At 58.6% G+C, this 115,343-nt stretch carries 101 protein-coding genes and 1 riboswitch (1 of these 102 running past the window's edge); of the genes, 38 read left to right on the top strand and 63 right to left on the bottom strand.

The annotated features are described in order from the left end of the window. A protein-coding gene (locus ACZ500_RS24665; protein WP_464230085.1) for a M23 family metallopeptidase crosses the window boundary here: on the top strand, positions 1 to 969 show its 3' portion. It extends 396 nt beyond the left edge of the window; 969 of the gene's 1,365 nt are visible here — the last part of the coding sequence; its start codon lies off the left edge, out of view; it ends in the stop codon at positions 967 to 969. 289 nt (positions 970 to 1,258) lie between these two features. Here ACZ500_RS24665 and ACZ500_RS24660 read toward each other — a convergent pair whose 3' ends face one another. Together ACZ500_RS24660 and ACZ500_RS24655 are read right to left on the bottom strand one after the other, a co-directional pair. Continuing rightward, positions 1,259 to 2,014 carry a lysophospholipid acyltransferase family protein gene (locus tag ACZ500_RS24660; RefSeq protein ID WP_464230084.1) on the bottom strand — a complete coding sequence of 252 codons (756 nt, stop codon included), beginning with the start codon at positions 2,012 to 2,014 and terminating at the stop codon, positions 1,259 to 1,261. Continuing rightward, entirely contained in the window at positions 2,011 to 2,310 is a 300-nt protein-coding gene (locus ACZ500_RS24655) for a hypothetical protein (RefSeq protein ID WP_464230083.1), read from the bottom strand. Before ACZ500_RS24655 ends, ACZ500_RS24660 begins: the two co-directional genes overlap by 4 nt. A gap of 14 nt (positions 2,311 to 2,324) precedes the next feature. Here ACZ500_RS24655 and ilvD point away from each other — a divergent pair, with 14 nt between their 5' ends. Next, entirely contained in the window at positions 2,325 to 3,998 is a 1,674-nt protein-coding gene (gene ilvD / locus ACZ500_RS24650; RefSeq protein ID WP_464233114.1) for a dihydroxy-acid dehydratase, read from the top strand. Positions 3,999 to 4,046: 48 nt separating this feature from the next. On the opposite strand, the gene ACZ500_RS24645 is transcribed toward ilvD, so the two are convergent. Both ACZ500_RS24645 and ACZ500_RS24640 read right to left on the bottom strand, forming a co-directional pair. After that, positions 4,047 to 5,537 (bottom strand): deoxyribodipyrimidine photolyase, encoded by a 1,491-nt coding sequence (locus tag ACZ500_RS24645; RefSeq protein WP_464230082.1) that lies wholly within the window; start codon positions 5,535 to 5,537, stop codon positions 4,047 to 4,049. 88 nt (positions 5,538 to 5,625) lie between these two features. Further along, positions 5,626 to 6,063, bottom strand: a complete 438-nt coding sequence (locus tag ACZ500_RS24640) for a pyridoxamine 5'-phosphate oxidase family protein (protein WP_464230081.1) — start codon at positions 6,061 to 6,063, stop codon at positions 5,626 to 5,628. A gap of 259 nt (positions 6,064 to 6,322) precedes the next feature. Between ACZ500_RS24640 and ACZ500_RS24635 the strand changes: the two genes are divergently transcribed. Next, positions 6,323 to 7,276: a YbgA family protein gene (locus ACZ500_RS24635; protein WP_464230080.1), complete on the top strand. Its 954-nt coding sequence runs from the start codon at positions 6,323 to 6,325 to the stop codon at positions 7,274 to 7,276. Positions 7,277 to 7,308: 32 nt separating this feature from the next. Here ACZ500_RS24635 and ACZ500_RS24630 read toward each other — a convergent pair whose 3' ends face one another. Continuing rightward, positions 7,309 to 8,373, bottom strand: a complete 1,065-nt coding sequence (locus ACZ500_RS24630) for a class I SAM-dependent methyltransferase (protein WP_464230079.1) — start codon at positions 8,371 to 8,373, stop codon at positions 7,309 to 7,311. A gap of 359 nt (positions 8,374 to 8,732) precedes the next feature. Here ACZ500_RS24630 and ACZ500_RS24625 point away from each other — a divergent pair, with 359 nt between their 5' ends. Beyond that, entirely contained in the window at positions 8,733 to 10,271 is a 1,539-nt protein-coding gene (locus ACZ500_RS24625; RefSeq protein ID WP_464230078.1) for an SDR family oxidoreductase, read from the top strand. A gap of 86 nt (positions 10,272 to 10,357) precedes the next feature. Further along, on the top strand, positions 10,358 to 10,747 hold the full coding sequence (locus ACZ500_RS24620) for a pyridoxamine 5'-phosphate oxidase family protein (RefSeq protein WP_464230077.1): 390 nt from the start codon (positions 10,358 to 10,360) through the stop codon (positions 10,745 to 10,747). Here the strand turns inward: ACZ500_RS24620 and ACZ500_RS24615 are convergent. Both ACZ500_RS24615 and ACZ500_RS24610 read right to left on the bottom strand, forming a co-directional pair. Next, positions 10,722 to 11,303 (bottom strand): nicotinate-nucleotide adenylyltransferase, encoded by a 582-nt coding sequence (locus ACZ500_RS24615; RefSeq protein WP_464230076.1) that lies wholly within the window; start codon positions 11,301 to 11,303, stop codon positions 10,722 to 10,724. The two genes, ACZ500_RS24620 and ACZ500_RS24615, sit on opposite strands and share 26 nt — an antisense overlap. Before the next feature lie 62 nt (positions 11,304 to 11,365). Then, the gene (locus ACZ500_RS24610; RefSeq protein ID WP_464230075.1) at positions 11,366 to 13,294 is read right to left on the bottom strand and encodes a sensor histidine kinase; all 1,929 of its coding nucleotides are present in this window, start codon (positions 13,292 to 13,294) and stop codon (positions 11,366 to 11,368) included. Positions 13,295 to 13,562: 268 nt separating this feature from the next. On the opposite strand from ACZ500_RS24610, the gene ACZ500_RS24605 reads away from it, so the two are divergent. From ACZ500_RS24605 to ACZ500_RS24595, 3 genes are all read left to right on the top strand, one after another. Beyond that, positions 13,563 to 13,715 carry a hypothetical protein gene (locus tag ACZ500_RS24605; RefSeq protein ID WP_464230074.1) on the top strand — a complete coding sequence of 51 codons (153 nt, stop codon included), beginning with the start codon at positions 13,563 to 13,565 and terminating at the stop codon, positions 13,713 to 13,715. 15 nt (positions 13,716 to 13,730) lie between these two features. After that, positions 13,731 to 13,859, top strand: a complete 129-nt coding sequence (locus tag ACZ500_RS24600) for a hypothetical protein (RefSeq protein ID WP_464230073.1) — start codon at positions 13,731 to 13,733, stop codon at positions 13,857 to 13,859. A 319-nt stretch (positions 13,860 to 14,178) separates the two neighbouring features. After that, positions 14,179 to 15,246, top strand: a complete 1,068-nt coding sequence (locus tag ACZ500_RS24595) for a phosphotransferase family protein (RefSeq protein ID WP_464230072.1) — start codon at positions 14,179 to 14,181, stop codon at positions 15,244 to 15,246. Positions 15,247 to 15,332: 86 nt separating this feature from the next. Here ACZ500_RS24595 and ACZ500_RS24590 read toward each other — a convergent pair whose 3' ends face one another. The 4 genes from ACZ500_RS24590 to ACZ500_RS24575 all read right to left on the bottom strand — a co-directional run bounded on the left by ACZ500_RS24590 (position 15,333) and on the right by ACZ500_RS24575 (position 18,637). Beyond that, positions 15,333 to 16,115, bottom strand: coding sequence for a TorF family putative porin (locus ACZ500_RS24590; RefSeq protein WP_464230071.1), 783 nt, complete (start codon positions 16,113 to 16,115; stop codon positions 15,333 to 15,335). 166 nt (positions 16,116 to 16,281) lie between these two features. Beyond that, the gene (locus ACZ500_RS24585) at positions 16,282 to 17,613 is read right to left on the bottom strand and encodes an ammonium transporter (RefSeq protein WP_464230070.1); all 1,332 of its coding nucleotides are present in this window, start codon (positions 17,611 to 17,613) and stop codon (positions 16,282 to 16,284) included. A gap of 146 nt (positions 17,614 to 17,759) precedes the next feature. After that, positions 17,760 to 18,098, bottom strand: coding sequence for a P-II family nitrogen regulator (locus ACZ500_RS24580; RefSeq protein ID WP_464230069.1), 339 nt, complete (start codon positions 18,096 to 18,098; stop codon positions 17,760 to 17,762). Positions 18,099 to 18,454: 356 nt separating this feature from the next. Further along, positions 18,455 to 18,637 (bottom strand): hypothetical protein, encoded by a 183-nt coding sequence (locus ACZ500_RS24575; RefSeq protein WP_464230068.1) that lies wholly within the window; start codon positions 18,635 to 18,637, stop codon positions 18,455 to 18,457. A gap of 117 nt (positions 18,638 to 18,754) precedes the next feature. Further along, a riboswitch (Fluoride riboswitch) is annotated at positions 18,755 to 18,820 on the top strand. 127 nt (positions 18,821 to 18,947) lie between these two features. On the opposite strand from ACZ500_RS24575, the gene ACZ500_RS24570 reads away from it, so the two are divergent. After that, positions 18,948 to 20,429 (top strand): cation:proton antiporter, encoded by a 1,482-nt coding sequence (locus ACZ500_RS24570; protein WP_464230067.1) that lies wholly within the window; start codon positions 18,948 to 18,950, stop codon positions 20,427 to 20,429. 124 nt (positions 20,430 to 20,553) lie between these two features. Here ACZ500_RS24570 and ACZ500_RS24565 read toward each other — a convergent pair whose 3' ends face one another. The 3 genes from ACZ500_RS24565 to ACZ500_RS24555 all read right to left on the bottom strand — a co-directional run bounded on the left by ACZ500_RS24565 (position 20,554) and on the right by ACZ500_RS24555 (position 25,341). Beyond that, complete coding sequence (locus ACZ500_RS24565) at positions 20,554 to 22,287, bottom strand: chloride channel protein (RefSeq protein ID WP_464230066.1); 1,734 nt, start codon at positions 22,285 to 22,287, stop codon at positions 20,554 to 20,556. Beyond that, positions 22,256 to 22,927: a PTS sugar transporter subunit IIA gene (locus ACZ500_RS24560; protein WP_464230065.1), complete on the bottom strand. Its 672-nt coding sequence runs from the start codon at positions 22,925 to 22,927 to the stop codon at positions 22,256 to 22,258. The genes ACZ500_RS24565 and ACZ500_RS24560 overlap by 32 nt, the downstream gene beginning before the upstream one ends. Positions 22,928 to 23,175: 248 nt before the next feature. After that, entirely contained in the window at positions 23,176 to 25,341 is a 2,166-nt protein-coding gene (locus tag ACZ500_RS24555; protein WP_464230064.1) for an ATPase, T2SS/T4P/T4SS family, read from the bottom strand. 421 nt (positions 25,342 to 25,762) lie between these two features. On the opposite strand from ACZ500_RS24555, the gene ACZ500_RS24550 reads away from it, so the two are divergent. Together ACZ500_RS24550 and ACZ500_RS24545 are read left to right on the top strand one after the other, a co-directional pair. Further along, complete coding sequence (locus ACZ500_RS24550; protein ID WP_464230063.1) at positions 25,763 to 26,605, top strand: TatD family hydrolase; 843 nt, start codon at positions 25,763 to 25,765, stop codon at positions 26,603 to 26,605. After that, the gene (locus ACZ500_RS24545; protein ID WP_464230062.1) at positions 26,572 to 27,216 is read left to right on the top strand and encodes a Maf family protein; all 645 of its coding nucleotides are present in this window, start codon (positions 26,572 to 26,574) and stop codon (positions 27,214 to 27,216) included. Before ACZ500_RS24550 ends, ACZ500_RS24545 begins: the two co-directional genes overlap by 34 nt. A 136-nt stretch (positions 27,217 to 27,352) precedes the next feature. Here ACZ500_RS24545 and rlmB read toward each other — a convergent pair whose 3' ends face one another. Genes rlmB through rfaE1 form a run of 6 tightly spaced genes read right to left on the bottom strand, consistent with a single transcriptional unit; the run spans position 27,353 to position 31,543 of the window. Continuing rightward, complete coding sequence (rlmB, locus tag ACZ500_RS24540; RefSeq protein ID WP_464230061.1) at positions 27,353 to 28,117, bottom strand: 23S rRNA (guanosine(2251)-2'-O)-methyltransferase RlmB; 765 nt, start codon at positions 28,115 to 28,117, stop codon at positions 27,353 to 27,355. Between the two features lie 8 nt (positions 28,118 to 28,125). Continuing rightward, the gene (gene gmk / locus ACZ500_RS24535) at positions 28,126 to 28,785 is read right to left on the bottom strand and encodes a guanylate kinase (RefSeq protein ID WP_464230060.1); all 660 of its coding nucleotides are present in this window, start codon (positions 28,783 to 28,785) and stop codon (positions 28,126 to 28,128) included. Further along, complete coding sequence (locus ACZ500_RS24530) at positions 28,785 to 29,057, bottom strand: DUF370 domain-containing protein (protein ID WP_464230059.1); 273 nt, start codon at positions 29,055 to 29,057, stop codon at positions 28,785 to 28,787. Before ACZ500_RS24530 ends, gmk begins: the two co-directional genes overlap by 1 nt. 16 nt (positions 29,058 to 29,073) lie before the next feature. Continuing rightward, complete coding sequence (locus tag ACZ500_RS24525; protein ID WP_464230058.1) at positions 29,074 to 29,955, bottom strand: YicC/YloC family endoribonuclease; 882 nt, start codon at positions 29,953 to 29,955, stop codon at positions 29,074 to 29,076. Continuing rightward, positions 29,948 to 30,490, bottom strand: coding sequence for a DUF4416 family protein (locus tag ACZ500_RS24520; RefSeq protein WP_464230057.1), 543 nt, complete (start codon positions 30,488 to 30,490; stop codon positions 29,948 to 29,950). The genes ACZ500_RS24525 and ACZ500_RS24520 overlap by 8 nt, the downstream gene beginning before the upstream one ends. A 3-nt stretch (positions 30,491 to 30,493) precedes the next feature. Next, positions 30,494 to 31,543: a D-glycero-beta-D-manno-heptose-7-phosphate kinase gene (gene rfaE1, locus ACZ500_RS24515; protein WP_464230056.1), complete on the bottom strand. Its 1,050-nt coding sequence runs from the start codon at positions 31,541 to 31,543 to the stop codon at positions 30,494 to 30,496. A gap of 249 nt (positions 31,544 to 31,792) precedes the next feature. Here rfaE1 and ACZ500_RS24510 point away from each other — a divergent pair, with 249 nt between their 5' ends. The 5 genes from ACZ500_RS24510 to ACZ500_RS24490 all read left to right on the top strand — a co-directional run bounded on the left by ACZ500_RS24510 (position 31,793) and on the right by ACZ500_RS24490 (position 37,396). Beyond that, positions 31,793 to 31,963: a hypothetical protein gene (locus ACZ500_RS24510; RefSeq protein WP_464230055.1), complete on the top strand. Its 171-nt coding sequence runs from the start codon at positions 31,793 to 31,795 to the stop codon at positions 31,961 to 31,963. A 156-nt stretch (positions 31,964 to 32,119) separates the two neighbouring features. Continuing rightward, complete coding sequence (gene trkA, locus ACZ500_RS24505; RefSeq protein ID WP_464230054.1) at positions 32,120 to 33,478, top strand: Trk system potassium transporter TrkA; 1,359 nt, start codon at positions 32,120 to 32,122, stop codon at positions 33,476 to 33,478. Next, positions 33,478 to 34,926: a TrkH family potassium uptake protein gene (locus ACZ500_RS24500; RefSeq protein WP_464230053.1), complete on the top strand. Its 1,449-nt coding sequence runs from the start codon at positions 33,478 to 33,480 to the stop codon at positions 34,924 to 34,926. The genes trkA and ACZ500_RS24500 overlap by 1 nt, the downstream gene beginning before the upstream one ends. A gap of 512 nt (positions 34,927 to 35,438) precedes the next feature. Continuing rightward, entirely contained in the window at positions 35,439 to 36,692 is a 1,254-nt protein-coding gene (locus ACZ500_RS24495) for a sulfite exporter TauE/SafE family protein (protein ID WP_464230052.1), read from the top strand. Between the two features lie 161 nt (positions 36,693 to 36,853). Then, complete coding sequence (locus ACZ500_RS24490) at positions 36,854 to 37,396, top strand: hypothetical protein (protein ID WP_464230051.1); 543 nt, start codon at positions 36,854 to 36,856, stop codon at positions 37,394 to 37,396. A 139-nt stretch (positions 37,397 to 37,535) separates the two neighbouring features. Here ACZ500_RS24490 and ACZ500_RS24485 read toward each other — a convergent pair whose 3' ends face one another. From ACZ500_RS24485 to ACZ500_RS24405, 17 genes are all read right to left on the bottom strand, one after another. After that, positions 37,536 to 39,368, bottom strand: a complete 1,833-nt coding sequence (locus tag ACZ500_RS24485; RefSeq protein WP_464230050.1) for a M48 family metalloprotease — start codon at positions 39,366 to 39,368, stop codon at positions 37,536 to 37,538. Between the two features lie 93 nt (positions 39,369 to 39,461). Beyond that, on the bottom strand, positions 39,462 to 40,970 hold the full coding sequence (locus ACZ500_RS24480; RefSeq protein ID WP_464230049.1) for an Rne/Rng family ribonuclease: 1,509 nt from the start codon (positions 40,968 to 40,970) through the stop codon (positions 39,462 to 39,464). Further along, positions 40,967 to 42,346 carry a CoA activase gene (locus ACZ500_RS24475; RefSeq protein WP_464230048.1) on the bottom strand — a complete coding sequence of 460 codons (1,380 nt, stop codon included), beginning with the start codon at positions 42,344 to 42,346 and terminating at the stop codon, positions 40,967 to 40,969. Before ACZ500_RS24475 ends, ACZ500_RS24480 begins: the two co-directional genes overlap by 4 nt. A 130-nt stretch (positions 42,347 to 42,476) precedes the next feature. Further along, positions 42,477 to 42,665, bottom strand: a complete 189-nt coding sequence (locus tag ACZ500_RS24470) for a hypothetical protein (protein WP_464230047.1) — start codon at positions 42,663 to 42,665, stop codon at positions 42,477 to 42,479. 13 nt (positions 42,666 to 42,678) lie between these two features. Continuing rightward, positions 42,679 to 45,786 (bottom strand): acyl-CoA dehydratase activase, encoded by a 3,108-nt coding sequence (locus tag ACZ500_RS24465; RefSeq protein ID WP_464230046.1) that lies wholly within the window; start codon positions 45,784 to 45,786, stop codon positions 42,679 to 42,681. Then, positions 45,776 to 46,711, bottom strand: a complete 936-nt coding sequence (locus tag ACZ500_RS24460) for a radical SAM protein (RefSeq protein ID WP_464230045.1) — start codon at positions 46,709 to 46,711, stop codon at positions 45,776 to 45,778. The genes ACZ500_RS24465 and ACZ500_RS24460 overlap by 11 nt, the downstream gene beginning before the upstream one ends. A gap of 15 nt (positions 46,712 to 46,726) precedes the next feature. Further along, complete coding sequence (gene polA / locus ACZ500_RS24455) at positions 46,727 to 49,414, bottom strand: DNA polymerase I (protein WP_464230044.1); 2,688 nt, start codon at positions 49,412 to 49,414, stop codon at positions 46,727 to 46,729. Between the two features lie 535 nt (positions 49,415 to 49,949). Then, a complete protein-coding gene (gene rny, locus ACZ500_RS24450; protein WP_464230043.1) occupies positions 49,950 to 51,512 on the bottom strand; it encodes a ribonuclease Y in 1,563 nt (520 codons plus the stop codon). Positions 51,513 to 51,977: 465 nt separating this feature from the next. Further along, entirely contained in the window at positions 51,978 to 52,289 is a 312-nt protein-coding gene (locus tag ACZ500_RS24445; protein ID WP_464230042.1) for a cell division protein ZapA, read from the bottom strand. Between the two features lie 19 nt (positions 52,290 to 52,308). Beyond that, a complete protein-coding gene (locus ACZ500_RS24440; RefSeq protein WP_464230041.1) occupies positions 52,309 to 52,674 on the bottom strand; it encodes a cell division protein ZapB in 366 nt (121 codons plus the stop codon). 322 nt (positions 52,675 to 52,996) lie between these two features. Beyond that, positions 52,997 to 53,413: a F0F1 ATP synthase subunit epsilon gene (locus tag ACZ500_RS24435; protein ID WP_464230040.1), complete on the bottom strand. Its 417-nt coding sequence runs from the start codon at positions 53,411 to 53,413 to the stop codon at positions 52,997 to 52,999. A gap of 13 nt (positions 53,414 to 53,426) precedes the next feature. Next, positions 53,427 to 54,842 carry a F0F1 ATP synthase subunit beta gene (gene atpD / locus ACZ500_RS24430; RefSeq protein WP_464230039.1) on the bottom strand — a complete coding sequence of 472 codons (1,416 nt, stop codon included), beginning with the start codon at positions 54,840 to 54,842 and terminating at the stop codon, positions 53,427 to 53,429. A gap of 34 nt (positions 54,843 to 54,876) precedes the next feature. Continuing rightward, positions 54,877 to 55,758: an ATP synthase F1 subunit gamma gene (atpG, locus tag ACZ500_RS24425; RefSeq protein WP_464230038.1), complete on the bottom strand. Its 882-nt coding sequence runs from the start codon at positions 55,756 to 55,758 to the stop codon at positions 54,877 to 54,879. Between the two features lie 32 nt (positions 55,759 to 55,790). Beyond that, the gene (gene atpA / locus ACZ500_RS24420; RefSeq protein WP_464230037.1) at positions 55,791 to 57,305 is read right to left on the bottom strand and encodes a F0F1 ATP synthase subunit alpha; all 1,515 of its coding nucleotides are present in this window, start codon (positions 57,303 to 57,305) and stop codon (positions 55,791 to 55,793) included. Next, positions 57,305 to 57,856: an ATP synthase F1 subunit delta gene (gene atpH / locus ACZ500_RS24415; protein WP_464230036.1), complete on the bottom strand. Its 552-nt coding sequence runs from the start codon at positions 57,854 to 57,856 to the stop codon at positions 57,305 to 57,307. The genes atpA and atpH overlap by 1 nt, the downstream gene beginning before the upstream one ends. Then, positions 57,853 to 58,467 (bottom strand): F0F1 ATP synthase subunit B family protein, encoded by a 615-nt coding sequence (locus tag ACZ500_RS24410; RefSeq protein WP_464230035.1) that lies wholly within the window; start codon positions 58,465 to 58,467, stop codon positions 57,853 to 57,855. The genes atpH and ACZ500_RS24410 overlap by 4 nt, the downstream gene beginning before the upstream one ends. A 2-nt stretch (positions 58,468 to 58,469) precedes the next feature. After that, positions 58,470 to 58,895, bottom strand: a complete 426-nt coding sequence (locus tag ACZ500_RS24405) for a F0F1 ATP synthase subunit B family protein (protein WP_464230034.1) — start codon at positions 58,893 to 58,895, stop codon at positions 58,470 to 58,472. 394 nt (positions 58,896 to 59,289) lie between these two features. On the opposite strand from ACZ500_RS24405, the gene ACZ500_RS24400 reads away from it, so the two are divergent. After that, a complete protein-coding gene (locus ACZ500_RS24400) occupies positions 59,290 to 59,616 on the top strand; it encodes an SCP2 sterol-binding domain-containing protein (protein WP_464230033.1) in 327 nt (108 codons plus the stop codon). Between the two features lie 81 nt (positions 59,617 to 59,697). On the opposite strand, the gene ACZ500_RS24395 is transcribed toward ACZ500_RS24400, so the two are convergent. The 3 genes from ACZ500_RS24395 to ACZ500_RS24385 all read right to left on the bottom strand — a co-directional run bounded on the left by ACZ500_RS24395 (position 59,698) and on the right by ACZ500_RS24385 (position 62,369). Then, the gene (locus ACZ500_RS24395; protein ID WP_464230032.1) at positions 59,698 to 60,993 is read right to left on the bottom strand and encodes an IMP cyclohydrolase; all 1,296 of its coding nucleotides are present in this window, start codon (positions 60,991 to 60,993) and stop codon (positions 59,698 to 59,700) included. A gap of 15 nt (positions 60,994 to 61,008) precedes the next feature. After that, on the bottom strand, positions 61,009 to 61,791 hold the full coding sequence (gene folE2 / locus ACZ500_RS24390) for a GTP cyclohydrolase FolE2 (protein ID WP_464230031.1): 783 nt from the start codon (positions 61,789 to 61,791) through the stop codon (positions 61,009 to 61,011). Positions 61,792 to 62,207: 416 nt separating this feature from the next. After that, positions 62,208 to 62,369, bottom strand: a complete 162-nt coding sequence (locus tag ACZ500_RS24385; RefSeq protein ID WP_464230030.1) for a hypothetical protein — start codon at positions 62,367 to 62,369, stop codon at positions 62,208 to 62,210. 1,183 nt (positions 62,370 to 63,552) lie between these two features. Between ACZ500_RS24385 and ACZ500_RS24380 the strand changes: the two genes are divergently transcribed. Beyond that, positions 63,553 to 63,978, top strand: a complete 426-nt coding sequence (locus ACZ500_RS24380) for a hypothetical protein (protein ID WP_464230029.1) — start codon at positions 63,553 to 63,555, stop codon at positions 63,976 to 63,978. A gap of 75 nt (positions 63,979 to 64,053) precedes the next feature. Here the strand turns inward: ACZ500_RS24380 and ACZ500_RS24375 are convergent, their stop codons facing one another. Continuing rightward, positions 64,054 to 65,436, bottom strand: a complete 1,383-nt coding sequence (locus ACZ500_RS24375) for a sigma-54-dependent transcriptional regulator (RefSeq protein WP_464230028.1) — start codon at positions 65,434 to 65,436, stop codon at positions 64,054 to 64,056. Positions 65,437 to 65,557: 121 nt separating this feature from the next. Here ACZ500_RS24375 and ACZ500_RS24370 point away from each other — a divergent pair, with 121 nt between their 5' ends. Next, positions 65,558 to 65,797, top strand: coding sequence for a hypothetical protein (locus tag ACZ500_RS24370; protein ID WP_464230027.1), 240 nt, complete (start codon positions 65,558 to 65,560; stop codon positions 65,795 to 65,797). On the opposite strand, the gene ACZ500_RS24365 is transcribed toward ACZ500_RS24370, so the two are convergent. Further along, positions 65,794 to 67,539 carry a B12-binding domain-containing radical SAM protein gene (locus ACZ500_RS24365; RefSeq protein ID WP_464230026.1) on the bottom strand — a complete coding sequence of 582 codons (1,746 nt, stop codon included), beginning with the start codon at positions 67,537 to 67,539 and terminating at the stop codon, positions 65,794 to 65,796. The genes ACZ500_RS24370 and ACZ500_RS24365 overlap by 4 nt on opposite strands. 332 nt (positions 67,540 to 67,871) lie before the next feature. Between ACZ500_RS24365 and cimA the strand changes: the two genes are divergently transcribed. The 9 genes from cimA (at position 67,872) to ACZ500_RS24320 (ending at position 78,905) form a co-directional block, all read left to right on the top strand. Then, a complete protein-coding gene (gene cimA, locus ACZ500_RS24360) occupies positions 67,872 to 69,536 on the top strand; it encodes a citramalate synthase (RefSeq protein ID WP_464230025.1) in 1,665 nt (554 codons plus the stop codon). Positions 69,537 to 69,605: 69 nt separating this feature from the next. Further along, positions 69,606 to 71,147, top strand: a complete 1,542-nt coding sequence (locus ACZ500_RS24355) for a 2-isopropylmalate synthase (protein WP_464230024.1) — start codon at positions 69,606 to 69,608, stop codon at positions 71,145 to 71,147. A 134-nt stretch (positions 71,148 to 71,281) separates the two neighbouring features. Further along, positions 71,282 to 72,544, top strand: a complete 1,263-nt coding sequence (leuC, locus tag ACZ500_RS24350; protein WP_464230023.1) for a 3-isopropylmalate dehydratase large subunit — start codon at positions 71,282 to 71,284, stop codon at positions 72,542 to 72,544. A 258-nt stretch (positions 72,545 to 72,802) separates the two neighbouring features. Further along, positions 72,803 to 73,297 (top strand): 3-isopropylmalate dehydratase small subunit, encoded by a 495-nt coding sequence (locus tag ACZ500_RS24345; protein WP_464230022.1) that lies wholly within the window; start codon positions 72,803 to 72,805, stop codon positions 73,295 to 73,297. A gap of 165 nt (positions 73,298 to 73,462) precedes the next feature. Then, complete coding sequence (ilvB, locus tag ACZ500_RS24340; protein ID WP_464230021.1) at positions 73,463 to 75,148, top strand: biosynthetic-type acetolactate synthase large subunit; 1,686 nt, start codon at positions 73,463 to 73,465, stop codon at positions 75,146 to 75,148. A gap of 69 nt (positions 75,149 to 75,217) precedes the next feature. Next, positions 75,218 to 75,715, top strand: coding sequence for an acetolactate synthase small subunit (gene ilvN / locus ACZ500_RS24335; RefSeq protein WP_464230020.1), 498 nt, complete (start codon positions 75,218 to 75,220; stop codon positions 75,713 to 75,715). 12 nt (positions 75,716 to 75,727) lie between these two features. Continuing rightward, positions 75,728 to 76,786: a ketol-acid reductoisomerase gene (gene ilvC, locus ACZ500_RS24330; protein ID WP_464230019.1), complete on the top strand. Its 1,059-nt coding sequence runs from the start codon at positions 75,728 to 75,730 to the stop codon at positions 76,784 to 76,786. Positions 76,787 to 76,866: 80 nt separating this feature from the next. Beyond that, positions 76,867 to 77,931, top strand: coding sequence for a 3-isopropylmalate dehydrogenase (locus ACZ500_RS24325; protein WP_464230018.1), 1,065 nt, complete (start codon positions 76,867 to 76,869; stop codon positions 77,929 to 77,931). A gap of 143 nt (positions 77,932 to 78,074) precedes the next feature. Then, entirely contained in the window at positions 78,075 to 78,905 is an 831-nt protein-coding gene (locus tag ACZ500_RS24320) for a nitrilase-related carbon-nitrogen hydrolase (RefSeq protein ID WP_464230017.1), read from the top strand. Positions 78,906 to 79,085: 180 nt separating this feature from the next. Here ACZ500_RS24320 and ACZ500_RS24315 read toward each other — a convergent pair whose 3' ends face one another. Together ACZ500_RS24315 and ACZ500_RS24310 are read right to left on the bottom strand one after the other, a co-directional pair. Next, the gene (locus ACZ500_RS24315) at positions 79,086 to 79,403 is read right to left on the bottom strand and encodes a TusE/DsrC/DsvC family sulfur relay protein (RefSeq protein ID WP_464230016.1); all 318 of its coding nucleotides are present in this window, start codon (positions 79,401 to 79,403) and stop codon (positions 79,086 to 79,088) included. 116 nt (positions 79,404 to 79,519) lie between these two features. After that, a complete protein-coding gene (locus ACZ500_RS24310; protein WP_464230015.1) occupies positions 79,520 to 80,950 on the bottom strand; it encodes a cobyrinate a,c-diamide synthase in 1,431 nt (476 codons plus the stop codon). 467 nt (positions 80,951 to 81,417) lie between these two features. On the opposite strand from ACZ500_RS24310, the gene dsrA reads away from it, so the two are divergent. From dsrA to ACZ500_RS24285, 5 genes are all read left to right on the top strand, one after another. Next, positions 81,418 to 82,836, top strand: a complete 1,419-nt coding sequence (dsrA, locus tag ACZ500_RS24305; protein ID WP_464230014.1) for a dissimilatory-type sulfite reductase subunit alpha — start codon at positions 81,418 to 81,420, stop codon at positions 82,834 to 82,836. A 12-nt stretch (positions 82,837 to 82,848) separates the two neighbouring features. Then, a complete protein-coding gene (gene dsrB, locus ACZ500_RS24300) occupies positions 82,849 to 84,039 on the top strand; it encodes a dissimilatory-type sulfite reductase subunit beta (protein WP_464230013.1) in 1,191 nt (396 codons plus the stop codon). A gap of 37 nt (positions 84,040 to 84,076) precedes the next feature. After that, entirely contained in the window at positions 84,077 to 84,307 is a 231-nt protein-coding gene (locus ACZ500_RS24295; RefSeq protein ID WP_464230012.1) for a dissimilatory sulfite reductase D family protein, read from the top strand. A gap of 212 nt (positions 84,308 to 84,519) precedes the next feature. Next, positions 84,520 to 85,146 carry a tetratricopeptide repeat protein gene (locus ACZ500_RS24290; protein ID WP_464230011.1) on the top strand — a complete coding sequence of 209 codons (627 nt, stop codon included), beginning with the start codon at positions 84,520 to 84,522 and terminating at the stop codon, positions 85,144 to 85,146. Positions 85,147 to 85,166: 20 nt separating this feature from the next. Then, positions 85,167 to 85,826 carry a YkgJ family cysteine cluster protein gene (locus ACZ500_RS24285; RefSeq protein WP_464230010.1) on the top strand — a complete coding sequence of 220 codons (660 nt, stop codon included), beginning with the start codon at positions 85,167 to 85,169 and terminating at the stop codon, positions 85,824 to 85,826. Here ACZ500_RS24285 and ACZ500_RS24280 read toward each other — a convergent pair. From ACZ500_RS24280 to pyrR, 6 genes are all read right to left on the bottom strand, one after another. Beyond that, positions 85,756 to 86,943 (bottom strand): hypothetical protein, encoded by a 1,188-nt coding sequence (locus tag ACZ500_RS24280; RefSeq protein ID WP_464230009.1) that lies wholly within the window; start codon positions 86,941 to 86,943, stop codon positions 85,756 to 85,758. The two genes, ACZ500_RS24285 and ACZ500_RS24280, sit on opposite strands and share 71 nt — an antisense overlap. Further along, complete coding sequence (locus ACZ500_RS24275; protein ID WP_464230008.1) at positions 86,940 to 87,929, bottom strand: DVU0298 family protein; 990 nt, start codon at positions 87,927 to 87,929, stop codon at positions 86,940 to 86,942. Before ACZ500_RS24275 ends, ACZ500_RS24280 begins: the two co-directional genes overlap by 4 nt. Positions 87,930 to 88,227: 298 nt before the next feature. Continuing rightward, positions 88,228 to 88,485 carry a hypothetical protein gene (locus ACZ500_RS24270; RefSeq protein WP_464230007.1) on the bottom strand — a complete coding sequence of 86 codons (258 nt, stop codon included), beginning with the start codon at positions 88,483 to 88,485 and terminating at the stop codon, positions 88,228 to 88,230. A gap of 424 nt (positions 88,486 to 88,909) precedes the next feature. Then, positions 88,910 to 89,155 carry an FmdB family zinc ribbon protein gene (locus tag ACZ500_RS24265; RefSeq protein ID WP_464230006.1) on the bottom strand — a complete coding sequence of 82 codons (246 nt, stop codon included), beginning with the start codon at positions 89,153 to 89,155 and terminating at the stop codon, positions 88,910 to 88,912. Positions 89,156 to 89,429: 274 nt separating this feature from the next. Beyond that, positions 89,430 to 89,822: a secondary thiamine-phosphate synthase enzyme YjbQ gene (locus tag ACZ500_RS24260; protein WP_464230005.1), complete on the bottom strand. Its 393-nt coding sequence runs from the start codon at positions 89,820 to 89,822 to the stop codon at positions 89,430 to 89,432. Positions 89,823 to 89,996: 174 nt separating this feature from the next. Continuing rightward, entirely contained in the window at positions 89,997 to 90,545 is a 549-nt protein-coding gene (gene pyrR, locus ACZ500_RS24255) for a bifunctional pyr operon transcriptional regulator/uracil phosphoribosyltransferase PyrR (RefSeq protein WP_464230004.1), read from the bottom strand. Positions 90,546 to 91,192: 647 nt separating this feature from the next. On the opposite strand from pyrR, the gene mdh reads away from it, so the two are divergent. Both mdh and ACZ500_RS24245 read left to right on the top strand, forming a co-directional pair. Then, on the top strand, positions 91,193 to 92,131 hold the full coding sequence (mdh, locus tag ACZ500_RS24250) for a malate dehydrogenase (protein WP_464230003.1): 939 nt from the start codon (positions 91,193 to 91,195) through the stop codon (positions 92,129 to 92,131). 52 nt (positions 92,132 to 92,183) lie between these two features. Beyond that, positions 92,184 to 92,459, top strand: coding sequence for a hypothetical protein (locus tag ACZ500_RS24245; protein ID WP_464230002.1), 276 nt, complete (start codon positions 92,184 to 92,186; stop codon positions 92,457 to 92,459). Here the strand turns inward: ACZ500_RS24245 and ACZ500_RS24240 are convergent. From ACZ500_RS24240 to ACZ500_RS24195, 10 genes are all read right to left on the bottom strand, one after another. Continuing rightward, entirely contained in the window at positions 92,442 to 94,307 is a 1,866-nt protein-coding gene (locus tag ACZ500_RS24240) for a carboxyl transferase domain-containing protein (protein WP_464230001.1), read from the bottom strand. The two genes, ACZ500_RS24245 and ACZ500_RS24240, sit on opposite strands and share 18 nt — an antisense overlap. 28 nt (positions 94,308 to 94,335) lie before the next feature. After that, complete coding sequence (locus ACZ500_RS24235; RefSeq protein WP_464230000.1) at positions 94,336 to 97,749, bottom strand: YhdP family protein; 3,414 nt, start codon at positions 97,747 to 97,749, stop codon at positions 94,336 to 94,338. Next, positions 97,731 to 98,180, bottom strand: a complete 450-nt coding sequence (locus tag ACZ500_RS24230) for an NUDIX domain-containing protein (protein ID WP_464229999.1) — start codon at positions 98,178 to 98,180, stop codon at positions 97,731 to 97,733. The genes ACZ500_RS24235 and ACZ500_RS24230 overlap by 19 nt, the downstream gene beginning before the upstream one ends. Further along, positions 98,177 to 98,860, bottom strand: a complete 684-nt coding sequence (locus tag ACZ500_RS24225) for a CDP-alcohol phosphatidyltransferase family protein (RefSeq protein WP_464229998.1) — start codon at positions 98,858 to 98,860, stop codon at positions 98,177 to 98,179. The genes ACZ500_RS24230 and ACZ500_RS24225 overlap by 4 nt, the downstream gene beginning before the upstream one ends. A gap of 239 nt (positions 98,861 to 99,099) precedes the next feature. Further along, positions 99,100 to 99,525, bottom strand: coding sequence for a hypothetical protein (locus ACZ500_RS24220; protein WP_464229997.1), 426 nt, complete (start codon positions 99,523 to 99,525; stop codon positions 99,100 to 99,102). A gap of 399 nt (positions 99,526 to 99,924) precedes the next feature. Continuing rightward, positions 99,925 to 100,767 (bottom strand): FAD/NAD(P)-binding protein, encoded by an 843-nt coding sequence (locus tag ACZ500_RS24215; protein ID WP_464229996.1) that lies wholly within the window; start codon positions 100,765 to 100,767, stop codon positions 99,925 to 99,927. A 146-nt stretch (positions 100,768 to 100,913) separates the two neighbouring features. Further along, complete coding sequence (locus ACZ500_RS24210; protein WP_464229995.1) at positions 100,914 to 101,957, bottom strand: 4Fe-4S dicluster domain-containing protein; 1,044 nt, start codon at positions 101,955 to 101,957, stop codon at positions 100,914 to 100,916. A gap of 70 nt (positions 101,958 to 102,027) precedes the next feature. Next, entirely contained in the window at positions 102,028 to 102,978 is a 951-nt protein-coding gene (locus ACZ500_RS24205) for a 4Fe-4S dicluster domain-containing protein (protein ID WP_464229994.1), read from the bottom strand. Continuing rightward, positions 102,978 to 103,409, bottom strand: a complete 432-nt coding sequence (locus ACZ500_RS24200; RefSeq protein WP_464229993.1) for a hydrogenase iron-sulfur subunit — start codon at positions 103,407 to 103,409, stop codon at positions 102,978 to 102,980. The genes ACZ500_RS24205 and ACZ500_RS24200 overlap by 1 nt, the downstream gene beginning before the upstream one ends. 251 nt (positions 103,410 to 103,660) lie before the next feature. Further along, on the bottom strand, positions 103,661 to 108,097 hold the full coding sequence (locus ACZ500_RS24195; RefSeq protein ID WP_464229992.1) for an FAD-dependent oxidoreductase: 4,437 nt from the start codon (positions 108,095 to 108,097) through the stop codon (positions 103,661 to 103,663). Between the two features lie 562 nt (positions 108,098 to 108,659). Here ACZ500_RS24195 and ACZ500_RS24190 point away from each other — a divergent pair. Then, positions 108,660 to 110,210, top strand: a complete 1,551-nt coding sequence (locus ACZ500_RS24190) for a two-component system sensor histidine kinase NtrB (protein ID WP_464229991.1) — start codon at positions 108,660 to 108,662, stop codon at positions 110,208 to 110,210. A 264-nt stretch (positions 110,211 to 110,474) separates the two neighbouring features. Here the strand turns inward: ACZ500_RS24190 and ACZ500_RS24185 are convergent, their stop codons facing one another. Continuing rightward, entirely contained in the window at positions 110,475 to 110,606 is a 132-nt protein-coding gene (locus ACZ500_RS24185; protein WP_464229990.1) for a hypothetical protein, read from the bottom strand. A 70-nt stretch (positions 110,607 to 110,676) separates the two neighbouring features. Between ACZ500_RS24185 and ACZ500_RS24180 the strand changes: the two genes are divergently transcribed. After that, the gene (locus ACZ500_RS24180; protein ID WP_464229989.1) at positions 110,677 to 112,128 is read left to right on the top strand and encodes a sigma-54-dependent transcriptional regulator; all 1,452 of its coding nucleotides are present in this window, start codon (positions 110,677 to 110,679) and stop codon (positions 112,126 to 112,128) included. After that, entirely contained in the window at positions 112,125 to 112,730 is a 606-nt protein-coding gene (locus ACZ500_RS24175) for an archaemetzincin family Zn-dependent metalloprotease (protein WP_464229988.1), read from the top strand. Before ACZ500_RS24180 ends, ACZ500_RS24175 begins: the two co-directional genes overlap by 4 nt. Here the strand turns inward: ACZ500_RS24175 and ACZ500_RS24170 are convergent. Together ACZ500_RS24170 and ACZ500_RS24165 are read right to left on the bottom strand one after the other, a co-directional pair. After that, positions 112,720 to 113,439, bottom strand: a complete 720-nt coding sequence (locus ACZ500_RS24170) for a glycine cleavage system protein H (RefSeq protein WP_464229987.1) — start codon at positions 113,437 to 113,439, stop codon at positions 112,720 to 112,722. The two genes, ACZ500_RS24175 and ACZ500_RS24170, sit on opposite strands and share 11 nt — an antisense overlap. A gap of 216 nt (positions 113,440 to 113,655) precedes the next feature. Further along, positions 113,656 to 114,654: a glycine cleavage system protein H gene (locus ACZ500_RS24165; RefSeq protein ID WP_464229986.1), complete on the bottom strand. Its 999-nt coding sequence runs from the start codon at positions 114,652 to 114,654 to the stop codon at positions 113,656 to 113,658. Between the last annotated feature and the right edge of the window lie 689 nt (positions 114,655 to 115,343).

Here is a 115,343-nt window from a genome sequence, read left to right as displayed (position 1 = left end):
GACGGCAACCGCTCCCTCGTGCAGCAAAAGATGGTGGTCGACACCATTCCACCCGCCCTCAGGGCGATCAGCAGTTCGCATTACATCAACCTGGCAGGCACCGGGCTGGTTGTTTATGAGGCCTCCTCCGACGCCGTGGAAACGGGCATCTATGTCGATGACCTCTTTTTCCCAGGCTATCCGGCGGACGGAACCACGGAAAAGGGAGCCCACGTGTGTTATTTCGCCCTGCCGCTGGACACTCAGGGGAAGCCCGCCATCCACCTCTGGGCACGCGATCAGGCCGGAAACTCCGCTCGGGCAGGCTTTTATTACCAGATCCGCGCCAAACGCTTCCGGGCCGATTCAATCAACGTCGGCGACAGCTTCCTGAACAAGATCCTGCCCTATTTCTCGTTCGTGAAGTTCGATCCCGAGGCGACTTTGCTGGAGCGCTTCTTGAAGATCAACCGCGAACTCCGCCAGGAAAACGCCGCCGCGTTCTACGCCATGCGCACTGAAACCGCCCCTCGGCAGTTGTGGGAAGGGACCTGGGTACGGCTCAAGAACGCAGCCAACATGGCCCGTTTCGGGGACCGTCGGAGCTATTTCTACAACGGCCAGAAGATCGATGAGCAGACCCACATGGGGATCGACCTCGCCTCGCTCGCCAACTCGCCCGTGGAGGCCGCCAACGCCGGCAAGGTGATTTTTTCCGGGACGCTCGGGATTTACGGGACGACGGTCGTCGTGGACCATGGGCAGGGGCTCGCCTCCATCTATTCGCACCTGAGCGTCAGCCACGTGCAAAAGGGTCAGGAGATCGCCAAAGGAGAGATCCTGGGACTGACCGGGCAGACGGGCCTCGCCGGCGGTGACCACCTGCATTTCGGCGTCATGGTGAACGGGATCCCTGTCAATCCGATCGAATGGTGGGACAGCCACTGGATCGAGGACAACGTAACACGGAAACTGGCGCTTCTGAAATAGCCCGCGGGCAGCCGGGGCCGGTTTTTTTGGCCCACCCAGGCGTCGATCGGCGCGTTGATTGCGGGGGGACCTCCACCCCGGATTGCCTCCACGAGGACGGGAAGTCCGGCACAGAGCAGAAGACGCCTTGACGGCATCTGTTTTTGTTCCGCCGTTGCCCCTGCCTCTTTTCCGGGCGCTGGAACCACTTCACCTCAAACCCGATCCTCCTGGTCCCATCAGATGAAGTGGCATCTCGAAGGTCTTTCCGGCTGAAGCTGCCGCCCGAGCCTAAACGGCGCAGGAGGGCTCAAAGGGGGCCGGCCCCGGGGATTTCTCCATCTTTCATCCGCCGCCAGGGTCTTTCCATCCCAAAATGGGCGTCGGCCAGCCGAGCCAGTTCGTTCAACCGGTCTTCCAGCAGACGCCGGCAGCCCTCGAGGGCCTCGCCGCGGACCCTGGGCGGCACCCAGATGGGCTCCCCGTAATAGACCGCCACGCGCGCGAAGGGTTTCGGGATCATGTAGCGGTCCCACGAGTTCAGAACCCAGCAGCGATCCGCGGACCAGACCACCGGGATGATCGGGACGCCCGCATCGCGGGCGGAGAGCACCGTCCCCACCTTCGCCACCCGCGGGGGCCCCTGGGGCCCATCGGCCAGCATGCCGCCGCAGGCGCCTTCCCGGATGGCCTTCGAAAGAAGACGAAGGGCCCGCATGCCGCCGCGCGTCGAGGAGCCCCGCACGCTGCTGAACCCGAGCTTCGCCGCGATGCGGGCGCCGTATTCCCCGTCGCGGCTCTGGCTGATCATGACGGTGAGGCGCCGCGGCCCGAAATACCGCGCCAGCATCAACATGCGCTGATGCCAGGTCACGAAGACCGCCCTTCCCCCCGAGCGGCTGAGCGCCTCGCGCTGCAGGGCGTCGCCTTCGACCCGGACCATCCGGCAAAGCCCGAGATACACCCGTATCAGGAGGGCGAAAACCGAGGGCCCGACGATCATCAAGAACCGTTCAGGCGGGTGTAAAACGCCCTTCCCCATCGCTTGCCCCGAATCCTCTTTCATTTCGCGTCGCTCCGACCGGGCTCGCTCCTGTATCGGCAGGCCTGTGCCTGTTTCCCGGCATCTGCATTGTAGGGATTCCATCGACGTAAGGCAAGCATACCGCCTCGAGGCAGCCCGCAAAATGCCCGCCTGCGGCCGTTCGCTCGGCGCGTAGCCAGCACGCACTCTGTATCAGGAGATGATGACTTGATCCGGAGTTCCACCGGTGCTATAGAGTAGCCTCCATCCGGGAATGATTTCCCGGTACAACCCGGTTTCCAATCCGGAAATGAGGATCCTTCCGGATGAAAAGGCATAAGGAGGAACCATGATGAGCAAACGAAGTGATCTGATGCTGCAAGGCGCCGAAAGGGCCCCGCACCGCTCTCTGCTGCGGGCCGACGGCTTCTGCGATTGGGAGATGGAAAGGCCGATCATTGGAATCGCCAATTCCTTCAACGAAATCATACCCGGGCACATCCATCTCGACCGTCTGGTGGATGCCGTCAAGGCCGGTATCTACGCAGCGGGGGGCACCCCGATGGTCTTCAACACCATCGGGGTGTGCGACGGGATCGCCATGAACCACGAGGGCATGAAGTACTCCCTCCCGAGCCGGGAACTGATCGCCGATTCCGTCGAGATCATGGCCATGGCCCATCCCTTCGACGGACTCGTCCTGCTGGCCTCCTGCGACAAGATCATCCCGGGGATGCTGATCGCCGCAGCCCGTCTGAACATCCCGTCGATCTTCCTCTCCGGCGGCCCCATGCTGCCCGGCAAGGTGGCAGGCCGCGAGATGGGCCTCGACAAGGTCTTCGAGGCGGTCGGCGCCCTCAAGAGCGACCGGATCACCGCGGAAGACCTGCGCCGCTACGAGTGCGGGGCATGCCCGGGGGCCGGCTCCTGCTCCGGGATGTTCACCGCCAACACGATGAGCAACCTGTCGGAGGCGCTCGGCATATCCCTCCCCTTCAACGGCAGCGCGCCGGCGGTATACGCCGACCGGGTCCACCTCGCAAAGGAGACCGGCAGGCAGGCCGTCGAACTCGTCCGCAGCAACCTGAGGCCGCGCGACATCATGACGCGCGAGGCCTTCGGCAACGCCGTCGCCGCAGACATGGCCCTCGGCGGCTCGACCAACACCGCCCTCCACCTGCCGGCCATCGCCTACTACGCGGACGTCGATCTCACCCTCAAGGATTTCGACCCCTACACGGCCAAGATCCCCCACCTGACCTCCATGGCGCCCGCCGGTCCGCATCACATCGTCGATCTGTACCACGCGGGCGGCGTGCCGGCCATCCTCGCGGAGTTGGGCAAGGCCGGACTGATCGATCTCGAGACCCGGACCGTCTATGGCACCAGCCTCGGAGGGATGCTCGAGCGGATCGGCGCCGGCATCCAGGACCCGAACGTCATCAGACCGGTGGAAAACCCCGTTCACCCGACGGGCGGCCTGGCCGTACTGACGGGCAACCTGGCCCCGGAAGGCGCCATCGTCAAACAGGCCGCGGTAGCACCGGAAATGCTCCGACACACGGGGCCGGCCCGGATATTCAGCAGCGAGGAAGAGGCGGTGGCAGCCATTACGGGTGGCCGGATCCGGAAGGGGGATGTGCTGGTCATCCGCTACGAAGGACCCCGCGGCGGGCCGGGGATGCGTGAGATGCTTTCGCCCACATCGGTGCTGGCCGGGATGGGCATGGACAAGGACGTGGCGCTCATCACGGACGGACGCTTTTCCGGGGCCACCCGCGGGTCGTCCATCGGCCACGTTTCCCCTGAGGCGGCAGCCCGCGGCCCCATCGCCGCCGTCGAGGAAGGAGACGCGATCGAGATCGACATCCCGGGCAAAAGCCTTCGCGTCAAGCTCTCCGATGAAGAGATCGCCGCAAGAATAAGCCGGCTGCCGGCGTTCGAGCCCAAGGTGCAGCGCGGCTACCTCGGGCGCTACGCAAGGATGGTATCCAGTGCGGACAAAGGCGCTGTCTTCGAAAAGTAGGCGCAGCCGGGCGGGAAGTGGATCCGGATTTTAGGGGATGCCTCCGGATCACGCGGCATAGCGGGAGAGGTAACCCTTCACCCGCACCTTCCGGGCCGTGTTGGCGGAGCTCATGTAGCGGACCGTCCCGAATACGGGTCTTTCCGGGCCCCAGGCGTGGTCATAGCGCCCCAGGGTCCAGAAAATCCCGCTGTAGGAGTTGGGGTCCCGGCCGTCCAGGGCGTACCGGTTGTTGAGTTCGATCATGACCCGCAGCGCTTCTTCCGGGGAAGAGGTCCACTCGAGGATCTTCTTCCCCCAGAGCATACGCAGATAGTTGTGGATCGTGCCCTTGCGCAGGAGCTGCCGCTGGGCGGCATTCCACAGGGGGTCGTGGGTCGCCGCGGCTTCGAAGACCGCCAGGTCGTAGACATACTCGCGCGGATCCAGCCGATGCCTCTCTAGGGTCCCCCGAGCCCAATCGGGCAGGGAGGAGTATGCATCGTAATCCTCCCTGAACAAGCAGCCGTTGAATCCAAGTTCACGCCAGGTGACGAGCTGGTCCAGGAAGGCCTCGGCCGATCCGCTCATTCCCCACCAGCCCTGCCGGCCGCCCTTGGCGGTCTGCCCCAGCCGGTCGAAAAACCACCCCTCCGTTTCCGCCAGGGCATGAAAGACCTCATGGGCAGACAGGTGGCCGAAGTGGAGGTAGGGTGAAAGCCCGCTCGTCGCATCGATTTCGGGTTCGTTCCGGTCCGAGGCATAGCGCCGAAGCTTCTCCCAAAGGAAACGATCGAGCAGACGGCGGGCCGCTTCAGCGCCTCCGCGGGTCTCCACGGGGCGAACCCCGTGATCGATCGGAAGCGCCTCCAGGATCCGGCCGTCCTTCAATGCCTGTAATTCCATCGGAGGCCAGCGCTCAGTCGTTTGTCGGGGCAGGACAACCCTTTGCGACAGCAGATCCGCCAAAGGGTCGGCTGACGGCCGTTCGACCAGATGGACCGGAAGGGTTTTCTGGAGAAAGCGCCTGAAGGCATAGGCCGTCGGGAAGGCCCGATCCGCTGCCCGCATGGGCAGGAGCCCGTTCGAATCGACCTTTTCGAGCCGGACGCCAAGACGACTCCCGGCGGCCACCACCATGCGGGGGATGAAAAAGGCAGGGAAATCATCTGTTACAACAACCGCCGCCTCGGCACCGAGCGCGGTGAGGAGCCCCTTGCCCGCACCTTCGGCCGGTTCGAGATACGGGTAGTAGAGGGCGCCGGTCCTGCTGAAATGCGCGGCGTTCTCGGCCATCCCGTCCATGATGAAGCGGTGCAGGTGATCGCCGGCCCAGGGGTAACCCACCCGCAGCGCCTCGAGGATCACGAGCGGCTTTCGGAGTTCATCGGCCCAGGCTTTGGCCCGATCCAGGCTGAAATTCCAGGCGGGACGCCGAAAGGCCGTCATCCAGTAAAGGACATAGCGCCCCTCGTCCCGCACCGGAGCCATATTGACCGCCGTAATGCGCATCGAGGGAACATTGCACCACCGCAGCCGCCCTTCCCTATCCCGGGTCATGGTCTTCTCCGCTCCCCTCGGGCTTCGATATATCGGAGGATTGCGCACCCCTCTCAACCCTCCTCCGTGATGGGCTCACCAGATCCTCTCACGCCTCGACATATCGGGCATGGGTCAATCCATCGAGGAGAAGAAAGGAAAGGATTCGCACGGCGATGATCCCGCAATCCGGATCCCCCAAAAAGACCTTCAGCTGCGGATGTGCCGCAAGCAGGCGGCCGCGCACGCGCTCCTCTTCCACACCGTTTCCGACAGGTTCGCAGACCCCCGTCACCGTGAGCGCCTGCACTTCAGTGCGCCGGTCCCTTCCGTGCCGCTCCCGGGTGTCCACAAGGCAGCTTACCGACGGGTTTTCAGCCAGATTCCGCCATTTGGTCGAGTTCTTATACGTCGCCATATACATGTGGCGGCAATCCTCGTCGCACACATACGCCATCAAGGAGCAGTGCGGTTTGCCGCCGGCTTCCGTCGCCATGACGCAGAGGTCATAGTCCTGCAGCATCTTTTGCATGATCGCGATCGTCATCGGCCCCTCCTGTATGTTCTGTATCCTGTCCCTATTTTATCCTACGGCAAATCGGCGCCTTTGTGCAAAATCGAAATCGCAGGGGGCCGACCGGTCACCCGGGGGCATCGTCAAAGGTTTTCACTTCCCTAAACCGCCGCTTCCTGCTATCAAAGGATCTTGCGAATGCGCGGCGGTGCAGCCGCTGAAGAAACAGGGACCTGCCCTCGAGCGGTGTAACTGACGCCTCGGCACAATTTTAATACGGAGGAAAGGACCCATGGACAGCGCGCAGATCAAACTCGGTGTCAGCACGTGCCTGCTCGGTCAGGACGTCCGGTATGACGGCGGGCACAAGCTCGATCGTTTCATCAGGGATACCCTCGGTCAGTACGTGGACTACGTGCCGGTCTGCCCCGAGACGGAATGCGGCCTGGGGGTACCCCGGGAGGCCATGCGGCTCGTAGGCGACCCGTCGGCCCCCCGGCTGGTCACGATCAGGAGCGGCCGGGACCTGACGGATCAGATGCTCCAGTGGGCCGAGAAACGACTGGCCGAACTCGCCGGCGAGAGGCTCTGCGGATTCATCTTCAAGAGCAACTCACCCAGCTCCGGTATGGAGCGGGTGAAGGTTTACAACGAGAGTGGGATGCCGAACAAGACCGGCCGGGGGATCTTCGCCGGGCTCTTCATGGACCGCTTTCCACTGATCCCCACCGAAGATGAAGGACGCCTCCACGATCCGCGCTTGAGGGAAAATTTCATCGAAAGGATCTTCACCCTCAAACGCTGGCGTGAAACCCTCGCCGAGAAAAAAGACCTCGGACAGCTGGTCCGGTTCCACACCCGGCACAAACTCCTGATCCTCTCCCACAGTGAAAAACACTATCGTGAAATGGGGAAACGGGTCGCCGCGGGCAAAACGCAGCCGATCGAGCAACTTTACGAGACTTATGAGACCCTGCTCATGACCGCCCTCGCCCTGAAGACAACGACCCGGAAAAACACCAACGTCCTCCAGCATATGCTCGGCTACTTCAAGCGGGACCTCTCCGCCGACGAGAAGCAGGAGATGCTGACCCTGATCGATCAGTACGCCCGGGGGATGATCCCGCTGCTCGTGCCGATCACCTTGCTCAACCACTATGTGCGAAAATACGGTCAGGAGTACTTGGCCGATCAGGTCTATCTCAATCCGCATCCCACGGAGCTGAAGCTGCGGACGCACGTCTGAGCCCGGCCCCGCGGGGGAGGATTGCGTATCTATCACTCGTCTTCGACGATCCCGTCCCGGAGCGCCTTTGGCGTGGGGACCGGGATCGGGAAGCAGCGGTCCTTCTCAGGGTGATACATCAGACGATAAGAACTCCCGCGGTTGCCGTCCCGGTGCATATGATCCCATCCCCGGACATAATAGGGACAGGCATCGTTGAAGCAGATGTACATGTAGTCGTTGTCCCAGGTCTGGGCAAACGGGTTGTCGGGAACGAGCCACTTCTTCAGGCGCTCCCCGCAATGGGGGCAGCAGAGCGTCTCCCTGACAACCTTTTTCCGTGCCTCCAATCCGTCCTCGCCGAGCCTCCCGTGATAGGGCACAACCGGCTCGGGGCGTTTCCCGCGATTCCCGCCGCCCTTCCGCTCGGCGTAAACGGCGTAGACCGGATCGCTCGGGAGTCCCATGCCCGCATACTTGTCGTCCGCAGGCCGCGGCCGCCCTTTCGAAGCGAAATCCTTCGGCGCTTCGAAAAGCCCGCTCCGCTCGAAGAATTCCTGCACGAGGATCACCCGCTCCTCCTCGCCGGACTCGCGCCAGATCTTGACCGCCTTCTGGGGAAACATCCGGTTGGAAAAGATCACCAGAAAGAGGCCGCCCGGCTTGAGAACACGCCCGGCTTCCCTGAAAACCCCGAAGGGCCGGGTCAGGTAGTCCACAGAAACCGTGTTCAGGACTATATCGAACGTTTCGTCAGCAAACGGAAGCTGCGGATCCGCATTCAAGTCGTGCAGGACCCTCTCGGTCAAAGCCGAATTGCGGTCCAATTCGTTGCGGTTGAGCCCAAGCCCCACGAGACGCGCAGGACGGAGGGATGCCGGCAGATGCGAATCCCAGCCCGCCATCAGATCCAGGATGACCGGCGCCTCTTCCACCACCAGATCTCCGATCACCTTCTCGACCGCATCGAGGGCCGTCCGGTCCAGGTGACTGACGAAACGGTCTGTGGCATAAAACACCGCGTCGTTCGAATCGTCCAGGCGCGCAAAGGCTTCCGCAAGATTCACGGGACTCAGCTCGAAACCCTTTTCCTGTAAAACGCTCTCCACGGTACGCATAACCCTTCACCTCCATAGAAAAAGCCGGTATCCAACACCTGGACCCGGCTCGTAGCCCCATCTCTGGGCGGGTTAGTATTTGCTTCAATCGCTCTTTGAATTTATGATAAAGCGGCTTGGCGGATTGTCAATCGGGATCGGTGCGATTTCTATGAGATTCCACCGACGTGCGCGCCGGCGGGCTTGCCAAGCGCCATCTCAGCGGCGGCACCTGCCGCGCCTCCGGGTCATGCATCCCGGGCGTACGGCGCCGCACGCCTTAAAGGTTCCCGGCCGACCGCTCCGCCGGCGCCGACCGGTGTTCATCGGCACCCTTTCCTGAAACCGCTTCCTGGCAACGTTTTTCTGGAGGACGCATCATGGACGAACGACCCGTACTGGTAACCGGCGCGACAGGCTACGTCGGAGGGAGGCTGGTCCCGCTGCTCCTCGAGGCGGGGCATCGTGTCCGGGTGGTGGGCCGCTCGGCCGCCAAACTGCGCTGCCGGCCCTGGGGGGCGCACCCGCAGATCGAAATCGCCGAGGCCGACATGCTGGACGAGGCTGCGCTCACAACCGCCTGTGAAGGCTGCCGCGCGGCCTTCTATCTCGTCCATTCCATGAATCCGCGCAGCAAGGATTTCGACCGGACCGACCGGGAGGCCGCCGAGCACATGGCACGGGCGGCCGCCGCGGGAGGGGTCGAGAGGATCATCTATCTTGGCGGCCTGGGCTCCAACCACCCCATGGCAAGCAGGCACCTGCGCTCCCGGGCCGAGGTGGCCCGCATCCTCCAGACCGGAAAAGTGCCGATCACCTTTCTACGAGCAGCGGTCATCCTGGGGGCCGGAAGCGCCTCCTTCGAACTGATCCGCTACCTCGTCGAGCGCCTGCCCGTGATGATCACCCCGCGCTGGGTCCGGAACCCCGTCCAGCCAATCGCGATCAGCAACGTGCTGCAGTATCTGAAAGGCTGTCTGGAGCAAGAGGAGACCCGCGGCAACACCTACGACATCGGGGGCCCGGACGTCCTCACCTACCAGCGGCTGCTCGAGACGTACGCCGAAGAAGCCCGCCTGCCAAGACGCGTGATCATCCCCGTCCCTGTGCTGAGCCCGAGGCTCAGTTCGCACTGGCTGCACCTGGTAACCCCCGTCCCGATTTCCCTCGCGAAACCGTTGGTCGAAGGGCTGTCCGTTCCGGTGGTCTGCGAAGAAAACCGCATCCGCGAGATCATCCCCCAGCGCCTGCTATCGTGCCGGGAGGCCATCGGGCATGCCCTGGAGCAGACGCGGAGCGGCAGCGGGATCCAGACCTGCTGGAGCGATGCCGGTCCGATGCGCATCCCGGAATGGCTGGATTGCGGAGATGCCCCATACGCCGGCGGGACCCTCTTCGAATGCGGCTACCGGGTCATCGTCGAGGCGCCGGCCGAAGAGGTCTGGGAGCCGATCGCGCGTATCGGCGGAGGAACCGGCTGGTATTTCGCGGACAGGCTCTGGGCCCTGCGAGGCGCCATGGACCGGATGATCGGTGGCGTCGGGCTGCGGCGCGGGCGCCGTGACCGGACGGAGATCCGGTACGGCGACGCCCTCGATTTCTGGCGAGTCATCGGCCTCGAGGAGGGCCGGCGCCTGCTGCTGCTGGCCGAGATGAAGCTTCCCGGTGAAGCGACCCTGGAATTCAGGCTGCAGCCACTCGGGGAGGACCGGACCCTCCTCGAACAGTATTCGCGGTTCCGCCCCAAGGGACTTTTCGGCATCCTATACTGGTACGCCTTCTACCCGACCCACCAGTGGCTTTACACGGGGATGCTCAAAGGGATCGCCGAAGCGACCCATCACCGTCTGGCCGGTGATCCGGAGCAGTTTGCGCCGCGCCCTGCGAAAAACGCTTGCGCCTTGAATACGAAACCTTAGCTTTAGGGGAAATAGACCGGCCGCCGGCAGAAAAGTCAGACATGCAGGCGGCCGCAGCTGTAAGCCCCCAAACCGTGGAGGCACCATTGGACCTGAAGAGCTACTTCGAAAACATCAAGGGGCGGGGCATCCTTGCCACCGCCGATGCGGAAGGACGCGTCGATCTGGCCGTCTATGCGAAACCCCACTTCATGGATGATGGATCCGTGGCCTTCATCATGGCCGACCGCCTGACCCACCACAACCTTCTTTCAAACCTCTATGCCGCCTATCTCTTCATGGAGGAGGGCCCGGGGTACAAGGGAAAGCGTCTGTTCCTGAAAAAACTCCGGGAGGAGCAGGACACCGATCTTCTCTACAGCCTGCGGAGGAAGAAGTACGCCGCCGAAGAGGAGCACGAGGAGGCGTCCCGGTTTCTGGTCTTCTTCGAAGTCGAGAAGGCCCTTCCACTCATTGGATCCGGGGAAAAGGGTTAGCCCCTGCCGCCTGCAGGCGGAGACGTTCGGGGACGGCCCATGCCTTCAGAAGCGGAATGGTTGCAGGCGGCACCAGGTGTTCCCATGCCTCGCCCGCAGCCATTCGGCCACGCACGGTCTTGCCGCTCAATCCCTTCTCCGAGGGCGGCTTTTCCCAAAGGACGTGGATCTTCAGACCGAGCGACTCGAAGCGCTCTTTCTTCCGTTTTCCCCAGGCATCGTAAATCGTCAGGAAAAAGGTCGCGGAGAGGGGCACATAATACCGATAGAGTTCAGGCAGGTTGATCGGAAAGGGGACGATCGAGAATTCCATCGGCCCGAGCCCTTCCTCCAGGAGGGCATGTTTCAGAAGGATGTAACGCTCGAAATAGGTCAGAGGATTGGACGAAGGCAGGCTCCGCTCGGGGTCCGCGGCATCGAAGCCGGTCTTCTGCGGGTCGGGGTTGGTGATGCCGACCACCAGATGTCGCGTCAAGGCCTTTCCCGCCATCAGATACCGCATGTGGTCCTGATGCAGGATCTGGAACCGCCCGTGGATGACACCCGTCTCGATCAAACCCCCTCCGTAAAACGGCCCTTCCGGTGTGGTCAGAACAGGGACCGCCGGCCCCGTGGATATCACCTCAGCCGGTCTGCCGTCGGAAACGTGACACGGATTGTCGTCCCACCCGATTCACGGCACTCCGTTCGATCCTGGACAAAGCCGCAGGCGCTGATCCTTCCGGCACACTCATCCGCCTCCTTCGGGATGAAGCGGCACCGCGAAGACACCATGTCGAACTCGAATCCATACCGATCGGCGAACACCTTCATCCGCAGGAGGTCGATGCCCTTGCCGCCGGCATTGAAATCGTAGGGCCTTTTAGACGAATAGGCCATCGTATCCCGCGTGGTGAAAAAACCTTCGAAGATTCGCCTCTGATTCTCGGCCGTAATCCCAACCCCCTCGTCCTGGACCTCCAGGATGACGCGCCCTTCTTTACCGCTCACTCTCACCCGGACATGCCCCTCGTCCGGGGTGTTCTCGATCGCGTTCTTGACCAGCCCTTCGGCGACCTTTTCCGCCACATCGGGCGGCAGCCGAACCGGCGGCACGGCTGTAATGTCCGTTGTCAGATCGATTTCACGGTGCGGGAAAAAGGTTTCGATCTTTCTCAAAACCTCCGGCACCAAGACATCCAGCCGGATCTCCTCCGGGACGCTCTCGCGCGGCGCGAACATCTCTTCGATGCGCCGGCGGATGCGGGTCACTATCGGGCCTTCCCCGGCCTCATCGGCGATCAGGGCTTCGAGTTCGTCGGCGCAGGCATCGAGGAGCGACACGAGGATGCCATAGTGGGGATAGGGCCTCTCCCGCATAATGTCCTCAACCTGGTACTGGATCTCCATCAAACGATCCAGATTGCGGCGGGCGCGATCGATCGTGCTCTGCCAGGAACGGTCTGACAATTCGGCCAATTTCCGGGAAAGAATCGTGAGAGAAAGCAGGAGGACGGAAATCGGTGTCTTCAACTCATGGGACAGGTGGTTGATCACCTTGTCCTTCGCCCGGTTCATGCTGCTCACTTCCATGTAGGCCCGGCGTATCTGATCGGCGAAACGGGCATTCTCGATCGAAAGGCCCAAGGTGCCTGCCACGGTCGTCAGCAGTTCCACATCCGTCTGATCGAAGACACCTTCCTTCTTGTTGAGCGCCAGGAGGACGCCGATGATGCGATCCCCGCTCCTCAGGGGAACCGCCAGGATATCGTGCGTCGTATAGCCGAGCTGCCGGTCCACGAAGGAGGAATAATCGCGGAACTTCGACGTGTCGGGGATGAGAAGCGCTTCGCCGGTCCGGATAACCTGCGCCGCAACACCAGGATTGTCCGCGGGGTAGCGGATCTCCTTGGCCTTCCGCTGGAGGTCGCTGTCGTCATAGGCCACCCCCAGGAAGAAAAGCTCGTTCTTCTCCTCATCCCTGAGAACGACGATGGCCCCCTGGACATTCACCAGGATGCGAACCTCGCTGCTGATGTAATCCAGAAGGCCTTCGAGATCCGGGTGGGCATGCAGCCCCGTGCTGATGCGAAGCATGGCGGCGTTGTGGCGGGCGATGCGCTTCTCACGGGTGACGTCCCGGATGATGATCAACTCGCCTGCGGGCGTACTGGCAAAGGCATTGTAAACAGCCGCTCGAATGACCACATCGACCAAGCGGCCGTCCTTCGTCAGCCGTTTGGTCTCATGCCTCATCACGACCCGGTTTTCACGCAGTCGGCCGAGGTATTCCTGCGTCTCCTCCACCAGGCCCTGCGGGACATAAGGGATCCTCGTCCCGATCAACTCGTCCGACGTCCAGCCGAAGATCTCCGTGAAGGCCGAATTGACGTAGCTCACCCTGCCGTCCAGTGTAAGAAGGGCCACCGCGTAGGGAACGAACTCCAGAAGGGTCCTGTAACGCTTCTCCGTCCGGCGCAATTCCTCCTGCGTATGGCGCAGGTCCGCCAGTTCCTTTTCGAGTTCCCGAACGCGCTCGGTCAGTTGTCGGTAGGTCGGCTGTTCCATGATCGGCATATCTTCACCGGCCGGAGCCCATTCCAGCCATGTCCCCCGGTCGTCGGCCTTTGTCGAATCCGGAGCAGGGCATTCACCCGTTTTGGGGAAACGCTGCACTACCGAGCCAAACCTCCAAACGGGTGCGGGTGACTTCCGTGCAGACTGATGCTATAGTGAACTTTGCCAAGCGACGGCTCTCTTTCTTCACCTGCGCCCTGTGCGCAAACCCTCTGCAGCGGGCTGGATTTGCGTGTTTTCCGAACCTCTACCTCCGGGCATGCGATGCCGCGCGCAGAGAGGACCTGCCGGCCATAGCACCGATTCGTCTCCATCAGGGCGCAGCGCCCGGGCGGGTGTAACCAGTTTCCATCCGGGAATGGCCTTTTTGGCCAATCTCGGCATTGATCCGCACGTTTGCTTGTGCGGCTGACTACAAGTCGCCCCAGTGCTACTGATTGATTTCATTGATATTGGCCAAACCGGGAACCGCCCCGCAGGGGTGGGAGACCGAGCACCCGAAGGGTGTGAAGAAAAATCCTCATTTCCGGAATGGAAACTGGGTCGTGCTGAATAAACATTTCCGGATGGACGCTGACCAGCAATAAAACCTTATGTTTTTGATTGAGAACGATCGAGTACTCTCTGGTTTGCCTTCAAACAAGCCAGACCGATCCCCATCCAAAAACGAGGCGCTTTCTTTACAGGTCCAGCCTGAGGGGGGGGCGATTTCCCAGAGAAGATCATTTATACCCAATACGGACCCTCATTTCAATCTCAAATGCGCTCCCGGGTGCGCCGAGCGATGAAACCGGGAGCACCGCCTGCAAGCGGGCACGGCCGTTTATTGGACTGAGAGCCGCGCCCGCTTCTGCCACCCGGAAAGGAGAGACATCATGGATCTCGAGACCAAGGTTCAACGGTATCTCGAAACCGTTTACGGTGCCGGCGTATCGCCGCTGATGATGGACCGGCTCGGGAAAGGGGTTCACGGCACCGCGTTCAAAGTCACTTTCGAAGCGGGGGGAGAAGAGCGGAATCTGATCCTGAAAACCCTCTTCCCGGCGGAATTCGGCCATGACCATTATTCGGACCGTGCGCGGGTTCTACTCCTCGCCCATGCGGACTACAACGATATGCCGCAGCATGTCGAGGCGATCGACGTCGTGGGCGACACCCCGGAAGGACTGATCTCTCTGAAGGACGCCCACGAGTTTTACATCCTCATGCGAACCGCGCCCGGCATGCCGTATGTGGAGGACCTGGATGCCATCCTGCAGCGCCACGCCCTCGACGACCAGGACAGGGAAAGGACGCGGGCGTTGGCACGGTTTCTGGCCCGGCTGCACCGGCGGCGCTATACCGGCCCGAACGGGCGATCCCTCTATCGCCGCAGAATCCGCGAGCTGATCGGCCACGGCGAGTGCATCATGGGCATCATCGACACGTACGACGCCGTATCCTTCGCCGCTGAGGAAGAACTCCTCGGGTTCGCCCGCAAAGGGATCTCCTGGTGGGGGAAGATCCGGGGCAAGGTCGAAAGGCTCTGCAACGTCCATGGGGATTACCACCCCGGCAACATCCGCTTCCATGGGCAGGATTTTACCCTGCTCGACCGCTCGCGCGGCAGATGGGGGGAAGCCGCCGACGATGTCAGCTGCCTGGCATCCAACTATATTTATTACGCGTTGAAGGATCGCGGACGCTTCGAGGGGCCCTTCGCCGAACTCTGCCGACTCTTCTTGGACACCTACCTCGAGTTGACCCGGGACGACGAGCTTCTGGATTTGGTTCAACCGTTCTTCGCCTTCCGCGTCCTGGTAATCGCCAACCCGCGCTTCTACCCTGAGGACACCGCGGCCGTCAAACGAAAGCTCATCGCCTTCGGCCTCGCCGTGCTCGACACCGGGCGTTTCGATCTCGAAAGCATGCCGCACTACCTGGCCGACCAGCCAGAGGCTTAGGGCCGATCCGCCCCAAAAAAACCTGCCTCGCGGCCCACACAAAAGTGGACCGGGGCAGGTCTCTGCAGGGGGAGCGGCAGAGGGACTTAAAAGGCCATGGAGAAGGTCACCCCTCCGAAGAAAAAGTCCGAATCGTCGCTGTAACTTGCATCCGTGAGCAGGTCATCGGCCTCGCTCGAGAGCGGGAAAGAGTAAGCGACCATGGGGACACAACTGAAGGTTTTGCCGAGCGGGATGGTAAACCCCACGGAAACGAGCCCGTCATGCAGGCTGCGGTACTTCTCGTTCGGGTTCCCAGCCTCCGAAAAATCGTCGTCATCCGAAAAGTAGTACCCGGCCGAGGCCCCGAGATCGAGGGTGATATCCCGCGGCAGCTCGAACGAGTGAGATATCCCGAGTTTCAGATACCAGGCCGGAACGTGGGCGATCTCTCGATAGACGGTCAAGGTCGGAGAAAGGAATATGTCCAGCCCGGCGCTGGCATAGAGTTCCTGGGAATCGTCCAGAGCATCCAGGGCATAGTAAATATATCCCGCCCCCAAGTTTACGGGGCCAACCGTCCGCTCATAGCCGAATGTCAGGTCGGTTTCGTTCCATTGGGCCTCGCTGCGGTCATCCCCGTAGACATCCGTATCGATGTTGCCCCAGAGATTGAGGCTGAACCCCATATACCCCACCGTCACCGACGGTTGAATCACCAAACTGTCCTTGCTCAGTTCGTACCCCCGCCAGATGTACTGACTCATGAACGCGATGTCCGCCGAAGCGGTCGGGGCGGCCTCCTCTTCAGCCCAGGTCGGAACGACAGCCGCAGACAGCAGGACGGCCAGAGTGAGCGTTATTATGATTAAGCTATTGAACCTTTTCATGATTTTTCCTCCTTTGGATTTCATTTCTTCGACGGGCTCCCGGTCCCGACTCCAACAGGTTTACGGACTTCCATCTGCCACCACGTCCCTCCAAACAGGGGGTGGGGCGGGTCACCTCTTCCATCCCCCGGGCGGCCCCGCGCGCCTCGGGGGTCCTTGAGGCGGCCTATTGCTGCGCATAGGAAGATACTTCAAAATCCGGATAGGCATTGCCGCCATGTTCGCCGTGGTCGAGGCCTTCGGCCTCTTCTTCCGGTTTGACCCTCAATCCCATCGTCTTGTCGATGACCTTGAAGAGAACGAAGGCCATCAGGAAGGTCCACACAAAGCAGGTGCCGATCCCCAGAAGCTGCACACCGATGATCTTTGCCGAGGTCCCTCCCATGTTGAAGATACCGGCAGCCAAAGTGCCCCAGGCGCCGTTGACGCCGTGCACCGAGATCGCGCCGACCGGATCGTCTACCTTCATCCGATCGAAAAACACCACCGAAAAAACCACCAGAACACCCGCCACCGCACCGATGACCACGGCACTGAGCGGCAATACCGTCGCGCAGGGGCTGGTAATCGCGACAAGCCCAGCCAGTGCGCCGTTCAGGCTCATGCCCGCGTCGGGTTTGCCGAACTTCCACCACGACGTCACCATGGCGAGGATGCAGCCGGTCGCTGCAGCCAGATTGGTGTTCACGAAGATCAGCGCGATATCCTTGTTGGCCGCAGTGGTCGAGCCCGGATTGAAGCCGAACCAGCCGAGCCACAGGATAAAGACACCGATGGCCGCCAGCGGGATATTATGCCCGAGAATGGGGCGTATCGTGCCGTCCGGAAGATACTTTCCGATCCGCGGACCCAGCACGATCGCTCCGGCAAGAGCCGACCAGCCGCCCACGGAGTGGACCACCGTCGAACCGGCGAAATCGATGAACCCAAGACCTTCGAGCCAGCCGCCGCCGTTGAAAAGCCCGCCCCAGGCCCAGCTTCCGAAAATCGGGTAAATGAGACCGCTTACAAAGAGACTGTAGACCAGATAACCGGAGAATTTGGTCCGTTCGGCCATGGCACCGGATACGATCGTGGCGGCCGTAGCCGCAAAGACCACCTGGAACATCCAGAAGGCCAGTACCCACGGGTCACCGCCCACTTCGAAATCGCTCAGGAAAAACCCGCTTGTTCCGATCCACCCGGTACTCGAGGCACCGAACATCAATCCGAAGCCGAGCGCCCAGAAGGCCAAAGACCCCATGGAAAAATCCATGAGGTTTTTCATCATGATATTGATGGCGTTTTTGGCGCGGGTAAAACCCGCCTCCACCATGGCAAAACCGGCCTGCATAAAAAATACCAACGCAGCCGCAACAAGGGTCCATACATAGTCAGCATGCGTTTGGACCAACGCGATCGCCTCTTTGTTCGACATAGGCGTCGGGGCCTCGTCTCCCGCCCAGGCACGGGCCAAAGCACCCCCCACAAAAATGAGCAAAAACAGGGCTGTCTTCATGTAAATACGTCTCCTCTCGATCCAGCGACAACGCAAACCGCCTCTCGGGGGTTGCGTGCGCACCTCCGATAATCGGCCTGACCGGTTTGCATCCGGAAAAGACCCCGCCGGCCAGGCAACCCTTGACCTCCTTGAAATGAGATCTGCTATAAAGCGTCCCGGCCCGATTCACCGGTGCGGATGCGCACCGCCTCTTCAATCGGCAGAACGAATATCTTCCCGTCACCGATCTGACCGGTCCGCGCCGTACCCGTTATCGCCGCAACCACTTTCGGCACCAGGTCGGCCTCGACGACCACATCGATCTTGACCTTCGGAACAAAGTCGATCTGGTATTCCGCCCCGCGATAGGTTTCACGGTGCCCCCTCTGACGGCCGAACCCCTTGACTTCGCTGACCGTGATCCCTTTGACGCCGGCCTCGGTGAGAGCGGCCTTCACCTCGTTCAGTTTGAACGGTTTGATAATGGCTTCGATCTTTTTCACACTCCTTCCTCCTCATTCCATGTTGCAGCTGCGCTTGGCCGCTGCGAAATCATCCCGGGAATTTCATGGAAACCTACGATTGCCAGATCCGTGCCGATCATCGCACGAGGCGGCCATTTTTTATAAGCAATTGCATTTATTGTGTTTATAAGTCACCAATGATTTCCGGCCGCAGGATGCTGTATACAATTTTGTATAATATTAGAATATATGCTACTATTTTGTATTTATTGCGGATGAGCATCCGCCTTCAGACCGTGCATGTCTTCCAGGTAGTATCCATCCGGAAATGATTTCCCTATAGAACCCCGTTTCCAATCCGGAAATGAGGATTTTTCTTCACACCCTTCGGGTGCTCAGTCCCACCGCTTCACGGCGGGTCCCGGTTTCTTCACCGCTTCGCCGCTCAGTCCCACCGCTACGCGGCGGGTCCCGATCTGGCCAATACCAAGGAAATCAAGCGTTTGCGCAGAGGCGACCTGCAGGTCGCCGCACAAGCAAACGTGCAGATTGACGCCGAGATTGGCCAAAAAGACCATTTCCGGATAGAAACCAGGTAAGAGGTGTGAGGACGAGAAATATCTGCCATAGGCAAAGGGTCGAATCACGCCGGGATGGTTGACATCGAGACCGGCCTGAAATATCATCTCTCCGAAACGAAGACAGGCAATGGAGTCTGCCTGAACCGCCCTGATCCGAGGGATGATGACTCCTGCTCCGCATGGGGCAGGTGTATCGATAGCACAGTCGGAAAAACCCCATCGCGTCCATGACCGATGGGGTTTTTTCGACTGTTCGGCTTCAAAAGCGCGGACGGAACCCCGCATGCAATTTGGAAAGGCATAGGCTATGGCCGTCAGCATCGCCCTGATCATCCTGCTTGGACTGGGTGCGGATTACCTGCTGCGGAGGGTGAAACTCCCAGGACTCGTAGGGATGCTCTTCGTAGGCGTATTCGCCGGGCCCTATGTGCTCGACCTCATATCCCCGGAGATGATGAACGTATCCGGCGATTTCCGTAAGATCGCACTGATCGTCATTCTGCTGCGGGCCGGCTTCGAACTGCGGCGCGACACCCTGAACCGCGTCGGGAAGGCGGCCGTTACCTTGAGCATGGTCCCGGCGCTCTTCGAGATCGCCGCCGTCACGTGGATCGGCCCCATGCTCCTTCCGATCACCCACCTCGAGGCGGCTGTTCTGGGAACCATCCTGGGGGCCGTCTCCCCCGCTGTCGTGGTGCCGCTCATGATCGATTTCATGGACCGCGGCCGCGGGACGCAGAAGGGCATTCCAACCCTGCTCCTCGGGGCATCCGCTATCGATGACGTCTTCGTGATCGTGCTCTTCACAATCGCTCTCGGGATGGCCGGCGGCGGGGAGATCCACCTCTGGGCCCAACTGGCGGAGGTTCCTCTTTCCATCGGTCTGGGCATCCTGATGGGAATCATCCCGGGGTTTTTTCTGCTGTGGCTTTTTCGCCGCTACGACTGGCGGCCGCCGAAGCGGACCCTCGTCGTCTTGGGCACGGCCATTCTGCTCACCTGGATCGAAGGGGCCGTCGAACGATGGGTTCCTGTGGCAAGCCTTCTCGGGGTGATGGCGATCGGATTCATCATCCTGGAGAAATCGGAGCCGATCGCGCACATCATCTCCCAGAAGCTCAAGAAGATCTGGGTCTTCGCCGAACTGCTGCTCTTCGTGCTCGTCGGTGCCCAGGTGAATGTGCAGGTGGCATGGAAGGCCGGTCTTGCCGGCATGGGGGTGGTCCTGGCAGGGCTTTTCTTTCGCAGCATCGGCACCTACCTTTCCCTTCTCGGCACGCCCCTCAACTGGAAAGAGCGGCTCTTCTGCGTCGTCGCTTACGTGCCGAAGGCCACGGTGCAGGCGGCCATCGGCGCAATCCCTCTGGCGGCCGGTGTGGCGGGGGGCGAGATCATCCTCGCGGTGGCGGTCCTCTCCATCGTCCTGACCGCTCCTTTGGGGGCGATCGGAATCATGGTCATGGGCGAACGGATCCTGGACCATGGCGAGCGATCGAATTACCGTTTCAAGGATCTGCGCGAAAGGCAGGGTCTGGCGCGGGTCGGAGAACGGGTTCGGAACAAGGCCTCCGGCGCGGTGTGGAAGGTCATCGAGGAAAAGGAGATCTGGACACCGGCCGAGGAAAAACCGGGCCGATCGAAAGACGCGGCCGAGACCCCGGCCATCGTGCAACGATTCTGGATGGAAGACCCGAAAGGGAAGCCGGGGACCGGAAAGACCCTGATGCACACCTACATCGCCCAGGGACCGGCCTTCGTCGACGAGTGGGAAATCCTTTATGACTGGTAGGAGACGGATCGACGACCGATCGGCCCGCGGCAACCTGCAGGGAAACCCGCAGGCGGCTGTAACCCCCGTCCGGCAGACGCAGGGCCGTCTTCCAGCGCATGGGGTGGAAGCGCGTCTTCCCATCCTACACGTTCTGCTGCGCCATCAACTCCCTACGGTAGTGGTCCAGGATGGTGGCCTTCGAGATCAGGCCGGCAAATCGGCCGTCCCGGTGGACAACCGGCAGGCTCCAGGCCCTTTCCTCATCGAAGAGCTGAAAAACATGGCCGAGATCATCGTCGAAGGTGACGGTTGGAACATCCCGCTGCATGACCTCTTCAACCAGCACGGAGTGCTGGAGATCCGGGTTGAAGATAAACGGCCGCACATCATCCAGGTGGACCATCCCCAGGAAACCGCCGGTCTTTGAATCCTCCACAGGAAAATAGTTCCGGCGCCCCCGCTCCACCCTCGCCACCAGGTCCTTCAAGAGCATCTCCGGGTAGAGGGGGACACAGTCGGTTTCGAGGAGTTCGGCGATATCGAGGTCTGAAAGGATCTTCCGGTCCGACCCCGGGCGCAGAAACTCGCCCGTTGCCACCAGGTCCCGATGATAGACGGAGACGGGTTCCGCATAGGTGCTGATGGACACACTCAGGACAGACACCAGCACGACGGAAAGCAAAACCTCGTAGCCGCCCGTAATCTCACTGATCAGAAAGATGCCGGTCATCGGGGCCTGCATGACGCTGCTGATCACGCCGGCCATGCCAAGCAGGGCGAAATAGCTCTCACCGGCCCATTCGACCGAAGGCATCAACCAAACCAGTGCGCGCTGATAGAACAGGCCGGTAAAGCAGCCGACCACCAGGCACGGCGCGAAAAGCCCCCCTGAACCGCCGCTTCCGAGGGTCAAGCCCGTTACGAGGATCTTGGCGGCAACCATGAGGGCAACCATGCCCACGCCGGCCAAGCTCTCCTCTCTGAGGATCTCACGGATCACCTCATAACCCTCACCGAGGACAGCCGGCAGGAACATGCCGATGCCTCCGACCAGGAAACCCCCCATTCCGGCGCGCAGCCAGCCGACGGCCAGCCATCTGCGGGAGTGGATGTGGACCGTCGAGACCATCCGCATGAGACCAACCGAACTGCAGGTCGTGAGCAGCGCCAGCCCGATGCAGGCCACCAGATCCACCCCCGTGACCGAAAACGCCTGGTGCTCGAAGGGGATCTGGTTGCCCTGCAGCAGCCGGCTCACGGAGGTGCCAACCACCGATGCCATGGCAATGGGGATGAGGTTTACAGGCGCCCATTCCCCCAGGATCACTTCCAGCGTGAAGGCGATCCCCGCCACAGGGGCATTGAAGATGGCGCCGATCGCGGCCGAAGCCCCACACCCCGCAATGACAACGCGCTGCCGGTCTTTGAGGCCGAAGAAGTCCGCAATATTGGAGCCGATGCTGGCGCCGCTGATGACGACCGGCCCTTCCGGACCGGCCGACCCCCCGCTGCCGATGGTCAGGAGCGCTGAAACCAGGCGCGAAAAGCTGGTCCTGAATGGCAGCACCCCACCCCGCCGCGATACGCTCTGGATCACCTCCGGGACGCCGTGACCGCCTTTCTCGCGCATGAGGTAGTTCAGGAAGATCCATGAAAGCATCGCGCCGCCTGCGGGGAAAAGAATCGCGTAGATCTCGCCTCTGAACGGCTTGACCCAGCCGGCGAAGGCGTGGAGGGAACGGTTCAGCAAAACGGACAGAAGACCGCCGCAGACCCCCACGACGCAGGAGATCAAAACGAGTTGAAGACGTTCATCCAATCGCTGCAGGACGCGTTGCATGCCCTTACGATCCCCGCTCGGCCTTGGCCATATCATTCAAAAAGGCATCCTCGTCGCGATAGGTCGACAATCGCTCCGTGATCGAGGCGTCCCGAAGACAGAGACTCAATCGCGACAGCAGATGAAGATGGATGCGGGTTGTGGAACTCAACATAAGGAATACCAGAAAGACCGGGATGCCGTCTACCGCCCTGAAATCCACCGGCCGCTCCAGAAAGGCCGCCGTCACGATGGACCGATTGCCAAGGGACGCCAATGGCTCGCGCGGATGCGGGATGGCAACCCCACGCCCGATGCCGGTGCTCGCCAGCCTTTCCCTTTCTTCCAGGAACCCGATCAGTCCTTCACGATCCACGTCGACCGACAGCGGGGCCAAACCGGCCACCTCGCTCAAGACCTCTTTGACCGTCTTGCCGGGGACATCGAAAAAAACCCCTCCGCGGCGCAGGGCATCCGAAAGATCTTCCGCGCCCAAGGCCGCATCCGCTCGAGAAAGACCACGATCCTGCCGCAACGGCCACTGCCGGTTCATGGCCCATCGTTCGAGCTCCTTCTGTTTGAAAACGAGGGCCCCCTTTTCCTCCCTCACGGGTATCCGGCCCTGGCGGGCCCAGCGCTGGATCGTCATGGCGGATATACCCAGGAGCGCCTCCGCCTTCTTCAAATCAAGCTTCATGGAATGTTTACCGTGTCTTCTTCTTTGGCTGAGAACGGAATTCATGCAGCCGAGGGTCTGACCTCATCGCCAGCCGGCTTTTGTCGAAAACCATAAACTTTTTAGCATGTCAAGGTCGCGGGCAAAAAACAAGGTTTTTCAGGCACCGGCGGCTCGATTCGATCCACGGCGACCGGCACGCCGAAGCGCCCCTCCGGGCGTATGCAGATAGTCCCCCGATCTGCATCGCCGTCGCCAGGTTTCCGTTCCTAGCGCAGGCAGACCCGCCTGACTTCCTGAAGATCTGTAACACCTTGCATAACCTTACGGACCCCGTTCTGCATCAGCGTCGTCATCCCGTCGCGGGCGGCCTGAGCCTTCAGCGCGTCAACCGGCGCACCCCGCCGGATGAGGTCCTTCATCGGATCCGTGCAAAGGAGCAGTTCGCAAATGGCGGCCCTTCCGCTGTATCCGCTCTGGCTGCAATGAGGACATCCCCCGGGGGTGAAAAGGCTTATACCGCTCGAGGGGACATTTAGGCCGGACCAACCCTCGCCGTAGGCCGCCTTCAAACCATCATAGTCCCGAGGGTCGGGCCGCCGCGGTTCTCTGCATCGCCGGCAGAGGGTCCTAACAAGCCGTTGGGCCAGCACACCAAGCAGCGCATCGGCGAAATTGCAGGGTTCGAGGCCCAACTCGAGCAGTCGGACGATGGTCTCGGCAGCGCTGTTGGTATGCAGCGTACTCAACACGAGATGACCCGTAAGGGAGGCCTCGATGCCGATGGCCGCGGTTTCCCGGTCCCGCATCTCGCCGACCATGATCACGTCCGGATCGGCTCTCAGGAAAGACCTGAGGGCGGCGGCAAAGTCGTAACCGATCTTACGGTTGATCTGGACCTGGCGCAATCCCTCCTGGGTGATCTCGACCGGATCTTCGGCCGTCCAGATCTTTCGCTCGGTTTGATTGATCTCGGCCAGCGCCGCGTGAAGCGTCGTCGTCTTCCCGCTGCCGGTCGGACCAACGACGAGGACAAGACCATAGGGCTTGGAGATCAGCTCTCTGAAACATGCCTCGTCGCGGGCATCCATCTCTATCCTGCGGATGCTCTGCGCCGCATGCCGCGGAAGAATCCGGAGCACGATGTCTTCGTTCAACCCTCCAAGCGGGACGGAGGCCACCCGCAGCTCGATGTCCAGGGGGCTGAAGCGCCTGAACATAATCTTACCGTCCTGCGGAAGCCGCCGCTCCGAGATGTCCATATCGGCCATGATCTTGATCCTGGAAACCACCGGCCGCTGATAACTGGCGGGGATGGTCTGATAAATCCGGCAGGCGCCATCCACCCTGAAACGTATCAGGGTACCGGCTTTTCCGGAGCACGGCTCGATGTGGATGTCTGAGGCGCGCTGCCGGTAGGCATCCAGGATCATCCGATTGACCAGTTGAACGATGATGCTGTCCTGCTCGGTCGGTTCTTCCCGCTCCTCCTCGGCTTCCACCGGAGCCGGCTCCAGGTCCTGGAGGAGCATCTCGATCCCGGGGGCCTCGACGGAGGTTCCATCCCGCCGCCTGCGCTCCAGCAGATCGACCATCCGCTGGATATCCTCATCCAGTGCAACAGCATAAGCCAGAGTCTTACCGGGAAAGATCCGGCTTATGGCATCCCTGGCCTGGAGGTCGGCCGGGTCGCGCATCGCCACCAGAACGCCGCGTTTTTCGAGATCCTTCCAAACGGGAACCATGCCGTTCTTTCTCAGAAAGCCGACGTTCACTCCTGAAAGCCGATTGACGGGGAAGTGGAGATCCTCACGGAAGGCAAGATAGGGCATCCTGTAATACCCGGCCAAGGCGCGACCGAGATCCTGCTTCGAAAGGTGATATTCGTTCAGAAGGACGCCTTCTAAAGGCCGCCCGGTCGCCTTTGCCCGATTTTCGGCATCGTTCAGTTCTCCGAGGCTCAGGACTTCAGCAGCGAGAAGGGTGGCAAATCGCGAAGCGGGGCTCGTGCCGGCCGTCCATCCGCCTTTGCTCAGGGCACGGCTCAGAACCGATGCCAGCGCCCGCATCCCGGCCGCCTCCCGACCGCCGAACGCACCGCACCCCGCCTGCCGTGCAAGGAGTATCACGCCCAGCCGAACGGAATCCTGGATGACCGGAAAGGCCAGCAGAGGACCGGGTTGAAAGGGGCCGTTCACACCGCGGCATTGCATCACACCCATTTCGGGATCCAAGACATCCAAGGCCGCGCGATCCGATGCATCCCGGAGGTTGACCGGCTCTCCGGTGGCTGCGCAGTACCCGGCGATCGATCTCCGATCGATCTGGATGCGCTCACACCCGAAATCGGAGGAGTTCCCCGGCAAAGAAACCATCTCACCTCGACCGGCATCCACCGCGTAGAGAGTGGCCCAGTCTGCATCGAACCATCCCATAAGCCCCTCCCGCAACCGAAAATACGAAACATCCGTGCCCCAATCGTTTGTAACCGTCTGCAAGAACGTATCGAATTTTTTGTCGAATCGACCAGGCCATTCTGCGTGGGCACTTCGCAACCGGCTTCCCTTTTCAGCTTCCATCATTCATCTCCGATTGCTTCCGGAAGGCTCTGCTGGGCGGGGGGCGCCGCGGAAGGATTATCTCAGCATAAGGGGGAGGTCCGTGGGATCGGTGCGCAGGGGCCGCCTGCGCGGATCATTCTAAAGAATTTTCACGGTCTGACAAGGGAATAGTTTGCCTCCGCGCTTCAAATCTTCTATACAGTTCCAATCCGGAAAGAATCCCGTAGGGGTGGGACTGAGCACCCGAAGGGTGTGAAGAAAAATCCTCATTTCCAAATCGCCTACTGGTGGGCACTTGACAGAAAATGATCCGGAACGGATCCTGTCAGGACACATCCGCCATGAATCGAAAGAAGGGACGATGCTGTTCGACACCCATGCACATCTGGATATGGAGGCGTTCGCGGACGATCTCGAAGGGGTTTTCCAGCGCGCCCGAGAGGTACAGGTGGAGGCCGTTCTGACGGTGGGCATCGACCTGGCCAGTTCGATCCGCGCGATCGCCATCGCAGCAAACCACGAGCGGACCTATGCCGCGGTGGGGTATCACCCGCACAACGCAGCGGACTGTACGCCAGGCGACCTGGAGAGACTGGCGGCCCTGTCCGCTGCCCCAAAGGTCGTCGCCTGGGGAGAAATCGGGCTCGATTACTACCGGGGCTATTGTCCGGCACACACTCAAAAGCCTCTGTTCATGCAACAGCTCGAGATCGCCGCCGATCTCGGCCTCCCGGTGATCATCCACGACCGCGAGGCCCATCTGGACGTCCTCGAGGAGGTCCGGAGGGCGGGAGCCAAGGATCGGCGCGGCGTCATTCATTGCTTTTCGGGGGATCTCGACCTGGCACGCACCTTCATCGGCCTGGGTTTTTACATCTCCATCCCCGGAACCGTAACATTTCCGAAGGCAACCCAGGTCAGGGAGGTGGCTCGGGGCATTCCGCTCGACGCCCTGCTGATCGAAACCGACGCCCCGTACCTCGCCCCTGTGCCCATGCGCGGCAAACGGAACGAGCCGGCGTTTGTCCGTTATACAGCCCGAGAGATCGCTTCACTACGAAGCCTCCCCGAGGAGGAAATCGCCAGGGTGACGATGGAAAATGCATGCTGTCTATTCGGGATCGACGAAGCGCCATGAAACCGGCCGGGAAAATCAGCCGCCAAAACCCCTTGACGCTCGCCTCCGCCTCACCCCGCCGGAGGCAGCTGCTCGAACAGATCGGGCTCCCTTTCAAGATCGCGCCAAGCGTTGCGGAGGAAAGCCGTTTTCACGCCGAGCCGGAGGCATTGGTTCAAAGGCTCGCCTCCGAAAAGGCCCGGGAGGTTTTCAGCCGCCTGAGCGACCGCTGGACCCTGGGCGCCGATACGCTTGTCGTGATCGACCGGGAGGTTCTCGGAAAGCCGGTCGATGCCGGCGACGCCGTGAGGATGATCGGTCGTCTGAACGGAAAGGAGCATCATGTCATCACCGGTTTTTGTTTGCTGTGCCCCGACGGCCGGGCGGTCCACAGCGAGGCAGTGACGACGGTCGTCCGTTTCAAGCAGCTCTCAGATGGGGAAATCAGGGGATACGCAGCCACAGGCGAGCCGATGGGAAAGGCAGGAGGCTATGCGATCCAGGGCGTGGGCGCATTTCTGGTCGCGGGTATTGTGGGGTCCTACACCAACGTGGTCGGATTGCCGGTCTGCGCCGTGGTCAAGGCCCTGCTTGCCGTGGACGCATTGGGAACGTTTCCCCTGCCAAGATAAAAACCTTCCATTCCCGGTCCGGCGTTGATTCCGCAGGGGCCGCCAAATCCTCGATGTGATCCAGCCCCCGCCCAATCACAAAGGACCGGCCGGCGGACAGGATCCGGAGCCCGGGGTCAGGCCCTCTCCCCCGCTATCAACGGGTCATGCCCTGGCGCCGGATCTCGGCCAGGATGACTCCTCCGGCCACCGATACGTTCAAGGATTCCATCAGACCCGATCCCGGAACCGCAACCAGCTGATCACAGCATCTTCTGATCCCGGGGCTGAGCCCTCTTTCTTCGTTGCCCAGGACCAGCACTACAGACCGCCGCCAATCGAAATCATGAATGGATAAGCTGCTTTCCCCTGCGGCCCCAATCACCCAGTACCCCAGCTTCTTGAGCTGCTGGAGGCTCCGGACAAGATTGACGACCTGAACGACAGGCAGGACCGCACAGGCCCCTGAAGCCCGTTTGAGCACGCGGGGTGAGATCCCGGCCGACCGGTCCTTGGGGAGGATCATTCCCTGGGCGCCAAAAAAGGCCGCAGTCCGAATCAAGGCCCCTAGGTTCCCCTCATCGGTCACATGATCCAGCGCCACGAAAAGGGCGCCCCCGGGTCTTTCGAGGGATCTCCGGGCCGTATCCTCAAGATCCGCGTAGACAAAGGCCGCTGCAACGGCCGCCACGCCCTGGTGGGCCACATCGGGAAAGCGTTCGGCAAAGACCGCCGCCGGTTTTTCTCTGACCGCAATGCCCATCCCGGCGGCCAGGTCCGCCAGTTCACGCAGACGGGGCGACATCCTGCCGTCGGCGAGCCAGACTTCTTTCAGGGCGATGCCCCCGCGAAACAGGGCCTCCCTGACGGCATGAAACCCCGGGATCAATACCTCTTCGACGTCTTCAGACCTTTCAGGCAAAACCGCGTTCATCCTTTCGTTGCAAGGGCTCCGGCCTCTCCTGCATCAGCCGGCAACGCAAAAGACTCCGGAAAAGCCCGGCGGGCGATCATCTCACGGCGTGCAGTCCGGCATCGCGCCGCCAGGATGACCGCTTCGGCCTCCTTGACCGCATCCTCCAGGAGGTGGTTTACAATGATGTAATCGTAATCCAGGCAGTGATGGATTTCGCCCACGGCGGCCCGCAGCCGGCGCTCGACGGCCGCTTCACTGTCCGTCCCGCGGCTGCGAAGCCGCTCGGCCAGCATGGCGATGGAAGGCGGTACGATGTAGATCGAGACGCTCTCGGGAAAACGCCGTCGGATGCTGCGGGCGCCCTGCACATCCACATCCATGACCACATCGAGCCCATTGGCGGTCTGCTCCTCCAGGGTCATGAAGGACGTGCCGTACAGGGCGTCATAAACCGGGGCCCACTCCACGAAGCCCCCCTGGGCGATCATCCGCTCGAAGGTCTCACGATCCACGAAATAGTAGTGGACGCCCTCCTCTTCCTCCTTTCGCGGAGCCCGGCTCGTGTGGGAAACCGCATACCCCAGACCGCCGACCCGTTTGCGCAGCTCGCCGATGATGGTCGATTTGCCCCCGCCCGACGGGGCGGAAAAGATGAAAATCTGTCCCTGCAGCATCACTCTTCCAGATCTTCCTTCATCAGGGTGCCGTTCGGGTTGAAGCGCTGCGCGATCGTCTCGGACTGGATTGCGGAAAGGATGACGTGGTTGCTGTCCGTGATGATCACGGAGCGGGTGCGCCGGCCCTGCGTGGCATCGATGAGACGCTTTTCTTCGCGCGCCTCGTCCCGCAGACGCTTGATGGGGGCCGCGTTCGGCGAAATAATCGCAATCACCCGCCGCGACACAACGGAATTCCCGAAACCGATATTGACCAGTTTTGTGCTCATCCTTCCCTGCTCCTTGTCATTCCACGTTTTGGACCTGTTCGCGGATCTTTTCGAGTTCCGATTTCATCTCCACCACCAGCCGGGAAATCCCTGAATCGGAGGCCTTGGCGCTCAGCGTGTTGATCTCCCGGTGCATCTCCTGGAGCAGGAAATCCAACCGCCGCCCAACGGCCTCGGCGCTGCCGAGATAGATCCTGAACTGCTCGAGGTGGCTTCGCAAACGCACCAGTTCTTCGGTGATATCCGCTCGTTCGGCGAAGAGGGCCACCTCCTGGGCCAGCCGCCCCTCGTCGAGTTCGCTCTCACCCAGGATCTTGCCGATGTGGTCCTTCAAACGCCGGCGGTAGAGTTCCGCGACCTGCGGGGCGCTCTCCGCAACCTGTTCTGCGTACTGCGAGAGCAGATCCAGGCGGATATCGAAATCAGCCTCGATGGCCACCCCTTCCCTCGTCCGCATGGCCTCGAAGGCGGCGACCGCCTGCTCCATGGCCTCGGAGGCGCAGGTCCGAATGCCTGTTTCATCCAGCTCTTCCGGCTTGCGCACGATGACGTCGTTCAACAGGCAAAACCGATCCATCCGGATGTCACGCGGCATGCCGAACTCCTCGGACAGACGATCGAAGACCGCCAGGTAGGCCTTGACCACCGGCTCATTCAGCTCCAGGCGGCCCGGTCGCTCCTCCCCATTGGCGATGGATTGAACCGCCACTTCGACCCGACCACGCTGGACAACCCCCGCAAGCGAATTTCGGATATCTTCCTCAAGAAATTGAAGCGATCTCGGCAATTTGACAATGACATCCCGATAGCGGTTGTTCAAAGACCGCATCTCCACCACAAGCTGCATATCGCTGCGCGCGGACTCTCCCCGGCCAAAGGCCGTCATGCTTCTAATCACGGTTCTTTTCCCCCCTCAATTGCTCCCTGTAGTTCCGGCGCACCGCATTGAGCCATTCGATCATGACCGGGTCGGCGTAGTCCGGGTAAGTCCATTCCAACGGACGAAAGCTCCCCCTCTGAAAGATCAGGGTCAAATCGGCATAGATCCCCTGCGAGAGGTATACGCGATGGGTGAAATTCTTCCCGGTACCGAGGATCAGCCGCTCCACCGACAGGATGCCGGGATCGATGTTGACCCGACGCCGGCCGGCCGTTGCAGCCGATTCCTTCTCCAGGGCATTGGTGGCGATTTTGGCGGCCACCAGGTCCGCAGTCTGAATCAGGCGCTCGAAGGAGGCATAGCGGCGATGCAGCGGCCATCCCATCTCCGCAGCGTAATAAATCGAACGATCAAAGAAGCCCCGGGGCCCGAGGTCATCGATCGGCCCGAAAAGCACCGACAGACGCTCGATCACCTCTTCCAGAATGGACTCACGGGCCGAGAACAGACTGACAATCAGTTTTACCGGGGGCGGAGGGTTGGGGCGACTCACGGATCATCCCGCCTCGGAACGCAGGGATTTCATCTCGGCAACCGCCCTTTTCAGCTCCTCCGCCTGCACCGTCGAGGTCCCCACTTCACCGACCACGATCCCCGCAGCGTAATTGGCGAGCATCGCCCCTTCGCGGAGGCCCAGGCCGGCGGCCATAGCCAGGGCCAATGTGCTGATAACCGTATCCCCGGCGCCCGTGACGTCGAAGACCTGCTTGGCCACGGTTCCGATATGGCTGACGCGGCCGTCTTCCTCGAAGAGGGTCATGCCGTCTTTCCCCTGGGTGATCAGCACAGAGCGGCACTGAAGCTCCTGCAGCATCTGCCGGCCGGCCGCAAGGAGCGTCTCGTCATCGGTAACGGCGAAACCGCAGTAGGCACCGGCCTCATGGTGATTGGGTGTGATGACGTCCACGCCTTGATAATACTCGAAATTGCCCGTCTTCGGGTCGACAGCGATCCTGACACCGTCTGCCCGGCCTGAGTCGACCAGATCCCGCAGCCCGGTCATCAGCCCGGCCGATATGACACCCTTCCCGTAATCCGAAACGACGATGGCATCGAGGAAGCCAAGAGCGCCTTCGATATGATCCAGGATAGTTCTTACGCTTTCGCCGGTGATGGCACCCCTGCTTTCCCGATCGAACCGGACAACCTGCTGGCTGTGGGCAACGATGCGGGTCTTCAGGCTCGTCGGACGTCCGGTTTCCACGACCACCCCATCGGTTGGAACCTCCAGACCGCGAAGCTTTTCAAGGACCTCCCGGCCGGCGTTGTCCTCACCGACCACCCCGCACAGGATCGCCTTGGCCCCCAGCGTAGCCATATTGTGAACGACATTGGCAGCGCCGCCCAGCATCCGCGTCTCTTCGCGCACCTCGACGACAGGTACGGGCGCCTCGGGCGATATCCGGCTCACCTGCCCCCAGATATATTGGTCCATGATGATGTCGCCCACGACGAGAACCCGGACCTCTCTGAACCGGTCAACGGCATCCTGGAGCACCTTTTCGAGATGGCGGCCACTCAGGCTCTTGAGGATGTTTTTCAGCAACGCTACCTACTCCTGCATATAAATGGTCCATACCTTAGCGAATCCTAAAACTGTGATTCATATCATCGAAATCCCCCTTTTGTCCAGGCAATTCAACCTTCGGGGGCATTCGAAAATCGGCGGGACGACTCCGGGTGGAAACAGCGGCGCCGGCCCCGAAGTTCGATCAGAAAGACGCCTTTTGAATACGACCGGCTTGGAGGTTGACTTTCGCCATGCGCTCTTTTACTAATAAGTTTCCATCCGGAAATGGTCTTTTTTGCCAATCTCGGCGTCAATCTGCACGTTTGCTTGTGCGGCGACCACCCGGTCGCCTCCGCGCAACCGCTTGATTTCCTTGATATTGGCCAAACCGGGACCCGCCGCGAAGCGGTGGGACTGAGCGGCGAAGCGGTGAAGAAACCGGGACCCGCCGCGTAGCGGTGGGACTGAGCACCCGAAGGGTGTGAAGAAAAATCCTCATTTCCGGATCGGAAAGGGAGTTCTACCGCGAGATCATTTCCGGATGGATACTCATAAGTGTCCATCTGGCGCAGTGGGCAGCTTTGCAGGCGAAAGCAATGAGGGGGTGCAATCTTGAAAATTATCATCATCGGAGCCGGCGAAGTTGGTTTTCATATCGCGCGCAAACTCTCCGAAGAAGGCCAGGATGTCACCCTCATCGACAAGGCACCGTTGCAGATCAAACGCATCAATGAAAATCTCGATGTCCGCAGCGTCCTCGGATCGGGGACAAGCCCGCGCGTGCTGAAAGAGGCCGGAGCGGTGGATACCGATCTGCTCGTCGCCGCCACGGACAGCGACGAGGTCAATCTTTTCGCCTGCCTGCTGGGCCGCAACCTCAATCCATACATGGTCAAGATCGCACGGGTCCGCAATCAGGAGTACATCGACGAAGAACACCTCATCGGACAGGAGCTTCTCGGGATCGATCATGTCATCAATCCGGAGTCGGTCATGGTCGAGTCCATCCTGAGCCTTATGGAATACCCCTGGGCCTCCGAGGTGATCGACTTTGCGGGGGGGCGCGTCAAGCTGATCGGAATCACGGTGAAGGAAGGATCCCCGTTGACCGGCAAGCCATTGATGTCGCTTACCGGACAGGCGAAAAAACTCCTGATCGGTGCGATCGTCCGCGGCGAGCAGGTCCTCATCCCGCGCGGCAAGGATCAGGTCATGCCGAACGATCTGGTCTACCTCGTCACCCAGGGCGACGAGGCCTTGAATCTCCTGCCCGCCTTCGATATCCACCCGAGGCCCCTCAAACGGGTCATCATCGTCGGGGGCGGTCAAACCGGCGGCTCGCTGGCCGCCCATCTGGACGGGTCCCGTATCAAAACGACGATCATCGAGAAGGATGAGGCCATTTGTACCAGGCTGTCGGAAAACCTCGAACGGATCCTCGTCATCAAAGGGGATGGAACCGACAAGAACCTGCTGATCGAAGAAAACGTCCAGGACGTGGATTTCTTGATCGCATTGACCGGCGATGAGGAAAACAATATCCTGATCTCACTCCTAGCCAAAGGACTCGGCGCAAGGAGAACGATCACGCGGATCAGCAAGTTCAGCTACATCCCCCTCATCTCGGCCATCGGCCTGGACACCGTCGTCAGCCCCAGGCTTTCCGCCGTGCGGGCCATCCTCCAGTTCATCCGCCGCGGCAAGATCATCTCCGTCGCCCCTCTGAAGGGGGAACATGCCGAAGCGATCGAGGCGGAGGCCCTGGAAACCAGTGAAGTCGTCAATCAACCACTCGCCCAGGTCAAGTTCCCCAAAGGGGCCATTGTCGGCGCGGTCGTGCGAGGGGAAAGCATCATCATTCCCAGCGGAGACACCGTCATCCAACCGAAGGACCACCTGATCATCTTCGCTCAAAGACAGGTCATCCCCAAACTTGAAAAGCTCCTCACCGTCAGGCTGGAATACTTCTGATGCACTGGCGCATCATCGTCAAATTCACCGCTATTCTGGCCCTTTTTCTGGGCCTGTCCATGCTGGGCCCGCTTCTCGTATCCCTCTACTACCATGACGGAGGCTCCAGGGCCTTCCTTTTCTCCATCCTGACAACCATGGGAGGGGGGCTCATCACCTACCTTCTAGCACGAAAGACCGCAACACCGCAGCTCGGCCACCGCGACGGCGTCGCCATTGTGAGCTTCGGGTGGATCCTGGCCGGCCTTTTCGGCACCCTCCCCTATCTTTTCTCGGGTACCATCCCCGATTTTACCGATGCCTGTTTCGAATCCCTATCGGGATTCACCACCACCGGAGCCTCGATCCTGACGCGGATCGAAGGACTTCCGGAAAGCATCCTCCTCTGGCGCAGCCTGACCCAGTGGCTCGGAGGGATGGGCATCATCGTGCTGTCCATCGCGATCCTGCCCTTCCTGGGAGTCGGCGGGATGCAACTCTACAAGGCCGAGATCCCCAGCCCCATCGTCGACAAGCTGAAGCCCCGCATCAGCGAAACCGCGAAGACCCTCTGGAAGGTCTACACCCTCATTACGGTGATCCAGATTGTCCTTCTCGCGGCCGGAGGCATGACGCTCTTCGACGCGGTCTGCCACGCCTTCTGCACCATGCCGACCGGCGGATTTTCAACCCGCAACGCGAGCGTCGCGGCCTACGACAATGCCTATTTCGATACGGTGCTGGTCGTTTTCATGCTTCTGGCAGGCATCAACTTCTCGCTCCATTACAGGCTGCTCAAGGGGGAATGGCGTATCTTCGGCAATGACCCGGAATGCCGCGTCTTTCTCGGCATCGTGGCAGCCCTCACCCTCCTCGTGACCATGGACATCTACGGCACCGTCTATGACAGCCTGGACAAGGCCTTCCGCTATGCAGTCTTTCAGGTCAGTTCCATTATCACCACGACCGGTTTCGCGACCGCCGACTATGATCAGTGGCCCGCTCTTTCACAGATCACCTTGCTCGCATGCATGTTTCTGGGCGCCATGGCCGGCTCCACCGGCGGCGGCATAAAGATCATGCGGATCATGCTGCTGGCCCGCCATTCCTATCAGGAGATCTTCCGTATCATCCACCCACATGCCGTCACCACCGTCAAAATCGGGGGCAAGGCCGTGCCCGGGGACGTGCTGACGAGTATCTGGGGATTTTTTATCCTGTACGTCGGTCTTTTTCTGGTCGGATCCCTCATCATGGCATCCCTCGGCCTCGATCTGGTCTCCGCCTTCTCCTCGGTCGCCGCTACCCTGGGCAACATCGGCCCAGGGCTGGCGCTGGTCGGTCCGGTCCAGAACTATGCCGCCATCCCCCTGCTGGGCAAATGGGTCCTGATCGTCTGCATGCTGCTTGGACGGCTCGAGATCTATACGGTCATCGTGCTGCTCGTGCCCGAGTACTGGCGGAAATAGGCCATTTCCTCACAGCGGCGGCCCTGTCCATTTTTTGACCGGCGTTAATACATGGCACCCTGCACGTCGAAGCTGATCCGCCTGCTCGTTTTTTCTCGATACCCGAGCTTGGGCGGCGTAAGGGACGCCGGCCCGACTCAGCCGCGATCATATTTTTTCTTGCCGTCAAAGACATAATGCGCTACACAATCGCTTGAGGATTTGCTTGAGTTTCCTGTTCTTCCCTGGGTTTTCCTCAGAGGTTTCGGTGTGAAACCCTCCAATGGGTGCTTCTTTCCCGGCAGTGTCTGTCGGGAGAGCCTTTTATGGCCCGCGCATCATCGCCGCCATCGAGTTGTACGCCGTGCGGAGCCTCGCTACACCCAGGAGCTGAAAATACAACATCGCGCCCTACCCCGATCGCCGCCGCTCCCCGACGCTGTGGAGCGGAACGTTTCGCAAAATCCGTGACGCCCGTCCAAAAACCGTTTCGAATGAAGCCGCGAACTTGACTCATTAAGGAGGTGCCGCACATGAAAGGGACGAGATGGATGATCTGCCTGACGCTGCTTCTGGGATGCGCCGTGATGACAGCCACCGGGGCCGGACCCGTCCATGCGGACCAGCTTGCCGATGCCATCCAATCCGCGATCGGTCAAGGCAAGGTCGATGCGAATGCGCCGAAAGGCTTCCTTGGCATTCCCGGGGCGCCGGATGTCAGCTATCTGCTGGGGTTCCTGTGGGCGATCTGGGTCGGATGGATCTTTTCGACCGTAGGTGCCTTCGGGGGCATCATGGCGGGCGTCGGGCACATCACGATCTTCGGGCTCGGTGATTACGCCAAGGATTTCGGAAACGAGCATCCGATGAACAAACTCGTGACGGACTCCATCCGGGTCTCCAATCAGTGGCTCGTCGGACTGAGCGCACTCATTTCGAGCACCAACTATTACCGCATGGGGCGCCTGGTAGCACCGCTCGCCATGTGTCTGGCGATCGGAGGAGTCCTCGGATCCTCCGTCATCCCGGACATTACGGCAGGCAAGATCAGCCTCAAGGCCTACCTAGGTTATTTCGGCCTCGTGGTCCTCCTGCTCGGCATCATCCTGCTCCGTGAAACAACGGCTGCGGGTCAGGCCAAGAAGAAGAAGGCCAAGGAAGCCGCAGCGGCCTTCGAAAAGCAGACCCGCGAAGGCCAGCGCTCGGACCAGGGCGTGAAAGTGCTCGCTGGCAGCTGGCCCCTCATGTTTCTCGCCCTGGCCTTCGTGATCGCCAGCGCCCTCTGGCTCGGCCTTGGCGGCGGAGCCAAGTGGATCGCCTACCTGCTGGCGCTGATCGGCCTGATCGTGACCTTTTTCGTGGGGACGATCCGGTTCACCTTTTTCGGCGTAGAATTCGAATACAAGTCATGGATTCCCGTGCTGGGCGGCCTGGTCATTAGTGCAATGGCTTCTTTCATCGGCGTGGGCGGCGGTTTCCTCTTCGTGCCCTTTCTGACATCGGTCGCCGGACTACCCATGTTCCTGGTGGCGGGCACGAGCGCCCTCGCGGTCCTCGTGGGCATGATCAGCTCCATCTTCGGTTACATGGTCGGGCAGGGTATCCCAACCGACTGGGGACTGATCGGGACGGAGCTGATCGGGATCTTCATCGGCTCCATGATCGGCCCCCGCACATCCAAATACATCCCGGATATCTGGCTGAAACGGATCTTCGTCGTGCTGGCCTTCTACGTCGGCATCCGCTACGTCACGAAAGGCTTCCTTGGGTACAGTATCCTGCCTTGACCGGATACCCGGCCTTCAAGCCTGACATCAGGGGCAAGACAGGCGTCATCGTCGTTGAGAACGCCGGCTGTCGTCATCATGAACATCAAAAAGCAAGTCACGCTCTTTGGAGAAGATGTCTTCAGAGACACTGGTAAATAAAATGGGTGTCGAGCAACGGTATGGAGACCTCCAACGCCCTTCTTGCAGCCATCGATGCCTTACTGATCACCCCCTATCGATGGCCGGCCGATCCTTGTCTTGGCTGGTGGCTGGGGACCCTGCTGCTTTCACTCTGGTGTGCGGCGTTGGGTGAACTCAGCGCTGCGCTTGCCGTGCGGGTCAACCGGAGCGCCATACGGGAGGCCTTTTCCGAGGCATCCAACCGCCACGACCAATCCCTTTACGCGCTCCGGACCGGTGACCGGGTGGCGTACAAAGGCATCAACGCCCTCGCAAACGAGGCCTACGGCAAAGCCTTCTTCCTTCAGATCACCGTTGCCGCCGCCGTCCTTTGGCCCGTTCCGCTCGCTATGGCCTGGCTCCGGCTGCGCTTTGCGGACCTGCGGTTCCAGCTGCCCTTTTCTCTTCCCGGGCTCGGCGACAAGGTCAGCGCCCTTTTCGTTTACATACTGTTGTACATATTCTCGAGGATCCTTCTGCACCGTCTCAGGGTCTTCCGGCAATACCGTATGGGAAAGGAAAGGGGGAAAAGACGCCCCTAAAAGGCAGAGATAAGGACCACCCACCTTCATATGGGAGCTTTTTCACCAGCACGCCTGTATGCCCGGGAACCTCGCGATGGCTGAAACAGGGATCGCCCCCACGTCATGAAGATCCTGCAGTGAAAGCCGGCACCACCGCTCAGGGTTTGCCGGCGTTTCCTTCTCGAAACCGTTCGAGCTGTTTTCGAAGGTAGCGGCGGTCATCGTTCGGACCGGCGGTGGCGAGGGCTCTTCCAGCTGTTTGGATCGCCTTCTCCACCTGGCTGTTGGCGTAGTAGGCCTCGGCGAGTGTGTCCAGAAAAACGGCCGACGATTCGATGGCGACCGCCGCCTGGGCGTGGCGCAACGCCTCATCGGGATCACGCATTCCCTCGTCCCGGGCGGTCAGCAGCAGCCAGGCGAGATTGTTCAAGGCTACGGCATTACCGGAGACCCGATCCAGGATCTCCCGGTAGATCTGCATGGCTGCGGCCTCCTCACCCTTCTGTTGGTAGACCATCGCCAGACTCTGCCGCAGTTCCATATGGTCCGGCCGAACGGCCAGTTCCTCACGGATCGCCTGCGCGAGCAGATCCAGAGTGACCCGTTCACGCCATCCCGAGAAATTCATGAGGTAGCCGAGGACTCCCACACCCAGTAAGTAAAGCACCATGGAGACCAGAAGCAGCCGGTTGTGGCGCTGCACGACGCCACTGTCCTGTGCGCTGCGCTGCAGGGTCTCCACCCGCTCCCGGATACTGAAGTGATGCCAACTCGGCAGATCTCGAATCCGGCCGCTCAAATAGGCGATACGCTCCAGGGCATTGACAGCCGGCCAGGGGGACCCCATCAGGCGGGCCGAATAGAGATCCGCCTGCCTTTCGAAGTGCCGCATGAAAAAACCCATGATGAAGCGGAAATAGACCAGCAGAACCACGAGCATGGGAAGGGAAGCCAGGATGAAAAAAAGGGGCGAATCGACCTCCTGCCCTTCGGCAAGAACGCTCGAAAAATACGGATGCGCCAGGAGGACATACCCGAGGATCTCGAAGCCGCTCGAAAAAAGAAAGATAAACCCCAGGAACAGGAGGAGGTAAAACAGCAGATGCCGGTATTTGATGTGGCCCATCTCGTGGGCCGCCACGGCTTTCAGCTCCTCGACGGGCAGAGATCTCAGCAGGGAATCCGTAAAAAGGATGTAACGGAAGCGAGGGACAATGCCCATCACCCCGGCCGTCATGAAGCGCCCGGCAAAGATCGGCCAGTCAAGGAGCCCGCGGTAGCGAAACCTGTGCTGCGCAAGAAATGCCTTCAGCTCCCTGACAGGAGCAGAATCTTCCAGCGGCCGGCAGCCCCAGAAAAACTGGATGAAGAGCGGCATGACTGTCATCAGGAGCAGCAGGAAAACCGCATAGAAGAGCATTTGCCCCGCCGTCCCGCTCAAAAAAAGCACCTCCCGTGACCCGGTCAGAAGCCCCGCAACATCGGCAAGAAGGGTCAACACCCACCAGGGGAAAAGGATCGGGATGTTCAGCCGCAGGTGGGACACAATGAAGCGGCGGCGCCCGATGCCGGTCTCCATGACAGCCTCGGAAACCGGATAGGCCCAATACCAGACAGTGGCAAGGAAGCAGAAGAAAAGGGCAATCGCCAGGGTGTGATCCAGGATGTCGATGCGGTCTGAGAAAGGAAACGCCTGCAGCCAGCCCTTCAGGTGGAAGCCGTGGACCGCCGCCACGAAAAGGATCACCGCCAGGAAGGAACATCTCGCCAGGAGGGCATGGTATCGTTCCGGAAGAAAACCCGCCTCTTCCGCGTCACGGGACCGCAACCAAAGCCTCCTGAAACCGATGCGGCACAAACCTGCGAAGAGCAGCCAGCTTCCGGCGATCAGTCCGGCGTGCAGGGGCAGAAGATGCAGCGGAGGCCGTTCAGCGCCGCCGACGCCATAGGCCAGGAGCACCACGATAAAATATATGATATTATTGAACATCAGATCTCAGCGTACCACCCGGCGGGTACCGAAGGCATCCTCCGGCCGAGCGCTTCCCGGCCCCGGGCCCGTCCTGCGGTCTGAACCCTGAGATCACGCCGATCCATTCTCTTTCGGCTGACCTTCCTGCAGGAATTCAAGTTCGCCTTTACCGGGCGGCAGCAGGGGATCCCCTTTGAGACTGATGCAAACACCGTAGCGGGATTCGAGCTCGGCGAGTTCATGCCGCTTCCTGTTCTGGAGATAGGTGGCTACATCCAGCGACAGGAGCCCATGGACCTGGTTCACCTCTTTGGTCGTGATTCCCAGCCAGATCTGGCGCAGGAAAGAGATGGCCGCCGACTCCACAGACGGGATGAGGCCGCGCCCCTGGCAATAGGGGCAGGTTTGATAACTGCGCGACTCGATGGAGGGTCTCAGCCGCTGACGCGACAACTCGAGCAGGCCGAATTTGGAGATATGGGCCACGTCCGTCTTGGCGCGGTCCTTCTTGATCTCTTCGCGCAGCGTCTTCTCGACATCCCGGTTGTGGTTCTTGTCCCGCATATCGATGAAATCGATCACCACAAGGCCGCCCATATCCCGCAGGCGCAGCTGCCGGGCCACCTCCACCGCCGCCTCCGTATTGGTCTTGAAGGCCGTGGTCTCGATGTCCCTTCCGCTTTTGCCCCGTCCTGAGTTGACATCGATCGAGATCAACGCCTCGGTCTGATCGATCACGATAGACCCGCCTGACTTGAGAGGCACCTGGCCGCGGTAGATCGCCTCGATCTGCTCCTCGATCTTGTAGTGGTCGAAAATCGGGCGTTTGTCCTTGTAGAGTTTCACCCGGTTCTGATGGGCTGGAGAGATGATCTTCATATAGGACTGGACGTTCGCGAAGGTGTCCTTGTCATCCACCAGCACCTCGGTGATCTCGCCGGTAAAGTAATCCCGAAGGGTCCTGAGGCAGACATCCTGCTCTTTGTGGATCAAGGTCAGAGGCGGCACCTCCTTCACCGCCTTGCGGATGTTTTCCCACATGCGCAAGAGCCGGTTCAGATCCCGGGACAACTCACGCTTGTTCTGCTTGAGGGCCGCAGTCCGCACGATGAATCCCACCCCCTCGGGGAGGGTGAATTCGGACATAATGGTCTTGAGACGCTCCCGCTCCTTTTCGTCTTCGATCTTCTTCGAAACGCCACCGGTCTCACGGCCCGGCGTAAGCACCAGGTAACGACCCGCAAGCGAGATATAGGTCGTCAGGTGGGCACCCTTGCGGCCCGGCATCTCCTTGATCACCTGCACGAGCAGCTCCTGCCCCTTCTTGAGGACCTTCTCGAGCGGAGGCGGCGGGCCGGCGGAGGACGGATCGTACGGTATGTGATAGTACTCCGGATGGATATCCGCAGTAGGCAGGAAACCGTTCTTGTCCGCCCCGAAATTCACGAAGCATGCCTGCAGACTGGGTTCGACACGCTCGATGGTGCCTTTGTAAATATTACCGATCTTCTGCTCGGAAGCGGTGCTTTCGATGTAAAATCCGTCCAGAACATTGTCGGTGACGATCGCTACCCGGTATTCCTCCGACTCCACCGCGTTGATAAGCATTTTGGTCTTCATGGGGCGAAATGACTCTCCTTCCGTAATCTTCCATTTCGATGGAAGTGCTGATGGGCTTGATACATGAATGTTCTGATAGTCGCTTCTCGTCCGGGCTGGGAGCTGGAATCGTAAGGGGTATCCAGATAGGGGATCCGGTAACGATTGATGACGGGCTTGATCACAGCCGACGTGATCGTGCTCGGCATACAGGTGAAGGGATAGACGTTCACCACACCGTTGAATCCGTTCTTCGCATACTCGACGATACCGGGTATGCTCAGGCAGGCTTCCGTCCCCACATCGAAGCTGAACAGGTTCGTGCGACACAACAGTTTGTCCAGATGTGAGACACGATGGTCTTCCAGCAGATCGATCCTGCCCCTCGCAAAACGGTAGACCTGCCGTTGACGGTGCTCCTGATAAAACAGGTCCCCTCCATAGCTCAACATCCTCCGGCAAGCCTCTTTCAGAGGAGCGATGCGCAACTGCTTCAGGGCTGTGACAAAATCCTTCCGGGCTTCACGCATCCGATCATAACTCGTGTAATTCATCCATTCGGCGAGCGACGCGTTCACCACCTCTCCGCCGTATTTCTCGAGCAGCCGGATCAAATCCTGGTTAGCCTCCACGTGGGTGCGCAGATAGATCTCGCCCACCACTCCGATCAATGGCTTTGGTGGGACAGCCTGATCGATCAGGCTGCGCCCCTCTTCGATGATCTCTCCGAGCATCTCGAGGATCGCATCGAAATCCTTCTTTGCCGCGTGCCGCTCGAACGCGCCCTCCATCCGCTGCATGGCCTTGTCGATAAACGTATCGGTCACGCCCGGCCGGCGCTCATAAGGGCGAACCCGCCACAGCAGCCGGTCCAGAACGTCTCCTACAAGGACCGAAAAATACGCCGATTTGCGCAGATCGCGCACCCGATGACGCTCGATCAGCCCGTCGAGCGCATACCCGTCCTTGGTAGTCAACGACCCGATCCTCAGAGCGCCCAGATCCGGAAAGGAATCCAATACGATGCGCTGATATTTGTTGTACATGCCGAAGCGGCAGGGTCCATCCGCCTCCGGCATGAAATAGACGTAGTCATCCGGCCGGAAGGCATCTCCAAGCCGTTCCTTCTCCCGCTTCATGTGATACAGGATGTCTCCCGTCGTCACCTGACAGGGAAAACATTCCTTGCCCGAGGTGTACTCCTTACCGAGATCAAGTCCCTTGAAGGTCTCCATCACCAGGGCGCGAATGCCGAAGCCGCGAAAGGTCGCAGCCAGAAGATGCGAACCGATCCGGTTCATCTGCGGGATCAGGAAGGTCTTGTTCCGAAGGTTCACCCGGCCTACCCGCTCGGTAAGCGACTGGAACCGTATTACATTGCTGACGGTGTCGTGCATGAGATCATCCCTGCAGTACTCGGAGAAACGCTTTTTTCCACTCTTGTGAGAGACGGAACTTTCCCGGTAGGCAAAATCGATCTACCTTCCCGGGATGGATCTAACTGGTGTCCATCCGGAAATGATTTTCCTATAGAACCCAGTTTCCAATCCGGAAATGAGGATTTTTCTTCACCGCTTCGCCGCTCAGTCCCACCGCTACGCGGCGGGTCCCGGTTTGGCCAATATCAAGGAAATCAAGCGTTTGCGCGGAGGCGACCTGTGGGTCGCCGCACAAGCAAACGAGCAGATTGACGCCGAGATTGGCCAAAAAGACCATTTCCGGATGGAAACTAACTGGCCGCCTTGCAGTCCAACTCAGGGCTGACAGCCTGGGACTGCTTTCGCAACACGTTTTCGATGACGTTCCGATACGCCTCCAACCGTGTCATCACGCCCGCTACGGCGCTGTGCTCATCCAGTTCCAAAATGAGATACGCCTTGTCCCCCATGATGTAGCGGTAAAAATGCTCCAGAAAGGAATCCGGTCCGCATTCGAAATTGGTCAGATGCAGCCCGAACATGTGAGCGTGATCGTTGACAACCTTCGCCGTTCTCAAGATCTGTGCACCCAAGCCCCAATACATACTAGGAAAGTCGGAAAGATCCACCCCCGACACATCGAGGAAATCCATAGGCAGGGCCGTCAATCCGATCTTGCCCAAATTCTGTCCAAGACGGAGGTTGAGTCTTTCATCATAAAGATTGTATGGCCTGCCTGTCACCACCAGGAGGGGCTCCTTGTCATCCAGAGACCCCCGGATCTTGTCGCCTTCCTGAACCAGCCGCCTGCAAAAGGCCCTCTGCTTGGCCAGAGCGTAAATCAGGGCCTGGTGAATCCGGGAAAAGGTGACGCCGAGCTTCGAACCCAGTGCCTCGGTCAAAGCCATCGCTATGGTCTTGGGATCCCGGTCGAGATAAACCGTCGGTGTCAACGCCTTCTTGAGGTCGATCCCCAAGGCGGACTGCAGCATATAGGTGTTGCTCTGGACCATGGGACAGTAAAAGCCCCTTTCGACATCCTGGGGTGTCTCCATGGTGATCATGAATGGCATGAAAAGGTGGCGGGTCCTACCCATCAACATGCGGGTGTGGCCGTGTGAAACCTTGACCGGATAACAGGTTTCAGCGGCCATGGATTCGATGCCGCGGGAAGAAATGGCAGGCGTCGTCGGAGGGGTCAACACCAGTCTGAATCCCAGGCGGTCGAAAAAATGCGCCCAAAGAACCGCGGTCTGATGTACATGCAGCGCCCGTTGAAGTCCGACCGTAGGCCTGCCACCCAGCTCCAGAATCGTCTCCCCTTCTTTGAGGGTCACCGCCACGCCATCGAGAAATTCATCCATCACACGCTGTCTGAGCGCAAAATAGTTGGGTTTTTTCTCGCCGCGCCCCCGTGTTACATCGTAGCGGCCGCACTCGCCGCCCCAAACGCTCCGTCGCCCGTCAAAGTTGTAGATCTTGAGTTTGCACTGGTTATGGCAATTCGGATCGGCATGGCAGATCTTCTCTTCATAAACCATAGTATCCGCAACCGCACTCGCAAGACCCCTGAAACCGCTTTCGCGTTTTCCCTCGAAGGCCATGAACTCCTGGACGCTCAGGGCCGCACCATAGGCCCCCAGAACCTCACGGTGGCGGGGCACCAGAAGACCCCTGCCGAGGACGTTTTCGAAGGCCGCCACAACGGCCTTGTTCAGGGACGGCCCCCCCAGAAACATGATCCGCTCCCCGATGCGGCGCTTCCCAACGACACGGTTGAGATAATTGGACACGATGGCGTAGCAAAGACCGGCCATAAGATCCCTGACCGGGGCCCCCCGCTGGAGATAGGAAACCAGATCCGATTCCATGAACACCGTGCAGCGCTCAGCCAGGGGGATCGGGGCAACCGACGAAAGGGCGATATCCTGGAATTCGTTGACGATATTGATGCCATACTTGTTGGACAGCTCGTGGAGAAAGCTGCCGGTCCCGGCTGCACAGACCTTGTTCATATCGAAATCGAGCGGATGGGTATTGGCGATATAGATGTACTTCGAATCCTGCCCGCCGATCTCGAAGATCGTATCCACCGCGGCATCCATCTCGACAGCGCCACGGGCATGGGCCGTGATTTCGTCGATCATCAGATCGACATTCAAAAAATCCCCGACGACGTTGCGTCCCGAACCGGTCGTCGCCGTGCCCGCGATCTCCAGGGCGCCGCCCCACTCGGAATGCAGCTCCCCCAGAAGTTCTTTCACCACCTCGATAGGTTTGCCCTGCGTCGGTACATAGCGTTTGCGGATGATCGCCCTGTTTTCATCCAGCAGGGCGTACTTTGTCGTCGTCGAGCCGATGTCGAGCCCCAGATAGACGCGCGCCTTCCGCTTCAAAGGCTTCGAGGCGACGACATTGCCTTCGGGGAAGACCGTTTTTTGCAGGACCAGCTTCCGGGCCGACGGCAGACTCACCATCCGGGAAGACCGGATCTCCCGAAGTCTTTCCTCGTCGACACCTCCTTCGTGGCCACTCTTGAGGGCCTGCAGGGCCACCCCCAGCGCCCCGGAAGCGGTGGCGTACGGCGGGATGATCAGATCCGGGAAATAGGCCTTGAAGGCCTGGATCTGCAGCCGGTTCAGCGTGAGGCCCCCGATAAAAAGGATCGGCGCCTGCAGCCGCCGGTTCGAGACGATCGTGCTCATGTAGTTGCGGGCATTGCCGATATGGAGTCCGAAGATGATGTCCTCCAGCCGCTCACCCTTGTTCTGCAAATGGATCATATCGGATTTGGTGAAGACCGTGCAGCGGCAGGCCACATGTGCAGGTTTTCGGCTCTTCGACCCGAGCGCGATAAAATCGGCGAGCACCTGATCGATGGCCTCCTGCGACACGGGCTTGTCCGTCTCGTAAAGGGCAGTGGCAAGTCGTTGGGCCTGCTGATCGATGAACGACCCTGTCCCGGAGGCACACGGGCCGTTCGAGTTGAAATAGGCCAGTTCCCATTCCCCTCCATCCGAGCCTCTCGCCTCCGTGCCATGGCCGATTTCGAAAAGAGCCGTATCCTGCCCCCCCATGCTGATAATGCAACGCGTCCTCGGCTCGACATGCAGTGCGCCCAGGACCTGGGTGATGTTTTCGAATTCGTAGAAGGCGCCGAGATCCTCGGCCAGTTTGCGGGCATTGTTTCCTGTAAACGATATCGATCGGATATTCGCAGGGCCGAAATGCGCGTACAACCCTCTAATCAACTCCTGGATCTTTTCCTCGACCTTACCGAAATGACGCGCATACGGACAGGCATAGACGACTTCTCCCGTCCGGTCGATCACGATGCCCTTGACGGCCACCGAGCCGGCATCGATGCCGGCATACAAATCCTGCGTCCCTGTTCCGGGAGCATTCGTCTTAGCTTCCATCGTCTTCTGTGCTCGCGTAATAGACCTCGCCACTCTGCTCCTGGGGCCGGATGCGCCCCTTTACCTGCAGTCCCCTGATCAGGGCCTCCGCCGCTTCCCGTGCCAACCCCAGGGACGAACATACATCCATGACCCTGAGAGGCCTCCTCTTGACCATCTCAATCAAGGCTTCCGCAGCCGAGGCGTCCTTCCCGGAGCCTGCGGCCAAAGGCTTCGCTGTGATCATTTCAGCCTTTTCACCCAAAAACGCCCTGATGGCCTCCAGCTTCTCCCGAGCGAGTGCCTTCGCCTCCGGGTCGGATGGAGGCCTCGCAACCGTGTTCAAATAAACACCGTCCGGTGAAAGCGCTTCGATTTCCCTTTTCAACGCCTCGATCTCCCGGGGCGAATCGTTGATCCCGGCCAACAGCACGATCTCCAAAGCCAGCCGCCCGGCATAAACGCTTCTGAGGGCGCGGATCCCCCGGATCACCTTTTCGAGGGTGATATCAGGGTGCGGCCGGTGAATGCGGGCAAAGGTATCGGGATAGACACTGCACAGAGTGGGCATGATCACATCCGCCCCAAGAACCCTCTGTACAACCTCCTCCCGCCAGAGAAGAGACCCGTTCGTGAGAAGCACGATCGGTTTCGAACTCAAACGCCGAAGCCCGGCGATGACCTCGCCGATACCGCTGTGCAGCGTCGGCTCACCGGACCCCGCCAGTGTGATGACATCGGTAGGCGTCGCCTCGAGGATGGCCCCGGCCTCCGTAAGGACGTCCGCCACAGGCACCAGCGGCTGCGGTTCACTCAGCTTCAGCGTCGTCCGCCCCACCTGGCAATACAGGCAATCGAACGAGCAGGTTTTCGGGGGTAGAAGATCGATACCCAGAGACAGACCAAGCCGCCTCGAAGGCACCGGCCCAAAGACATGCTTAGGCATACACCCTCCATCCCCTCAATGCACTTCGTCCCAATTCGCGCCTTCCCGGATATCGACGAGCAGAGGGACCTGCAGTGGGTAAACCTGTTCCATCTCCCGGCGGATCATCCCCATGAACCGCCCTGTCTCTTCCGAGGCCACCTCGAACAACAATTCGTCGTGGACCTGGAGCAGCATCCGGCAGGCGGCTCGATCGGGTGCCAGGCGTTCATGAATGCGGATCATCGCCATCTTGATGAGATCGGCAGCGGTCCCCTGAATCGGCGTGTTCACAGCCATCCGTTCGGCCTCCGCCCGGATCATCGGATTTTTATGATCGATATCCGGAAGATACCGGCGCCGATTGAAGAGCGTCGTCACAAACCCGTCCTGCCGCGCCTTGGAGATCATCGCCTCCCGGTATCTCACAACTCCTGCATATTGGGCGTAGTAACGGCTGATATAATGTTTGGCCGTCGTCAGGTCGATTTCAAGCTGTTCACCCAATTTTCGCGGCCCCATGCCGTAAATAATGCCGAAATTGATGGTCTTGGCTATTCGCCGCATGTCCGGGGTAACGGCTTCAGGCCGAACCCCCATCAGTTCGGAGGCCGTCCGCCGATGAATGTCCTCACCATGGCGAAACGCCTCCAGAAAAGCCTGGTCGCCCGAATAGTGCGCAAAAACACGCAGCTCCACCTGGCTGTAATCCGCGGAAACCAGCCTGTACCCCTCCTCCGCGATGAATCCTCTCCGAATCTCACGACCGGTCTCCCCGCGGGCTGGGATGTTCTGCAGATTCGGGTTGCTGCTGCTGAGGCGCCCTGTGGCGGTCACCGCCTGGTTGAACGATGTATGAATCCTTCCGGTAGCCGGGTTTACCATCTTCAAGAGGGCATCCAGATAGGTCGACTTCAGTTTGGAAAGGGTGCGGTATTCCAACACCAGCTGGGGAATCCGGGAAGCGCACCCCGCCAGTTTCTTCAGTACATTGACATCGGTGGAATAATGCTTCGTCTTGTTGGTCTTTCGCTGCACCGGCAGCTGCATCTTCTCGAAAAGAACGAACCCAAGCTGTTGAGAGGACTGGATATTGAACTTCATGCCGGCCTCGGCAAAGATCTCCTTTTCGATCTGCACCATCCTCTCGGCGTAATCCTTGGATAAATTCCGGAAAACCACTTGATCCAGCTTGACCCCGTGCAATTCCATACCAACCAGAACGGGAATCAACTTCATCTCGATTTGATGGAACAGGTCTTCATTCCGATGCTCTGCGAGCCTCTTCTCCAGGTCTTCTTTGAGCGCCAGAATGATCTGGAGCTTCTCGCAGGCATACCGGGAGGCCTTTTCGACCGAAATTTCAGAAAAAGACACAGCGTGAGGGCCCTTCCCCAGCAACTCTTCTTCGGCAGTCATCGGCCGATTCAGATAGTGCTGCGCCAAGGCCCGCAGATCGTAGCGCTTGAGCCCCGGATTGACCACGTAAGCCGCAAGCATCGTATCGAATGCCAACCGCTGCAGCTTCAGCCCCTTCGAAGCAAATGCCTCTGCGGTCACTTTCAAATCGTGACCCATCACGCCGAGGTTTTCATCTTCGAACAGTTCGGTGAGGTCGCCCTCGACCTCTTCCCAGGCAAGCTGAGACGAACCCCCGGCATCCTCATGGCCCAAAGGCACATAGGAAAACCCCGTCTCAGGGGTATAAAACCCGATTCCGGCAATCGGCGCCTGGACGGGATCCTTCTCCGCCGTCAGGACCACCATGACCAGAGACTCTTCCCGACACACCGAGGCCTTCAAGGACAGCCAATCGCCCATTGTCAGGCAGAGGTTCACGGGCGCATCCTTCTCCGTGAGACGGGGCATGAACTGCTCCCAGAGTTCATGGAACTCCAGTTCCCTGAACACCTGCGTCAAACGCTCACGGTCCGGCTCGCCGACCCGCAAATCCATCGGGGCGTCGCCTCCCATATCGGCGAAGCGCTCGATGGTGACCAGCCGCCTGCTCAAAGCGGCCTGCTCCCGGTATTTCTCGAGATTCTCACGCAGCTTGTTCTTCTTGATCTCGCTAAGGTTTTCAAATACACCCTCAAATGAGCCGAAGGATCGTATCAATTCGACGGCAGTCTTCTCCCCCACACCGGGAACACCGGGAATATTGTCGGTGCTGTCGCCGGAAAGACTCATGACATCGACAAAGCGCACAGGCTCGAAACCGTATGTCCGCCTGAGGCCGTCATAGTCCGTGACAACATCCTTGGAAGGATCCCAAAGACTGACGCGGCGGGTGATAAGCTGCCTGAAATCCTTATCCCCGCTGACAATCACGACATCATGCCCCTTCTCTTCCAGAAGACGGGCGTAGGTTCCGATCAGATCGTCAGCCTCATACCCTTCGCGCTCAACCATCGGCACGGCAAGGAGGTTGACGACCTCTTTCAGCACCGGCACCTGCACGACGAGATCCTCCGCCATCGGAGGACGGTTTTCCTTGTATGCGGAGTAAATGGCATGCCTGAAATTGGGCCCTTTGGCATCGAAGACAACAACCACCCGTTCGGGATCTTTGTCAGCCAACAGCTTGAGCAGCATCTTGGTGAAGCCGAAAATGGCATTGGTAGGAAATCCCTTTGAGTTGGATAAATTCCTTATGGCATGGTACGCCCTGTGCAGATAGGAGCTGCCATCAACGAGATAGACGGTGACATGACGATCGGGCATCCTGATACCATACTCCAAAAAAGGGATAAATTACAAAAGCAAAAAAGTGCTTCCAATTCCGATCCGATCAAACCTCCACAAACGGTCCATTACCATTCCCTCTGCCACGCGGAGGCGGGAAGGACGGACTCCATCCCGCTCCATATATGGTTCCCGGATTGCAACTCCAAGTCTCCAAGTTTACGGAAAAGGCCGGATCTCAGTCCGTCCAGAAAGGAACCTGAACATCCCCCCAGGGTGTATAGAAAAATCCTCATTTCCGGATTGGAAACTGGGTCGTGCTGGATAAGCATTTTTGGATGGACACGAATTACGAATCGACCGGAACGTAAACAGCGTTCACGCTTTCAGTTCATGTCCTCGATTTTCGGAATCTTCGCGAACAGGGAACCCGCCGCATGCCGATGAAACAGCAGATTATGCAACGTATCGGAGAAAAACCTCATTCAGGGTTGGAAAAGGGTGCGGGATCAATAATCATTTCCGGCCGCGGCCGCAACAGCGCCTCACTGGGCAGCCCGATTGAACATAAACTTCACTTGGCGTATTCGACGGCCCGTGTCTCGCGAATCACGGTCACCTTGATCTGCCCAGGGTAAGACAACTCCTTCTCGATCTTCTTGGCAATATCTTTGCACACGATAAACACCTGATTGTCATCGACGATCTTTGATTCGACGATAATGCGGATCTCTCGGCCCGCTTGAATCGCATAGGACTTGTTGACCCCCTGAAAACTCATGGCGATCTTTTCCAGCCCCTCGAGCCGCTTTACATAGGATTCGAGCATCTCTTGCCGGGCCCCAGGCCGTGCGCCGGACAAGGTATCCGCAGCTTGAACCAGAACCGCGAGAACGGATTCAGGCGCCACCTCTTCGTGGTGCGCGGCGATGGCATGAACCACCTGATTCGATTCACCGTATTTCTTGGCCAGATCCGCGCCGATGATCGCATGCGGCCCCTCGACCTCATGGTCGACTGCCTTGCCGATGTCGTGCAAAAGCCCGGCCCGTTTGGCCTGTTTGACATTGACTCCGAGCTCGGCCGCCATGATACCGCACAGGAACGCCACCTCCCGCGAATGCTGCAACACGTTCTGGGCATAACTCGACCGGTACTTCAAACGCCCGACGAGTTTGATCAGTTCATGATGGATCCCATGCACCCCGACGTCAAAAGCAGCCTGTTCTCCGGCATCCTTGATGGCGGCTTCAATCTCTTTATCGACCTTGGCAACGACCTCTTCAATCCGGGCCGGATGGATCCTTCCATCATCTATGAGCCGCTCGAGGGCAATCTTGGCTACCTCCCGCCTTACCGGATTGAACCCGGAAAGGATGACCGCCTCCGGGGTATCGTCAATGATCAGATCAATTCCGGTCGCGGCTTCGATCGCACGGATATTGCGCCCCTCTCGCCCGATAATGCGGCCCTTCATCTCTTCATTGGGCAGGTTCACCACAGAGACTGTCTTCTCGGCCACATATTCCCCGGCATACCGCTTTACGGCGAGGGAAAGGATTTCCTGCGCCTTCCTGTCAGCCTCGACCCTGGCCTCACTTTCTATCCGGCGCATGATCTTCGCTGCCTCGTGCTTAGCCTCCATCTCCATCGAACTGATCAACTGCTGCTTGGCCTCTTCGCTCGATATCCCGGCCAACTTCTCTAACTGGACCCGCTGCTCGGCGATCAGCCCTTCACACTCGCTCTCCATCCTTTTAAGTTCGGTTTCGCGCTTTTCGATATCCCTGTCGCGCTCGGACTGCGTAGCCTCACGCTTTTCTATCTGTTCAATCTTCCGGTCCAGATTCTCCTCTTTGTGCAGCAGCCTTTTTTCCTGAATGAGTAACTGTTCCTTCTTCTCTTTGCTTTCCCGCTCAAACTCTATCTTCGTCTGATACAGAATATCCTTGGCCTGTAAAGCCGCATCCTTTTTGATATTGCTGGCTTCTCTTTCCGCCTCGGCCAAAATCTTCTCGGAAAATTTCTCAACCGAATCCACACGATTCTGGACAACTTTCTTATAAAGCAAATAACCCAGTAAAACGCCCAGAACCAGGGCAATCACGCCTGTCATGACAATATATGCTATACTCATGCCGAGTTTATTCTCCTTAGCGGGGCGACGCAGACGCTAATACCCGCATTGGCTTTCGTTTTCCTGACCATGCCGATCATGAGCGAACCAAAGGAATTCCATCTTCGGTGACGAAGGGAGACTGTGCGGGGCGGGTGGGATTTTAGATCCGACAGGTTTGCGCCAAAAAAGGGGAGGTCCCTGTAGGGAACGCCACAACGCTGCACTCAGGCCCTAACCGAACCACGTTCCCTGCAGCCGTTACACAATCTAATCAAAACAGAGCACAGCATCTCGGACAACCCAAACCATCTGTCAAACACACAAAGCCATTCGCTCATACACTTATAAACAGACCGTGCCTCAGGCATTCAGATTAGGCAATCTCGTACCTGTGACAAAGCCCCCAACTTCATTGCACCCGACAGACCCATGCATTATATCGTCCCATCCTGTGCCTTTTCAGGTTACACAGAAACCGCGACCCTAGTCAACAACAGCATCAATCTGATAATTGAGCTTACGAGCACGTTCCTGAATCCATTTTACAATCTCTTCGCGCTCCTGGAATCGCTTCAGCACTTCGTCATGCTGTTTAAGAAGCTGAAAATATTCGCTGGCAATATAAAACGCTGCAAGAATGGCTGTCTTTCTTTCGGAAATCCCATCAGATTGACTGCTGATCTGCTCAAATCTGTCCCTTACAAACTGGGCGATCTCTTTCACATGCCGCTCATCCTCATCACTCCGGATGAGATAATCATTTCCTAAAATGCTCAGTTTGATGGGCCTACCCAATTGCCCCCCCTCGCCGGTCCTACAACCCTATCTGCTCGATCTTATCCAAAAGGGAAATGATCCGCGCCTTTGCATTGTCTCTCGAGGCCCTCAGATTCTCCAGCTGCTCATTCACATCAGCGAGCTTCTCCTCCTGAATCTGCAACTTCTCGCTCAGAGATTCGTTCTCGCGCTTCAGACTCTGAATAGTCCCAATCAGGCGGTCAATTTTCTGTTCCAAGAGTTCAAATTGATCCACTTCCATCCCTATATCCATAACGGGCTCACCCTTTCCAGTAAACACATTAGCATCCGTCCGGAAACAGTCTTTCCGGCAAACCTCGCGGCCATTCTGCAGGTCTGCCCTTCCGGCGAGCTGCAGGTAGCCTCCCTGCAAACGATTCATTCCCCGGATATGCAGCAAGCCGAGATCCGCCCCGAAGGACTGCGACTCAGCGGGCGAAGCCTGCGACAATAACCCCCATCCCCGGACAGGAAATGGGTCCCTGCTTGATGCACCTATCCGACTGCACACACCTCGCCCGCCATTCTACCCTTCGGCAACCGGCGGAGCCACACGCTCTACCACAGGCTACCCCCGAACAGCGCGGCGTTAGCCTATTTCATTGAAGTAATTTATAATATTATCCACAAGCAGACAAAACGTCAATGAAAAAGGCAAGCTGCGCAGCTTGCCTTTTTCTCTAACTGCACAATAAGATCGCAGATTACTTTCCCCTGGCGGCCTCCCCTACCTTGATCCGGGCGATCGCCCTCTTGAGAGAGAGCTCAGCCCTCAAAAAATCGATATCCTTAACCCCTCTTTCCTTCGCAAGCCGCTCTTTGGCCCTCTCCATAGCGAGCCGAGCCCTCTCGAGATCGATCTCCTCGGCGCGCTCCGCCGAATCCACAAGAACCGTAACCTTATTCTCGGACACCTCGACAAAACCCGTAGAAATGGCCAACAGATGGGGCTTTCCTCCCGCAGTGTACCTGAGGGATCCAGGAATGAGGCCGGTCAGAAAGGGGACATGCCCCTCCAGAACGCCGAACTCGCCGAGAGAGCCAGGAGCGACCACCATGTCAACCGCCTGGCTCACCTGCACCTTTTCAGGCGTTACCACCTCCAAAAATAAATTTCCCATGAGCTAATCACCCCTATTTGCCGGCGGCAGCCATTTTTTCCGCCTTCTCGATCGCCTCATCGATCCCACCAACCATGTAGAAAGCGGCCTCGGGAAGATCGTCATGCTTCCCCTCGATGATTTCTTTGAAGCCTCGGATCGTGTCCTTTACCGCAACATACTTGCCCGGCGTCCCAGTAAAGGTCTCAGCCACGTGAAAAGGCTGCGACAGAAACCGCTGCATTCTGCGGGCGCGCGCAACGGTCAGTTTATCCTCATCGGAAAGCTCATCCATTCCGAGAATGGCAATGATATCCTGCAGATCCTTGTATTTCTGCAGGGTCTGCTGCACCTGACGCGCAACGTAGTAATGCTCCTCACCCAACACGTTTGGATCGAGGATACGCGAACTGGAATCCAAAGGATCCACTGCGGGGTAGATGCCGAGTTCCGCAATCGGACGTGAGAGAACCACTGTACCGTCCAAGTGGGCAAACGTGGTTGCAGGCGCAGGGTCCGTCAAGTCGTCGGCAGGGACGTAGACACACTGCACGGACGTAATGGATCCCTTCTTCGTCGAGGTGATCCTCTCCTGCAAGGCACCAAGGTCCGTACCCAGCGTCGGCTGGTAACCGACAGCGGACGGGATGCGGCCCAGCAAAGCGGAAACCTCCGAGCCAGCCTGCGTGAAACGGAAGATATTGTCGATGAACAGCAACACGTCCTGGCCCTTTTCATCCCGATAGTATTCCGCCGCGGTCAGCGCGGACAAGGCCACACGTGCCCGGGCACCCGGGGGCTCCGTCATCTGACCGTAGATAAGCGCGGCCTTTTCGATAACGCCCGATTCCTTCATCTCACGGTACAGGTCATTCCCCTCACGGGTGCGCTCCCCGACACCGGCAAACACGCTGATACCGCCATGCTGCATGGCGATATTATGAATCATCTCCATCATAACAACGGTCTTGCCTACCCCGGCGCCGCCGAACATGCCCATTTTACCGCCGCGCGGGAAAGGAACCAGCAGATCGATGACCTTCACTCCGGTCTCCAGCACGTTCACCGATGTATCCTGGTCCTCAAAACTTGGAGCGGGACGGTGGATGGGGTAATAAACTTCTGCATGGACAGGACCCAAGCCGTCCACAGGCCGGCCAACCACGTTGAGGACACGCCCAAGGCATGCATCCCCGACAGGCATGCGGATCGGCGCGCCCGTATTCTTGGCCTTCATCCCTCTCACCAGACCGTCGGTGACGTCCATCGCGATGCAGCGGACGACGTTGTCACCAAGATGCTGCGCCACCTCCACAACAAGATTATCCTCGGTGTCGTCTATGGCAGGGTTGGTGATGAGCAGCGCCGTCAAAATGAAGGGAAGTTCGCCTTCTACGAATTCAACATCGACAACCGGACCTATGACTTGTATAACTTTGCCCTCGTTCATGGTTGACTAAAGACCTCCTTAAAATATGAAACCATTAAGCCTTCTTCAAGGCTTCGGCACCACCCACGATATCCATCAACTCAGCCGTAATGGCGGCCTGCCTGGCCTTGTTGTAAACCAAGGTCAGAGTTTCGATCAATTCCTTGCAGTTTTTCGAAGCATTGTCCATTGCGGCCATACGGGCAGCATGCTCACTGGTTTCGTTCTGCAAAAACGCATTGAATATCTGTACGCTGATATTCTTCGGTAAAAGTTCGATCAACAGATCTTCGGGGTCAGGCTCACAGACATACTCCGCCTGCGCCTTTCCCGCCTCTTCTTCACTCTGCCGGGGCGGCTCGATGGGAATAAGCTTGACTACGGTCGGCTCCTGCCGCGCCATGCTGACAAAACGGCTGTACATCATGTACACTTCATCGATCTCGTCGTTCAAAAATCGCTCGATAAATCCGGCGCTCATCTTATTGACGAACGAGATATCGACACTGCCGTATATGTGGGTCTGCGCAGCGGTGACCGGGTATCCGCGCCTCATGAAAAAATCCCTGCCCTTCTTTCCGACAAGGTTCAGGCTCACATCGAGCCCCTTCTCCTTGTGTTCACGAATCCACTTTTCCCCCCGGTTGATACCGTTCATGTTGAAACTACCGCACAACCCTCTATCCGCACTGAAATGCAGCAACTCGACCCGACGCACATCTTCCTTTTTCACAAGCAGCGGATGGACATCGGGCTCGATGCGGGTCGCCAGATTCCCAAGGACTTCGGAAAACTTGCGTGCGTAAGGCTCAAAGCTCTCCATCTTCATCTGTGCACCCCGGAGCCTGGCGGCCGCCACCATGTTCATGGCACGCGTAATCTGCCGTGTCTTTTTGACAGCCCCGATCTTCCGGAGGATATCCCTTAAGGTTGCCATCTATCCGTCTCTTTCTTTCCGGTCGTTAAGGGTTAAACGGCGGGTTGAAAAATCCCCTTGAACTCATCGAGCGCCTTCTTCAGCTTTTCCGCCAAGTCCGCGCTGATGTCGTTCTTATCCCGCAGTTCCTGCAGCAGGCCGGCATGCTTGCTGTCGATGAATTCAAGCATCTGCTTCTCATAATCGGCAACCGAAGAAGCAGGCCATTCATCCAGGTAGCCATTGGCCCCGGCGAAGAGGATGGCAATCTCCTTTTCGGCGGGTATCGGCTGGTACTGGGGCTGCTTGAGGACTTCCACAAGGCGCTGCCCTCGATTGAGCTGCCGCTGGGTCGCCTTATCCAGATCGCTTCCGAACTGGGCGAAGGCCTCCAGCTCCCGATATTGGGCCATGTCGAGACGCAGCGTTCCAGCCACCTTTTTCATGGCCTTTGTCTGGGCTGCGCCACCGACGCGGGAAACCGAGAGTCCGACGTTGATCGCAGGCCTGACACCGGAGAAGAACAGATTCGGTTCGAGGTAAACCTGTCCGTCGGTAATCGAAATAACGTTCGTCGGAATATAGGCCGACACGTCACCGGCCTGAGTCTCGATGATCGGCAAGGCGGTCAGCGATCCAGCCCCGAGTTCGTCGTTCAGCTTGGCTGCACGTTCCAACAACCGGGAGTGGTTGTAAAAGATGTCACCCGGGAAGGCTTCACGTCCCGGAGGACGTCTGAGGAGGAGGGAGACCTGACGGTAGGCCGTTGCCTGCTTCGACAGATCGTCATAAACGATCAGCGCATGCTTGGCGCTGTCCCGATAATACTCCCCTATAGCGCAGCCCGAATAGGGAGCGATGAACTGCTGGGTAGCGGGGTCGCTGGCACAGGCCGCGACGACCGTCGTATATTCCATGGCGCCGTGCCGCTCGAGCACGTCCACCACCTGTGCAACGGTCGACTTTTTCTGGCCGATCGCCACGTAGATGCAGAAGATGTCGGTCCGCTTCTGGTTGATGATGGCATCCACGCAAATGGCGGTCTTTCCGATCTGGCGGTCGCCGATGATCAACTCACGCTGCCCGCGCCCGATCGGCGTCATGGCGTCAATCGCCTTGATGCCGGTATACATCGGCTCTCCCACGGGCTGACGGGCGATGACGCCCGGCGCGACCATTTCGATCCGCCGGAATTCCGTCGCCTCGATCGGACCCTTGCCATCGAGCGGTTGGCCCACAGCATCGATGACGCGACCGAGAACGGCCTCGCCAACCGGGATTTCGGCAATACGGCCGGTCCGTTTTACGGTGTCCCCTTCCTTGATCCCGCTGTCGTCGCCCATAATGGCGACTCCCACGTTGTCCTCCTCGAGATTGAGGCACAGACCGTAGATCCCACCTGGAAATTCGAGCATCTCCATGGCCATGGCATTTTCCACGCCATAGACACGCGCAATCCCGTCACCAACGGACAGAACCGTGCCTGTCTCGCTCACTTCCACCTTTTTCTCATAATCCTTGATCTGATCGCGGATTACCTGGCTTATCTCTTCTGCTCTGATCTCCATTAGTTATATTCACCCCTTTTCAATGATTCTTTTAACCCTTCCAGTTGGGCTTTCACACTACCATCCAATACCAAATCCCCTATTTTCACGACCAGCCCCCCGATCAGGGACTCATCCACCTTCACCTCGAACCTGACTTCCTTGGAAGTCAAATCGGACAAGGTCTTCTTAAGCTTCTCCAAGGCCTGAGTCTTGAGAGGCTTGGCCGTCAGGATATCCGCTCGGGTGACATTCGAAAGCGCATCGGTGAGTGTTGCGTAGTGCTCCGTGATATCCGGGATGGCGCCGATCCGGTTCTTTTCGAGCAGGAGTTTCAGGAAGTTGTTGACCATTAAAGGAAATTCGCTCTTTCCCAAGACAAAATCGAGGACCTTTTTTCGGTCCTCCACAGAGAAAATCTTGTTTGAAATCACAGCGTAAAATTCCGGGTTGGCTTTGCAATATTCCACGAACGCCTGCAGCCCCTTCCCGTAAGCTTCATACTGGCCGTCTTGCTGCCCCAAACTCAGCAGCGCCTTTGAATATCGTCTGGAAATCTTTGAGCCGCTCAATGTAGCTTCCCCACCCTTTCTATGAATTCATCAACCAAATGTTCCTGATCGCTTGCCTTGATCTGTCTGACGATCAGATCCTGGGCCTTGCGGGCCGCCACGTTGACAATCTCCTCGCGCAAACGGTCTTTGGCACCCAGGATCTCGCGCTGGATCGTCGACTCGGCCTGAGACATGATCTGTTTGGCCCTGTCTTTCGCCTGGGCGATGATCTTGTCTTTCTCCACAAGACCCTCAGCCTTGAACTGCTCGACAATCTCCTTCTTCTTGACCTCGAAGTCTTTGAATTTCTGCTCGAGTTCCTGGTATCGCACCTCAGCGGCCGCCTTTTCCTTCTGCAGCTCCTCCATGCGCCGCTTGATATCCTCTCTCCGCTGCGCAAAATAGTCCTTCAGAGAAGTCTTCTTGATCACCACAACCAGGATAATGACGAGCAGAGCGAAATTGATGCAGCGATACAGCAGATCCATCAGCCTGCCGCTGTCGTGGCCTGCGCCGTGGTCGCCCCCACCGGCCGAGGCATAGACAGCCACAGCCGCTGCACACAACAGGATGGTCATCAGCCCGGCTGACAGCCACCGCAGACCTTTACCGCTTCCACCTTTCCTCATAATCAGAGAGCCCTCCCCAAAACTTTCTCGGCTAAATCCTTCGAAAAAGCAGCCACTTGAGCTTCCAGTTCCCTTCGTACAGCCTCCATTTTCGCATCCAGCTCAGCCTTGGCCTCTGTCATACGCTGCGCAACGGCACCGGAGGCCTCCTGAAGGATGCCGACCTCCTCCTTGTGCGCATCCCCTTTGAGTCTCTCCTTCTGGACAAAACCTTCCTTGCGGGCCTGGACCACGCTGTCCTGAATGGCAGCCTCGCTCTTCTGGGAACGCTCCCTCAGCTGCGCCACCACCTGCTCCATGCTCCCCATCTTCTGCCTCCGCTCCGCAATGATACGCCGGATGGGCTTATACAGAAGCAGGTTCAACACAAAGAGAAGGACCAGGAAATTCGCAATTTGAATGAACAGAGTGTGATTTGCCGAAAGCATAAGTAACTCACCCTTCCTTCATTTTAATTAAGTTAATACAGGGGGTAAGGCCTTTTACAAAAAAAAGCGCATGTTGTCAAAACATTTTTTGGACTGCAGCCGCCGTTTTTTAGGGCCGCCCCAAGCCAGGTCAGCGCCATCAGAATGCCTTCGGTCCACCTGAGACTGAATAGCCCTCCAGCCGGGCTGCATAACACAAAGCCTCGTGGCTTGCAAGGGAAATAACCCTTCTCCGCTCGGGAGATAAATCCGAAGGAGATCCGATCGCGTTGACTTTTTCAGCCATATACACCAGAATGCCTAAGATCGGAGCGGGTTACGTCCCGGAAGAAGCACCGCCTGAAGGACGCCGCTCAAATCGACGATTCTTTCCTCTCAAAGCAAGGAGCGAGGCATGGCTTTCAAACGTGTCAGAGAAATCTTCGCGAAGATGCCCGAGGCGTTCGATCCAGACGCCGCGAAGGGTCTGGATGCGACGATCCAGTTCGACATCACGGGCAGCGACGGAGGCAGTTGGTCCGCCGTCATCAAGGACAACGCCTGCACTATCGAAGAAAACATTCCGATCGAACCCTCAGTGGTACTTACCATGTCGGATCGAACCTGGGTAGCGATGGTCAATCGGGAACTCAACGGAATGCATGCCTTCATGACCGGGAAGCTGCGCGTCAAGGGGAATATCATGCTGGCTCAGAGGATCTACGAGCTTTTCCCTCTATAACCGGGCGACTCATCGAGGCACCTCGAGGCGGTGGGCCCTGTGATGCAAGCGGCGGCACCGCCTCGACGGCCCAAAGCGGCATCAATGCCTGAAAGCCCTTTGCCCGGTAAAAACCATAGTCACCTGCGGACGGGCCTGGTTGCATGCCTCGATCACCTCGAAATCCCGGAGCGACCCGCCAGGCTGAATCACGGCGCTGATTCCCTCCCGGATCCCCACCTCGACACCGTCACGGAATGGGAAAAAGGCATCCGAAACCATGGCAGCACCGATCAAACCGCCTTTGGCGTCCGCTGTTTCGGCCTCGATTTCCTCCAGCAGATCTTTATTTTTTTCACCCCTTCCGACGTGAAGCTCCAGATCTTTGTAGGATAGTCCGTGCCTCCGAAAGCACAAGGCATCGGCATACTTTGTATAGGCCTTGAAGACCGCGATCTCCGCAACACCCACCCGATCCTGTTCGCCCGTCCCGATCCCGACGGTCACACCATCCTTGACGTACAGGACCGAATTGGAGGTCACCCCCTGCTCGACCTGCCAGCCGAAAAGAAGATCTTCGATCTCCTTCGCGGAGGGCGCCCGCTCGATACGGTAGGTGCGCCCCTCGTGGATCGCACCGGCCGGTTTAAGATCTGCAGCGGACCGGATTGCATTCAGAGGTGACTGCTGCACGATCAGCCCGCCGTCCATGAGACTTTTGAAATCGACGAACCGCAGTGCAGCGTAGGCCTCCAGCCGGTCCATGCCCGGGACGCGAATCACGCGCAGATTCGCCCGTTTTTTCAGGATATCGAGCGCCCCTTCCTCAAAATCGGGGGCCCCGACCACCTCGAGATAATTCCCGGCAATCTCGTCGGCTGCCGCCCGGTCGACCGGACGATTGAAAACGGCACACCCACCGAAGGCCGCGATCCGATCGGCCGTATCAGCACGGAGATAGGCTTCGGCGCAGCTCTCTCCGTAGGCGACTCCGCAAGGATTGTTGTGTTTCACGATCACCGCAGCCGGGCGGGATTTCAAATATTTCAAGATATTGAGAGCATTGTCCAGGTCAGTCAGATTGATCTTTCCAGGATGTTTCCCGCTCTGGAGCATGTCCTGTTCGGAAACGGCGGAGACAAGCCCCAAGCCGGGGCGTATAAATTCGCATCCCCCGAGGGTCAGGTTCCCACCCATCAGTTCATACAGTGCAGCCTCCTGCCCCGGGTTCTCCCCGTAGCGCAATCCCTTCTCGATCAATCCCCCGGTCTTTTCATCAGGAATACGCCACGTCCTCTTTCGGTAAACGAGCGTCTGCCCCCCGAATGAAATCGCCAAATCATCAGGAAAATGGTCCTCCATAACAGTCCGGTACATCTGCTTCAAATCCTGGCCCATCCGTCTTTCCTCCCATCAGGCGCTCTGCTCGTTCTTGCGCTTTTCGACATATGCATAGGCATTGTGGTTATGGATGGATTCGAAATTCTCCGACTCCACCGCAAACCAGGTAATGTTGTTATCTTGGTTCAGTTTGACGGCGATCTCCCTCACGATGTCCTCGACAAACATCGGGTGGTTGTAAGCCCTCTCCGTCACGTATTTTTCGTCCTCCCTCTTCAAAACCGAATAGACGTCACAGGAGGCCGATTCCTCGACCAACCCGATCAAATCCTCGATCCAAACGAATTTTTTGAAACGCACCTGAAGCCGCACCTCGCCCCGCTGGTTATGCGCGCCGTAGTCGCTGATCTCCTTGGAACAAGGGCAAAGCGTGCAGATCGGCACACGGAGCATGATCACGAGGTCCGATCGGCGTCTCAGCGAACCTTTGAAGGTGCATTTGTACTCCATCAACCCTTCCGAACCGGTGACGGGTGCCGCTTTCTTCACAAAATACGGAAACGTGATCTCCATGTGGGCGTTCTCGGCGTTCAGACGGTCCTTCATCTCCTGGAGGATCTGCGAGAAATTCTGAAGCGATATCCTGCGGCTATGTTCGTTCAGTATCTCGACGAACCGGCTCATGTGGGTGCCCTTGTAATAGCGCGGAAGGTCGACGTACATATTGATCTTCGCCACGGTCTGCTGGCTCCCCATATCCTTGTCGAGCACCGTGATGGGGTAACGAATCCCTTTCACACCGACCTGATCGATATCGATGTTCCTGTAATCCATATGACTCTGAATATCCTGCATTGATCTCACCCGCACCGATCGAAGCCGCAAGGAGGCTCTTCACACCAGACGCGACCTTCCGCCCATCTATAAAACGAGGCGGACGCGCCACCAAGCAATATCGGCTCTGAATCCGGGACACCCCACAGACCGAACGGAGGCCTGATATCATCCGTTCCGGTCTGTAGACCTCGGAATCCAGTCCTTCCGTTTAACACCGGGGAGCAAAAAGACACCCAGCACATCCAAAGCCGCTTCACGGCTCCATCCTCTAGAATCTTGGCCCTTTCCTCGTTTATTTTAAGATCTGTGCCGCTGGCCCTTTACGGGCGTTTTCGTCCTCCAGGCTCCAGACCTGAAACCCTCAACGTTTGGGCAGCGGCCGCCGCGCTGTTGCAGGTGTCCATCCTCAAACCCTCCGGAACCACCGATCCGCTTCAGGTCAGATAGTCCTTCAACTTCACTTGAAGCGAATCCGGCCAGGGATCGTCGCCCAGAAAAGCATCCACCTCTTCACGCGTCAGTTGGCGAAGAATCTCAGCCGGCAATTGCCTGAGTACTTCCAGTTTCTGAGGATCGGGCTCTTTTTTTTCAGCCATGGGTTTATCAACCTCCTGATACGGTTCTTCTCATCCAAATGGGTTAACCACATCTCCCACATAGAATCCCACACGATCGGCCGTGATTTCAGGTTTGCCGACCCTGCAGGTGTCTTGTCCGCGGGATAATTGCCTGAACACCTTATTTCCGGATTGGAAACTGGGTTGTACCGGGAAATCATTTCCGGATGGATCTAAACAGCCTTTTCCACCCATCCGGGCAGCAAACCGTTCCGGAGATCACTGCAGCGCGGATCGATGAAAATCCGGGACGGACGCCTACGATCGTTTCGAGCGCCCGGGCCCGGCTCGGCGTGGCAGCAATATGCCAGAATTCCGCTGTCCTGTCATCCCCTTGTTTGAAGGGACCCGTCATTCCGCGGACGACCTTGCCGCCGATGAGGACCATCGTGAGTCCACAAAGCCGCTCCCCCATTCAGACGAAAACATACCACATGGACATACGAATTACGTTCTAGTAACCAAAAGCGCCCGAAAATCAGGGGAACACGAATCTCGGCACCTTCTGGTGGAAAAGCGATCGTGTGGCGGAGTAGCCGCGATACAGCCGTGCCCCTGCGAAAAACCTATAAGCATAGGAAATCCTCACCCGGAAATGACTGTCCAGCACAACCCGGTCTTGAAGCCGGACATCACCCATTTTCTTCACCCGCTTCGCGGCTCAGTCCCGCCCCTTCGGGGCGGGTCCCGGTTTCTTCACCCGCTTCGGGACGGATCCCGGATCTCATGCAATCATCAAGGCTGCGCGAAGGGGGTCCGCAAGGCATATCACACGCAAACGTGCAAATACACGCCAAGATCCGCCAAAAAGGTCATGCTTGGATTGGAAACCGGAAGGCTATTCCTTGCACCCCTCAACCCTCCCTGATCCCGTCAGTCATCCAGAAGCCCGGGTAATCATGGCATCAAGTATGCATTAAAAACATCGGAATAGCATGGGGTCGGTCATGAAACGGCATAACCGCTCGGTTTCTGCCCCTCAGCACTTTCGCTCGCCGGCGCGCCTGAGGGGGAACTCCGCCCAATGCCCTCATTTCCTGCACACAGAGCGTAGATCCTGATTCTCCCCGAAAGCGTCCGGAGCCACAATGCTTGGGAAGGACGGGCTCACTTCATCGAAGGTGCATCCTGAACCAGGCAATGATCATCCGCGGCTGAACCCATGCCGGCAGCGATCGGGAAACACGAGAGGAACACTATGGACAAAGTGGATCTGAACGTTCCTGTGATACTCATCTCAACCAAAACAGACAGCCCCGGGGAAACGGAGAAACGCTACCTTACACCCTTCGGCGCCCTTGACATCAAGATGATAAGGATCGAACCGGACAGTTTGGAAGATGGCACGGTTTCCGTGGTCATCAGCGGAGCAGTCGAGGAATGGCTGATGTACGATCTCGCCATCACCGAATTCAGAAAGGCCCTCCTCGACTTCGTCTATGGCATCATACGCACAGAGCTGAACCGACAGGAATCAGTAGACAAAGCGCACCTGGTTGTCGATCTGAAGAAAACCCGTATCAACCTTACGCTGAAACCCCCTGAAGGGTGCGGATCGGCTCATATTTATCCACCCGGAAATGCTTGATCCAGCACGACCCGGTTTCCAATCCGGAAATGAGGGTTTCTTCTTCACAAGCTTCGCCTGCTCAGTCCCACCGGTTCAGCGGTTTCGGCGCCACCTGGCATGCGTGATATTGAACTTTTTTATCTTGTAATTGAGAGCGCGTGCACTGATCCCGAGCAATGCGGCGGCATCCTTCTGAACCCACAGGCAAGCATCGAGCGCGTTCAATATCATCTGCCTCTCGTGGCTGTCGAGGGAGCGCACGGCCGTCTGAACCTCACGCGAGGCATTCTGCTGCGATACGATCGGGGAGTCGGGAAGATGGATGCTGTCGGTACGGATGATGTCGGAATCCTCCAGTATGACAGCTCGTTCGATGGTGTTTGCGAGTTGGCGGATATTGCCCGGCCAGCGGTAGTCGGTGAACCAGTCCAAGACCTGCGGGGTAAACCCTTTAATATATTTACCTATCTGCCGGCAGCTGCGATCCAGCAGATGGCAGGCCAAACTGGGGATACATTCCTTTCTATCCCTCAAGGGAGGAAGATGCACCCTCAGGACATTCAGCCGATAGTACAGATCCTCCCTGCACTTCCCTTCCTGCACCTGCTCTTCGGGATTCCGGTTGGTCGCGGCGATGAGGCGGACATCGGATTGAATCGTGCGATTGCCGCCCAAGCGCTCAAACGCTTTCTCTTCTAGAAACCGCAGGAGCTTCGCCTGCAGCGCCAGAGCCATCTCGCCGATCTCGTCCAGGAAAACCGTTCCTCCTTTTCCCTGTTCGAGGCGCCCGATACGTGTCTTCGAAGCACCGGTGAAGGCCCCCTTTTCATGGCCAAACAACTCGCTTTCGAGAAGCGTATCGGGGATATTGGCGCAGTTGATCTTGATGAAAGGTTTACCGCGCCTCATGCTGTTGAAGTGAACCGCTCCAGAAAGAAAACTCTTGCCTGTCCCCGTTTCCCCCGTCACCAGGATCGTCGAATCCGTCCGCGAAAATTTTTTGAGCGTCTCGATCAGCTTTTTCATCACCGGGCTGAACGCAATAATCTGGTCGAAGTCATAGATCACGTCCTGTGATCTTCGGAGGTAATCTATTTCGTTGCGTAGATTCCGGTTCTCAACGGCCCGTTCTATGGCAACAAAGAGTTTTTCTTTCGAGAAGGGCCGGGAAACAAAATCAAAAGCGCCTCCCTTGATCGCCCTGACGATCAGGCTCGGCTCCTCTGATCCACCGGCAGCCAGAACAGGGGTATGCGAAGACCAATCGGCGACATTGCCGAGGATCCCGAAACCCTCGTCATCCCCCCCATGGAGCCCGAAAATGATAATATCAAACTCCGTCTGTTTGAGAACGGATAAGACATCTTCGCCGCTCGAACAGAAGACCACCCGGTGCGGAGGATCGAGGGCCTGGATATATTCCCGTCGATTCCGCCTTTCGGTATCGATCGTCAGTATCTGGAGCCTTTCAGACACGTCATCCTCTCAGAGGCGAAATGGTCTTCCGGCCTGAAAGAAGAACACCGGACGTCTTTGGCCTCTCGCTGTGAGCCTGGCCGCGCGGGGACCTTACCGGTCAGCTCGTTTCCGTCCGAAAATGATGATCCTGCTCGACGAGGGTTACAACCCCGCCCGGAAATGGCCTTTTTCGCCAATCTCAGCGCCAACCTGTGCGTTTGATGGTGCAGCGCCTTACCGGTCGCCTCCGCACAAACGGCTGATTTCCTTGTTATGGACGAAAAATCTTCTTGTTCGGATTGAAAGCTGGGTTGTACCGGGAGATCATTTCCGGATGGATGCTAACCCAAGACATCGAATAATTCAATATTTTGATTAAGAAATCCTGGATTGCAACCCCGCTGCACGCCTGCGGGCATCGGATTCCCTGGACCTTTCCCCCAAGGCCCCGTAGCAGAGCGCGGCGTACTCGAGCGCCTGTACGGATTCCGGAAATTTCAAGAACAGGGGCAGCGCCTGCCCGTATCGGCCCAGGTTCATCAAGCTGATCCCCATGCAGACATTCAGCGATTCGCTCTCGGGGAATCGGCCGGTGCCCTCTTCAAGAACCCCGGCCGCCTCCCTGTGGGCACCCCGCTTCTGCAGAAGAACACCCAGACCCAGGAAGGCCCGGTGGTCCGCGTGGTAATCGAGCGCCCTGCGGTAGAGAAACTCTGCAAGTCCGGCCTTGTCCGCGATTTCCTCGATCCCTGCGTAGTCACCATGACTGAGCGTCATCCCCAGCCGGGAAAGGAAATCCGCATGGTGAGGATAGAGATCCGGAAGATCGACCAGTTCGATGGAGCGGATATAGCCGCCCAGCCTGCGGTAGAAACCAGTGCGCAAAGTCCGGCCGTATTCGAGGATCCTTTCGGGACGGAGATCCTTGACAGTCTCGAAATACATGATGTCTTCCATACGTTCCAGCCAGATATCATCCGTAACCCCCGAACGCTGGACATAATCGGCATACAGAGCCGTGCCGGGAAACAAATCGAGGATATAAAAGATCGTGCTGAGCGGTTTGATGTCGTCCATCAGATCGAGCGTCGCCTGGATCGTGTCGGCGTTTTCTCCCGGGCATCCATATATAAAGTAAGCGCGCGCCAAGATGCCGTAGGCCTGGGTCAGGCGGAACGCCTTCCGGATCTCGGTCTGGCCGATCTTCTTCCCAAGCTTTTCCCTGATTGCCGGCGAACCGCTCTCGACCCCGTAGCTGATCTGAACACAGCCCGCCTTGCGCATCCAGTAGAGAAGTTTCTCATGGATGTCCTTGACCCGGCAGATCGCCGCCCAGGATATGTCCAGTCCCCTTTCAAGGATGCCCTTGCAGATCTCGATGACCCGCTCCGGTCGAAGGGTGAACGTATCGTCCGAGACATAAAAAAACCGCTGACCTCGACGGTACAGCCGTTCGATCTGGTCGACAAAATAGGCAGGCGAATGGAACCTGACCTTGTGGCCCCAGAAGGCCGGCGAACCGCAAAAGGTGCAGCGGCCCGGGCAGCCGCGGCTCGATGTCAGATGTTGGAAATCGAAATAGCGTGCCGGATCCGGCAGCCGGTCGAGCTGCTCGACAGGAAGCCCTGCGCCGTTGAAGACAATCCGCTCCCCCTCCCGAAAGGCGACTCCAGGGATCCTGCCGACGGCCTGCTTGTCACCCCTTTCGAGACACCGGAGGAGCTCCGGGAACGCCAGTTCCCCTTCGCCCACGACAGCATAGTCGATCTCATGGAAATGGCGCAGGAAATGCTCCCATAAAAAGGTGGCCCCGATTCCCCCGAACACCACCGGAACCCCGGGATGGATCCTCTTCGCCAGACGCGCCATTTCGAGTCCGGGCCATCGGTTGGCATGCAGGATGCAGAAACCGATGACATCGGGGTCCCGCTCCGCAACCATCTTTTCGATAATCTCCGGGTGATTCCTGACCGGGTGGGTGTTCAGGATATCGACCCTCCGGCCTTCCGCCTCGAGGACAGCCCCAAGGTAGAACAGCCCAATCGGCGGCACCGACGCGTCTTCATCGTGGAGGCGCTCTTCGAGGCAGTGGGGATAGATCAACAGAACGTTTTTCATCATCTCAGCACGCGGCCCGATCCAGGATCATCCACCCAGTCGGGAGTGAAGGAAAATTTTCATAAAAAAAGCTTGACAAGCCGTCAGGGCCTGTTTAAACTATTTCAATAATTTTTCGGTGGAAAGACAATCCGTATGAGCTATTTGAACTTTAACATTATCGCCATTATCAGCGCAACAGGGATGCTGATATCCTTGTTGCTTCTCCTTTTGGTCGTACGACTCAAGTCCCCGGACCTGATAATGGCTAAGTAGCAACCGAGTTCCCCAAATCCGTTATCAGGTCCGCCTGATAACGGATTTTTTTTGGTCTTTTGCAAAAAGGGAGCAACACCATGGCGGTACAGATCATCATCTACGACACGACTCTGCGGGATGGAACTCAAGGTGAACAGGTCAACCTTTCGGCTGAGGACAAGCTCAGAATCGCGCGCAAGCTCGACAGCTTCGGCATCCATTACATAGAGGGCGGATGGCCGGGCTCGAACCCGAAGGACGCGCGTTTCTTCGAGATGGGCGCACGCAATGCCTTTCAACATTCCCGTCTGACCGCCTTCGGAAGCACCCACCGGGCGCAGATGCAGCCCGAGGACGACCTCAGTATTCAAGCCCTGCTGAACTCCGGGGTGCAGACCGTGACCGTCTTCGGCAAAAGCTGGGATCTGCACGCGGAGGAGATCCTCGGCATTACGCTGGAGGAAAACGTAGACCTGATCGAGAATACCGTCCGCTATTTGAAAGGGAAAGGCCTGGAAGTCATTTACGACGCCGAACACTTTTTTGACGGGTTCAAACGCAATCAGGACTATGCGATGCAGACCCTCGTCGCCGCCGAAAATGGCGGAGCGGATTTCTTGGTCCTCTGCGACACCAACGGCGGCACCCTGCCCGGCGAGATCCAGACCACCATGCAACATGTCGCCCCGCGCGTGCATACGCCGCTCGGGATCCATGCCCACAACGACTGCGGTCTGGCCCTGGCCAATTCCCTCTCCGCGGTGCAGAGCGGCGCCGTCATGGTACAAGGGACCATCAACGGGTACGGCGAACGGTGCGGCAACGTCGATCTGATCGCCGTCATCGGCAACCTACAACTCAAGATGGGCTATGGCTGCATTCCACCCGAAAAGATCCGGCTCTTGACCGAGCTCTCGCGCTTCGTCAGCGAGGTGGCCAACGTCCCGCCCGTGAACCAGCGCCCGTTTGTCGGACACAGCGCCTTCGCGCACAAGGGCGGCGTGCACGTGAGCGCCATCCTCAAGAACCCTGCAGCCTACGAGCACATCGAACCCGAGCAGGTCGGAAACCGCCGCCGCGTCCTTGTCTCCGACCTGTCGGGGAAGAGCAATATCGAGTTCAAGACCCAGGAACTGGGGATCAAGCTCGGCGGAAACGGCTACGACAGCCAGAAGGTCGTCCAGAGGGTGAAGGAACTGGAGGATCAGGGGTTTCAGTTCGAGGCCGCCGAGGGATCGCTCGAACTGCTGATCAAGAAGGTCACCGGTCAGTACCAGGATCCCTTCGTGCTGGAGTCGTTCCGAGTCACGATCGAGAAGAACCGCGACGGCGAAGACACCGCCCAGGCCACCATCAAGATCTCGGTCGGCGAAGAGGTGGAAATCACGGCCGCCGAGGGGGACGGACCTGTCAACGCCCTGGACCACGCCCTCCGGAAGGCGCTCGGGAAATTCTTCCCCGAGGTCGAGGAAATGGGGCTGGTGGATTTCAAGGTGCGCGTCATCGACGGCAGCGAAGGCACCGGCGCCAAGGTCCGCGTGCAGATCGAATCCCGCGACAGCCGCGAAATCTGGACGACCGTCGGGGTTTCCGAAAACATCATCGAGGCCAGTTGGCAGGCCCTGGTGGACAGTGTGCAGTACAAGCTGTCCAAAGGCTCTGTCACCGACAATCCCTTAAACGACATGACACCCGCTCCTACGGAGGCAGCCGCCGCAGATCCTTCCCTCAGTGGAAGTCTGCGGCGGGCCCTTGGGCATTAGCATCCCCTGAAGCATCAGAGACTGTCTTTTAACCACGCTATTTTCTTGAATCAGGGAGGCTGACGCGCTATGGAAGAGATCAAGATTTTCGATACAACGCTGAGGGACGGTGAACAATCGCCGGGAGCCAGCATGAATGCCGCGGAGAAGCTGCGGCTGGCCCGGCAACTCGAAAAGCTGGGAGTCAATGCCATCGAGGCCGGCTTTCCGGCTGCCTCCACAGGGGATTTCGACGCGGTCAAACAGATAGCGGCCCACATCCACCAGGCCGAGGTGACAGCCCTGGCCAGGGCCAGCAAAGACGATATCGACAAGGCCTGGGGGGCCATCCAGGATGCCGCCAAACCGCGGATTCACACCTTTCTCGCCACATCCGACATCCACATGCAGCACAAGCTGCGCATGAACCGAGACCAGGTGGTGGAGGCGGCGGTAGCCGCCGTCAAATATGCCAAATCGCTCACGCCGAATGTGGAGTTTTCGGCCGAGGACGGATCGCGGAGCGACCGGGATTTTCTCTGCCGGGTCTTCGAAGCAGCGATCGATGCGGGCGCCACAACCGTAAATCTCCCCGACACCGTCGGATACGCGCTGCCGGATGAATTTGGCGAACTGGTGGCCTACGTCATGAAACACACCCCGAATATCCACCGCGCGGTCGTGAGTGTGCACTGCCACAACGACCTCGGCCTCGCGACGGCCAATACCCTGGCCGGCATCAAGGCCGGTGCGCGCCAGGCGGAGGTCACCATCAACGGCATCGGGGAGCGGGCCGGGAACACCTCGCTCGAGGAACTGGTCATGGGGCTGTTCACCCGGCGGGAGATCCTGGGTTTTTCGACCTCCATCCAGACGCGTGAGATCTTCCCGACCAGCCGTCTGGTGAGCATGATCACGGGCATCGTCGTGCAGCCCAACAAGGCCGTCGTCGGCGCCAACGCCTTCGCCCATGAGGCCGGCATCCACCAGGACGGCGTCCTCAAGAACCGCATGACCTATGAGATCATGGAGCCCGAGACGATCGGCCTGTCCAGCAACCGCCTCGTGCTCGGGAAGCACTCAGGCCGACACGCGTTCAAACAGAAGCTGGCGGACATGGGATACGACCTGTCCGAAAACGATCTGAACCGCCTTTTCGACCGGTTCAAGGAACTGGCCGACAAACGGAAGGAGATCCTGGACGAAGACATCGAGGTCCTCGTGGCCGAGGAGATCCTGCGGGTGCCGGACACCTTCCAGTTGGACTACCTGAATGTCGTGAGCGGGACGATGGCGGTCCCCACGGCCACGGTGAAGTTGAAGATCAACGGCGAAACCGCCCAGAGCGCCGGGTTTGGCGTGGGGCCGATAGACGCAGCCTTCAACACCATAGCCAAGATGACGGGGACCACCTCCAAACTGATCCGGTTCTCGGTCAACGCCATCAGCGGCGGCATGGACGCCCAGGGGGAGGTGACGGTGCGGCTCCAGGAAAACGGCCTGGTGGCCCTCGGCAAGGGGGCCGACCCGGACATCATCACCGCCAGCGCCAAAGCGTATCTGAACGGCCTGAACCGCCTCGAGTACATGAAGCGCAACCCCTCCATTTCAGCTGAGGAACGGGTTTTATAGATCCCGGGTCGAGCCGATGGCCCGGCTGCAGGCTTTTCGAGCCGCCGGCCGTGCGCTGCCCGAAGACCGTCTCAGCGGCCTGGAGCGCCGGGCCGCAAGACCCGGAAACGAAAACCAGAAAGGGAAAAAATCGTATGACGCCCATGACACTGACTGAAAAGATCCTAGCCCGGCACGCGGGGCGGGATGCCGTTCAACCCGGTGACCTCATCGACGTCGAGGTCGACCTGGCACTCGCCAACGATATCACGGCGCCGCTGGCTATCGGAGTATTCGAGGGCTTCGGCCTGGACCGGGTCTTCGACCGTGAAAAGGTCGCCTTGGTCCCGGACCACTTCGTGCCCAACAAGGACATCCCGTCGGCGCAGCAGGCCAAGCTGATGGCGGATTTCGCCGCCCGGTACGACATCGAGCACTATTTCGAACTGTCCGCATCCGGCATCGAGCACGTGATCCTGCCTGAAAAAGGCCTGGTGGTGCCGGGCGACCTGGTGATCGGGGCCGACAGCCACACCTGCACCTACGGCGCACTCGGGGCCTTCTCAGCCGGTGTCGGCAGCACGGACCTGGGCGTCATCATGGCCACGGGGCGCATCTGGCTGAAGGTGCCCGCCGGCATCAAGGTGATCTATCACGGCCGGCTGCAACCCTGGGTCGGCGGGAAAGATCTGATCCTGAAAACGATCGGGCTCCTCGGGGTGGAAGGCGCCGGGTACAAGACCCTCGCCTTCAATGGAGAAGGGATCGGACAGCTCGGGATGGACGACCGTTTCACGATGGCCAACATGGCCGTCGAGGCCGGTGCCAAGAACGGCATCTTCGCCCCCGACGAGATCACGCGCGAGTATATGGCCGGGCGAAGCCGGCGGGAAGGCTTGTATTTGGCGGACGACCCGGACGCCGTTTTCGAAGAGGTGGTCGAGATCGACCTGGAGACCCTCGAACCGCAGGTCGCCTTCCCCCACTCGCCGGAGAACGTCCGTCCCGTTGCGGAGGCCGGCACCGTCAAGCTGGACCAGGTCTTCATCGGATCCTGCACCAACGGGCGCCTGAGCGATCTGCGCAAGGCCGCAGCCATTCTGAAAGGGCGGACGGTCGCCCGCGGGACCCGGCTCATCGTCATCCCCGGCTCGCCGACCATCTATCGGGACGCAATCCGGGAGGGCATCATCGAAACGCTCCTGGAGGCTGGCGCCGTCATCGGTCCACCCTGCTGTGGGCCCTGTCTCGGAGGCCATATGGGCATCCTGGCGGAAGGCGAGAAGGCCCTTTCGACCAGCAACCGCAATTTCATCGGCCGGATGGGTCACCCGAAAAGCGAGGTCTATCTGGCCAATCCTACCGTTGCAGCCGCATCCGCCGTAACCGGGCACATCACCGCTCCCGACGCGCTGTAAGGGGAGCGGGTGCCGAATGGGCATTCCGGCTCATCAGCGCGGCAATGCCCAGACATCTCCCTCAACAAGGGAGGAAAGCACCCCCCTTCCCACCCGGAAGGGGCTTAGACGGGGGCCCCCGGCCACAGATGGGGGCCCCAACATCCCACGGAGGCGCAGCACCTCGACTGCCGCTTCCTCATCAGGACCAACGGCTGGATCGGCGCGATCCCGCAAAGCAGAACGGTACAGACCGGTACCCTGGAGGACATACGCACTATGCATTTTCAAGGCAAGGTTTGGAAACTGGGTGATCACATCGACACGGACCTCATCATTCCCGCGCGGTTCCTGAATGTATCCGACAAAGACATCCTGGCGAAGAACTGCTTTGCGGACCTGCGCCCCGAGTTCGCGGGGGATGTCCGGAAAGGGGACATCCTCGTCGCCGGCGTCAACTTCGGCTGCGGCTCGTCCCGCGAGCATGCCCCGTGGGCCATCAAGGCGGCCGGGATCGATGTCATCATCGCCAAGAGCTTCGCACGCATCTTTTACCGCAACGCCTTCAACATCGGGCTGCCCATCCTGGAATCGGAGGAGGCGGCCGACGCCGTCGAGGAAGGGGACCGCCTGGATGTGGATCTGACCACCGGCCGCATCAGCGTGGTGGGGCAGGACCGGGTTTTCGATGCCAAACCCGTTCCGGACTTCATGCGCCAGATCATCCTGGCCGGTGGGCTCGTAGACTACGTCAAGCAGAAGGCCCGTGCCTGATTCAGTCCCTCGGATACAGGCATTCGAGAACACGCAGGGCACTCCACCGAAACGTGTGAGGCCGGCCGCGGCGGAGAGGGCTGCACCGGCGGCATGCTTTGCCGGGGATACCCGCACCGAAATCGATGCGGCATGGATTCAACCGGAATGAAAGGTTAAAACAGGATGAAACTGACTGGAGCCAAGATACTGATGCAATCCCTGAAGGAAGAAGGGGTGGATACCATTTTCGGGTACCCCGGGGGTGCCGTGATCGACATTTACCATGAATTGGTGCAAACCGACATCCGGCATATTCTTGTCCGCCACGAGCAGGGTGCGGTGCATGCCGCCGACGGTTACGCGCGCGCATCCGGGCGCGTCGGCGTCTGCCTGGTGACCTCCGGTCCGGGGGCGACCAACACCGTTTCGGGGATCGCCTCGGCCTATTTCGACTCCATCCCGATCGTCGTCCTCACGGGGCAGGTTCCAACCCAGCTGATCGGAAACGACGCCTTCCAGGAGGTCGACATCGTCGGGATCACCCGGCCCTGCACCAAGCACAACTACCTGGTCACAAAGGTGGAAGACCTGGCGCGGGTCGTGAGGGAGGCCTTCCACATCGCAAAATCCGGAAGGCCCGGCCCGGTCCTCATCGACCTCCCGAAGGACCTCATGAGCAAGAAATGCGAATACCGGACGCCGAAGGATGTCAATCTGAAGTCGTATCAGCCGACCTACCGGCCCAACACGAAGCAGCTTCACAAGGTGGTGAAACTGATCAAGGAGGCCAAGCGGCCGATGATCGTCGCCGGAGGCGGCGTCGTCCTTTCCAAGGCCTCGGAGGAACTGAGGAAATTTGCTGAAAAGATCCAGTCACCCGTGAGCACGACCCTCATGGGACTGGGGGCTTTCCCCACCCGGACGCCGCTCTGGCTCGGCATGATCGGCATGCACGGAACCTATCGGGCCAACATGTCGACCGCGGCCTGCGACCTCATGATCGCAATCGGCGTACGGTTCAGCGACCGGGTTACGGGAAAGACCGACGCCTTTGCGCATCAAGCCAAGATCGTCCATATCGATATAGACCCGACCTCTATCCGCAAAAACATACCGGTAACCATACCGGTGGTGGGAGACTGCCGGCAGACCCTTGAAATGCTGAATGAACTGCTCGAAAAGGAGAATTTCAGCGACGTTCAGAAGGCAAGGGACTCCTGGATCAACCAGATCGAGGAGTGGAAGAGCACGAAGCGGCTCGCCTATACTCAGACGGACACCATCAAGCCCCAGTTCGTCATCGAGAAGCTCTACGAACTGACGGCAGGCCAGGCGCTGGTAACGACGGAGGTCGGGCAGAATCAGATGTGGACGGCGCAGTACTACCACTTCGACCAGCCGAACAGCTTCATCACCTCGGGGGGTCTCGGCTGCATGGGCTTCGGCCTGCCCGCGGCCATCGGGGCGCAGGTGGCCAGGCCCGACAAACTGGTCGTTGACATTGCCGGGGACGGAAGCATTCAGATGAATATCCAGGAGATGGCCACCGCCGTCCAATACGGGCTGCCGGTCAAGATCATCATCCTGAACAACCAGTATCTCGGCATGGTGCGCCAATGGCAGGAGCTTTTCTACAATCGGTGCTATGCCTGTACGGGGATGGAGCATGCGCCGGACTTCGTCAAACTGGCTGAGGCCTACGGGGCGGTCGGGCTGCGTGCCACCAAACCCGAGGAGGTCGAGGAAACCCTAAAGCAGGGGCTCGCCATGCCCAGGACGGTCATCATGGAATTCGTCGTAGAGCGGGAGGAAAAGGTGTACCCCATGGTGCCCGCAGGCGCCCCGATCACCGACATGCTGCTGGTCTAGCCCCCGCTGACGCGCCCTGCGGGGTGCAAACCGCAGTATCCCAATTTCAAACAACCTGGAGAAATACCGATGGATGACGAACATCGAGAAAAGCATATCCTCTCGCTGATGGTGGATAATCAACCCGGCGTTCTTTCCCGCATCGCCGGACTGTTCAGCGGCAGGGGATTCAACATCGAAAGCCTCTGCGTCGCCGAAACGACGGATCCCAACATCTCCCGCATCACCCTGGTGACCATCGGCGACATGAACATCGTGGAGCAGATCAAGAAACAACTCAATAAACTCATCAACGTGCTCAAGGTCTTTGACTTTACAGGTGTCGCCCACGTAGAGCGCGAACTGGTCCTTCTGAAGATACGGGCCAAACCGGAATACCGGGCGGAGATCCTCCGGCTGGTCGATATCTTCCGCAGCCGCGTGGTCGATGTGGGAACGGATTATTATATGGTGGAAGTCACCGGAGATCAGGGAAAGATCAAGGCCTTCCTGAACCTTCTGGAACCAATGGGAATCAAGGAAATCGCGCGGACCGGCCTGATCGCCCTGCCACGCGAAAAACAATGAAGGAGACATTCAATGACACAGATCGATTTCGGCGGCGTGATGGAAAACGTCGTCACGGCAGAGGAATTCCCTCTCGAAAAGGCGCGTGAGGTCCTGAAAAAAGAGACCATCGCCGTCATCGGCTACGGCGTTCAGGGTCCGGGGCAATCCATGAACCTGAGGGACAACGGTTTCAACGTAATCGTCGGCCAGTCCCCCAAATTTCCAGCCGACTGGGATCGGGCGGTGAAAGACGGCTGGGAACCCGGTAAGACCCTGTTCGATATCGAAGAGGCCGCCCGGAAGGGGACCATTGTGATGATGCTGGTCTCGGATGCCGGCCAGAAGGCCATCTGGCCTCTCATCGAACAGTGCCTCGACCCGGGTGACGCCCTCTATTTTTCCCACGGTTTTTCCATTGTTTACAAGGAGCAGACCGGTGTCATTCCTCCCGACAACGTAGACGTCATCCTTGTCGCCCCCAAGGGCTCAGGGACAACCGTACGGACGAACTTTCTCGAGGGCAGCGGCATCAACTCGAGTTACGCCGTATTCCAGAACGCCACGGGGAATGCCGAGGAGCGGACCCAGGCCGTCGGCATCGCGATCGGGTCCGGATACCTCTTCCCGACCACCTTCGAAAAAGAGGTCCACAGCGACCTGGTCGGCGAGCGCGGGGTCCTCATGGGCGCCCTGGCCGGCGTCATGGAGGCCCAGTACGACATCCTTCGCCGCAAAGGCCACAGCCCGAGCGAGGCCTTCAACGAAACCGTGGAAGAGCTCACCCAGAGCCTCATCCGGCTGGTGGGGCAGAACGGTATGGACTGGATGTATGCCAACTGCAGCACCACGGCCCAGCGCGGGGCCCTCGACTGGCGAAAGCGCTTTCGGGAGGCGGTGGCGCCTGTTTTCGAAGATCTCTACCAGAGCGTCTTAGTAGGCGAGGAAACCCGTATCGTGCTCGAGGCCAACAGCGCCCCGGATTACAAGGAAAAACTCGATAAGGAACTGGCCGAAATGCGCCATTCCGAGATGTGGCAGGCCGGTGCAGCCGTCCGCGCCCTGAGGCCCGAAAACAGGCGGCAAAAATAGCTCCCTACCCGCAAAGGGGCCTTCCGGCCGAACCGGGGGCTGCCCGGACGGGCCGCCCTGATCTCTATGAAAGGAAAACCATGTCAAAGCACTATACTGTCGGCGTAATACCCGGCGACGGGACCGGCCCGGAAGTCGTGGCCGAAGGACTCAAGGCCCTCGAGGCCGCAGGTCGGAAGCATGCCATCACCTTCGATTTCAAACGCTATGATCTTGGCGGCGAAGCCTACTTGAGAGACGGAACCCTCCTGCCGGAAAGCGTCATCCGTGAACTTCGCGATACGGACGCCATCTTCCTCGGCGCCATCGGACATCCCGATGTCAAGCCTGGGATCCTCGAAAGGGAGGTCCTGCTGAAGCTCCGGTTCGAACTGGACCTTTACATCAACCTGAGGCCGGTCGTACTGCATCCCGGGGTGGACACCCCGCTCAAGGGAAAGCGGCCGGAGGACATCGACTTCGTGGTAGTGCGCGAAAACAGCGAAGGAATGTACGCGGGGGGCGGCGGGTTTTTCAAAAAAGGCACGGCGGACGAGGTCGCCATCCAAGAATCGGTCAACACCCGCAAGGGGGTCGAGCGCTGTATCCGTTACGCCTTCGAGTACTCCCGCAAGAGGAACAAAGGCAAACACGTAACCCTCTGCGCCAAGACCAACGTCCTGATCTACGAATCGGATCTGTGGTTCAGGGTCTTCCAGGATGTGGCCAAGGATTTCCCCGACATCGACACGGGTTACCAGCACGTGGATGCCCTCTGCATGTGGATGATCAAGAACCCGGAGCAGTTCGACGTGATCGTGACAGGCAACCTCTTCGGGGACATCATCACGGACATCGGAGCCATCATCCAGGGCGGGCTGGGGATCGCAGCCGGCGGCAACATCCACCCCGGTCAATCCGCCATGTTCGAACCGATCGGCGGCTCAGCACCCAAATACACGGGCCAGAACAAGATCAACCCGATGGCGGCGATCGGCTCCGCCCAGATGCTGCTGGAATACCTGGGCGAAGACAAGGCGGCGGACGACGTCTTTCAAGCCATCCGCAAGGTTCTTTCCCAGGACCTGAAGAGCCTCGAGGCCGGCCGGATGGGCTATACGACGAGCGAAGTCGGCGACCTCGTTGCCCGGTATATCCTGGACTGACACCCGACCCGATCCGGATATTCTCGAGTGGGGCTCAATGACCGGAAGGGATCCGCCGACCACCATTTTGGCGCTCTGCGTGGCGAGGATCGGCGGATCCCTTCCGGTCTCGATACGGCTTATTCCGGCGGACACTTACTGCCATGGAAGATCTGCGCGTCGCTGCGGTTTGCATGCATGCTGTTCCGCAGGGCATCGATCAAAATCTGGAGCGCATCGAGCGGTTCGCCCGCGAGGCGGCCGCCCGCAAGGCGGACATCATCTGTTTCCCCGAAGTGGCCGTGACCGGATACAAAGTGACGCCTCCGACGCCCACCCTACAAGGAAAAGCTTGGGAGAAGGCAGTCGCGCGTCTCTCGAACATCGCCCGGAGCACCGGGGCGGTCATCCTGGCCGGCCTCGTGGAGGGGGCGCCGCAGGAGCAACCTCCCTACATTACCCAAGCTGTGATCGCTCCGGGAGGCGTGCTCGGCTTCTATCGGAAGACCCATCTCTCACCGCCCGAAAAAGCGACCTACCAGCCCGGCTCCGAGCTTCCGGTCTTTTCGTTCAAAGACAGCTCTTTCGGCATTCAGATCTGTTACGAAACCCATTTTCCGGAGATTTCGACCGCATTGGCGCTGCGAGGCGCGGAGATACTCTTTATGCCCCATGCCTCCCCAAGGGGCACGCCAGAGGAAAAACGCAACAGCTGGATGCGGCACCTCCAGGCACGTGCCTTTGACAACGGCGTCTTCGCGGTCGCATGCAACCAAGTGGGGGAGACTACGGGCGGGCTGTCGTATCCCGGCGTAGCGCTGATCCTTGGACCGGACGGGCACATCGTAGCGGAGTACGCCGGCCGGCAGGAGGAGATCCTCATTGCGGACCTCAAAGCAGACCACTTGCACGCCATCCGGTCACACCGAATGCGGTATTTCCTCCCCAACCGCAGGCCGGACCTCTATGGCAGCCTCTCGAAAACACCCCATTGACAGGAGCGCCTTCAGACAAACCGACCCCCCGCTCAGGTTGGCTTCAAGGTTTCCCGGAAAAACCCCACCGAGGCGAAAGCCCTGTCTCTGGACGCAAAAAGGCACGGAACGGCTTTTCAACCTACCATTCCATGCCATACGGAGATGCTGCAGATAAACGCCGCGAGATCGCTCGAGCGGCTAGACGCAACCTGTCGGTTTGGGCAGGCCGGCCATTTTACAGGCGCCTTTGCCCGGGCCCGATGGAAAAAGCTCGTAGATATATTTCAGCTTGTATCCCGTGACCTTGGAAAGAATCCGCACCATCGGAGCAATCCCGTTTTTCTTGTAGTATTCCTGCAGCACGTTGATGACCTTCCAGTGCTCGTCAGTCAGGTTCTCGATCCCTTCCGTGCCTTTCACATATTGGACCCAGCTTTCGTTCCAGTTATTGAAATCATCGATGAACCCGTCTTCATCGACCTGGAAGGTGTTACCTTCAAATTCTACCGTGGGCATAACAACAAACCTCCTTCTAGAAATATTGTCCCCGTTCCAACCGATTTGAGCATGTGTTTCAAATCTAAGTGAAAAAATATAATTTGATTTTTCTACCTTGTCAACGGTTCTTTTGCCTATTCGTGAAAAAATTCTCTATCTACGCCTCCGAAGCCCCGAGCCTTCTCAATGAGCCGCCGGGCCCAGAGGTCGTCCCCCGCGGCGTGCACGTGCGTATAAACGCCCAGGAGATTCTTGACCCAAAGGCCGTCGCGTGCGCCGTCGATTCCGTGGCCACGCTCGACCCTGAAAGCGAAGCGGGCATCCAACGGCCGGGTCAATCGAGGCCGCGAGTAATGAAACTCATGCCCACGGATGACCGTCCCCTCCTGGAAAAACGGGTTGGGCGCCTCAGCCCGCAGCACGGTGTATCCATGCCCTTGAGGCTTTTTCATCAGTTCGAAGGCCACCGGAAGCGCACCAACCATGGGGTAGACAGCATGGTCGATTTCGAGGGACTCTCCGAGATACATGAGTCCGCCGCACTCCGCATAGACGGGCAAACCTTTCTCGACCGCCGCCTTCAGGGACTCGCGGAACCCCGCATTGGCGGCCAGCACGGCCGCCTGCGTTTCCGGGAACCCGCCGCCGATGTAAAGGCCATCGAGCGGAGGGAGGGAAGGATCCGCCAGGGCGTCGAGCCTGACGAGGCGGGCGCCGAGCCGCTCGAGAACCTCCAGATTTTCCGGATAGTAGAACCAGAAGGACCGGTCAAGGATGTAGCCGATGCGGATCGGCAGAGAAACCGGTATCTCCGACAAGCCTTCTTCTTCGGTGATCTGGAGCTCTCCCGAGCCTTCACGGTCCAGGATTTCCCCGATCGATCCGATATCGACGTGGGCCTCGACCACCTGCTTCGTCCAGGCAACCGCCTTGCGCCCTTCCTCGCTTTCCTGATGGGGAACCAGACCCATATGCCGCTCGGGAAAGAGATTTTTCCCAAGCTTGGGGACGCTCCCCACCACCGGAATGCCACAGTAGGTTTCGACGGCCTCCCGGATCAGGTTTTCCTGTCTCGACCCGGCAACCCGGTTCAGGATGACACCGCAGACCTGCAGATCGGGGTCAAAAAGCTGGCAACCCTTGACGACGGCAGCCACGGTCCGGGTGCTCATGGTGACATCCACCACCAGGATGACCGGGCTTCGAAGCCATTTGGCCAGTTCGGCGGTGCTGCAGCACCCCGTCACATCCAGACCATCGAAGAGGCCCCTGTTCCCCTCTATCAGGGCAAGATCCAAACCCCGCGCATGGCGCGTGAAAGAGCGGAGAACCTGCTCCCGCGTCATCAGAAAGGGATCGAGATTCCGGCACACCCGCCCGGCGGCGAAAGACATCCATCCGGCATCGATGAAATCCGGTCCCTTCTTGAAAGGCGCCACACACAGACCGCGTGACTCCCATGCCGCCGCCAACCCCAGGGAAAGAAGCGTTTTGCCGCTGCCTCCGCGCAGAGCGCTGATGGTGATCCTGGGGGGTATCGAAACCACGCTGTTTCCGGTTTTCATCCTGAAACGGCCATTCCGGCCGACCTCTCTACAGATCTCGACGCGCCCGGCCCATCTCGGTAAACCTCGCCTGGCCAGAGCCCTTTTCTGCGCTTCGAACAGGCGCGGCCCGGCTTCCGGCGATTCCTATCCAGCCGATACCTTCGACAAGCGGGACCGAACCGATTAGGCCCCGCAGCCCCCTTCTTGTCAACAAAAATCTGGTCTTTTTCTATTGACAACCTGTCAATATATTTACTATAAAAGCAATGTTAAGTATTTGAAAATTGAACTAATTACAATATTCACAAGGAGTTAGCGCTCGTTTAACCCCTTGTTTTTGGGGATCTCACACACGGTCGACATCCCTGTGTCAGCGAATAAGGTCAGGTCAAATCTGGAGGGAGGAGGTGAAGTAAACCATATTTTTCTTGGACGGTTACTCCTGCAAGAATATCTATTTTCCCACGTAGAAGGAGGCACTCATAATGGCTTTCGAAGCAAAAGAACCGCAAAAAGAACTAAAATATCAAGAGCTTCGCATCTACAAGGACGGCGAGCTCAAGAATTACACCGAGGACGAACTCAAGAATTTCAAGATCAAGCACGCCACGCCCATGCTGGACGATCTCGAGAAAGGCCCCTGGCCGAGCTTCGTCGCCGATGCGAAACGCGAGGCCCTGCACCGCCGCAAACTCTCCGCCGACCGTATGCTGATCGAAAGAGACGTCGTGGAAGATATGCTCGGACAGCTCCAGGATTCGTTCAATGACGGTGAAACGCACTGGAAGCACGGCGGTATCGTGGGTGTCTTCGGATACGGCGGCGGCGTCATCGGCCGGTATTCCGACATGCCCGAGAAATACCCCTCCATCGCCCATTTCCACACCATGCGCGTCAATCAGCCGGCCAGCAAGTTCTACAACACCGATTATCTCCGCTCCCTGTGCGACCTTTGGGAATATCGCGGCAGCGGTTTGATGAACATGCACGGTTCGACCGGCGACATCATTTTCCTCGGGACCTTCACCGAACAGCTCGAGCCCATTTTCTACGAGCTGACCCACATCCTCCAGCAGGACCTCGGTGGATCGGGATCCAACCTGCGCACACCTTCCTGCTGCATCGGCAAGGCCCGCTGTGAATGGTCCTGCATCGACACCCAGGACATGTGCTATGAGTTGACCCACCACTATCAGGACGAGCTTCACAGGCCCGCCTTCCCCTACAAATTCAAATTCAAGTTCGACGGCTGCCCCAACGGCTGTGTGGCCTCAATCGCCCGCTCCGACATGTCTTTCATCGGCACCTGGCGTGATAACATCCGCATCGACCAGGAAGCGGTCAAGGCCTACATCGGCGGCGAGATTCCACCCAACGCCGGCGCCCACAAAGGCAGAGACTGGGGTAAATTCGACATCCAGAAGGAAGTCATCGACCTTTGCCCGACCCAGTGCATGTGGATGGAAGGCGGCAAGCTCAAGATCGACGACAAGGAATGCACCCGGTGCATGCATTGCATCAACGTGATGCCCAAGGCCCTCCGGCCGGGCGTGGACACGGGCGTAAGCCTCCTTTTCGGCGCCAAGGCCCCCATTCTCGAAGGCGCTCAGATGTCCGTCCTGACCATTCCCTTCATGAAGGCGGAACCCCCATACGACAACATCAAAGCGATCGTCGAAAAGGTCTGGGATTGGTGGATGGAAGAGGGGAAAAACCGCGAGCGGCTGGGTGAATTGATCCAGCGCTACGGCATTCCAAAGTTTCTCGAGGTTCTGGAGATTCCTCCCATGCCCCAGATGGTCAAAGAGCCGCGCAGCAACCCCTATATCTTCTGGAAAGAGGAAGACGTTCCCGGCGGCTGGCAGCGCGACATCAACGACTACCGATCCAGACACAAAAGATAGGAGGTATCACTCATGGCTCTATCAACCGAAAGACTGGGACTTTATAACCCTGAAAAACCCATGGAAAACCGCATTACGGACCTCGGTCCGCGGCATTTCTGGCAGTATTTTCCCCCGATCATCCGGAATAACTACGGCAAGTGGACCCACCACGAGATCCTCGAACCCGGCGTTCTGGTCCACTTCTCCGAAACCGGCGACAAGGTTTTCACCGTGCGCTGCGGCGGCTGCCGTTTCATGACCGTCGAGCACGTCCGCGAGATCTGCGATATCGCCGACAAATACTGCGAAGGACATCTGCGTTTCACCACCCGGAACAACATCGAATTTCTGGTGGACAGCTCCGATAAGCTCGAGGCCTTGAAAAAGGACCTCCAGAGCCGCAAGCACGTCTCCGGCAGCTACAAGTTCCCCATCGGCGGCACCGGTGCCGGCCTGACCAACATCGTCCACACCCAGGGTTACATTCACTGCCATACCCCGGCAACGGATGCCTCCTCCATGGTCAAGGCGGTGATGGACGATCTGTTCGATTATTTCCAGGGCATGACCCTGCCGGCGCAGGTCCGCGTTTCCATGGCATGCTGCCTGAATATGTGCGGCGCCGTGCACTGCTCCGATATCGCACTGCTCGGTTACCATCGCAAACCGCCGATCGTCGACGCAGAGGTCCTGGATTCGGTGTGCGAGATTCCTCTGGTCATCGCGGCCTGCCCAACCGGCGCCATCTCCCCGGCCAAGACGGAATCCGGCAAGAAAGCCGTCAAGATCAAGGAAGAACGCTGCATGTTCTGCGGCAATTGCTATACCATGTGCATGGCCCTGCCGCTTTCGGACAAAGACGGCGACGGCGTGACCATCCTGGCCGGCGGCAAGATCTCGAACCGGATCTCGGCTCCCAAGTTCTCCAAGGTCGTTGTGCCCTTCCTGCCCAACAACTTCCCCAGGTATCCCGAGGTATGTCAGACCGTCAAGCAGATCATCGAAGCCTATGCCTCCGACGCCAAGAAATACGAGCGGCTCGGCGACTGGGCCGAGCGGATTGGATGGGAAAAGTTCTTCGAAAAGACGAACATCCCCTTCACCGCGCACCTGATCGATGATTACCGCTTGCAGTACGATACTTATAGAACCTCCACGCAGTTCAAGTACACCGAGGCCGCTTGGGAGGTTTCGAGAGCCGCTGGCGGGATCGAGGACTAATCCCGGGCCGACTGCGTCTCATTAAAGGAGAGCTGAAATGGAAGATCTCAAAAAGGCCATTATGGACTTTGCCACAAGCAGCAAGAAGTCCAAGTTCTATTTCAAGGATATGGAAAAGGCCGTTCAGGAAACCATTCCGGATGCAAAGTCCCGCGAGATCAAGAAGGCGGCGACGGCGCTGATCAACGAAGAGAAGCTGATCTACTTTTCGACCGGAAGCAGCACCATGTACGGCCTGAAAGGCAGAGGCCAGACGGAAGACCACTAGCCGCCTGTCCACCCGGTATCCTGAAAGGGATGGCGGAGAATGACTCGAGGTCGTCGGCCCATGTGGCCGGCGACCTCTTTGCATCTCGATTCGAAGAAAGGGCGGCGCGGAGACTCTTCAACGATCGGATAGCCAATCCCGGATGGACACCGTCCGGAGGTCTCGCTACCCTATGAACCGAACCAACAGATTGATCGATAGAAGGTGAAGAAATGAAAGTACCGCAAGATTCCGAAGCATTTATCGCGGAACAGAGAGAGATCCTGAAGGCCAATCCCGAATGCGCCAACACGAGCTACAATCTCGGGGTCTCGCTGATGGAGGGCGGCCACCTGGACGAGGCCATCAAGGTCTTCAACGACGCCATCGGGAACAGCGTCAGGATGTTCGAGGCCTATGTAAACCTCGGATACATCTATTTCAAGAAAGGCGACCTCGAACGGGTCGCCGAGTCCAATCTGAAGGCTATCGGGCTGGAACCCCGCTATGCAAGAGGTTACGCCAATCTGGGGTTCGCCTACCTGCAGATGGCCCGCACGGACGAGGCGATCGAGGCCCTGAAAAAGGCCATCGAACTCAACCCGAAGATCGCTCAGGCCTGGAACAACCTGGTCAACGCCTACCTCCAGAAGGAGGACATCGAAAAAGCGATCGAAACCGGTAAAGAACTCCTAGCGCTCGCGCCGGATTTCGCGCTGGGGCACAACAACCTCGCCTTCGCCTATTATGCGGCCGAAGACTACTCCAAGGCAATCGAACACCTGGACCGCGCCATCGCTCTCGGGTTCGAGGCACACCCTGAGTTCATCAAGCGGCTGATTCCTTACCGGAAGGCATAGCAGGATCGAGCAGAGCCATCGTGATAACCCGCGAGACCCCAAACCTCCGGCAGGATCTTTTCGACCGCTACCAAGGCCTGGCTGCTGCGGCTGACACCGCCTTTCGAAGATTCCAGTCCGATTACGGCGATCGTGTTCTCTGCAAACCGGGCTGCCGGGATTGTTGCCATGCCGTCTTCGGCCTTTTCCTGATCGAAGCGACGTGGATTCACATCCATTTCGAGGGCCTTCCCCGCAAAGACCGGCGCCAAGCGCTGCTTCGCAGCGAAAAAAGCCGCAAAGCAATCGAAAAGCTTCAGACCCGGATCCTACCGATCGCGGGCGACCCCGTGCAATCGAACCGCCTGATGGCCGAGGAGCGGATTCGGTGCCCCATGCTGCTCGACACGGGGCTGTGCGCCATCTACCCGTGGCGGCCCATCACCTGCCGTGTCTACGGCATCCCGACCGTCATCCAGGGGCGCATCCGAGCCTGCCCCAAATCAGGTTTTCGGGCCGATGAGCCCTATCCCGCCTTCTCCCTGGACGCCGTCTTCCGCGAGCTGTACGCCCTGTCCAGGGCACTGCTCGAAAGGTTGAAGTACGGCGACCCCCTGAAAGCCGATCTCCTCATTTCATTGCCGGCCGCTCTTGGCCAACCGCTGGACGGGATCGTGCGGACGCATTTTGGATGGACCTGACAAGAGCGGCGCAGTGCTGTGGCAACCGGGTTTGCATCAGCTCAAGCTCCTCCGGATCGCCTCCTTCGTAAAGCGGGAGCAGAGAATCATAGATTTCGTGGAATTCATCCGCTGAAAACTGCTCGAGGAGCCCCATAACATCAGCCGACCCTAGAGGGACACCGGCTCGATCCGGGTTCCATTCCTCCAGACCCTGGCAAAAACCGTCCAGTGTCGGGCCCAGCGCGTCGTCGTTTGCCCAGACCAACTCCCCGACGCCGTCGCATCGGTCGCATCTTGTCTTGAGCGCCGATTCCAGGAAAAAATAGACCAGTGGGACCCTGGGATCGAGGCCCCGCTCTCCGGCAAAAAAGGGCATAGGCGCATAACGTCTGACCGTAGTCAGCTTGACCCGCAGTTCATCGCCCGTTCCACAGACAATGAAATCTCCCGCCGCATGATGCCAGAGATCGATCCGCTCGAAGGTCACCGGGTTGTAGCGCAAAGTCAGAAGCCTGGCGATCCCGCGATAGATTGCGGCATATTCCGCTTCGTCGGCATAGCGTCGCGCCCCGATCCGCTCCCAGATCAGGATACGGGAGGCTTCTTCCTCGACGGTATGATGCCACTCGTGGCAACCGTCGAGCCATTCCGCCAAGACCATGGTCCAGCCGGGCCTGTCCAGGCCTGCGGGCGGCCGGACCTCCGCCATGCAATAGAGCGCGGGAAGATCATCCCCTCCCCTTTCCTTCAGAAGACGGCCGATATTCCGGACATCCTCTGCGAGAAAGCGCTTCCCGGCCTCCTCCAGGGCGGACACCACCGCAAACCTGCGCTCGCTTCCCTGATACGCCCACTCAAAACAGGCGATATGATAGAAGGCCCCATGCTTCTCCATCCGGATCGAACCCTCTCCCGCGCCTCGCAGGGCCGGCAGCATCTCTCTTTTGAAGGCCGGTGAAAGAGGCTCACGCAAAACGTAGTCCGCCGTCACGAAATCCTTGACAGCCTCGAAAAAATCTCCAACGCTCACTCGAGGATGGGGCCTGCCAGGACCAAGCATAAAAGGAGCGGCAAGATCGGCGGCCCCGAGCTCCCGGTCACCGTTGAGACCGTGGATACGATAACGGATCTTCATAGGCGCCGAAGGGCCTCCGCAGCCACGGCCCCTACAGAAGTCCTTTCGAGATGCCCCGAATCATACAGGATGATTTCGTGTTCATCCGACAGAAGCTCGGCTATGTCCTCCCTCAACTCACCAGCCTTGATATACCCCAACAGCCTGACCGTCTGTCCGCGGACATCCGGATCCGGATCTTTCAACAGCGGAATAAGGTGAAAGGTGATCTTGCGCATCAGGTTGGGTACCGACGCAGCGATTCTCGCCAGGGCCTGCACCGCCTGGGATCGGCGCGTCGCATCGGCAAGGAACGGATAGAGTTGCGGCATATAGCCGGCAAAGAGGTCCGGTTTACGGGCGATAATCTCTCCAATCGCCTCGAAGGCCCCCCATGTCGACGCAGCCGTATCCGAGACCGCATAAAACAGATTTTGGAGGAGATTGGAAACCGCTTTTGGTTCAGAGTCCCCTACCACGGCGGTAATGCGCCCCAGCAAATCCGCAGCACGTTGTCTGAAAAGCCGATCACCCGAATAGAGGAATCTCTGCACCATACGGATGATCTTCGGGTCCTCCCGTGCGAATTCCACCAAGGCATCCGCATCGAAATCCTGGACCAGCCGTTCCACTTCCGCTTTCGAGATCTTACGCTTCACCGGGCGTCTGCGCATCCTGCGCTCGAAAAAAGAAGGAACGGCATCCTCCATTTTTCGCCTGACGCCCTCTGCCGTCACCTCCAGGACATCCTCATGCAAGCGGACGAAAAAAAGGACCCCGGAAACACGCCGCCCTTCGAAAAAGCCACCCGGAACGATCATGTGGTTGGCAAGATCGTAATGGTCGACGATCTCGTACAGGTAGTCCTCCTCCGGCAGCAGATTCCAGGCCAAATCCCAGTCCATGTCACAGGAGAAAACGAGGGACTCGATCAGGGCCTCTCCGCTGTGACGACCCGTGACATCGCAGGCATAAACAGCCCCGCAGCTGCATGTGCCGACGGGCATTTCACCCTGCCTGCAGGTCCTCAGCTCCTTTGGGGGTTCAACCAGAAGCCCGCAAAAAGGACAGGTCGGCCGCTTGATAAAATCTCTTCCATGAAGCTGTTGATCCAATATCATGTATCTTATCCTCAGCCTTGATGAAGGCTCGCCATAAACGGGTAAAAAAGCTGAAGCGAGGTCTGAAAACGCCCCCTGAGAGGCTCCCCAGGTGCCTTTCATAGCGAAGGGAAATGGACTCCCAATGCGAGCCGGGCTACACTACCCGAGGCATTCTCTGAAACCCCACCGCCCCCGACCCGCATCAAAGGTCCAGGCTCAGATCATCGCTCGTTTCGTCGTATTCGAAATCCCTGATCTGAAAAGAGGCCCCCGCCGAGCAAAAATGGAGATTCCAGTGCCTATAAACTTCTCCCGCAAAACGACAATTCAGGGCCCCGATCCGCGCGTCGGCGCGCGCGAGCAGGGGAACCATCCTGTCATAGAAAAGCTGCATGATATGCGCTTCGTCGTCCGCGCTCAACTCCCGCAACGCTTCAGGCTTCGGTTCATTCTCGACCATGGTCTCGATCCCGTCTCGCAACCTCGCAGATCCCCACGCCCCTCGATCGACCCAAAGCGCAAAGCGCCGGCCGAGCATGGACGTTCATTCGCAGACTGAAATCAGAGCGAACGCGACAGGACTTGTCCGGTCGACGATTTTTGAAACCAAAGGGAGTTCCAGCAACGGAACCATCCTCGGTCAAAAGGTCCATTCTCCCCTCAACGCATTCCTCCGGGCAAGTCCTGATAGGCGGGCAGCAAAAAACCGCCCGGAGGCAAGACACCCCTCCAGAGGCGATCCGGCATCGGCGGCACGGGAGATTCAAGCAAGCGAGGCAACAATCCGTGAACAGCAACGCCCCCGGCCGTCTCGCCGGCGGAAGTAAAAGGCCATTTGGAAGGCGGAACTTCAAAGGGTGTGGAAGATCATCTCCAATTCGAGACTATTTTCCAGGGCCGGGAAGATCCAGAGTCATACACTGGTTGGACCCACCGCATGATTTTGTCGTAATTTTCGGAGATTTACCCCCGGGTCCGACGCCCATCACATAACTGGTCCGGCTCACCACCCGTTCGAAGGATTCGGAATGACACTCCGGGCAGATCAACTCGACCGGTTCTTCCGAGCGTGTCAGGAGCTTCTCGACAAACGCACCACACTGCAGACAGCGAAATTCATAGATAGGCATTTTTATGGTTCCTTACCGAGACACATATTTGCTGTTATCTTAGTGCTTGAACTTAGGATTGTCAAACGATGCATCCACGCCATCGGACCGGTCATGATCCTTTCCCCTCCTGCCGCAGGAATGCCCCAAAAGGCCTCTTTGAGGTCTGCGCCGAATGGAATGACGCCCGTTGTCTTTTCCGGTATGGGAGAAGGGCTGCAACAGCATCAACCACTTCATCGAACTCCCGGGCGCCCCGCAACCAGCCCCCCGGAAACGGAACCATCCCTTCCCTTTATCTGAAGGCGACGAAGACCTTCCGGGTCCGGGGCCCGTCGAACTCGCACAGGAAGATTTTCTGCCACGTACCCAACACCAGGCTCCCCTTTTCCACCAGGACGGTGACGGAACTCCCCATCAAAGAAGCCTTGATGTGGCTATCCGCGTTGCCCTCCGCATGCCGGTACCCGGCATTCCTGGGCACCAGAAATTCCAGTCTGTCAAGGATATCCTTGCAGACATCCGGGTCGGCACCTTCGTTGATGGTCACGCCCGCCGTCGTATGGGGAACATAGACGAAACACAGACCGTCTTTGGCGCCGGCCTGTCGTACCATCTCCCGCACCGGACCCGTTATGTCGATCATCTCGGCCCTGACGCCGCTCTTGACACAAATCGATACGGGCATGTGAAACCTCTCCTTTTCTCCTTTATGAGAGGATCAGGGACCTTTCCTCCCCGCGAAGATGTCGAGGAAATCTTTCTCAGGGGAAACGACCGCCAGCAAATCCGAGGAAGCCGTCTCAGACGCGTCAAGCAATTCTTTCAGGCGCGCATCTTCTGCGGGTGAAAGAAGCCGCCCTCAAATGATCCCCTTTTCTTCTATCGCGACGTGGTCGTAATATCCCTCTTCCTTGAGGTAAACATTGACTGTCGTGTCGGCGGAACTCTCGTAGACAGCACCGACATAGTTGGCAAAAATAGGCAGTTCACGGTTCCGTTCGCCCCGGTCGACCAGCACGGCCAGCGCGATCCGGCGCGGCCGGCCATAATCCATAAGGGCATCCATGGCGGCCCTCACGGTCCTCCCCGTAAACAGGACATCATCAACCAGGACGACCGTCTTGTCATCGACGGAAAAAGGCAACTCCGTTTTTCCCACCACCGGCGCCGGACCGATCCTCGTCCAGTCGTCCCGATACAAGGTAATATCCAGTACCCCCATAGGCAAGACCGTCCCAGTCTTCTCTTTGATGACATCCTGCAGCCGGGCGGCGAGAAAAGCTCCCCCTGTTCTGATACCCACCAGCACGACATCCTTCAGAATAGGGTTCCGCTGGAGAATCGCTTCAGCGATGGACTGCAGATTGTCAGAAATATCCCGCTCCCTGAGCACCACTTTCTTTTCCATGCTTTACCCGCCTATGTCATTAATATTTCTATTATTGCTTACCAAACGCGTTGAAGTCAATCAATTCCTATTCAGAATCAGTACTTACCACACCGATGACGTTGACGGCTTGACCTGAAAATTTCAATTGTTCTATAATCTCGTCTGACTCTTTTCGACGGTCGGATTCCTGAGGGATAGACAGCCGGCCGTGCACCGGACCGCCCTATAACGGAGGCATCGGCTTTTTCAAGTATTCGAATCCAACCCACACGTTATCAGACCAATCGCGTCTCTGAACCTTTCAAGGGGCAGCGCCTGAGAGCGGCGCTCGGCAATCCATCCTGGGACAACTTGCCGCCCATCCCGAGGAGATTGAAGGTCTTTTTGGCCAATCTCGGTATATGTCTGCACGTTTGCCCGTGCGGCGACCTGAAGGTCGCTACGCAGCGCCGCTTGATTTCCTTGACTCAGCCAACCTGGAACCCGCCCCGAACGGCTGGGACCGAGCGGCGAAACAGGTGAAGAAAAATGCTCATTTCCGGATGGAACCTTTAGCTCTGAACGTTCGTATGGTAGATCAACGAACTCCCGGGATCTTCTCCCGGAGAAAAACGCGATAACGCGGATTTGACACACCATCAACAGACCAACCAGGGAGGGACAACATGAAGCACAAGATCGCTGTAGTCGGAGCCGGAAACGTAGGGGCCACCGCCGCCATGCGTCTGGCGGAGAAACAATTAGGCGACGTCGTTATCGTCGATATCCTCGAAGGGGTCCCTGCAGGGAAGGCACTCGACCTCACCGAAGCCGCCCCCATCGAAAAGCATGACGCCAAGATCACGGGTGTAACAGGCGATTACAGCGCCGCCGCCAATGCGGATATCGTCATCATCACCGCGGGCATCCCCCGAAAACCGGGCATGAGCCGCGACGACCTCCTTGCGACGAACATGGGCATCGTATCCGGGGTGGCCAAATCCATCGCGGCGGTGGCGCCTGAATCGATCCTGATCATTGTGAGCAACCCGCTCGATGCGATGTGCCATGCCGTCTTCGAAGCGAGCGGTTTTCCCAAGAACCGCGTCATAGGCATGGCCGGAGTACTGGATTCAGCCCGCTTCCGCGCCTTTATCGCCATGGAATTGAACGTGTCCGTCGAAAACACCCACGCTTTCGTACTCGGTGGGCACGGGGACACCATGGTCCCCCTGCCGCGCTACTCTACTGTGGCGGGCATTCCCATTACGGAACTCCTTTCCCCGTCCAAGATCGAAGCTATCGTGCAGAGGACGCGGAACGGCGGCGCCGAGATCGTCGGACTGCTCAAGACCGGCAGCGCCTATTATGCGCCGGCATCTGCTGCCGTCGAAATGGCGGAGGCGATTATCAAAGACAAGCATAAGATCCTTCCCTGCGCCGCCTACCTGGAGGGTGAATACGGCATCAAGGACCTTTTCATCGGCGTCCCGACCAAGCTGGGTGCGGCAGGGATCGAAGAGATCGTAGAGATCCGTCTGACAGATGAAGAGGCCAAGGCCCTGCAGCGTTCCGCAGATGCGGTCAGGGCACTGGTGAAGGACATGGAACGGTTGAGGGGCTGACGATTGTCGCTGATCTTTCTTTAAAACACCGTCCGGCAACCGGAGGACGAACGTGACGAACGGGGAAATCATAGAGGGTCTCGAATCCCTGGCGGCAGCCCTGGAGGTCGGGATCCGTTATGAAAATCTCTCACATGGAAAGATCGCTCTCAGCAAGGGGGGCCTGTGCCGCATACGGGGCAGGCCCGTTATCATTGTCGACAAGCGGATCTGCATCGAAGAGAAAATGGATCTTCTGCTCCAATCCCTGAGGCGCTTCGATCTGAGCGGCGTCTATGTGGTGCCTGCCATCAGGGAACTGCTCGAAAAATCACCAGACAGCCGTTGAACGGCCCTTCTTCCTGCGCGTCTTGCGCGGCAGCCGCATGCCCGTTCGTCTGTAGAATTCCAGATACTTCGCGATGCTGTACTTCATATGCCTCCGCTCACAGATCTCCTGGATGCCGCGTATATCGTGGTAATAATCGAGCCGATCATAGATCTCCCCGGAAATCTGGTGCAGGAAATGAGAACGTACGAGCTTTTCCTCGACCTGAAACCCGCGTGATTTCATCACGCGCGGGCCGGCGAAGATCACCAGGGCTCCGGGCTCGGCAATGATGACATCCCCCAAGGCCGCATAGCTCGCGATCGCGCCGCCCGTCGAAGGATCCGCCAGCACCGAGATGAAAGGCAGTCCGGCCCGTTTGAGGCGATTGACCGACTCCACCGTCTTCACCATCTGCATCAGGGCCGAGATGCCTTCGTAAAGCCGCGCCCCACCCGAACAGCACAAACTGACCAGTGGAATATTCTCCTGGATCGCGTAGTCGACAGCCCTCCGAAACTTCTCCCCAAAGACCACTCCCATCGATCCGCCGCAGTAATAGAACTCGCTGATGGCCATGACCACCTTGAAATGGTGGATCTGCGCGCTGCCCACCACGAGCGATTCGTTGAAGTGGGACCGCCCCTCCTGCTTCGCCAGAAAATCACGGTAATAACTGGTCATGGCATCTTCTTCGAGGAGATCTTCCACGCTCAGATTTCGATAAAGTTCGTGGAAGCTCCCGGTATCCGCTAGACAGTCGATCCATCCCGTCGCGCTCAGGATATAGGCATATCCGCATTCGGGGCAGACATGAAAATTGTCCAGGAAGTCCTTGAGAGGGATCAGCTTGCCGCATCCCTGCCGCTTGCCCTCCCCGTTCTTCCCGGACCCGCACTCGATAAACTCCGTATCCTCGGCCCTGCCATCCATGCGGCCGTAGTCATCCCCTACCTCGGTCAGGCTCGAGTAGTTGACAATCTTGATGTCCGGCGCGGGTTTGCGGAATGCCATCTTGATAGGCTTTTCGATGTACCGCTTGATGTCGTAAAGCGGGCCGCCTCCTTTGGAGACCCCGTAAGACTTGGCGCGCGTCTCCCGCCGCTTGATCAGTTTACCGATATGGCTGCGCGAAAGATCTTTGATCGCCTTCGTCAGGAAATCTTTCACGTTGCCGGCAAACCCCTGGACATCCGTCACATCCTCGGGAGACGGGACGATGCGGTCGATTACATCGAGCGCCTTGAGTTCTTTGGCCGCAGGCTTCAGAACCGTCAAGGCATCATGAATCCGGGTGGCATCGCGGAAAACGATCGAGGCCATGCTTTCCGGAGGCGCTGTAGCATAGAGCGCATCTTCCATCTGCCCTCGGATGTCGGTCACTTGAATGGCCAACGCCCCACCGCTCCCCCCTTCCCCCAGGATCAGCGATACGGTCCTGACCGGGATCGTCAAGAAGGCGCGAATGAGCTGTGCGATGAAGAAGGCCTGGAACCTTTGGGCCGAATACATCGAAATATCGGCCCCGTAGGTATCGATGACACTGAAAATAACCGTCTTCTCGGCATCCGAAGCAGCCGCCTCACGCAGAATCTGCAGAATCCGGGCGTGGTCGTCCGAGGTCAGCATCCCGTAATTGAGTTTCTTGAGATCTTCGCTGCTGCGCAGATCATCGGGGGTAGGCTTCTGCTGAGCGATGACATAAAGCCGATGGCTGGCAAATGGGGTAACACCCGCCAGTAAAGATCCTCCCGGAGGCGCCATCGGGCTGAAATCCGGAAAAAGATGCTCCACCAGGTGAGAAGCACGGGGCCTGTAGGGATGACGGGTGCGGCGCTTGAAGATATCAACCAGGTCTATCTTAGCCATCTGGATATTCCTTTCGAAAACCAGACCATTAGAGTCCTTCCTCTGCAGGCTCCAACGGCTCGGTCTGTTCGATCTCTTTACTGATTCTGCCTATCTCCTTGAGAAGCCGCCATGGCGTACCGATCAATCGCTCCAGATAACCCTTCACGCTGCCTCCAAGATTCTTGAGAGGCACATAATCGATTTCAGGCCTTTCCAGCGGTCCGTGAATATTGAAACGATACACCAGAACGGTCTTGTCTTCACCACCCAATATATAACCCACCACCGGGATCCGGCTCACCAAGCTGTCAATAGTCCCGAGAGGCTGGACACCCATATCCATTGCGACCGTTCGTGTAAAAAGATCGAGCGTCCCCTCCACCGCAGCATTGAAAGCGGGGCTCCTGATCAGGAGGTCGTCGCTCTTGAGAACCCCCTTTTCAGCCGCCACCTGGCCCTCGATGCTCTGGAAATAAAATCCCTCGCGGGCAATATCATCCGGGCGCCGGTCGACGATCCTCTGCAGGCTCAGGAATTCCAATATTTTGATGATCAGATTGGACCTGCGAACGATCCCATCCTCGAGCCGCACCGCAGCCCTGCCATCCAGGTTCTGCTTAAAATCCGAGAGGTGTCCTCCGTGCGAGAAAAAAACCCCTTCCATGCTCAGGTGCCCTTCGATCTCCGTAGGCTTCCACCCGCAAAGCTGTGTGATCCCGCTGATCGGCTGCCCCTCCGACCGGACATGGGTCGACAACTGCACCGAGGGGGATTGGCCCCGGCGCACCGAACCGGTCAGGGAAAGACGCGTTTGCTGCATCTGCAGCTCGACCTCCTCCAGAGCGAGTGCCCCGTCGGCCAGGACCACCCGGCCTTTCAACCTTCCACATGCCCGCCCTTTCCATTCAGCCTGATCGATCGTCATGGAGAGCCCGAAATCGGCCTTGCGGGGAAAATCCCAGTCTTTTCGGGCTGATTTCCACGCGTCGCTCTTCTTGAATGACTCCAGAATACGGGATAGATCGACGCGCTCGACCTCCAGGTGCCCATCCCCGCGCGGCGTCCCGCGGAGCGAGTCGAGCGTACCATAGCCTGACACGCGGCCCCCATCCAACAGAAACGAAAGCTCCTCGACCTCACCCGATTCACCGTCCAAGGCCAGGGCGAACGCCCCGTCGCGAATCGACATGGCGGTGATCGGCAGGGTCCACGCCATTCCCTTGCCTGAGAGGATACCTTCGGCGGAGAAGTTTTTCGGAGAGCGCCTCGGGATGACCACCTTCAAGTCCCCTTTCAGGACCCCTTCGAGCGGAGCACGCTCCGACGGGACCGGACGGAAACGAAGCCCCTTCAAGGACAAAGAAGGGGAAGAGATCTTCAGGCGCAGCAGGTCGGCATCGCCGAATCCCGTGACCTCGGCGGTCGAATCCTCCAGAAAGAACACCGCCTTGCCGGCAACCCTCATATTCTCGTCAGGAAGATACGTGCCCTCGAACGTCACCCGGCAGCCCTGATCCGGCAGTTCAATCGAAAAAAAAGGCGCGTTCCACCCTACACCCGAGATGTCCCACTCACCCGAAATCCCCCACCCTTTGTCCAAGGCCACCAGAGAAAACCGGCAAGGCACTCTACCCGGAAACTCCGGCAGCCACGAGGGCACTGCGCCGGTGTGATGCAGCAGTCTCAAGAGATCCAGCCCGCCCTGACCGCTCAGCGCCCATCCGCTTTCCCAGCCTGGGCCGAAGGCTCCGTCCACTTCGAATGACGAGCCTTCCCAATCGAAACGCGTGGAAAAGCGGCTTTCCCTGGCCAAATCGAGTTCGAGTGTGCCCTGCTCCAAGTGCAGTGTCGCCGTCGAATCATCCGGCGTCCATCGCGCATCGATCACCTCTAAAACGCCGCTCTGCAGGACCGGCCATTCAGATCCCGATACATAAACGGCCCGGACGTCCGCTGCTACGCTGCCGCTGACCGACTCAGGCTTCACGCGCGTAGCCCATTGCTTCAGGCCGGGCGGCAACGGCACCCTCCGGGCGATCGCTACAAGATCGGAAACATCGAACCGCCCCTTCAGGCCAAAGTCAAAAACGGGGTGCCTCTCATATAGATCGGAGATGGTCATGGACCCCGCCTGCAATTCCGATTGCCCGAAAAACGCCCCGACACCCAGGATCCTCAATCCTTCATCGGAAATCTCGAGCGACCCCGGAATCGACCGAAAAGGAACCGGAGCCCAGGGCGTATCGGCCGTCAACCCCTTCCAGCCTATCGAAAGAGAAAGCGTGTCGGCGTTGCGCCTCTCGTTCAAGGACCCGATCCGGCTCACGGGCCCCGCCACACGAATCCCGTTCAAGACCGCCTCCCCATCCCTCAGGAGCGGAAACAGGTCTTTCTCCAACCAGGCAGGAAGGATCGAATCAGGGATCAGGGGCATGAAATCTTCCAGCCTGATGGGACCGCTCTTCGCTACGATGCGGATATCCGGATCGTCGGCGTCGTTCAAATCGAACCCGGAAGAACCGGTAAAATCAAAACCGGGGCCCTGCAGCACGAAAGAGGGAAGTTCGATGCGACGATCGGCATAGGCGGCCTTGGTGATCAATGCCAGTTCACTGAAGCGGTAGGCCTTGCTCCGCTGCCCCTTTCGGATCTCGAAGGCGCACTGTCTTCCCTTCAGGCGGACATCGCCCGTAAAACCCTGTATCAAACTGCCCTTCAAAGAAATATCCGCGTCCATCCGCCCGCCGCCCCAAGGGATGAAGGACGGCCAAGGCAGCCACCAGATCGGGAACGACCGTCCTTCAAGACGCATTTGGCAAATCGGCGCGCCGGGATGGGCCGCGTCCTCCTTCACCTCGCCTTCGAGAGAAAGCACCGATTCGCGCCGGTCATGGATCACCCGTCCGCGCGTTTTGAAATCGACCGTCAAAGGAGCGGTTGCCCTCTGCTCGGCAAGCAGATCGAAATCCTTCAGCCGGAAGGACCCACGGTTCAGATCCAATTGGCCGTCTTCCAATCGCAGAGAGACAAGCTCGCCGAACTGACGCAGCAACACGGGAAAAATCCCACCGGCCCAACCGATGGCCGGCCCAGCCGACTCCGAGGCGATGGACCGCAGATGCACAACGGGCCGATACACATCGATACGGGTCGGAGCGATCTCCCGCTGAAGCAATCCTGTTGCAGACAGAACGATTCTTACGTCCGCGGCCTCCATACGAATCCTGCCGGAGCGGGAAACGGCCTCGACCACATGCGCCCGGATGCCGACTCCATACAGCCAATTGACGGTGATCTCTTCCGCCGCGATGTCAAATCCGATTTTTTCTCCGATTTTATCGAGGATATATGTCTGAAACGCAGGATCCTGAATCAGGCGGTCCGACAGCAACATCAGAAACCCACCCAATACGATCAGGAGCAGAGGTGGAAGAAGCACCTTCAGGATCTTTCGCCGCATCGCCTGAAGTAGTCTCTCAGAATCGTTTCGTGATCGAAGGCAAGATGATCGGGAAATCCTCCCTGGTAGAAAACCCCGACCTCGGCCGCATCATCCGACGCCTTCGGCACCCCCTCGCCCCGCGCCACAAATACCACACTGATGGTGTGCCAACGTGGATCCCGTGCAGGATCCGAGTAGGCGCCAAGCTGATATCGGAGGGTTATCCGCAGACCGGTTTCTTCCAGGGCCTCACGCTTTACCGCCGCCTCGAGCGATTCACCGTAGTCGACAAATCCACCGGGCAGCGCCCAGCCATAGGGAGGATTCTTCCTGCGGATCAACACAATCCCGCCGTCTTCCCGTTCGATAATGGCATCTACCGTCGGAAAAGGATTGCGATAGGAGGCAACCTTGCCTCCGCAACGGGGACAGGTGAGGTACGTTTTCATGGAACCAGCGGCTCTTTCGAGGAGAGGGCCTTGCGCACCAGCAGGATTCGCTGGACAGCCGTGACATTCGTCAGACAGGCAAGCAGAAAAAAGACACCCTTGAGAATATAAGGCCCCGCGACCGGCAACGCACCCAGAAGGCCTCCAATCACCAGCAGGGCCATGCGCTGAGGCCGTTGGAACAAACCCTCTTTGCACTGCAGCCCAAGCCCTTCGGCCCTTGCGCGGGTATAGCTTACCATAAAACTTCCCGCCATTGCCAGCAGGATCCAGACGATCGTCCAAGGGGCAACCTCCGATGGGCCCGATACATCGCCCGCCGAGGCGGGGTCGCTCCCCCCAGCGAAAAACCACGCAAATCCTGTCAGGATGAAGGCCTCGCCGTAGCGGTCGAGCGTACTGTCAAAAAAGGCCCCGAACTTCGAGGTCCGTCCTGTATGCCTTGCAAGACTCCCGTCGAGCGTGTCCAATACCCCGGCCAAGGCAATCACCCAGGCGCCCCAGAAAAAAGATCCGCCGCCGACCAGAAACCCTGCAGCGGCACTCAGGACCAGGCCCGCAAACGTCAGCGTATCCGGGTGGATATTCAACCGGATCGACACAGCCTCGAGAGGACCGAGGATGGCATAGTAGCGGGTGCGGATCTTTCCGCCGATATCTTTCATGTCCAGAGTCTTCACACGCAGCCTCCTTCAGTTCCGGGAATCTACAGATCCATTTAAGGATAGCGAAACCAGATCCTTAAGCGCCGGGCGTATCTTCGAGGAAACGTCCGGACCCGTTCCGCACCGTCTTCCGTATCCGATCCCCTTCGGAGCAGGGCTTTCCATCGCAACTGAACCAGAAGGTTCCTTTCGTTCCGCACGGCCCATTCCGTCCCATCGACGAGATCATCCCCGCACCGAACCCCCGGCCGAGGCTACACCCCCCGGCAGAAGGGACTGTTGATGGTCGCCATCGAACGGATACACTCCCCCACTTCGCCGGTTATAATCTCGAACAATGGCAGGCCTTCGGGCACGCGCAGAAACGCTGTTTGGCCGTCTCTGCGCTTGAGTTCCTCCTTCGCCAGGACCTTGACGAGCAGCAGATCTCTCGGCCCGAGATGAGCCTGCTGTCTGCGCCCGGCCAACCGGTAAGCGAACGTGACGAGCGCGATGGCCGTCACGGCGTTTCCATCGGCCCCGAAATCACGCGTGGCGACATCGATCCCAGCCACGGCAGTGAGGATATCATGCGGCACATCCGCAAGGAGAGTCTCCCGATCGAATCGTCCGGAAAGCCACTCAAAAGATCCTTTCCCGACTAGAGAGACGATAGGGTTTTCATCGGTCATTTCTCGCATTCGCTCCTCTTAAAATATCGCTTTAGGTATAAACGGGAGGGATCTTCTCGAAGAGCAGGGTTTAGGGGACCGGACCACGGGCCTGAAAAGGATTCCTTTTCGACGGTGCAACAAAAAAATGGGATGGGATTACCACCCAGCCCATTTTCGCCCTTTCGCGGTCCCCGGTGCCCTTCTCACAACCATTTCTGCACCGGGGCGGCAAAGGAAAAACGCATCGTTCAATGCAGCAATGGCAGCGCCATAGATCCTGCAGCGCCGGACAGGGCCCTGTTTACCGTCCCGCAGGACCCGAAACCTTCCTTGGGCCCTCCGCCCATATGGATTCAGATCCTGCCTCGAAGGCCTTTTCCGGGCCCATCAGAGGGCGCCCGCGCGGTGTGGGCGCATGAAAACACATCAGTATTCCGGCGGCATTTTTTTCAGTTTTGCCAGAGGAAACACCGGGCCGTCCTTGCACACGTACTGATCACCGATGTTGCACCGCCCGCAGATGCCGATGCCGCATTTCATCCTCATCTCAAGGGAAAGGATGATCTTCTCCGGCGGGAACCCGAGCTTTTCCAGAACCGGCTGGGTAAACTTGATCATGATAGGAGGGCCGCAGACAATGGCAATCGCATCCTCGGCGCTGGTGATCTTCGCCTCCGTGATCGACGGTACGAATCCCACATTGTATTTCCAGTCGGGGTCATCCGTTCCATCCACGGTGATGTGCATGTGGATGTCGTCCCGCTGCTCCCACGCAGCCAACTCGTCCCGATACAGAAGCATACCGGGATTCCTGGCCCCGTAGACAACGATGATATCCTTGAATTTCGGCCTGTTCTGAGGGTCCAGCATATATACGATGCTCGACCTCAGGGTCGTAAAGGCGAAGCCGCCGCCCACGATGACGACATTCTGCCCTTCCATCTCTTCCCATGGATACCAGTTCCCGAGCGGCCCCCGAATACCCATGATCTCCCCCTCCTGCATGTTGTGCAGATAGGAAGAAACGAGTCCAACCTTATTGACGGTAAAGGCCACAAAGCCCTTTTCCGTAGGAGAAGATGCGATCCCGATAGGGATTTCCCCTTTGCCCGGAATCGACAACTCGGCAAATTGACCGGGTGTGTAGGAGAACTTCTCCTCGTCTTCCGGATTCAAAAAAACAAATCTGAAAGTCTTGAGGTTCCGATCAACGGTCTCTGTCGTTATCTTATCAATCCGAACCGGATAGGGTAAATATGCGTTTTTCAATGAAACACCCCCTGTCTCACGCGTTCTTGACGCCCTTTTAACGCTTCTTTCCCGCTTTAGCGCACCCGCTTATCAAAGACGGTCAGTAAAAGACACCGCAAGAGCATCGGCGCATAAAATCTTCCAGCCGTCTGAGCGTCAAAGATCTATCCTTCGTACGCATTCATCCGGGCGCAAACCTTCCTGATATCGATATTTACCGGACAATAGCGCACGCAGCGACCGCATCCGGAGCATTGCACACCGTCACCGTATTTATCGACGTAGTATTTCAGTTTGTGCATAAAGCGCTGCCGGACACGCTGAAATTTTTTGTCTCTTGGATTATGTCCGGATCCATGCAGAGTAAAAAGCGGATACATGCAGGAATCCCAGTTGCGAAGGCGGTCACCCTGCTTGCCGTATGTCTCGTCCTGAATGTCGAAGCACCAGCACGTGGGACAAAGATAGGTACAGGTTCCGCAGTTGATACAGGCAAAGGCCACTTCTTCCCAGAAGGGCGCATTGAACAAGTCCAGAACGACCCTGTCCTTCAGCTTATCCGTAGGGACATGCGACGTCATCCGGCCCTCGGCGTCCTGAGCGAGACGCCTGGCTTTCTCGACCTGCTCCTGGCCGGCCTCGGCGCCGCCGCCCATCTTGTCCAGAAAGGCCTGTCCCTTGTCACTGATGACCCGAAACAGAAAAGCATCCCCCAGATCGATGAGCAGCGCATCGAGGCCTTTTTCGGAAAACGGTCCGCCGCCGACCGAGGTGCAGAAACAGGTATCGCAGGGCTCGTTGCACCCGAGCCCGATCAGGACTGACGACTCGAACCGCTGCACCCACCAGGGATCCTGATATTCCTTGTTGTCGAAATTGATCTTCACGATCTGGAATGCCTGGGCGTCGCACGGCCGGATACCGACAACGGCCTGGGGTGCGTAGTCTTTCGGGGCTTCCTTCAGGATAAAGGCATCCTCATCCTGCTTGTCCAGGGAATATTCAAACATACGCTCGGACTGAGGATAGACCAAGCCCTTGGGGGAAAGCCGCGTATTCTGGTAATTGAAATCCGGTTTTTTCCCGTTGTCGATCGGGGCGAACATGTGAAAATCCCCGTCCTTGACCGGAACGAATACCCTGTAATCTCCCTTAACGCCCACAAGACGTTCCAACCATTCTTCTTTAGTGAATATCTTGTCTGTCATGGAATTTACCTTTTGTCTATTCGCTGTACGATTTATAAGCCCTCCGGCGCCCGGCAGTGAGTGACGCCGTCTACCGGATAAACGCGTTGTAGTCATCCGGCCTGTAGACATCCAAGGGCGGCCTTTGATCCAGCGTCAGACCGGCTTCCCAGGAAAAGAGTTCCTCAGCGTCCTTGTTGAGCTTTTTGGTAAACTGTCTGACCGGGATACCGACCGGGCAAACCCGCTCGCAGGCACCGCAATCGGTACAGCGTCCAGCACAGTGATAGGCCCGCAAAAAATGAAACGTCATGGTATCGGTGGGATCGATGCTCTTGCCCACCCACTGCGGCCTGCTTTCATCCACAAAACACGTCGGGCAGTAGCACAGCGGACAGGCGTTGCGGCATGCGTAACAGCGGATACAACGGGAGATCATTCGATTGAAAAACTCCCATTTCTGCTCCGAAGACATCCCTTCGATCTTCTTGACATCTTCATACGCATCGATATCGGTCTGTTCCGGAACGGGTTCTCCCAGCATTTCGTCATAAATCACAGGATTCCGATGGCGGCATATGACGCAATTGCTGCGGAGGAAATCCTTCTTGGCGAATGTCTCCTCGTAACCCGGGCCCTTCACGGTGAACCGTCCACCTTCTTCCTCGACGGAGGTAATCTCCCGGTACTTGACAGCCCTCACCACGGCGCGGTGATCGATCATACCTTCACACGGAATCCCAACGATATAGAGCTGGTCCCGCTTGATCTGGTTTTCGATGATGTGCGTCACGATATTCCGGGAATTGCACCCATTCGCGACAATGCCGATCTTGTCCGTGCGTTTGGTGAGGTAGTTGCAGAGGTTCAGACCGCAGTGACTGTCCCAGTGGAGGATCTCCGTCTGTTCCGGATCTTTCACCAGGACAGGCTCGTTCATCATCGGGACCGAACCCTTTTGGTAACCGATGAAGACATCCACCTTTCCATCGGCAAGCAGCTTCTTGGCTGCTTCTCTGATTTTGCCAGCATATTCCAACATTATGCCACCTCGGCTCTTTGTTTGATCAAATACTTCGCAGGGCCCAGAGCCCGCACTTCGTCCGCCACTTTGTTGGCCACTTCAACGAATTTGGTGGCCTCAGCGGAAGAGATCCAGGAAAAATTGAGCCTTCCCGGTTCGACACCGATGTGCTCCAACAGCCCCTTCAGAAGGGCGAACTTTCTCCGTGCATAGTAATTACCTTCCAGGTAATGGCAGTCTCCCGGGTGTCACCCTGAGACCCAGACGCCGTCGGCGCCGTGCCGGAAGGCAGCCAAGATGAACTTGGGGCTCACACGTCCCGAACAGGGAACACGGATAACCCTGAAGTTGGGCGGATATTGGAGCCGGCTGACGCCTGCCAGGTCGGCCGCGCCGTAGCTGCACCAATGACAAAGAAATGTCGTGATCTTGGGTTCCCATTCGCTCATTGCATTCTCCTGGTCCTGTATTCGTAAACACGTTGACGATATTCCATGCGAACATCGGATCTGGTATGACAGGGACTGCGACCGATTCCCATTGAAGCCCGGAACCGGAGGCCCGTCCTGCGGTCAAGCGGTGTTGACCGCCTTGCAACCACCCTCTGACGTCCAGGCCTGAAAACCCCGGGAAGCCACAAAGACCATTTCCGGATAGAAATCTGCCCGTGCGGGACAATCATTTCAGGACGGAAACGATGCTAGATCTCATTGATCATCGCCATGATCTGATCCGTCCCGAAGCCCTTCAGGTTGATCGCTCCAGAACGGCAGGAAGCGACGCACAAGCCGCATCCTTTGCAGAGCACAGGATTGATCTCCGCCTTCCCTGCAAAAGGCCCCTTTTCTATGAATGATGGTGCCGAATAAGGGCAGACGCTTACGCAGACACCGCAGCTGCTGCAATACGCCGGGTTGATCTGGGCCACCGTGCCGCTGACTTGAACGGTCTTCCTGGCCAGCAGGGTCACAGCCCGCGAGCAGGCGGCCTTGGCCTGGGCCACCGTTTCATCGATGGGCTTCGGATAGTGCGCCGTACCGCACAGGAAAACGCCGTCGGTCGCAAACTCCGAGGGCCCGAGCTTCGCGTGCGCCTCTACGAAAAACCCATCGGCGTTCATAGGAATCTTGAACAGCTGTGCAAAAGCCTCATCCTTTTCGGGGATGATGGCAGCCGCCAACACAAGCAGATCCGAGCGGATCAGGACCGGCCGGCCCAGGATGTGGTCATCCACGACAATCTCGAGCGCATCCGTTCCAAGCTGCACGACGGGCTTCTTCTCATGGGCGTACCGGATAAAGATGACGCCGGCCTGCCGCGCCCTTCGATAGAGGTACTCACGCTCCCCATAGGTGCGCATATCCCGGTAAAGGATGTAGACATCCATATCGGGATTGAGTTCCTTCAGATGCAGGGCGCTCTCCACCGAATGGGTACAACACACCCGGGAACAATACGGACGCCCCGGTTCACGGCTTCCGACACACTGAATGAAGGCGGCGCTCCGCAGCCTCTTCAAATCCGCGTCATTCTGGATGAACCGCCGGTCCAGATCGAGATGCGTCAGGATCCGGGGGTCCTTGCCGTATTCGTACACGTCGGGCCGCCACTCGTGGGCCCCGGTGGCGACAATCGCAACCCCGTGCACCAGCTCATCCTGCGAATCGCCGCAGCTCAGGGTCGTCTTGAAATTTCCGACAAAGCCTTCCACATTTTCGAGCGTGGTATCGAGACGAACATCGATATTGGGGTCCTTTTCGACCGACCGAACCAGGGTCCCGAGATGCGCCTGGACATCCTCCCCCTTCCAGGTCCGGAAGAGGCTCCTCGCCTGTCCTCCCAGGGTGCCGGCCCGCTCCACCAGGCAAACTGCATAGCCCTGCTCCGAGAGGGTCCTGGCCGCGACCATGCCCGAGATACCCCCTCCAATCACCAGCGCCTTCTGGTTGACCTCCAGGCTGGTTTCTGCAAGCGGTTCCATCAGGGCAACCTTCGACACAGCCATCCTGACCAGGTCTTTCGCCTTCTCCGTCGCGGCCTGCGGATCCCCCTTGTGCACCCAGGAATCCTGATTGCGGATATTGGTCATCTCGAAGAGATACTTGTTCAGACCGGCGCTGATCAAGGTTTCCTGGAACAGCGGCTCATGGGTTTTCGGTGTACAGGCGGCCACCACGATCCGGTTCAGGTCTTTTTCCCTGATGACCTGGCTCATGATGTCCTGCGTATCCTGTGAGCAGGTGTAGAGGTTGTCCGCTACATACTCGACGTAGGGCAACCCCTCGGCGTAAGCGCGTACAGCCGGGACATCCACCACACTGCCGATATTGATCCCGCATTGGCAGACGAACACACCGATCCGCGGCCGCTCGCCCAATACGTTCCGCTCCACGGGGAGCTGTTTTTCCTGTGTGAGTGTATTGCGGGCATCCCTTAGAAGCGCGCCCGCATCCGCCGCAGCGGAACTGGCCTCGATCACGGACTGCGGGATATCCTTCGGCCCCTGGAAGGCACCGCAGACATAGACGCCTCTCCTGGACGTGGCGACGGGGTCGAAGGAGGCCGTTTTACAAAACGACCCCTCCGTCAGTTCGACACCCAGCTCTCCCGCCAGCCGCACAGCCTCAGGAGCCGTCTCGAGCCCGACCGACAGAACGACCATGTCGAAGGCTTCCTCGATAAACTCCCCCTGCTCGTTCGCATACTTGAGGATCAGATCGCCGCTTTCCGCCACCTCATCGATCGTGTGTACACGGGAACGGATGAACCGGATACCGTGTTTATCCCGCGCATCATCGTAGTAGCGCTCGAAATCCTTGCCGTGGGTCCGCATATCCATGAAAAAAACCGCGCACTCCAGGGCGCTTCCGGCGTGCTCTTTGGCGATGACGGCCTCTTTGATCGCGTACATGCAGCAGACCGAAGAGCAGTAGCCATGGTCGCACCGGTTGATGTCGCGCGATCCGACGCATTGCAGCCAGGCGATCTTCCGGGGTTCTTTGTGGTCTGACAATCTTGCCAGGTGCCCCATGGTCGGGCCGGACGCAGAGAGGATGCGCTCGAACTCCATCGAGGTGAGGACGTTGCGGAATTTGCTGTAGCTGTAAGTGTCATACTGGCCGGGGTCGAAAGGACGGAACCCCGGGGCAAGGATGATGGAACCTACATCCACCTGGACAACCTCCGGCTTCTGCCGATGCGTTTCGAGCGTGACGGCGCCGGCCCCGCAGGCCTCCACACACTGATAGCATTCGCAGCAGTACCCACAGTTCAGGCACCTCCCCGCCTCCGCGAGCCCGGCCTCTTCGTCGTAGCCGAGTTCGACCTCCTTGAAGCTGCCTTTCCTGGCCTCGAGATCGAGCTCGGGCATCCGTGCCCGCCGGCGCAACGCCACCTCAGGGGCAATCGGGCGATAAACCGGCTCGGGATTCGCGACGACCTCCCGGCCCGCCGCCATGTCGACGCCGTCCAGATATCTCACTATCGATTCAGCGGCCTCCCTTCCGGCGGCTATGGCCCCAATCGCCACCCAGGGACCCGTCTGGACATCGCCGCCGGCGAAGACCCCTTTTTTCCCAGTCGCAAAGGTGACCGGATCGGCCTCCACGGTTCCCCAGCGCGTCAAAACCAGGTCCTCTGTATCCTCAACGGGAGACAGGTCCGGGCGCTGTCCGATCGCGGGGACCAGTTGATCGATCTCGATCTCGAACTCGCTGCCCGGCAACGGCACGGGCCGCCTGCGCCCTGACGAATCCGCCTCACCGAGTTCCATGCGGATGCAGCGCAGCCCCACGACACGTCCATCCTCGACCAAGGCCTCCTGGGGTGCCGCCAGATAGACGATCTTGGCCCCTTCGTCCTCGGCCGCCTGGATCTCCTCTTCCCATGCCGGCATCTCGGTCCTTGTACGCCGGTAGATGATGTGAACCTCCTCGGCCCCGAGCCGGACCGCCGAACGGGCCACGTCGATCGCGACATTTCCGCCGCCGATGATGGCCACCTTCCGGCCGACGGGTGCAGTGCCCTTCAGATTGACTTCCCGCAGGAAATCGACGCCCTGGCGGACACCCTGAGCCTTCTCGCCGGGTATCCCCAGCTGGATGCCCTTGTGGGCCCCCATTGCCAGGAACACCGCGCCGTAGCCCTCGTCGAAAAGGCCGCCCAGCGTGATATCCCGGCCGAGCGCCGCATTGGTCTTGACCTCGACGCCTAAACGCGTAACGACCTCGATTTCCCGGTCCAGGACCTCACGGGGCAGCCTGTGGCCCGGAATCCCGACGCGGAGCATCCCACCGACAGCCGGCAGCGCTTCGAAGATGGTCGACTGAATGCCTTTCCTGGCAAGATGGTAAGCCGCGCTCAGGCCTGCCGGACCGGAGCCGATAATCGCCACTTTCTCCGCCCGCTTCGGAAGGCAATCGATGGCGATCTCCCTCGGGTCGAACCGATCGGCCGCCAACCGTTTGAGATCCCGAATGGCCACCGGTTCGTCGACCTCGCAGCGCCGGCAGGCGTCCTCGCAGCCATGCGGACAGATACGCCCCAGAACCCCGGGCAGAGGGAGGTCCTCCATAATGATCCGGAGGGCCTCTTCGTATTTGCCCTGCTTGACCATCTGCACATAGCCCTGAACGTTCAGACCGGCCGGACATGCCAACCGGCAGGGCGCCTTGTCGGCCTTCTGGATGGCGAACGCGCCCGGGATCGCCTGGGCATATTTCTTGTAGGTCGCCTTTCTCTCGGCAAGACCCTGGTCGTATTCGCTCGGCAGGTTGACGGGGCAGACCGCGGCGCAGTCTCCGCAGGCCGTACATTTCAAAGGATCGATATATCGAGGGGTCTTGTTCAGGGTAACGGTGAAGGAACCTTCCTCACCGGCGACGTCCGCGATTTCGGCGCAGGTGATCAGATTGATATTCAGATGCCGGCCGACCTCGACCAGTTTAGGGGAGATAATTCACATGGCGCAGTCATTGGTAGGAAAGGTCTTGTCGAGTTCGCTCATCACACCGCCGATAGCGGAGGACTTCTCGACCAGATGTACAAGATATCCGGAATCCGCGAGATCCAGCGCCGCCTGCATCCCCGCGATCCCACCGCCTACAACCATGACGGAACCTACCACTCTCTCAGGCATCTCATTCTCCTCATAGCGATCCTTCAAAAAAGCGACCTTCTCAGGTCTCCTCACTTGCCACAGCGCACCTTACTCCGTAGCGTCGAAAATTGTCAACCAAAATATGGACGGGCTACGGGCTGAACCGCTCGTCTTTACAGACAAAAACGCCGCTGTGCTTCCCATTCCATCTTCAAAAATGGCTTGAATCGAATTCGTCCCGATGCTATTTTGTCTCCATCCGGAAAAGAGCATCCGGCACGACAACGTTTCCGATCCAGAGATTCGGAAGAGGGCTTTTCCCTTCACCGGCTGCGCCTTATCAGTCCCATCCCTTCGGGATGTGACCCCGGTTCGGCCGATCCCGGCGTCCATCTGGACGCTTGCTTGTCCGCGACCCGATCCCGGCGATCACCGCGAAGGCGCAGGCCGAGGCCGGACTGGCCCGAAGAGAAACGCTTCCGAAGAATCCATACCCATTCTAAACATACCGAGGCATCGCTATCAACGTTTTGTTTCTCGTCACCCCGGCAGGTGTGAACCCCCGGCCGATCGGGATCCAGCCCGCGAAGGAGGCAATTCTATGGTCGACCATTCGCCTTCCCTGCTGAATATCGGGATTGTAGGCGGCGGGAACCTTGCCCGTGAGGTCCTCGAGAAGACCACCAGTTCATATTCCCAGGCCGAGGTCAAAGCACGCTATGTGGCTGTCGCCGACCCCGATCCATCCAGCCCCGCAATCCTCTTTGCCAAATCCACCGGACTCAAGGTCCTGGATGATTATCATGGGCTTTACGACCCGTCCCTCGACATCCATCTGATTTTCGTCCTGTGCCGGGACGAGGCGGTCACGAACGACGTCCTCAAAAACAGCCCCGACCACATCCGCATCATGACCCGAGCCGTCTTCATGATGTTCTGGGCCGCGACGCGGCTCGAGGAGGCCAAATGGCGTGACCGCAGCCTCGAGATGGAGACCATCCTCAACGGCATTCAGGATTTTATTCTGGTCATCACCCCCGACCGGAAGATCGTGGAGGTAAACGAGGCCTTTTTGACCAAAATGGGATACAGCCGCGAGCAGGTCGTCGGTCACTCCTGTCACGAGGTCTTCCAGAAGGGCAACCAGCCCTGCAACGAAGGCATCATCTTCTGCCCCATGAATGAGGCCATCAAGAACCAGGAGCCTTCTCAGCAGGTCGTGACCCGAATCGACAGCGACGGTCAGCCTATCTACACCGAAGTCACCATGTTTCCGATCTTCGAGCAAAACGGCCGGATATCGAAATTCATCGAAGTGAGCCGCGATATCACCGACCGGAAGCGGGAGGAAGAACGCATCACCCAGCGCCTCGAAAAAATGGTCGAGGAGCGGACAAGGGCCCTTGAAGAGACGCACGCGAAGCTTATCCACCAGGACAAGATGGCCTCTTTGGGGAAGCTGTCCGCTTCCGTCGTCCATGAAATCAACAATCCCATCGCCGGCATACTCAACCTGATCCTGCTCATGAAGCGCATCAACCAGGAAGGCCGTCTGAGTACCGACGACCTGCAGAAGTTCGCCCGCTACCTGGATCTGATGGAGACCGAAACCCGGCGGATCAGCCGGATTGTCTCCAATCTGCTTACCTTCAGCAGACAGTCGAAAATTGAATTGAAATTCGTCGATCTCAACCGTCTGATTCAAAAAACCTTATTCCTCAACTCCAACCTGCTCAAGATCAACCACGTAACCGTCGTTACGGACTTCGATCCTCGACTTCCCGAAATCATGGGCTCGGAGGATCATCTCCAACAGATCGTGATGAATCTCGTTTCCAACGCCGCTGAAGCGCTCGAAACAACCCACGGCGGTACCTTGACCATCAGAACCGGCACACCCGACGATGCGGGCCATGTCTTCATCGCATTCGAGGACGACGGCCCTGGCATCCCCAAGGAAAACCTTCCACGCCTGTTCGAGCCCTTTTTTACCACCAAGAAAAAGGGGAAAGGCGTCGGCTTGGGTCTTTCCGTAGCCTACGGCATCATCGAAAACCACGGCGGATCGATCGAGGTCCAGTCCGAACCGGGCAAAGGCACGACGTTTCTTGTCAAACTCCCGGTCATTCGGGGGCCGAACCAGGCCTCCTGACGCCGATCTCGGAAGCGCACGAGACCGGGAGGGGCCGGATGCAGCGATCATCCGCACGCCTGACACGCTCCATACGCGAAGGCCGATCCCCGGCCGGGACCCCCGAAACCGGGCGTCCGCCCCAAGGGACTCCGGTAAAGGCGCAAAGCAAACAACCCGGCAGATCCGGGCGGGGGACGAACGAGTCCCCATCCGGAAATGATTTCCCGTTAGAACCCGGTCCCCAATCCGGAAATGAGGTTTTTTTTCACACGCTTCGCGTGCTCAGTCCCACCGCTTCGCGGCGGGTCCCGGTTTGCCAATATCAAGGAAATCAAGCGTTTGTGCGGAGGCGACCTGTGGGTCGCCGCACAAACAAACGTGCAGATCGACGCCGAGATTGGCAAAAAAGACCATTTCCGGATGTACCATCCAGTTTCCAATCCGGAAATGAGGATTTTTTGCCAATATCAAGGAAATCAAGCGTTTGTGCGGAGGCGACCTGTGGGTCGCCGCACAAACAAACGTGCAGATTGACGCCGAGATTGGCAAAAAAGACCATTTCCGGATGGAAACGAATGAGGAGGGCTCCATCATGGGCGGCAGCAAGATCCTGATCGTCGATGACGAACTTATCGTGAGGGAATCCCTTGCAGGCTGGCTCGAAAGAGACGGCCATCAGCTGAAGACCGCTTCGAGCGGCGAAGAGGCCCTGACGATGATCGAAGAATCCCGCTTCGATATCATTCTGCTGGATATCAAGATGGGGGGGATGAGCGGTCTCGAGGTGTTGAAAGCCGTCAAAGAAAACGACCCGGACATCGCCGTCATCATGATCACGGCCTACGGCTCCGTCAACACGGCGGTCGAGGCCATGAAGTACGGTGCAACCGACTATCTGATGAAACCCTTCGACCCGGACGAACTTGGCATCCTGATCGAGCGGATCGAAAAACAGCAGCTGCAGGCGCGGGAAAACCAGTATCTCCGCCAGGAGGTCCATGAAAGAACCCGCTTCGAAAGCATGATCGGGCAATCGAAGGCCATGCAAAAGGTCTTCGAATTGATCCAAGATGTCGCCCCGACCGACTCGACTGTCTTGATACGAGGAGAAACCGGCACAGGCAAAGGTCTGGCCGCAAAGGCCATTCACACCCTCAGCCAGCGCTGCGCCGGGCCCTTTGTCGCGATCAACTGCGGCGCCTTCCCCGAGCAGCTCCTCGAAAGCGAGTTGTTCGGCTACCAGAAAGGCGCCTTTACCGACGCCAAGGAGACCAAGAAAGGCCGGTTCGAGCTTGCCCACGAAGGCACCCTTTTTCTGGATGAAATCGGAGAGATCAGCATGCGGATGCAGATCGATCTGCTGCGGATCCTGGAGGATCGCGTCTTCTACCGCCTTGGGAGCACCCAGCCCCTGGAGGTGGATTTCCGTGTCATCGCGGCGACCAACCGAGACCTCGAAAAGGCCATTCGTGAAAGAAGCTTCCGGGAAGATCTTTACTACCGCTTGAACGTGTTTACGTTCGAGATGCCTCCCCTCAGGGAACGGAAGGAAGACATCCCGCTGCTCGCCGGGCATTTCCTGAACCGGTTTGCCCAGGAGACCAACAAAACGGTCGAACGGATCAGCCGGGACGCCCTGGACGAGATGATGCTCTATGAATGGCCCGGCAACATCCGGGAACTCGAAAACGCCATCGAACGGGCGGTCGTCGTCGTCAAAGGCGCGGCTATTCTGCCCGAGCATCTACCCATCTTCAGCCCGGACCTGGTCTCCAGACCCTCCGATCAATCCCTGAAGGAGATGGAAAAGATGCATATCGCCCAGATCCTGGAGCAGAACCAATGGAATATCTCGAAGTGCTCCGAGATTCTGGGCATCGACCGGTCGACCCTTTACAGCAAGATCAAGCGCTACGAAATCAGGAAGAAGGATTGAACTCAGGGAAAACACAATCCATCATCCTCTCCTCCATAGGCAATGGCCCGGAATCCTATCTCGAATCCATCGGCAGTGAAATCCGCCGCCTTTTCGGCTACCCCACGATCATCGCCCCCCTGATGGACGACATCGACTTTTCCTACAATCCCCAGCGGGATCAGTATCATTCAACGGCCATCCTTACCCGGCTTGCCGAACTCGCACCGCCCGACGCGTTGAAAATCCTCGCCGTCACCGACCGCGACCTCTACATACCGATCCTCACCCACGTCTACGGCGAAGCCCAACTGGGGGGCAAGACCTGCATCGTCTCGACCCACCGGCTGGGCGAAGGAATCTCGGCCGGGAGCGATGTCGAACGGCTGCGATGCCGCCTTGTGAAGGAGGCCATCCACGAACTCGGCCATACCTTCAATCTCAAACACTGCCCCGAAACCCGCTGCATTATGCACTATTGTCGAAAGATCGATCATGTCGACCGCAAATCCCAGGCATTCTGCCGATATTGCAGGGTCCTCCTTCAGGACGAGTTGAACAGAGTGACGGAGTCGACCTCCGAAACCCCTCCAGACGGAACGGGGGGCGATTTCACGTCTTGAAGACCAGGCGGCTCAACCGGTCCCAGCCCAGTTCGGGCACCTCTCCATAAAGGTCCCCCCGGATTTCGCCTCCGTCGTTGGCCATCGGACCCAGTGCCTCCTCGATCAGACCGAACAGCTCATCGACCTCTCTGCGCAGGAATGTTTTCGTTTCCTGGTCGATCATGAGCTGCTTCAAATCGGTTCTGAGCGATGTTGCATGGACCGTCATAAGCCACCCATCCGTATAGGGATGGTCGACCGCCGAACGACCGTCTTCGAGGAGATCCTGGTTGACCGCCGTTACGATACCACTCAGGGGAGAACGGACGGTTGAACGGTTTCCGCCCCGATAGACGCTTATCGCAGGACGATCCTGCCTGATCTCCTTTCCGATCAGCGGCGATTCGAGGCGATCGAAGGGCCCCAGTATTTTGAAGGCGAAATCATCCAGACCTATGCGAACCATCTGGTCGCCCTCCACCTTCACCCATGCGTGCCCTTCGTGAAAATAGTACCCCTGCGGCACATCGAAACCCCTGATCCTGATCGTGTCGACAGGCTGGACCACGGCATGGACCCGGTAGTGATCCACAAAAAACTGTTCGAACTCGCAGTCATCGCAGCGGTAATCATGTGTGCAGGCCCTGTATCCGATATACCCTTCCACATGCCGCTTGCATGGGCGGCCCGTATTCGGTCGGTTTCCAGTCTCCCGTCGTTTTACCATGACACCCCTCCCCTGGATCCGATGGCCCCTGTGAAAGGTCCCGGCCCCTCCCGGCGGTTTCCGCCTCGGCAAGCACCGGGAGACCTGCTGCATTCAAGGTTTCAATTCTCCTGGCACCCGTCACGCAAACATCGTCTTCGAATCCGCTGTTTGCGGTGATCGATCTCCTTAACCCTTCGCCCCGCTTGGGCTCCGGGCAGACGCGCGGCGATCCTGTCAGCTTTTCAAAAATGCCCGCCGGAGGTTGCTCCAGCCTAGACCCGGAAGGTTTCCATAGATGTCTTCCCCGAGGGTACCACCGTCGGCTGCCAGGGGTCCGGCCACCTCCTCGATCATGCTTTCCAGTTGACCCACTTCCTGGTTCAGCCAGCCAATGCTGTCGGCATCGGTCATCAGCCTGGCAAGCGTCCCTTTGATATCCGGTGTCCTGACGAGCATCATCCAGCCGGCCTCATAAGGCGTGGCGTTGGCCAGCGCGGGCCTTTCACGCAGATCGGCGTTGACCTCGACGATGACTCCGTCGACCGGCGACAAGGCCTCGGCATTCTGCTCGGATCGTCTGAACCCCCAACCGGGTTTGCCCTGCGCCAGTTCTTTGCCGAGCACCGGCAGCTCATAGGCATCCGCCCTTCCGAAAACTTTGAGGGCGAAGTCATCCATTCCGATCCGGATATACCCGCCGCTCTCGATCCGAGCCCATGCGTGCCCCTCGTTGAAATAATACCCCGTCGGAACGGCAAAGCCTTTGACATCATGGATTTCGTCGGGTCGGGAGGCCGTCTTCGCAGCCCACACATCCTCGAAAAATTGGTCGAAATCACACTTGTGACAAGCGTAATCGTAGGCGCAGACCCGCTCCTCGATCCGATTCGTCAGCGTATGACGGCAGACCCTTTCCAGGCCGGGCCTTCGCCGCATGGCATCCCGCCAACCGGTCGCGGCGCCCTTATCGACCTTTTTCTTCATACCCGCGTCATATTTACAGGTCGTACAATCGTAGAAATTGTTGCAGTTCTTGAAATCGACCACCCCTGCCTGCATCCAGATACAGGGATTGGCTGCCTGGGCCTGTTTGTCCGGCTTCACCATCCAGAGCTGCCCGTTCAAGACCGCCTTCAGCGAGGCATGATCCTCCGGATCCTGGCCGCGGCCCCTGCGATAGGTCGAACCGTAACCCACCGTCGCTCTCCGATTTTCTGCATCTCTTCCATTCATCGTTCTGCTCCTTTCTTTAGAGAAGGGTGATATCGCGTGTTTGCCTCCTCAATGTAGGCAATTCTCGTACCAAACAGGAGCAGACATCCCGAAATATCATTTATCTTCTTGATAATACAGTTTTTTTGAGCAATTAAGAAAAGGGCCGGGAGGATTCTGTGACCGCTTAGCCCCAGCTGACTGTCGTGAAATACGACAATCGCATGCTGCCCCATAACCACAGACAGCCATTACACAGAGGTGTTCATCCAGGTATTCCGGGCTTTAAGCCGGTTTGTCGTCCTTTCCTACATGCCTGTCCTGTTTTTCTACACCACGACGGATCGAAGGGTATCGATGCTGGGCTACACGCCTGCGCGTCCGCTGGAGACCGTCTGCCTCCCGAATCGGCGGTGTGGCGCTCAATTTACCTGAATTCTTTCAGCCCCGATCTTTTCGGCAGCGGAACCCTCCGGGATCGGACGGAGATTTCCGCCCGGAGCGAATTCCCTTTGACGATTTTTTCCTGATGACCTATATACTTCTCATTCGTAAATGGTTATTCAGCACAACCCCGTTTCCAAACCCGAAATGAGGATTTTTCTTCACAGCCTTCGCCCGCTCAGTCCCACCGCTGCGCGGCGGGTCCCGGTTTGGTCGATGTCAAGGAAATCAAACGTTTGCCCGGAGGCGACCTAGTGGTCGCCGCA

The sequence above is a fragment of the Desulfatiglans parachlorophenolica genome, assembly GCF_055394735.1.
Note: the sequence above shows the minus strand (reverse complement) of the source record. Positions and strands in the feature narration are given on the sequence as shown.

Excerpts from the sequence above, each read along its gene's own strand:
- ACZ500_RS24660 (WP_464230084.1), bottom strand. The coding sequence starts at position 2,014 with ATGAAAGAGGATTCGGGGCAAGCGATGGGGAAGGGCGTTTTACACCCG.
- ACZ500_RS24655 (WP_464230083.1), bottom strand. The coding sequence starts at position 2,310 with ATGCCTTTTCATCCGGAAGGATCCTCATTTCCGGATTGGAAACCGGGT.
- ilvD (WP_464233114.1), top strand. The coding sequence starts at position 2,325 with ATGAGCAAACGAAGTGATCTGATGCTGCAAGGCGCCGAAAGGGCCCCG.
- ACZ500_RS24645 (WP_464230082.1), bottom strand. The coding sequence starts at position 5,537 with ATGACCCGGGATAGGGAAGGGCGGCTGCGGTGGTGCAATGTTCCCTCG.
- ACZ500_RS24640 (WP_464230081.1), bottom strand. The coding sequence starts at position 6,063 with ATGACGATCGCGATCATGCAAAAGATGCTGCAGGACTATGACCTCTGC.
- ACZ500_RS24635 (WP_464230080.1), top strand. The coding sequence starts at position 6,323 with ATGGACAGCGCGCAGATCAAACTCGGTGTCAGCACGTGCCTGCTCGGT.
- ACZ500_RS24630 (WP_464230079.1), bottom strand. The coding sequence starts at position 8,373 with ATGCGTACCGTGGAGAGCGTTTTACAGGAAAAGGGTTTCGAGCTGAGT.
- ACZ500_RS24625 (WP_464230078.1), top strand. The coding sequence starts at position 8,733 with ATGGACGAACGACCCGTACTGGTAACCGGCGCGACAGGCTACGTCGGA.
- ACZ500_RS24610 (WP_464230075.1), bottom strand. The coding sequence starts at position 13,294 with ATGGAACAGCCGACCTACCGACAACTGACCGAGCGCGTTCGGGAACTC.
- ACZ500_RS24605 (WP_464230074.1), top strand. The coding sequence starts at position 13,563 with ATGCGATGCCGCGCGCAGAGAGGACCTGCCGGCCATAGCACCGATTCG.
- ACZ500_RS24595 (WP_464230072.1), top strand. The coding sequence starts at position 14,179 with ATGGATCTCGAGACCAAGGTTCAACGGTATCTCGAAACCGTTTACGGT.
- ACZ500_RS24590 (WP_464230071.1), bottom strand. The coding sequence starts at position 16,115 with ATGAAAAGGTTCAATAGCTTAATCATAATAACGCTCACTCTGGCCGTC.
- ACZ500_RS24585 (WP_464230070.1), bottom strand. The coding sequence starts at position 17,613 with ATGAAGACAGCCCTGTTTTTGCTCATTTTTGTGGGGGGTGCTTTGGCC.
- ACZ500_RS24575 (WP_464230068.1), bottom strand. The coding sequence starts at position 18,637 with ATGGTCTTTTTGGCCAATCTCGGCGTCAATCTGCACGTTTGCTTGTGC.
- ACZ500_RS24570 (WP_464230067.1), top strand. The coding sequence starts at position 18,948 with ATGGCCGTCAGCATCGCCCTGATCATCCTGCTTGGACTGGGTGCGGAT.
- ACZ500_RS24565 (WP_464230066.1), bottom strand. The coding sequence starts at position 22,287 with ATGATATGGCCAAGGCCGAGCGGGGATCGTAAGGGCATGCAACGCGTC.
- ACZ500_RS24560 (WP_464230065.1), bottom strand. The coding sequence starts at position 22,927 with ATGAAGCTTGATTTGAAGAAGGCGGAGGCGCTCCTGGGTATATCCGCC.
- ACZ500_RS24555 (WP_464230064.1), bottom strand. The coding sequence starts at position 25,341 with ATGGGATGGTTCGATGCAGACTGGGCCACTCTCTACGCGGTGGATGCC.
- ACZ500_RS24545 (WP_464230062.1), top strand. The coding sequence starts at position 26,572 with ATGCTGTCTATTCGGGATCGACGAAGCGCCATGAAACCGGCCGGGAAA.
- gmk (WP_464230060.1), bottom strand. The coding sequence starts at position 28,785 with ATGCTGCAGGGACAGATTTTCATCTTTTCCGCCCCGTCGGGCGGGGGC.
- ACZ500_RS24530 (WP_464230059.1), bottom strand. The coding sequence starts at position 29,057 with ATGAGCACAAAACTGGTCAATATCGGTTTCGGGAATTCCGTTGTGTCG.
- ACZ500_RS24510 (WP_464230055.1), top strand. The coding sequence starts at position 31,793 with ATGGTCTTTTTTGCCAATCTCGGCGTCAATCTGCACGTTTGCTTGTGC.
- ACZ500_RS24500 (WP_464230053.1), top strand. The coding sequence starts at position 33,478 with ATGCACTGGCGCATCATCGTCAAATTCACCGCTATTCTGGCCCTTTTT.
- ACZ500_RS24495 (WP_464230052.1), top strand. The coding sequence starts at position 35,439 with ATGAAAGGGACGAGATGGATGATCTGCCTGACGCTGCTTCTGGGATGC.
- ACZ500_RS24490 (WP_464230051.1), top strand. The coding sequence starts at position 36,854 with ATGGAGACCTCCAACGCCCTTCTTGCAGCCATCGATGCCTTACTGATC.
- ACZ500_RS24485 (WP_464230050.1), bottom strand. The coding sequence starts at position 39,368 with ATGTTCAATAATATCATATATTTTATCGTGGTGCTCCTGGCCTATGGC.
- ACZ500_RS24480 (WP_464230049.1), bottom strand. The coding sequence starts at position 40,970 with ATGAAGACCAAAATGCTTATCAACGCGGTGGAGTCGGAGGAATACCGG.
- ACZ500_RS24475 (WP_464230048.1), bottom strand. The coding sequence starts at position 42,346 with ATGCACGACACCGTCAGCAATGTAATACGGTTCCAGTCGCTTACCGAG.
- ACZ500_RS24470 (WP_464230047.1), bottom strand. The coding sequence starts at position 42,665 with ATGGTCTTTTTGGCCAATCTCGGCGTCAATCTGCTCGTTTGCTTGTGC.
- ACZ500_RS24465 (WP_464230046.1), bottom strand. The coding sequence starts at position 45,786 with ATGGAAGCTAAGACGAATGCTCCCGGAACAGGGACGCAGGATTTGTAT.
- ACZ500_RS24460 (WP_464230045.1), bottom strand. The coding sequence starts at position 46,711 with ATGCCTAAGCATGTCTTTGGGCCGGTGCCTTCGAGGCGGCTTGGTCTG.
- polA (WP_464230044.1), bottom strand. The coding sequence starts at position 49,414 with ATGCCCGATCGTCATGTCACCGTCTATCTCGTTGATGGCAGCTCCTAT.
- rny (WP_464230043.1), bottom strand. The coding sequence starts at position 51,512 with ATGAGTATAGCATATATTGTCATGACAGGCGTGATTGCCCTGGTTCTG.
- ACZ500_RS24440 (WP_464230041.1), bottom strand. The coding sequence starts at position 52,674 with ATGAATCGTTTGCAGGGAGGCTACCTGCAGCTCGCCGGAAGGGCAGAC.
- ACZ500_RS24435 (WP_464230040.1), bottom strand. The coding sequence starts at position 53,413 with ATGGGAAATTTATTTTTGGAGGTGGTAACGCCTGAAAAGGTGCAGGTG.
- atpD (WP_464230039.1), bottom strand. The coding sequence starts at position 54,842 with ATGAACGAGGGCAAAGTTATACAAGTCATAGGTCCGGTTGTCGATGTT.
- atpG (WP_464230038.1), bottom strand. The coding sequence starts at position 55,758 with ATGGCAACCTTAAGGGATATCCTCCGGAAGATCGGGGCTGTCAAAAAG.
- atpA (WP_464230037.1), bottom strand. The coding sequence starts at position 57,305 with ATGGAGATCAGAGCAGAAGAGATAAGCCAGGTAATCCGCGATCAGATC.
- ACZ500_RS24410 (WP_464230035.1), bottom strand. The coding sequence starts at position 58,467 with ATGAGGAAAGGTGGAAGCGGTAAAGGTCTGCGGTGGCTGTCAGCCGGG.
- ACZ500_RS24405 (WP_464230034.1), bottom strand. The coding sequence starts at position 58,895 with ATGCTTTCGGCAAATCACACTCTGTTCATTCAAATTGCGAATTTCCTG.
- ACZ500_RS24400 (WP_464230033.1), top strand. The coding sequence starts at position 59,290 with ATGGCTTTCAAACGTGTCAGAGAAATCTTCGCGAAGATGCCCGAGGCG.
- ACZ500_RS24395 (WP_464230032.1), bottom strand. The coding sequence starts at position 60,993 with ATGGGCCAGGATTTGAAGCAGATGTACCGGACTGTTATGGAGGACCAT.
- folE2 (WP_464230031.1), bottom strand. The coding sequence starts at position 61,791 with ATGCAGGATATTCAGAGTCATATGGATTACAGGAACATCGATATCGAT.
- ACZ500_RS24385 (WP_464230030.1), bottom strand. The coding sequence starts at position 62,369 with ATGGCTGAAAAAAAAGAGCCCGATCCTCAGAAACTGGAAGTACTCAGG.
- ACZ500_RS24380 (WP_464230029.1), top strand. The coding sequence starts at position 63,553 with ATGCCGGCAGCGATCGGGAAACACGAGAGGAACACTATGGACAAAGTG.
- ACZ500_RS24370 (WP_464230027.1), top strand. The coding sequence starts at position 65,558 with ATGATGATCCTGCTCGACGAGGGTTACAACCCCGCCCGGAAATGGCCT.
- ACZ500_RS24365 (WP_464230026.1), bottom strand. The coding sequence starts at position 67,539 with ATGATGAAAAACGTTCTGTTGATCTATCCCCACTGCCTCGAAGAGCGC.
- cimA (WP_464230025.1), top strand. The coding sequence starts at position 67,872 with ATGGCGGTACAGATCATCATCTACGACACGACTCTGCGGGATGGAACT.
- ACZ500_RS24355 (WP_464230024.1), top strand. The coding sequence starts at position 69,606 with ATGGAAGAGATCAAGATTTTCGATACAACGCTGAGGGACGGTGAACAA.
- leuC (WP_464230023.1), top strand. The coding sequence starts at position 71,282 with ATGACGCCCATGACACTGACTGAAAAGATCCTAGCCCGGCACGCGGGG.
- ACZ500_RS24345 (WP_464230022.1), top strand. The coding sequence starts at position 72,803 with ATGCATTTTCAAGGCAAGGTTTGGAAACTGGGTGATCACATCGACACG.
- ilvB (WP_464230021.1), top strand. The coding sequence starts at position 73,463 with ATGAAACTGACTGGAGCCAAGATACTGATGCAATCCCTGAAGGAAGAA.
- ilvN (WP_464230020.1), top strand. The coding sequence starts at position 75,218 with ATGGATGACGAACATCGAGAAAAGCATATCCTCTCGCTGATGGTGGAT.
- ilvC (WP_464230019.1), top strand. The coding sequence starts at position 75,728 with ATGACACAGATCGATTTCGGCGGCGTGATGGAAAACGTCGTCACGGCA.
- ACZ500_RS24325 (WP_464230018.1), top strand. The coding sequence starts at position 76,867 with ATGTCAAAGCACTATACTGTCGGCGTAATACCCGGCGACGGGACCGGC.
- ACZ500_RS24320 (WP_464230017.1), top strand. The coding sequence starts at position 78,075 with ATGGAAGATCTGCGCGTCGCTGCGGTTTGCATGCATGCTGTTCCGCAG.
- ACZ500_RS24315 (WP_464230016.1), bottom strand. The coding sequence starts at position 79,403 with ATGCCCACGGTAGAATTTGAAGGTAACACCTTCCAGGTCGATGAAGAC.
- ACZ500_RS24310 (WP_464230015.1), bottom strand. The coding sequence starts at position 80,950 with ATGAAAACCGGAAACAGCGTGGTTTCGATACCCCCCAGGATCACCATC.
- dsrA (WP_464230014.1), top strand. The coding sequence starts at position 81,418 with ATGGCTTTCGAAGCAAAAGAACCGCAAAAAGAACTAAAATATCAAGAG.
- dsrB (WP_464230013.1), top strand. The coding sequence starts at position 82,849 with ATGGCTCTATCAACCGAAAGACTGGGACTTTATAACCCTGAAAAACCC.
- ACZ500_RS24295 (WP_464230012.1), top strand. The coding sequence starts at position 84,077 with ATGGAAGATCTCAAAAAGGCCATTATGGACTTTGCCACAAGCAGCAAG.
- ACZ500_RS24290 (WP_464230011.1), top strand. The coding sequence starts at position 84,520 with ATGAAAGTACCGCAAGATTCCGAAGCATTTATCGCGGAACAGAGAGAG.
- ACZ500_RS24280 (WP_464230009.1), bottom strand. The coding sequence starts at position 86,943 with ATGAAGATCCGTTATCGTATCCACGGTCTCAACGGTGACCGGGAGCTC.
- ACZ500_RS24275 (WP_464230008.1), bottom strand. The coding sequence starts at position 87,929 with ATGCCCGTCGGCACATGCAGCTGCGGGGCTGTTTATGCCTGCGATGTC.
- ACZ500_RS24270 (WP_464230007.1), bottom strand. The coding sequence starts at position 88,485 with ATGGTCGAGAATGAACCGAAGCCTGAAGCGTTGCGGGAGTTGAGCGCG.
- ACZ500_RS24265 (WP_464230006.1), bottom strand. The coding sequence starts at position 89,155 with ATGCCTATCTATGAATTTCGCTGTCTGCAGTGTGGTGCGTTTGTCGAG.
- ACZ500_RS24260 (WP_464230005.1), bottom strand. The coding sequence starts at position 89,822 with ATGCCCGTATCGATTTGTGTCAAGAGCGGCGTCAGGGCCGAGATGATC.
- pyrR (WP_464230004.1), bottom strand. The coding sequence starts at position 90,545 with ATGGAAAAGAAAGTGGTGCTCAGGGAGCGGGATATTTCTGACAATCTG.
- mdh (WP_464230003.1), top strand. The coding sequence starts at position 91,193 with ATGAAGCACAAGATCGCTGTAGTCGGAGCCGGAAACGTAGGGGCCACC.
- ACZ500_RS24240 (WP_464230001.1), bottom strand. The coding sequence starts at position 94,307 with ATGGCTAAGATAGACCTGGTTGATATCTTCAAGCGCCGCACCCGTCAT.
- ACZ500_RS24235 (WP_464230000.1), bottom strand. The coding sequence starts at position 97,749 with ATGCGGCGAAAGATCCTGAAGGTGCTTCTTCCACCTCTGCTCCTGATC.
- ACZ500_RS24230 (WP_464229999.1), bottom strand. The coding sequence starts at position 98,180 with ATGAAAACGTACCTCACCTGTCCCCGTTGCGGAGGCAAGGTTGCCTCC.
- ACZ500_RS24220 (WP_464229997.1), bottom strand. The coding sequence starts at position 99,525 with ATGCGAGAAATGACCGATGAAAACCCTATCGTCTCTCTAGTCGGGAAA.
- ACZ500_RS24210 (WP_464229995.1), bottom strand. The coding sequence starts at position 101,957 with ATGACAGACAAGATATTCACTAAAGAAGAATGGTTGGAACGTCTTGTG.
- ACZ500_RS24205 (WP_464229994.1), bottom strand. The coding sequence starts at position 102,978 with ATGTTGGAATATGCTGGCAAAATCAGAGAAGCAGCCAAGAAGCTGCTT.
- ACZ500_RS24190 (WP_464229991.1), top strand. The coding sequence starts at position 108,660 with ATGGTCGACCATTCGCCTTCCCTGCTGAATATCGGGATTGTAGGCGGC.
- ACZ500_RS24185 (WP_464229990.1), bottom strand. The coding sequence starts at position 110,606 with ATGGTCTTTTTTGCCAATCTCGGCGTCGATCTGCACGTTTGTTTGTGC.
- ACZ500_RS24170 (WP_464229987.1), bottom strand. The coding sequence starts at position 113,439 with ATGGTAAAACGACGGGAGACTGGAAACCGACCGAATACGGGCCGCCCA.
- ACZ500_RS24165 (WP_464229986.1), bottom strand. The coding sequence starts at position 114,654 with ATGAATGGAAGAGATGCAGAAAATCGGAGAGCGACGGTGGGTTACGGT.